Consider the following 115,343-nt stretch of genomic DNA (forward strand, 5'->3'; position numbering starts at 1 on the left):
ATACGACCAAGGGCGGTGTTGATACTAACATCTGTTACTTCAGCAATTTCCTGAAAGCTCATTTGCATGTAGTGCCTCATCATAAGAACTTCTCGCTGTGAGTCGGGTAGTTCTTTTATTAACTCCCTAAGTAACGCATGTGTATCTTCTTTTATTTGACGATCCTCGATAGATTCTTCAGAAAACTCTAAACTGTTGAACACATTGCTGCCATCTTCCATCACAATTGTAGGGTACCTCTTGGCCTTTCTAAAATGGTCAATCGCTAAATTATGTGCGATTCGGCTCACCCAAGGCAGAAATTTACCTTCCTCATTGTACCGTCCAGACTTTACTGTATTCACCACTTTCACATAAGTTTCCTGCAATAAATCTTCTGCAAGATCATGGTCTTTTACAATCATATAGATTGTAGTAAAGATTTTGTTTTTGTGACGTGAGACTAATTCCGCGAATGCGTCTTCATTACCGTTTTTGTATAGCGATATTAATTGGCTATCGCTTACTTCGTACTTCCTCATGTTAGTTATTGTTAGGTCTAAGTAGAGGTTTATATCATACGGTAATGTTTAGTTTTTGGAAATGGATTAATGAAAGTAACAATCTCAAATGTATTGATTCAAATACAGATTACAAATATTTGATCGTAATTTTTGATTTTCAAGTTTTAGGCTAATGCTTTCAAGACTATCGCAAAACTTTAATCAAGTATAATGCCAGAGTTTAGAATTTAATTCTGAAAAAGGTAATTATTTTTCAGTTAACAATTAGTTGCTAGCTCTGTTATCTTTGCAATCTTATGAATTCAACAACACTTAGCCACCCTACCCTTATTGACGACCTGAATCCTAGAGAGTTCATTATCATTAAGGGTGCAAGGGTAAATAACCTCAAAAGTGTCGATGTGGCCATTCCAAGGGATAAATTGGTAGTGGTTACTGGCCTTTCTGGTTCTGGAAAATCATCGCTGGCTTTCGATACGCTTTTTGCGGAAGGGCAGCGCATGTATGTGGAAAGTTTGAGTTCATATGCCCGTCAGTTTTTAGGCCGAATGGAAAAACCTGAGGTGGATTATATTAAAGGCGTTTCACCTGCCATTGCTATTGAGCAAAAAGTTAATACACGAAACCCTCGGTCTACGGTAGGTACTACCACCGAAATTTACGATTACCTAAAATTACTTTTTGCCCGAATAGGAAGAACCTACAGTCCGGTTAGTGGCAAAGAAGTAAGTCGTGATAGTGTAACCAGCATTGTAGAGTTTTTGATGGCCAAAGAAGAAGGCACCAAGGTGATGATTCTTTGTCCGCTGATTCAGAAAGAAGAGCGTAGCGTAGCAGAAGAACTGAACCTCTTGCTACAAAAAGGTTATTCCCGTGTGGTAGCCAAAGGCGAGCCCTATTTTATAGAAGATTTACTAAAAGACGAAAAAGACATTGTCTCTAAAGACTTAGAAATCCTGATTGATAGAGGGGTTGTGGCCCATAATGAAGACACCCAATTCCGTTTTTCAGATTCGGTACAAACCGCCCTTTTTGAGGGGCAAGGTGATTGTATTATTGAGGTGATTGGTGAAGGCCGAACGGCTTTTTCAGACAGATTTGAGGCGGATGGAATTCTATTCGAAGAGCCAAGCGTTAACCTTTTCACCTTTAATAACCCCTTTGGCGCTTGTAAACGCTGCGAGGGTTTTGGGAAAATTTTAGGAATTGATATCGACTTGGTGATTCCAGACAAATCGCTTTCGGTATATGAAGGCGCCATTGCTCCATGGCGCAGCGAAACCATGAGCAAATGGTTGCAGCCGCTATTAAAACACGGGATTGAGTTTGATTTTCCCATCCATAGAACTTACGCGGAACTGACGGAAAAAGAGAAAGAGTTGCTTTGGACAGGCAACAAATATTTTAAAGGGCTCAATAAATTCTTCGAACATTTAGAGTCGAAAACACACAAAATTCAATACCGCGTAATGCTTTCGCGTTACCGTGGCCGTACTGACTGCCCAGAGTGTAAAGGCACCCGATTAAGGAAAGATGCTGCCTACGTAAAGTTGGACGGAAAGAGCATTACCGACATCGTACTAATGCCTGTAAAAGAGGCAGCAGTTTTCTTCGATAAGCTTCCGCTTACTGCGCATGAAGAAAAAATTGCTAAAAGGTTACTTCAAGAAATTCAGAACCGACTCGAATATTTAGGTCGAGTAGGCTTAGGTTACCTTACCCTCAACCGATTGACCAGCACTTTATCGGGCGGGGAGTTTCAACGCATTAAATTGTCTACTTCCTTGGGCAGTGCCTTAGTGGGCTCCATGTATATTTTGGATGAACCGAGTATTGGTTTACACCCTCGCGATACCGACCGATTAATTTCTGTTTTGCTTACCTTGCGCGACTTGGGAAATACCGTTGTGGTAGTTGAGCATGAAGAGAAAGTAATGCAAGCGGCTGACCAAATTATTGACATTGGCCCGGATGCAGGTTCGCATGGAGGAGAGTTGATTTTTCAAGGGACAATCGAAGAATTGGTTCAGAATGGCACAGGCCATACCGCCAATTATTTGAGTGGAAGAGAAAAATTGCCTATTCCTGAACACAGAAGAAAATGGAGAGACGCACTTAAAATAAAAGGAGCCAGAGAAAATAACCTCAAAAACGTGAGTGTTGATATTCCTTTGGACGTGCTGACCGTAATTACGGGCGTAAGTGGTTCGGGGAAATCTACTTTGGTGAAGAAAATTCTTTACCCTTCGTTGGGTAAAATGTTAGGTACCGTAGGTGAGCAAACAGGTAAAATGGATGCACTGGAAGGCGACACCAAAAAGGTAACCCAAATCGAGTTCATCGATCAAAACCCGATTGGCAAATCATCCCGATCGAACCCCGTTACTTATGTAAAGGCCTACGATGCCATTAGGGCGTTGTACTCCAACTTGCCGCTCTCGAAGCAACGTGGTTATAAACCCGCATTTTTCTCTTTTAATGTAGATGGCGGCCGTTGCGAAACTTGCCAAGGCGAAGGTGTAGTGAAAATTGAAATGCAGTTTATGGCCGATATTCAGCTGACTTGCGAAAGCTGTAAAGGCAAGCGTTTCAAACAAGAAATTCTTGAAGCCACCTACAACGACAAAAGCATTGCCGATGTATTGGACATGACCATTGATGATGCTATGTACTTCTTCGCCAATGAAAAAGCAGTGCATAGTAAACTGAAGCCGCTGCAAGAAGTGGGCTTGGGCTACATCCGTTTGGGGCAGTCTTCTAATTCGCTCAGTGGAGGCGAAGCGCAAAGGGTGAAACTGGCTTTCTACCTAGGAAAAGGGAAATCGAATGACAAGGAACACATTCTTTTCATATTTGATGAACCGACTACGGGCCTTCATTTTCACGACATCAGTAAACTGATGAAAGCCATCAACGCGCTGATTGAGCAAGACAATTCCGTCATTATTATTGAGCACAATACCGAGGTCATCAAACTAGCCGACTGGATTATTGACCTTGGCCCAGAGGGTGGTCACGAAGGTGGTAACATCACTTTTACGGGCACCCCAGAAGAAATGGTAAAACTTAAGGACAACTATACTGGGCAGTATTTGAAGGAGGATATGGGTAAATAAATACCAAAGTGACATGTCAAGCAACAGAACACTTCTAGCTGTCTATTGCTTTTTTGTATCCAAGTGAATACATTTACGTATGTATTCTATTGAAAAGACTCTAGAATTTGACAAGTGGCTCAGAAAACTGAAAGATCCACGAGCGAAGGCCAAAGTCCTCTTTAGAATTCAACGAATAGAACAAAGTGGAAACTTCGGAGATTGTGAGCCCGTGGGGCAAGGGATTAGCGAATTACGTATTCACTACGCCAAAGGATATCGCGTTTATTTGAAGGAATACAAAGGTACGGTTGTACTTCTTCTAAGCGGTGGAACGAAATCGTCTCAACAGAAGGATATATTGAAAGCCAAAGAATTATGGTCTCACTATAAAAACAACTGAAATGGAAAATAAAGAGATTACTAAGTTTGATATTGCTGAATACCTTGAAGACGATGCTTTAATTGTGGAGTATTTGAATACTGTTTTGGAAGAGGGTGATACTGAAGATATTATATCCGCACTAGGCCATGTGGCTAAAGCACGAGGAATGACAAGAATCGCAGAAGAGACAGGTCTCAGCAGGCCAAGTTTATACAAAGCATTATCGCAAGGTGCTAAACCGCAATTTGACACTATTCTTAAAGTACTTAGGGCGGTTGGAGGCAAATTGAACGTTCCTACTGCATAAGTTCTTATTAACATGTTCTTCCTATTTCCACCCCCTGCCCCCGCCAGCTTACTTGAATAACAACCCGTCATTTCAACTCTTACCGTTAAACACCCGAATCAGTTTACCGTCTTCTTCGTCAGAAAGTAAATAGAGTTGCCCTCCAGGAGAAACAATTGCTTTTCTTAGCCTCACCCTGCTATTGATGAATAGTTCTTCGGCACTTATGATTTTATCACCATCAACCACCATTCTCCACAAGCTGCCTTTGCTCAACCCGGGCACAATCAAATTCCCCTTCCATAATGGAAACTCAGCGCCTGAGTAAAAAGTCAACCCTGTTGGCGCCACAGTATGATCCCATGAATATACTGGATCGGTAAAAGTAGCTCCCGAAATGGTTTTTGGTTGATAATCCGTTCGGTAACTACCTGTAGTAACATTCGGCCACCCGTAGTTTGCGCTTGGCTTCAGAATGTTCAGTTCATCTCCTTGATTGGTGCCGTGTTCACTAAACCAAATATCTCCCGTTTCTGGGTGTATAGCCAGGCCCTGCGAGGCACGAATACCAATGGCAAACAAACCTTTAATCACACTTGGCCCAAAATCAGGATTGTCTTTGGGAATACTCCCATCAGGATTAATTCTGATGACTTTTCCACGTTTGTCTTTTACATCTTGTGCAACTGGAATTTCAGGGTTCATGTACTCAAAAAAGTTACGTTCGCCTATGGTAATGTATAGCTTGCCATCGGTTCCGAAGATCATACCGCCACCATAGTGATAAAGCCCATGCACATAAGGTTCTGCCACAAAAAGTGTCTCCACCTCTTTCAGCTCATTATCAATCAGCTTTCCGCGAATAACTTTGGTGGTGCTGGCGCGCGCTTTATTCTCCGCTGCGTAGGAAATATATACATAGTTATTTTGGTCAAAGTCTGGGTCGAGTAGCACCTGAAACCACCCAGCATTGGCACTTATGGTTTGCCCGTGCAGACTATTTGGGAAAATGCTTTTCTTAAATTTGGCAGTGTCAATCTGCACAGCCCTTGCCACATCCTTGGGTAATCCGGAAATGGCTTTCCATTCTTTGGTTTCCAAATTAATACGAAGAAGGCTGCCATCCTTTTCAGTAATAAGCACATCGTTTTCTGAAATAAAGGCCATGCTCCAAGGTTTGTTGAGCCCTGTCAGTACCACTTCCTTTGCTGGGTTTGGTGTAAACTCTTCTGGCGCTTTAGGAATCGGCCCTGCTGAAGTGGCCTTGCCCACAATTTTCCACTGACCAAGGATCTTTTTAAGCAAGAGTAAATCATGATATCGATTTCCATAAGAAGGAATATCAATCTCTAATTTGGCATAAGCCACATCTCTGTCAATCTCAATACCGATGATCTTTGATGGCCGATTATTCAACGTTCCTGGCGCCCTGCGTCCATACAATCCTGCATATTCTTCAGAGGTCATAAAATAGGCCGAGTCGGTGCCATTATAAAGAAACATTCGGGTGCCCGGATGGAACGCCATGGCTATTGAGTCTGGATAGTTATACTGGGTACCCAAAATAAATTGATTGAGTGTTTTCGTGATTTGTTCGTGATCTGTTTGGGCAAAACACGGACTGATACTTATGACTACGAGAAAGATGAATGCTCTAATTTTCATTGAATGAATTGATTTGTTCAGCCAAGATTACGATCAGTGCCGTCAAGAAATCGAATTAATCGGAGATAAGAAGTCCAGAATGATCATTCTGGAGTAATTTGTGGCTTATGCCACCAGTTGATGGCTCTTTCTATACTCCGAAGGGGTGGAATTCGTGATCTTTTTGAATGCATCAAAAAAAGATGACTTAGAGCTAAAGCCTGCTTCATAGCCAATGCCCTCCAACGAAAGTTCATTTCTGGTATGAATCAATTGCTTCGCTTCTTTCACCCTAAACTCTTTTACATATTGTGCAAAGCCATGTCGGTACTCTTCATTCAATAGTTTGGACAAACTGTGTTTAGAAAGACCAGCCTGCACAGCCAAGTTATCCAGTTTGAGTTTCTGATTGATATATGGTTTTTGCGTATCCATCAGCACATTCAGTTCCTCCAGTTTTTTTGAGGCATTAGCGAGTGGTTGGTCAGTAGGTTTCGGGGAGAAAAACTTGCTAGAAAGCAGCATCCTACCCAAGAGAAAATATAAGGTGAAGGAAAAAATAAGCGCCCCCCATATGTAGGTAAACAAACCATATAGCGCCATCTGATAAGTCAAATTGATGATGAGCATGGCAATGGTGAGCATGGCCAAATGTTGCTGTGGCTTGCTCATTGTAGAGGGCTTGAGTATTACAGGTTTCAGCATTTTGACAGCGTTGTACAAACCTAAAAGTGTGAAAACCGCCCAGATATAATAGATACCATAAATGATATAGCCATTCCATATAGCGGGATGATTTCGGTAAGGGTAGACTGAACCAATAGTTAGAATTGATGCCAGTAGAATTATGAGCAGGACAGTGTTTCTGGTATGAATTTTCCGATGTTGTTTGTAAATGGCTTTGGTGTAGAGGTAAAAGAATGGCCCAATAAAAGTACAGGCAGAAAGCCCAATTTGAAGGATCAGTAAGTCTACATTATCTTCAAAATAATAGAAAACAGATTTACCAATCCGTAAGCTCAATGCCAATAACAGACCGCCCAGATAGGCATTCGCGACTTTGTTCTGGTTGCGAAAAACCAGAAAAGCACCAATCAATAATCCGTTGATTACCCCCAAACTAGAGAGCAAATAAAGTACTGACATCTTAAGGTTTTAGAATGATAGGATAAAGATAGAAAAAGACTGCTTCTATGTAACGGTTCTGTTTTGGCGCAGGTTGGTGTTGTGAATAGGAAAGAGATAAAGCAGTCATAAAATTCAATATATTTATGGCAATTAGTTATAAATGTGACTGATAGTTAACGCACTGCTTAATTTTAGAAAATTATGGACATTCCTAAATTTCATGAGACTTTCATTCCAATTCTGAAAGTACTAGAGAGTGGAGAAACGCTCCAAGCTAGGGAAATGTATCAAAGGGTTATTGATCAATTCTATTATCAACTATCCAAGGAGCAGCTTGAACAGAAGACTAATAGCGGTGACATTTTGATAATTAACAGAATCGCATGGGGAAAGTCTTACCTTAAAAAGGGAGGGTATATTGAATTCCCAAAAAGGGGTTATGTTAAAATAACAGAAAAGGGTAAAAAGAATAGCTCATCTAAACTTACATTGAATCAAGTTGAAAACTCCGACAACTTTTTAGAGTTCTACAACGAAGAAAACCCCAAAAACGATCACATCCCTTCAAAAATTCAAAATGCAACCCCTCAAGATCTCATAGACGAAGGGTTTAATTTGATTGACGTTCAAGTAAAAGATGAGCTTCTTGAGAAGCTGAAAACTATAGATCCATTCTATTTTGAAAAGGTTATTCTTATTCTTCTAAAGAAGATGGGCTACGGAGACTTTGTAGAAACTTCAAAAACAGGTGATGGAGGTATAGACGGAATAATCAACGAGGACAAGCTTGGGCTTGATAAAATTTATATCCAAGCAAAGCGATATGGCGAAAACAAAGTTCGTGAGAAGGATATCCGGAATTTTATAGGCGCTATGAGTGGTGATACTCAAAAAGGGGTATTTGTTACAACATCATCGTTTGACCCAGGAGCGGTTAAGAAAGCACATGATGCACATCATACTATAATTCTAATTGATGGTATAAAGTTAGTTGATCTTATGCATCAATATAATGTGGGTATACAGATAAAAGTCATCTACGAAGTAAAAGAATTAGATAACGATTTCTTTGAAGGGGAATAATTTTTATGGCAAATCGATGGGGCATTCCAAAAGAAGTTGAGGACCATGTGAGAGAAAGAGACTCCACTTGTGTTTATTGCAAAGTTGAATTCAGAAATGAAGAGAGATCACGAAAAAACAAACCTTCTTGGGAACACATAGTGAATGACATCAGGATAAATGGGATAGATAATATTTCGCTTTGTTGTATGTCTTGTAACTCTAGCAAGGGAGCGAAACTTTTGAAAGATTGGCTTCAGAGTGATTATTGTACCCGTAAAGGAATAACTTTTAATTCTGTTGCTGAAGTAGTAAAAAATGCCATCTTAAACCCACCAGTATTAAAAGAGTTAGACTCTTTCAACTGAAACCCTCCTTCCCTACTCCGACCTCAACGCATTTCCAGGGTTGCTTTTTACCGTTTTCATGGAAATGAGTGAGATGGTAATGTGGATCAATAAGCACTTAGATTTAAATCAAAATAAACGAAACGATGTTTCGAATATTTCGTTTATTTTGGAGTGACTATTGAACGGAACCAACATGAATAACTTAGATGAAATAAAAAGACCCTCTAAAGAAGAGCAGAAGGCAGCTATGGAGTCTTACGATGCACTTGCCGCTACATTGGATCAAATTCATTCTGAATACCCTGAAATTGAGATTGAGGAGACTAATGAAAGAATTAAAATTCCATTAAGTGCCTTGCGCCTTCTGGCCAAAATATTAAAAGAAACGAGTCAGGGTAAACCTATATCCATTGTGCCAGTAGCTACCGAAATTACTACACAGGCTGCAGCAGAGATGTTGGGATGCTCAAGACCGCATTTGGTTAAGCTGCTTGAAAAGGGAGAAATCAACTTTACGAAAATTGGTAAACACAGAAGAATTCAGTATCAAGACCTAATTGATTACCGAAAGAAAATGAAGGCAGAACAGCGTAAGCTGCTGACAGAAATAATGAAAGCGGACGAAGAAGCAGGGCTGTATGATACATAGTGTAAGGTTTACATGTGTATTAGACACCAATGTGATATATCCAATCGATATTAGAGATCTTCTTTTTTGGTTTGCCTCCTATGACCTCTTCACACCAAAATGGAGTAAACACATTTTCACAGAGTGGGAAAACGTAATGCAACGAAAAGGTATTCCAGGTAATGAAATCCAAAAAAGATTAGAGAAAGCCCAACGTGCCTTTCCAGATGCTTTGGTCGATAATTATGAATCACTTGTCAATGCGTTGGAATTGCCTGATGATAAAGACAGGCACGTATTAGCAGCAGCTATAAAAGCAAATGCAAACATCATTGTCACTAACAATATCAAAGACTTCCCTAAAGATTATTTGGCTACTTTCGGTTTGGTAGCAAAGAGTGCCGATGACTTCATCACAGACACCATTGACCTGAATAATGACCTAGCGCTCGAAGCCTTTCGAGCCTTAGTGCTGAACCGAACAAATCCAAACCTTGACGAATTTGAAATATTAGATCGATTTCGTAAAAATGGTCTAATTGACTCTGCCAATTATTTACATGCTCTGATTTAGGTATAACACCTTTTCTTCCCTACTCCGACCTCAACGCATTTACTGGATTGCTTTTTACTGTTTTCATAGAAATGAGTGTGATGGTAAAGCCAATTAACAATAACACAGCAATGGCAGTAAGCACATAAGTCAAAGGATCGATTCCAATCTGGTATGTGAAATTGCTGAGCCAGTCCTTCATAAAATACACGGAAACCGGCACGGCAATCAGCAGTGAAACCCCAGCGATTAACAAGTACTTAAAGTTCATCAGCCATAGAATTTGAGAAGCCGAAGCACCCATAATTTTACGGATACTGATTTCCTTTACGCGCTGTTTAATAACGATAGAGACAATACCTAAAAGTCCACCACAGGCCAGAAAAATTGAAATAGCGGAAAGTAAAGTGGTTAGCTTCAGGGTTCGTGTTTCTTCCAAATAAAGTCTCTCGATTTGATCGTCTAGAAAACGATAGGAGAAGCTACCTTCAGGATAAACCTCTTTAAAGTTTGACTCTACACTTAATATCGTCTCCTTTAGGTTTGCTGGGCTTACTTTCGCCACCAAATAATTATAGCCAAATGAAGTAGGCACCATCATAATCATTGGCCGGACTGGAACGTGTAAGGAGTTGTAATTAAAGTCTTTTACTACACCAACAATAGTTCCTTTTACAAGCTGTTCGTTATTTACCCAATTAAGTTGCTTACCAATTGGGTCTTCCAAACTTAGTTCTCTTATGGCTGTTTCATTCAATACAAAAGCAGTTCCAGAAGAATCTGCCGAAAATTCTTTATTCAGCATTCTTCCAGCTTCAATATTCAAACTTAAGGTAGTAGCTAAGTCATTATCAATAAACATTTCAGCAGCATCCACCCGAAGGGAAGGATTGTTAGCTGCGTATATTGGGTGTTGGTTAAACTGACCTCCTGGTACGTTTGAAACAAGGGAAACATCTAACACCCCAGCACTTTTTTGAATAGATGTTTTCATTACTTCTAAGTCGCCTTGAAAATCGTCTACCTCCACAACCAAAAGATTTTCTTGCTTGAAACCAAGGTCCTTATTCTTTAAAAAAGAAATCTGATTTTTAATAATAATACTTCCGCTGATCATAAGAATAGCAGCAACAAATTGAATTGCCAGTAGACCATTTCGAACACTAGACCCACCCAGTTTGGTGGTTTTCAAACCTTTTAAAATTTGCCCTGCTTCAAAAGAGTTTAAGTAGAGCGAAGGGTAAATGGCAGATACAAAAGCGGTAACTATGGCTATTGATAGTAAGACTAAAATGACGTCTGTTTGATATAAATCCGCCACTGAAATGTTTCCATTGACCAATTGATTGAAGGGAGTTTCCAGCATATACATGGCCACAAAAGAAAGTGCCAGCGCCAAAAACGTAGTGAACAGTGCTTCGAAAATAAATTGCGAAACCACCTGTGATTTGTAAGCGCCCAAAGTTTTCTTCACCCCAACCTCTTTCAGCCTTTGTGCTGCTTTTGCCGTGTTGAGATTCACAAAATTGATGATAGAAATAAGTAAAATGAATAAAGCGCTGATGCCATAAATAAGCAAGTAGCTATAGCTGCCATTGGCTTCCAATTCCCATCGAATATTGGAATGCAAATGAATACTTTGAATGGGCTGTAATTCAAATTTATTCTCACCTGTTTTCAAGGCCTCTACATTTTCTTCATCCCAACCTAAGTACTTTGGCGCCCAATCAGGAATTTTCGCTTCGAAAGCTTTTGCATCTGTTCCAGGTGCAAGCTTTAAATAATTGAAGTGACCAAAATCATCCCACGACATCCATGGATCGTTGAATTGTAAAGACTTGAGGGACACATAAGAAATGAGGAAATTAAAGCGGAAGTGGGAGTTCTTCGGAGTGTCTTCAACTACGGCAGCTACTTCCAGCATATCTTCCATTCCGTTGAACGTAAGCCTTTCACCTACAGGGTTTGCCTCTCCAAAATACTTTTCGGCTACCGACTTAGTTAGAATAATTCCCCAAGTTGTTTGGAGCGCCTCTTTCACATTACCATGAATTGGCTTAAAGCTAAATACATCGAAAAAGGTACTATCAACAAAATAGCCGTTAGGTTCATCAAATGTGATATTGTTCTTTTCGTTTTTTAGCAATACTGTCGCTTTAGTAAGCCCTGAACCATAAATTGGCGAAATACTCACTGCGTCAATCACCTCTGGAAAATCATCCGCGAGTGCCTGCGCCATAGGATGAGGTGTTCGTGTTTGAGGGTTTTGGTTCATCCACGCTACCCGATAAATGTCATCAGCGTTATCGAGAAAAGAATCGTAAGACGACTCGTATTTTATGTGGGAATAAATGAATCCGCAAACGCAAAAGGCCATAATGAGCCCGAGTAGATGGAAACTGGTTTGCAGTTTTTGGCGGAGCATTCCGCGCCAAGTAAATTTGAAATAGCTTCTGTACATGATGATTGTATTTGAGTTTTGACCGAGTTTTTTGATGGCAAAAGGGCGTAGAAAATTGAGCATGTGAAACCAGTAATAAAGGTTCGCTACCCGTTTCGTTTTCTCTTCCCTTTGGCCTTGGTAGTATTCGTATAAATCGCCTTCTATTTCTTCAAAAAGTTTTTTCTTGCAAACAAGCGAAAGCAGCTTGACAGCGAGTTTTGGTGGTTCATATGTTGATTGGAGCCCCACGAGATTACACTATTTTTAGGGCCATTTCTGGAATTTGACTGAAAAGAGAGTTTCTCAATTCGTGGTTCTTTTCCAAAGCTTGTTTCCCACTTGCAGTAATCTTGAAAAGTCGTTTTCTTCTGCCCCCGCGTTCGTGAGTGCCTTCGGCCAATTCAGATTCTAAAAAACCTTTTTCTTCGAGCCTACTAAGAGCAGAATGTACTGCGCCAATTGCAACTTTTCGCTTGGTTTGATTAATGATTTCCTCGCGGATATTCAGGCCGTAAGCTTCAGGAAATAATACGCCAACCACCAACAATACCAGTTCTTCAAATTCACCTAATTGTGTCCCTTTCATTTTGCAAATTTCATATTTGTAGAACAAACATAATCAAAATCTACAAATATGAAAATTGCATTTGATTTAAATTACAATGCGTATTGTCCGTTAATGAGTTTATAGCATACCTATATAAGAGAGAAGCTATCAATTTTTCCTAAGCTGTTGTGGAGCAGTTAGTTTCTGTATTGAGCTTGCTCCCTTTCTTCCGAATGGAAATACCTGTCAGTTCATTAGAAGAAATGATTAACTGAAATTCGTCTAAATTTTTTTGGTAAAACTTGTTTATAGTGAAGGGCGTGTTTAGTTTTGAGCTCAATTTATAATTAGTCTAAATAAGAATAATGTTTTGACATGCAAGAAAAGTTGATGGGTTTGTTAGAAAAATATTTGAAAACTTTTGTTGTGCCTCTACTCAACGGCAATGACCACAGGGATACAACTGCTTTTACAACCTTATTGCAGAAGAGACCATGAACAAGTGGTTTACTCCAGCCCTCATTGCTATAAGTCTATTTGTGGGTAATATCTGTTTTTCTCAAAAGGGAAAGGTTTCTGGTAAGCTGACTTTAGAAGACGGTACTCCTGTCGTATTTGCAATAGTTCATTTTCCCTCTGTTAAAAAGCATACTTTATCGGATGAGTCAGGTTTCTATCAAATGTCTGGCATCCCATTCGGAACCTACCAATTAGAAATTAGCAGTATTGAGATTAATGACACTATATATACAGTCAATATTAATAAGGCAATTATTGAACATAATGCTGTGTTAAAAGGCGCTAATGCCGTGTTGCTCAATGAAGTAGTGGTTGAAGGGATAACAGAAGAAAGAGAAATAGAAACTAAAGGTTTTGCGGTTGAGGTATTGGAAACAAGCAAGGCAGCCCTTCAATCGGTGCAAACTAATGATTTACTGAACCGAACCGCAGGCATAAGAGTACGCCAAAATGGTGGTTTAGGGTCGTCCGTAGACTATAATCTCAATGGAATGTCAGGCAATTCGGTACGAATTTTTATCGATGGACTCCCCGTCTCTACATATGGTAGATCTTTCAGTCTTAATAGTATTCCACCTGCATTAATCGAGCGAATTGAAGTGTACAAAGGAGTGCTACCTGCACATTTGGCCGATGATGCTTTGGGCGGAGCGATAAACGTGATTTTGAAAAAACAAATGGCCAATAACCTTAACGCTTCAGTTTCATATGGATCGTTCAATACCTTCCAAACCAACTTTAGCGGAATGCACCGTAGTGAAACATCAGGTTTCACGCTAAAGGCATCGGGGTTTTATAACTACTCTGACAATGACTATGAAGTTTGGGGAAAGTTCGTTCGTAATATTTTACCAAATGGCCGCTACTATTACGTACGCGCCAAACGGTTTAATGATGCCTATAGATCAGTAGGCGGGCAAATTGCCCTTGGATTTACAGATGTAAAATGGGCCGATCAGTTCTTTTTCAGTTTCAATGCTTCAGACGATTACAACGAAATTCAGCATGGCACTTATATGTCCATTCCCTATAAAGGTAGGTTTACTGAGTCTCGGGCCAATGTGATGGGCCTCACCTACACAAAAAGCGATCTGCTTAAAAAAGGTCTTGAATTTACTTTTAACGGAATGTACAGTGATAGAAACCAAGTGGTGAACGACACTGTAAAGTGGAATTACAACTGGTTTGGCGAAAGAAGCCTCGGATTAGATGGGGAGCCAATAATGAGGCCTCAAGGTGCCCAACAGGGAGCCCCAACCATCAACCACATTAACAGGGATATCGCTACATTCCGGTCGGGGCTGAATTATACCATTAACAGTAATCACAAGGTCATACTAAACCATGTGTTTTTTGATATTGACCGCACCCAGCAGGACGAAATGCGCAGTGTAGTGGAGCGTGAGTTTATTGGTACACGCGACTTAAAGAAGAATATTTCGTCTTTGGCATATGAGCTGACAACAACTGACGATCGACTGAAGGGAAGCGTTTTTGGAAAGTTCTATCAACAACGGATAGATAGAATGGATCCCGTATTAGTGCAGCAAAATGGTGAATCTGTTAGGGTAGAAGATCGGGTGTCGAGCAACAGAAACGCTACGGGTTATGGAACAGCCTTGTCCTTTACTGTGTGGCCACAGTTGATTGTTATGGCCTCGGCCGAAAAAGCCGTTAGAATGCCGTCAGAAAACGAAGTATTCGGGAGCCCTAGTGAAAACATTGTAGAAAATCTGGCTATTGCCCCAGAAGTTAGTAACAATGTAAACATCGGTTTTCAGGCAGGTTCTTTCTTTATACAAGAGCATAATTTTTCATTTTCTACAACCGGTTTTTTGCGTGACACACGCGATAAAATTGTACAAAGGATCAACCCAAGAATAAATGATGCAGTACAGACCAATCCCTATGAAAATCTGGGAAAAACTAAATCTATTGGGTTTGAGGCGGAGGTAAAATATGTCTACAGGCAGCAGCTGAATCTAATATTGAATATGTCCCGATTCAATTCGGTGTTTAACACAAAATATGATAGCAATGGAAACGTGTTTGACAATTACAAACAGCAATTACCAAACGAACCTTACTTTACAGCCAATGCCATGGCAGAATATACATTTACAGATATTATTGCCAATGGTTCAAGCCTGAACCTGTCATACAGTTTTGGTTTTGTAGATCGCTTTTATACTACCTGGCTAGAGATTGAAAGCTTTAGGACACCCCGCCAGTTTATACATGATCTTGGAGTCAACTTCACCTTCCCGAACAAATGTTTTGTGGTAAGTGCAGACGTAAGGAATATTTTCGACAAGCAGGTATACGACAATTTTGCAGTACAGAAACCAGGAAGAGCATTTTTTTTAAAGCTAAACTATACTATAAATAATTTATAACCCTAAATAACTATTATGAAAACGAAAAAACTATTTTCTAGATATTGGCTATTTGTTGTATTAATATCGTCATTTTTTGTAACCAATTGTGAAGATGACGACAAGGTAAATCCTACAGAGGAACTGGATGGTTCTCGTTGGGTAACAGTTGCCGGAGCTTTAATGGGTGATAATCCTGGAGACGGTAATGGCGGTACCATGATATATGCTGTAAGCTATGAAGATGCCATTGATCCTGCTACAACGATTAACCTTTATGATAATGGCGAACCAGTAAAATCTAATCGTACAGCCCGTTTACAAGTTTCAGAAGATGGAAACACCATGTTTAATATTGCGTATGCAGGTGAAAATGGAGGAGAATTTTCAAGGTTCGGTGTACAAGGCGGTGCAAACTACGTAGAAGAAGATGTAACCGTAAGCATTGCACAATATGCTGGCACAGCTCCGAGGTGGGGTAAATTGTACGATGGCGACAAAACGGGTATTGCTGTAAATATTGCTAACATTGCCGCAAACAATACCAATTCTGAAGAACCATTTAAGTACTATCGTGGTACGGCCACAGTACTTGCTTTAGACCTTCAGAATGTCCTTATTTCCAATTACAAGCAATATGAAATCGCACTATCTGAACAAGAGGAAGCAGAAGGTCATGCTATTTTCCGTTTAGATGCTCCAGTGCTTAATCAGGCGGGTAATAAATTGCTTATTGGTACATGGATGCGTAAATACGATCCTGCTACTGGCGATAGTGAAAGCGAGTGGGAGAGGCTAGGTACAAAAACAGTTGTAGTTGATTATCCTTCTCTTGAAAACCCTAAGGTTATTACTTCTACTGTAGCCTTTGGCGACTGTTCTGGTTACCGTAGTAATGTTAACTTTTTGGCAGAAGATGGAAGTATTTATCAGGCCACACAAAGAGACCCTAATGGTTCGCATATTCTTAAAATTACGACTAATAATGAGTATGATAACTCTTACGTATTTAGTCTAGACCAAGCATTGGGCGTAGAAAATGTTTATGTGCAAACGTGGAGATATGTAAAAGACAATATTGGTTATATCGTTTATCAATATGGTGATTCTGACCAAAGTTATGTAGCTCGTGTAGACCTGAATAACAGAACAGCTGAAAAAGTAATGGATATTCCTAACGATGCTGACTTGGACTTGTTCCAGTACCAAGGCTTCTTGGCGTATGGAGACTACCTGTTAATGGCGATTACGCCTGTAGGGAAAGATGGTAACATTTATGTATTCAATAGCCAGACAGGCGAGGTTACCAAAGGTGCTACTTTGGCCAACAAGCCAGGCAACCATTATATAGGTGTGTTCTAAAAGCAAACTATTTCATGTAAAATCTGGCACTCATTAAAGAGAGTGATAGGTGTAAAGAGCAGGGTTTCAGTTCTTGCTCTTTACTAACATTAACACATCTTCTAATTAAGGGATCTTTATTAGTTGATAATACTGAGAAGACTCTAGCGGGATATACAATTACTTTTTTAATTATCTCCTTTTTCTTTTCCTCATCAAAACCCCGAAAACATTCGCAAAAATGATCAGAGCGGCTCCCATAATTTTCTGCATAGGCATGGCTTCATCTAAGAAAATAAAGCTGGTAACCATAGCGATTGGCGTACCCAAATAGAAAATAAGGCTCGTGTTGGTTGGAGGCAAAATGGTGGAGGCACGTAGCCATAAAGTATGTGCGCCTACCGTACATACCGTGCCGAGAATTGCGAGGTAAACCCAGTCCTGTTGGGTCAATTCCCAATTGGACTCAAATGACATGGGGAGAAAAATAATAAGTGCGAAAGTGTATTGACCAAATGCCCTTGTCAAGGAGTCGATATGTTGGTTTTTCCGCTGAATAAATGGCAGGATGGCAAAAAAGGCCGCACTGACCAGACCAATTAGAATACCCGTTGTAAGGTTATTTTTTAGGTCGAATGCCGGTACGATTAAATAGATACCGAATAAGGCGATTAAGACTGCGGTAATCTCATAAGGCGATGGCTTTCTTTTGTTAATCGCCCAGTCTAAGTAAATCATGTGCAGCCCGAATGAAGAAACCGAGAGGATGGCCATGGAAGGTGTGGCAAGTTTTACACTCATAAAATAAGTGATCCAATGCGCCCCGAAAACAACACCAATGAGAACAAGTGCCTTCCAGTCCTTTTTGGTAAGCTTTTTTATGTTCTTATTTCCTGCTAAGAAAAACAGAAAACTTGCGCCAATCACTAAGCGCACCAAGCCAATAGTTACCGCATTGGCAGAAACTTCCTTGATAAAAATTGGAGTAATGCCAAAGAGAAAAACGGCAATCAATCCCTCGATGTAGTAACGTGATTTCAATTTTCTGAATTAGGTAGCAAATAACGAAAAAAGCACGGCTATTAGATAACCGTGCTTTTAGTAAGGTATTAACCTTTCTTATTTTTCTATTTGCTCTTTTTGACCTTTGATCAAGCCCTTACGTCTCATAATTGTCTCTACGAATTTTACTTCGTTTTGAGTTTTGAAAACAGTGTAAGGGAACATCATCATTTGGGCTTTGTTTACCACAAGCACAAACTGTTTTTTGTCCATCCAAGCATATTTAATTTGCTCCCATTTCATGGGCATGCCTTGCTTGGAGTTCATTTTGATCAAAATCTGACGGCTGTCAATTTCGTAAGAAAGCTTATCGAAAAGCATTTTGCTTTGTTCTAACTGGGTTACTCCCGTAAACTGGATAAGCCAAAAAAGTAGATACAAAACGTAGGCGATCAAAGCGCCAATCCACCACCAGTTTGAAGGAATGACAAAGGCCATGGCTGAAATGCCAATAGCAATTAAAACCACCCACCATTGCTCTTTAAGGATGTTTCTCATCCCCGCACGGATGTAAGCTTTTTTGTCTAAAGCGTATTTTTTTGTTTTTACAATCATGATAATTTACCTGCTAACTCGCACAGTGTCGAAAAAGGAACACAAACATAATGATCAAAACTAAGGCTTCAATCATTAACACTAAAAAATTGCGTTTCTTAACTTTCAAATTATTCTGCTTTCAGGCTTATGTCCAGGCTTTTTGCCGAATGGGTAAGTGCACCAACGGAAATATAGTCTACTCCAGTCTCTGCTACCGCCCCAATGGTCGATTCGGTAATGCCACCGGAGGCCTCGGTTTCTAAACGGCCATTAATCAAAGCCAAAGCTTCGCTCATTAATGCTGGGCTCATGTTATCGAGCATAATTCTATGCACTCCTTCCAAGCTCAAAACCTCTTTAACTTCCTCTAAGTTACGGGTTTCTACTTCAATTTTAAGGTCGCGGCCAGTTCGTTGTAAATAGTTTTTGGTGGCATTCACCGACTGAGTAATTCCACCAGCAAAATCGTTGTGGTTGTCTTTCAGCATGATCATATCATACAAGCCAAACCTATGGTTTACGCCTCCACCAATAAAAACAGCCCATTTTTCCATCAGTCTAAAATTGGGTGTAGTTTTTCGGGTGTCTAAAAGTTTTGTTGAAGTATGAGAAATCTGAGAATTCAATTTGTTGGTATAAGTAGCAATACCGCTCATGCGCTGCATACAGTTAAGCATTAAGCGTTCACCAGATAAAATGGCCCTTGAGCTGCCGTGGATCCGCATGATGATGTCGCCTTTTTTGACGACATCGCCATCTTTTACCAAGGTCTCTACTTTAATAGAAGGACTTAATTTTTTGAAAATGATTTCTGCCAATTCCACACCAGCAATAATGCCACTGTCTTTCATGAGAAGATAGGCTGAGTTTTCAGCGTTTTCTGGAATTGAAGCAAGGGATGAATGATCGCCATCGCCAATATCTTCGGCTAAAGCGTTTTCAATAAACTGATCGAGAGATTTTTCTGTAATGTATTTCGGCCACATAGGCCAAAAATACTAAATAGATTGCAAGGGCTTATCGGTCTTCAGTAAATTCGAGGCGATAGATTTTATAGTCTGCTTTATATTTCTTCGCCCTTAGAACAACTCTGTATTTTTTGTTTCTCGAAACGTAAGAACCAATGGCATAAATAATACCTCCATCTGAATTTCCTTCGTGAATAAACTCGGTAGAATCAGCAGGGTTTTTCTGGAAAAATTGCTTCAGAACAATTTCTGCTTGATTGGTGCTATAATCCTTTTTTTCGTTGTCGAGTTTGATTTCAACTCTTTCGTGTAGGTATTTTACAAGCTCTCGCGAGCTCGAAGACTTTAATGCCTCTTGTACGTTTTTTATCAATTTTTCTTCTGGTGTTTGCGCAAAACCCGAAAAGGTGCTGAACACTAGCAAAAGAGACATGAAAGTAATAACGATATTTTTATTCCTCATTTTTAGTGACTTAGCCATTAGTTTAACGAAAATAATGCCAATTATTACTCTCCTTAGGTTAGTTCAGAATCAAATTAATACAATCGCTTTGGACTTACAAACCAGATCATAATAATATATATTTGCCCCATGGAAAAACGCGTTCTCTTAATGATCTTGGACGGTTGGGGTTTAGGTACCGATTCCAACGTTTCTGCTATAGATCATGCCAAAACACCCGTAATCGATTCGCTCTATCGCAAATATGCTCATTCTAAACTAGAAGCCTCTGGTTTAGCCGTTGGTTTGCCGGCTGGTCAAATGGGGAATTCAGAAGTGGGTCATATGAATATTGGCGCTGGTCGAGTTGTTTATCAGGATTTGGTGAAGGTAAATAAGGCAGTGGAAGAAAACACTTTGGCAGATAACCCAACATTGAAATCTGCTTTAGACTACGCAAAAGCGAATTCCAAGAAAGTGCATTTCTTAGGTTTACTCTCAGATGGTGGGGTACACTCTCACATCAATCATTTAAAAGCTTTACTCAGTATTGCAGACAATCAAGGACTGAAAGATGTTTTTGTACATGCATTTACTGATGGCCGCGATACTGACCCAAAAGGAGGTATAAAGTATATGGCAGACCTAGAGGCACACATGGAAAAAACTACCGGAAAAGTAGCTTCTGTGATTGGTCGCTATTACGCCATGGACCGAGACAATCGCTGGGAAAGAATAAAACTGGCTTATGATGCCATGGTGAAAGGAGCTGGTGTAAATTCAGAGAATATATCTGAAAGCATTGCTAAATCATACATAGAAGGCGTTACCGATGAGTTTATCATTCCAATCATTCATACAAAGAATGGTGTTCCCTTGGCCACGATTGAGGAAGATGATGTAGTCATCTACTTCAATTTCAGAACTGATAGAGGAAGAGAAATTACCCAAGCACTTACGCAGCGTGATTTTCCTGAACAGGAAATGAAAGCCATGAAACTTTACTTTGTTACGCTCACTAATTACGATGACTCGTTTAGTGGCGTAAAAGTGATGTTTGATAAAGATAACCTAAAAAACACCTTGGGTGAAGTACTTGCTGAGGCAGGTAAAAAGCAGATTAGAATTGCTGAAACTGAGAAATACCCACATGTCACCTTCTTCTTTAGCGGTGGGCGCGAGGTTCCGTTTAAAGACGAAAAACGTATTTTATGTCCTTCGCCAAAAGTGGCTACTTACGATTTGCAACCAGAAATGAGTGCGAACGATATTAAGGATGCCATTGTAAAAGAATTAGACAAGCAAGAAGTAGACTTTGTATGTCTCAATTTTGCTAACCCTGATATGGTAGGGCATACTGGTGTTTTTGAAGCGGCAGTAAAAGCTTGCGAAACGGTAGATAAATGTGCTGGAGAAGTGATTGTTTCAGCCTTGAAAAATGGTTATACCACAATAGTAATTGCTGACCATGGTAATTCAGATATTATGGTAAACCCAGATGGCAGCCCAAATACTGCGCATACCACGAACTTGGTTCCTTGTATTCTCGTTGATAATGAATTGAAACCTCAAATGAAAGATGGTAAACTTGGCGATTTAGCGCCTACCATTTTAACATTAATGGGAGTTGAAATTCCAAAAGAAATGAGTGGGGAAATACTCTTATGAAATTAAAAAATCTAGTCTTCTTACTTTCTCTAATGCTGCTTGGTTGTTCCGTAGGGAAGAATTCGGAGCCCATACGAACAGGCACTTACTTTGACCTTGTAGAGTTATTAGACGAACAAATTGCTGAATTTGAAGTAAAGAGACCTGTTTTGACCAAAGAGCTTAATGTGAGTGGGGAAACGGATCGGGTAACAATTCAGTTGGATTCGGCAAAACAATGGAAAGAAGAGCTTGGGCTCTTTTATCAGGCCGACATCAATAAGCTAGGCTTGGAAACCTCTTATACCACAGAAGAGATTTCAACGGGGGTTAATACAAAAAAAGTGATTGATTCGGCCAAAACTGAAAGGCCAGCTGTTCGGTCAATTGATTATAATTATACTGACGACCAGTTGGAAAGCATTCGAATTATAATCAGAGACGAAAACCCTATCTATAAATTTGAAAAAGAGCTCAACCTCTATTTCCATATTGAACAAGGAAAATCAATTTTGAGCTCTTTTACTATTTCTGGAGATCAGAGTATGATCTTAAAAGACGAACTGAATTATAGCTTAAAAGCTACAATTGGCAAATAGATTACAAGCGGAACAAAGCCTCAAGTAGGCTTAGATTCTCTTTTCCTTTCTTTACCAAGAACAAAGGAATATCACCACTTTCGTAAACCAGTTTTTCGGCAACACTACCAATTAAAAAGGCAGCAGCACTTGTTCTGCCTTTGGAGCCCAGAATTATCATATCTACACCTTTTTCAGAAGCTGTTTTATAAATTTTATCTGCTGGGTGCGGATCATCATCTAGGGCAAAGGTGTGTTCAAACTTTACATCGCCAAGCTCCATTTTCTTGAAGAATTTTTCTGAGTCTTTTTTAGTGTTCTCAAGCATTATTTCAGCGAACTCATCATAACTCTTACCTGATTTGTGGTAACCCGTTGGAACTCTGTAAATGTGATTACTCATTAACATTGCACCAGTTTGCTGCTGAATTCCCATACCTATTTCAAAAGCCATTTGAGAATGCTCAGAATAATCAATTGGGATCAGTACTTTATTGAGCTCCAGCTTTGGGTTCTCTGGTACATAAATTACTGAAGAAGGAGAACTCTTTGCGATTTTGCTTGAATTCAAACCTGCATTAGAACGGTGATGCTTTCTGCCCAAAACCATAAGGTCAATCACCTTAACTTTGGCCATTTTTAGCACTTCTTCAGTCACTTTTCCTGTGGCTACTTTTATTTGAACATCACAACCTTCTGGACAAACAAAGTTCTCTTGCACCTTGGCATTTATTTCGTGCTCAAGCGTTTCGTCCAATGGTGCAATAAGGTCAGGGTATTTCTCTTGAATCTCTGCAGGTAGCTCCAATGATTCGGCTACGTGCAAAAAGTAAACAGAATTAATTTCAAAAACACGTGCTATCATAGACGCATACTGGATAAGTCCTTTATCCATTCCGGTTAGGTCTAAACAGACCATCATTCTCTGAAACTTGCTTAAATCGTACATCTTCAATCAGGAAATTTGCTGATGTAATTTATTGAAATAATTAGCCCATACCCACGTATTTGAGGTTTTTTTGATAAGGTTTTATTTATGGTTGGTGATTGGTATCAACATGCCTAACTTCGTGCGCTTTTAAAAAGGTAAAAGGTTTGGCAAATACACAGTTTTTAGAGAAGATGAAAGAGCGGTGGAATCTCAATTCGCTCATTCAGGTGGTTTTAGTGTTGATTGTATTTTCACTTACAGGTACATCTGTTGTGTTTTTAAAACCTTATGTTTTTCAGCTTTTTGGTATTGAAAGCCTTACAGGCATTAAAGGCGTTTTTTTATATCTGCTCTTAATTCCGCCATTATATCAAATTCTGCTCTTATTTTACGGAACCCTACTAGGTCAGTTTAGTTTTTTTTGGAAATGGGAGAAGAAAACGTTCAATTCTATAGGAAAGCTTTTTAAAAAGAGAAAAAAGAAAGTTTAACCCTTTGTGGTGCTTCTACTCTATAAATAAGGAACTTAAAATTTGGATGTAGCATTCTACTTTCTAATAACTATCTTTATTACGTGGACAATCATATTAAAGAACTTTTAAGAGATCACGCCTTAAGGCTTACGCAAGGTAGGGCAGATGTTATTGATGTTTTTCTCAATCATGAAGTGGCTGTTTCTCATTCTGATATTGAGCTGGCTGTAGATGGAAAATACGATAGGGTTACGATTTATAGAACTCTGAAATCCTTTTTAGACAAGGGGTTGATTCATAAAATCCTCGATGACAAAGGTGGAATTCGCTATGCACTTTGTGCCGATACTTGTTCTGAAGGAAGTCATCAGCATAATCACATTCATTTTAAGTGCAATAAATGTGAGCAAACCACTTGTTTGGAGCACGTTGAAATTCCAGTAGTGAAATTACCTCGAGGCTTTACGGGCGAAGAAAGTAATTTTTTGATTACAGGTATTTGCGATAAATGTAAGCAGCAGTAATTAGTATGCTTTTTCGGGCTTTCTTTTTGTCACCAGCGGAGAGTCGGGCCAAACAACACCAGGAGGTAAATCAATATGTGGAGGTACAAACTCACTCACGCCTCCTTCATCATCATCTGTGCCATTATTCACCTTTCTCCTTTTCATAAGCTGAAATGTCAAATACGTTAGAATTACGTAAGTGAGGCCGCTTAAAATTAGATCGAAGTAAATACTATTCATTTCAAAACATCAGAGAAATGAAGTTACAAAATGTTTCTACATAAAATCAATAATGCTGCAGTCTTTCCTGCTTTACATTTAACCTAATGGGTAAAGAAAATAAGCCAAATAACAAACAGTATTGGTAAGAGTATAGGTATAGAATACCTTAATATATAGCCAAAGAATGAAGGCATGTGAATCCCCATTTGTTCAGCAATAGATTTTACCATAAAGTTAGGGCCATTACCAATGTAGGTCATCGCTCCGAAGAACACCGCACCAAGTGAGATGGCGATTAATTTAGATACAGAGTCATCATAAACACCCCCTACTGCATAGTCATGTACATTACTGATAACTGCAATATCGCCCCCTTGAGAAGCCATAGCAGCAGCTAAGAAGTTTAAGTAAGTAGGAGCGTTATCTAAAAATCCTGAAAGAATTCCAGTTCCCCAGTATAAGGTATTGTGCGTAATAAGGGCAGTGCCTGTTTCTGATTGGGCAAACTCGCTTACTAAAGCTAATGCTGGCATCATTGTACCGAAAATTCCAATAAAGATAAAGGCGACTTCACGAATTGGTTCAAAATTGAATTCATTTCCTTTAATGGCTCGTTTATCGGCAAACCTGTAAGATAGAAAGCCTACAGTGAACATTATCAATTCGCGAATAAATGAGAACTTCTGGCCGTGATAGTGAATGGCAGGAACGCCTTCAATTACGTTTGGATCAATAAAAACAGATGCAATAATAATGGCTAGCCAAATGAAATTTCTGGAACCAAGAATAGTAGTTTTATTGGTGAAGGTTGAGATTTCTTCTAAGTCTTCATCAGTATTGCGTTTGTCAAAAATGTAGAACACTATTGATAGCATACCTAAAGCAGTTGCCCAAGGGATAATATTGTGTTCAAGCGTCCAACCAAAAGGTACACCTTTCAAAAAGCCAAGGAATAAGGGAGGGTCACCAATAGGGGTTAAAGCTCCACCCACATTACTTACCATAAAAATAAAGAATATGATATGGTATGGCTGGATTCTGCCTTTATTCAAACGAACAAAGGGTCTAATTAAAAGCATTGATGCTCCTGTTGTACCAATAAGGTTAGAAATAACAGCACCTATGAGTAATAGGCCCACATTGGTTATAGGAGTGGCTTTTTTGTCCACATCTATCATTATTCCACCAGAGGCAATGTATAGCGAAGACAGTAAGGCTATAAACTGCACGTATTCTGCAAGTGCGTGCACAGGATGATTGACATCACCTACTCCAAACAAATAATACAAAACGACAATTGCGGCCAATGAAACCGCAATAATGGGGTAGTTCTTATGCCAAAAATGCTCGTAAAATAATGGGCCTGTGGCAATCATTATCAGTAACAAGGCAAATGGAATTACTGACCAACCCGCTGGAGATACATGCTCTTCTTCAGAAGATGCATCAGCAGAATCGTCAATTGAAACCGCTGGCAGTTCTTCTGTGGCTATAGCAGTAACTGAAACTTCAGGGTCAAACCCATTCATAGTTTCAGCTTTGGCTATAAAAACCATAAACAACATGCATAATGTTAGTAGTAGTCTGTTTTTCATTAAAGTCGCTGTGTGTCGCTAAAGTATACTTCTGATTCGAGAATACAAATTCACTTTGCAGATTTTGGGCTAAGATAAGCATTAGTGGTAAAACCAATGTTAATCAAAAATCAAATTCTCGAAGTCAAAGGAAACGTTAAACTCTTGATTAAAATAATAAACATAAAAGATCAACTCATATTAAGGTGACGTTGTAGTATAGTAAGCCTTTACTTTTTTCTAAGCTCAATTTTAGACGATTGCTTGATTGACCAAAGGATATTTACTCGAAAGGCAAAAATATAAATCAGTAGGTTAATCAACCAATCCCGTGACTATTCATTTTGAATACCAATGGAGTAGCCTTACGCAATAGCTGTTCGATAGGTTATGAAAATTCAACCAGTAGGAAAATATCAGGGGTTGGTTTAAAAAATGAGCTTAAGTTTTAATTTAAATTAAGTTCACGAAAAAATTGTCACGACCATTTTAATCAACTAAATTTATAGTCGATTTTGAATGAAAACTTCCAAAAGGTGCTTAATAGGCTCGGTGTTTTGCAGTTAGTTTTAGCGATTGGAAAGACTATTAATAGGTATTTGTAAATCTGCCTAAGCGATGAACTGAGGCTATTTTCACAATTTTGGTTAAAAATGCCTGATTTTAAGGTGATTATTGATATCCCTTTTTATAAAGGTTTGAATCTAAAAGAAAAGCTGACATATTTGTAACCCTCAAATTAGTGCTCGTTGGACTGAATGTGTTTAGGTTAAGCAATGCTCAAAAATATCATTAAATATTCGGCCCTTTTAGGGGCATTTTTATTCTGTGCTCCTCTTAAGGCGCAGTTTACTCAAAGTTCTTATTCTGCTTTTGGAATAGGGGACATAAACTGGGGTGGTTACTCCAATAACGCTGGAATGGGAGGGTTTGGCATAAGCTATAATAATAGGTTTTATGTTAACAATCTTAATCCGGCTCTCATTGCATCTAATTATGACGCGGTATTTCAGATAGAGGCTTCATTTGACTCGAGAACCTATAACAACGGAGACAAGAGCTATAGCTCATTTACAGGTGGGTTCAAAGATTTTGGATTTTCATTGCCGATTAAATACGGAAAATGGAATATGGCCTTAGGTCTCAGTCCATATACCTCTGTTAGCTACGGAATTCTACAAAGTACAACTGGGCCAGATAACACAACCTTGTTATCTCAATTAGATGGTAATGGCGGTATAGACGAGGCTTTCATGACTCATGCACTGAGACTCGGGGATTTCATGATCGGCTTGAAAACATCATATTTATTTGGTTCTATAGAAAGAGATACAGAATTTCTTCTAACGGGTATTCCAGCTATTACCTTTAGTAGCACTATATATAATGAAAGAAGAAGCTTCTCAGATGTTACCGCCAATATTGGTGTGGCTTATAAATTAAAATTCAATGAAAAGCAGTCACTGAATTTTGGAGCATTCTATAATTTGGAAACTAATATTAGAAGTAGAAACCTGACGAGGTTAGAAAGCCAAGATATCAATGGAAATGTTCTTTCGAGTGATACGCTTAAAAATAACATTGACACAAATATCTCTATTCCTCAGCGTATTGGTTTTGGTATTTCTTATGAAAAATCTCAGAGGTTTGCAGTGGGGATTGATATACAAACTCAAGCGTGGAGTCAGTACCTGAATGAATCTGGCCAAACTAGTTCTGAATTTGGAGATGCCTTTAGAATTGCCGTTGGTGGAGAATTATTACCAAATTACGAAGTTTCAAAGGCTGGCCCCAGAATAACCTATAGATTCGGGGTTCATTATGAAAGGACTCCATATTTAGTCAATTCACAAGAAGTAAACGACTTTGGTATAAATTTTGGAACATCATTACCGCTGAGCGGAATTTGGGGTGTTTCAAATGTGAATTTAGGAGCTACCTTCGGAAATAGAGGTAATGTAACCGATGGGTTAATTAGAGAAAACTACCTCAAGTTGAGCATTGGATTTAGTTTGCAAGACCAGACATGGTTTGCAAGACAAAAGTATAATTAAACTACAGTATTATGAGAATTAAATTTTTATTGACCTTGATCATTATTACCTCTGGGTACTCTGCTATGGCTCAATTCAAATGGCCAGAAGACCCGGAAAAAAGAAGTGATGCCCAAACAAAATGGACATTATTTAGCGATACCGAAAAGGCTGGTAATTATGATGCCGCTAAGGGTCATCTAGCATATATCTTGGAGAATTACCCTGAATTAAGTGAGTCAACTTATATAAAGGGAATCGCGATTTGGGATGAATCTTGGGAAAATGGTAAAACTGAGGCTGAAAAGGACGCAGCGGCTGCTAAGGTGATGTCATTATATGACATGCGCTTTAAGACTTACCCAGAATCAAAGAAAGACAATATAGGTCGTCAGGCTATTTCTGCTTATAAGTATTACATTAAGGATAAGGATCCCGAAAAAACGAAATATCTTCTAGACTTATTTAAGCTCACTTATGAGCTTGAAGGGAATGAGGGTTTCTACTCAACTGGCCGTTATTATATGCAGACTGCCGTTTTAGGTTATGCACGTGACATTGGTCTTACAGATGAACAACTTCTTGATATATATAATAGATGTACAGAGCACATTGATTATCAAATTCAAAAGGCGAAAAGCCAGAATAAGAGCACCAAAAGTATGGATGCGGTAAAAGAGTTTGTTGATAAAAAATTAGCAGACCTTAACCTAATCGACTGTAATTTTATTGTCGAAAAGCTTGTTCCAGAATTTAAGGCAAACCCTAAAGATGAAGAGCTTGCAAACAAAATATTTGTTTATGCATTCAATGGTGGATGTACCGATGCTGATTGGTTTATTGATGCCGCTAAAACGGTATTAGAGACTAAACCTCAATACGGTATTGCTAACATGCTTGGCTCAACTTATCTTAAAGAAAAAGATTATGTAAACGCTAAAGTATATTACGAGAAAGCCATTGAAATTGCTGAAGATAACACCGATAAGGGTAAAGCCATGAAGCAGATTGTTTTAATGGAGCGTCTTGAAGGAAATAAGGCTGAGGCTAGAAAAATGGCCATCGCAGCTGTTGAAATTGACCCGACTTTGAAAGAAGAAATGTATACCTTAATTGGTGATATGGTGATGCAAAGTAACGAGTGTAATCAAGAGAAAAGCCAAGTTGACGATAGAGCTAGATTTATCGTTGCTTATGATTACTATATGAAAGGTGGTAATCAGTTAAAAGCAAGCCAAGCCAAGTCGCAATTCCCAAGTGGTGGAGAAATTTTTACCGAAGGTAAAGAAGTAGGAGATTCTGTTACAGTAGGATGCTGGATACAACAAAGCGTTAAATTGCAGAAAAGACCTGATCAGCAATAGTTGATTTCTAAATAATAATAAAGGCGGTCTTCTCTATTCGGGAAGACCGTTTTTCATACAATGAGATTCAAAAAGTTTATACCTCTTTTATTTGTAATGGCATTTACGGCCTGCTTTTCTGAGCCAAAAAAATTGGCTGAAATGGAAGAGTATGACGGCCCTATTCTAGAGTCTGAATTTGTTGAAATCATTATGACTGAAGGTTCCATTCGAAAATTGGGAATTAAAGGGAATAAACAACTAACTTTCTCCAATGGAGATTTAGAGTTTCCGGAAACCATAAGGATTGATTTTTTTGATAGCGAAGGAGACACCACTTCAGTGCTTACGGCTTTGGAAGGTTTTTATGATGCAAAAACGAAACTTTACAGAGCCAATGGCGATGTAGTAGTTAGAAACTTAAAGGAAAATCAAACCCTGAAAACCGAAGAGTTATTCTGGAACCCAAACACAGAAAGAATTTATACAGATCAGTTTTTTATTGTGACAACAGAAACAGAGTTAATTCAGGGCACAGGGATGGATGCTCCTCAAGATTTTTCAGAATTCTCGGTAACGAACCCAAAGGATTCGGAATTCGAAATTAAAGAGACAAATGAAAACAACTAGTGGCACCATAATCTTTTCACTTTGTGTAGTCACATTTGTGATAGGGGTTCATCAAACCATGACCTATGGAATCGCCTATTCCTATTTTATTTTTATGATATCAATAGGTCTGTTATTTTTATACAGATATAGGAAGTCTAAACACAAAGAACAGGAAGAACAAGCCAAGCCAGCACCTAAGCGGAAAAAGAAACATTAATGGACTATTACCAAATTACGGTTATCATTATTACCCTCATTTTTTCAGCATTTTTTTCTGGAACTGAAATCGCGTTTGTAACCTCCAGCAAGCTCCAAATCGAACTTCAAAGCAAAAAGGGATCGCTTAGTGGTAAAATCTTAGTATTCTTTACTCAAAAACCTTCGAGGCTTATCAATACCGCTTTGGTGGGCAATACAATTGCCCTAGTTATTTACGGTTACTTCATGGCTTTAATTTTAGAACCTCTGATCATCCGGGTTTTGCCAGAGTATTTAAATAACCCTGGTGCTGTTCTCCTTATTCAAACCGTATTATCAACCCTGTTGGTTTTGTTTACTGCTGAATTCACGCCAAAGAGCATATTTCTAATTAATCCCAACCGATTATTGAGCATACTTTCGGTACCAATTATGCTCATTTTCATTATCATGTTTCCGTTGGTTTGGGTAATTGAGCAAATGTCTCGTTTTATCATAGTTTATGTTCTAAGGCAGAAATTCTCTGAAGATCGCCCAGTTTTTGGACTTACCGATTTGCGCTCATACATCCAACGCAATACTCATAAAGACATTAAAGAATCCAAAGTAGAATTGGATACAAAAATCTTTAACAATGCCCTTGAGTTCAAAACCGTTAAAGTAAGGGAGTGCATGATTCCTCGAACTGACATTGCTGCGGTGGAATTGGAGGATTCTATTGAAGATTTAAAAAACGAATTCATAGAAAGCGGGCACTCTAAAGTTTTGGTGTATCGCAACAATATTGATGAGGTGATTGGCTATTGTCATGCGCTGGCTTTATTCAAAAAACCTCAAGACATAGAGAGCATTCTTACTCCAATAATAATTGTACCCGAAACTATGCTGGTGAATGAACTTATGATTCAGTTTATTCAAGAAAGAAAGAGCTTGGCACTTGTTGTCGATGAATTTGGAGGAACCTCTGGCTTGGTAAGCTTAGAAGATGTGATTGAAGAAATTTTTGGTGAGATCCAAGATGAACACGATGATGAAGATTGGGTGGAGCAACAGCTTGACGACAATAATTATATTTTTAGTGCTCGTCATGAAGTTGACTACTTGAACGAAAAATATAATTTCAACATTCCAGAGGGCGATTACGATACGCTAGGAGGCTTTATCCTGTCGATTACTGAAAATATTCCTCAAGTAAATGAGACCATTTCTGTTCCTCCGTTTAAAATAAAAATAGTGGCAATGGAAGATGCTAGGATTGATAGTGTAATGCTTAGCATCCTGCCAGACAGAGAAGACTGATTAACAGGGCTTTTTGTCTGTATTTTCTTTTGCTAATAGGTCATAAATCAATTATGTTTGCGGCTATTTCAATTAATAAGTACAAATGGCAATAATTAACACGCTTCGTGAAAAGATGGGACGACTTTTGGTAGTCGTAGTTGGAGCATCGATTTTAGCTTTCGTTTTAACCGATGTTTTAAGTAGTAGGTCGTCCATTCTGGGTAGTGATAAACAAGAAGTTGGAGAGATTTCTGGAGAATCCATCAGTCAGCAAGAATATGCTAACCTAGTAGAAAGCATCAAACAAAATTACATGGCTCAATACGGTATTAATCCGAATGAGTTCTTAATGCAAACCATTAGAGATCAAGCTTGGGAGCAGTTAATCGCTCAAATTGCTTACACTAAACGTTTCGATAAGGCTGGCATTGCGGTGTCTGGCGATGAAAGAATCGACATGGTGCAAGGAAAAAACATTTCCCCACAAGTATTGCAGCAATTTGCAGATCCACAAACAGGAGAGTTGGACCGTCAGTTCTTGAACCAAGTTTTGGTTAATAGCGATTTAGACCCGCAATCTAGACTTAGATGGCAGTTGTTTGAGAACAGCTTGGCTGAAAACAGAAGAATGACAAAATATCAGAACCTAATTCTGAAAACAAACTATGTGACTTTGGCTGAAGCACAGCAAGAGTATATGGAGCAAGAAGGTGGCATCACTTTAGATTACCTTTACATTCCTTTCTTAGCGGTAGATGACAACCAAATTGCTGAAGTTACAGATGCGGATTTGCAAACTTATTTAAATGAGCATAAAGATGAATATACTGTAGAAGAGAGTCGATCTATTGATTACATTTCTTTCCCAGTGATTCCTTCAGCTGCTGATAGTGCTTATTACACCGAAGAATTGAACCTCCTTAGAACTCAACTCGAAGCAGGAGATAATGACTCTACTTTGGCAGTGATTAATACAGAGCAAGGTGTTGGATTCGGTACTTTTGATCCATCTGCTCTTCCTGACGATATTGTTAACAACCTTTCTAACCTTAATAAAGGTGATGTAATTGGTCCTAAGTTGTCAAACGGAATTTATACACTTTTCAAATTATCTGATATCGTTAAAAGTGATGCAGAGTTTGTAAGAGTAAGCCACATCTTATTAAGAACAGAAGGAATGTCGGCAGCAGAAAAAGCTCAAGTAAAAGCTAAAGCAGAAGGCATTTTACGTCAGGCTAGAAATGGTGCGGATTTCGCTCAATTAGCAATCGAAAACTCTGAGGATTCTTCAGGACCTACTGGAGGAGATTTAGGTTGGTATAGAAAAGGAGGAGATGCACAAGGTCAGTGGGCTGAACCATTCGAAAATGCTGCATTTTCTGTAAGTCGCGAAGGTGTAATTAACCGTGTTGTTGAAAGTGATTTCGGCTACCATATTATGAATGTAACTGGTGCGCCAAGTAACAACCGTTATAAGGTTGCAATGATTCTTAAGGAATTAACGCCATCAGACGAAACGATTGATGCTGCCTATCAGAAAGCAGGACAATTTGTTTTGGAAACTGATTCTTATGATGAATTTGTAAACAATGCATCTGCAAACGGATATTCTGTTTTCAGTGGAAACAATATTAACTCTAATAGCTCTAGCATTGGTAGATTAGAAAATGCGCGTCAGATTGTAACTTGGTTGTACGGAGAAGCTTCTGTAGGAGACGTTAAGGACTTTGACCTTGCAGACGAATATGTTGTAGCGGTTTACAGGGCCAAAGTAGAGGCTGGAACAGCAAAACTTAGCGATAGTGGTGTGAGAAGCCAAATTAAGCTTAAGGTTGAAAATGCTAAGAAAGCGAAATACATTACTGATAAAATTGCATCGGCATCAGGCTCATTGTCAGATATGGCTGCTTCATTTGATGCCATAGCTCAAGTTTATACTGATACTGAAGTGAAATTAAGCTCTAATTCTTTACCTAATGTAGGAGTTGCCCCTGCTGCGGTAGGTACGGCTTTCGCTCTTAAAAATGTTGGTGATAGATCTAAGGCCATTACAACTGATGTTGGAGTAGTTATTATGGAGTTGAAATCGAAAAATGCGCCAGCGGCCATTACTGATTACACAACTTATGTGAATCAGATTCAACAAAGAGCATTAAATAATGCCCAATTAAAAATGAATCAGTCGGTCAGAGAAAAGGCTGAAATTTTAGACAAACGTTATAAATATTACTAAAAATATTAAATCGGCCTTCGGGCCGATTTTTTTTTGACTCTTCCTGCCTTAACTTAGCATGATGCAAAAATTCACTTCAGAGAATTTTAAGGAAAAACTAGAGAGCACCCTTAATTTTCCAGCTTTATATATGTTTAAGTTTATTGTGGAAGATGAAAAGCAAAATGAAGTAAAAAAGCTTTTCCCAGGCCACGACCTAAAAGCCAAGGCTTCTAGCAAGGGAAAATACGTAAGTATTACTGCCCAAGTCATGATGCCCTCTAGCGATTCCATTATTGAAGTTTATCTTGAAGCTGCCAAAATTGAGGGGATTATAGCTCTGTAATGGTGAAGTCATTATCCTACATATTGCTCATTCTTCTAGTCTGGTCATGCTCCAGTCGGCCAAAGGAACAGGGTATTGATTCTTCAACCACTCAGAAGGAAAAACTGGTTCCAGAAGCATTAGAAGATAGTCAGGATTTACAGGAAGATGAAGCAAGGACTGAGTGGCAAAACCCTGAGTTTGTAGTCAACTTGTTGGGTGACTTAACCGATAAAACCGTGGCCGATGTTGGAGCAGGATCGGGTTACTTCACTTTTAAGATTGCTAGAAAGGCCAAGAAGGTAATTGCGCTAGATATCGATCCCAATTCGTTAGAATATATTCAAAATCAGAAGTCAATTGTAGGAAAGTGGGCCGATAATATTGACACCCGTTTAACTCCTGCAGATGTGCCTAATTTGCTAGATAATGAGGCTGATATTGTATTAATAGTAAATACTTACGCCTATATTCCGAATAAAGATCAATATTTAAGCCGGCTAAAGAAGGGGATGAAGAAAGGCGGTACTTTGGTGATTATTGACTTTAAAAATGGAGATATACCTGTAGGGCCTTCAGATGAGGCTAAGGTTCCGAGTAGAAGATTAGAACAATCCTTACAAAAGGCTGGTTTCTCAGGTATTAAAACAGATATTAAAAGTCTAGAATATCAGTACATCATTACAGCTAAAAACTAAGATATGTGGGAAGAGAAGGATAACAAGCTCGTTCGAAAGTTTGAGTTTGATGATTTTATAGAGGCTTTCGGCTTTATGACCAAGGTGGCTATTTGTGCTGAAAAAATGAATCATCATCCAAATTGGTTCAACGTGTATAATACGGTGACCATTGAATTAACAACACATGATGCTGGCAATACCGTAACTAAGAAGGACCGTGAATTAGCGAATAAAATTGACCAATTAATTTGAATTAGATGTCTGAGGTTGCTTTGTATCTTGTACCAACCCCAATTGGAAACCTTGAAGACATTACTTTAAGGGCTTTAAGAGTATTGAATGAGGTTGATGTGATCTTAGCAGAAGATACACGGACTTCTGGCAAGCTCTTGAAGCACCATAATATTACTAAGCCGCTTCAGAGCTACCATATCTTCAATGAACATAAAACGGTAGAAAAACTGATTAGCAGAATGGAATCGGGTGAAAAGTTTGCACTGATTTCTGATGCAGGAACTCCTTCTATTTCAGACCCTGGATTTTTACTTGTAAGAGAACTGTTAAAGGCTGGTCTTGAGGTGAATTGTTTGCCGGGCGCAACGGCCTTTGTACCTGCCTTGGTTAATTCTGGATTGCCATCTGAGCGTTTTGTTTTCGAAGGCTTTTTGCCCCATAAAAAGGGAAGGCAGACACGGTTAATGAAATTGGCCGAAGAAGAACGCACCATAATACTTTATGAATCGCCTCACCGATTGATTAAATGTTTAGAACAACTGAAAGAACATTTGGGTGATAGAAAAGCCTCTGTATCTAGAGAAATCTCGAAAATGTTTGAGGAAACGGTTCGAGGCACATTGTCAGAACTAGTGGCTCATTTTACAGCCAAGGGAGTAAAAGGTGAATTCGTGGTTTTGGTAGAAGGAAAGGGCTAAACCTTGTACTAACCTCCGCACCCAATATTTTTTTTAAAGGAAACATCTTTAGGAATCCCTCCAAAATCAAAATCATTGTTTTCTATATCCTCTACCGCTATTTCAACGGTCTTATCTTCTTTTTTCACTATCTTTTTTTGCTTTTTCTCGGCCTTAACTTTCTTTTCTTTCATAATTTTATAACCAAATTCTCCTGTTTAAAATTCCAAAATTGTATAGCTTAGATATATGTTGAATTTCTTTTCCAAAATCATTCAAAAGCAATTCGATCCAGTGGACAATTCTCCGCTCGTTTTATTTCGGATGATTTTTGGCTTTCTGATCTTCGCAGAAACCTTTGGAGCCATACTTACAGGATGGGTAAAGCAGGCTCTGATTGAACCTGAGTTTACATTCACACTTATTGGCTTAGAATGGCTCCAGCCTCTTCCAGGTAGTGGAATGTACGTATATTTTGGAGTGATGGCCATTTGTGGCCTGTGTGTCATGGTAGGGTATCGCTATAGACTTAGCCTCAGTATCTTTACTGTTTTATGGACGCTAGTGTATTGGATGCAGAAATCCTTCTACAATAATCACTACTACCTGCTGATCCTCCTCTGTTTGTTTATGTTATGTGTTCCAGCCCATGCTTATGCTTCTTTCGATGCGAAAAGGTGGAATTCTGTGGTAAGTACGACCTGCCCTAGGTGGTGTATCAGCATTTTTATAATACAGCTCTGGATTGTATTCACATTTGCAGCCTTAAACAAATTGTACCCTGGTTGGCTCGAGGGACATTTTATTCAAGTGGCTATGAGCTCTAAAAGAGGCTATTGGTTAATCGGAGACCTTTTGCAAGAACAGTGGCTTCAAAAATTGGTAATCATAGGAGGTGTAATTTTCGATCTTCTGATTGTTTATTTTTTGCTATGGAAGAAAACAAGAGTAGTGGCATTTATTGTTTCAATTGGTTTTCACTTATTCAATGCAGTAGTATTTCAAATTGGCATTTTCCCTTTTATGATGATTGGGCTCACGGTGTTTTTTTTCAACCCAGAGACCATCAGAAAGATCTTTTTCCCAAGGAAAACATTAATTGCACTTTCAAATAATGAACAAACAAAACTTAAGGCGGGTAGGTTAGCCTTGGCAGTGGCTTTTGCCATTTATTTTGGTTTTCAAATTTATCTTCCTTTACGTCATCACCTATATAAAGGTGATGTCTTTTGGACCGAAGAAGGGCATAGGCTTGCTTGGAGAATGATGCTGAGAGTGAAATACGGAAGCTTGTCTTTTGACATTAAACATCCTGAAAGCAATAGAACATGGCAGGTAAATCCTAAAGAGTTTTTTACATCTAAACAAGTAGCAGCTGCGGCATCAAAACCGGACATGATTTTGCAAATGACCCGATGGATGAAAAAACATTATGCAAAGGAAGGGATTACTGGAATTGAAGTTTATGCCAACACTAGTGTTTCTTTGAATGGAAGTAGCCGACATGTAATTATTGACCCGGAAGTTGACCTAGCCAAAGTAAAATGGCAACCTTTTAAACATTCTGAGTGGATTCTGAGCCCAGAATAACCTTTTATTTACCTCTGCTAAAATAGATTGAGCTTAAAAGGCATCAGTATTTTGTTATCATCATTGACTCTAGTAAATTGCGGCTGTTTATATTTAATCTAAATAAGCATAGAGCCGTGAGAAGTCTAGCAGAGTTAAAGAAAAACGAGAGAGGAATTATAAATGGGTTTAAAGATGACTCTCTTTCAGTAAAACTAATCGAAATGGGCTGCCTGCCTGGCACAGAGGTTTCTGTAGAGCTTATTGCTCCGTTTGGCGATCCAATTGCTATTGGCGTTTCTGGTTACTGCTTATCGCTCAGAAAAGATGAAGCGGGCTGTATCATGATTGAAGATTAGCACATGGCAAAGGCAGACCGAATTAAAATTGCACTGGTTGGAAATCCTAATTCTGGAAAAACCACACTTTTCAACTTACTTACTGGGCTAAATCAAAAAACAGGGAACTTTCCGGGGGTTACGGTAGATAAGAAATCTGGATTCTCTAAACTTCCTGATGGCACTACGGCCGAAATCATTGACCTTCCTGGTACTTACAGTATCTATCCGAAAACATTAGACGAACAGATCGTTCAAGACATTCTGCTCGACCCAGAGCATTCACAATACCCAGACAAGGTAATTGTAGTTACCGATGCCTCAAACCTAAAAAGAAACCTACTCCTTTTTACTCAAATCAGAGATTTGGGTATTCCTTTGGTTTTAGTGCTCAACATGATGGATGTGGCTCAGTTGAAAAAACTGAATATTGATTTAAGAGGCCTTTCCATTGATTTAGGAGTTAAGATAATTCCTACAAACTCTCATTCTGGCGATGGTATAGCAGCTTTAAAAGAAGCCCTTACACAGCCTTTGGTTAAGAGTAAAAAACCATTCTACGATATTTATGATTTAGCGCCTAAAACCATAGACGCAATAAAAACCGAATTCGACCTCACAGAAAATTACCGTGCATATCAGTATGCGCAGCAGTCTGTAAGATTGAATTTCTTGAATGACAAAGAGAAGGAAATAATAGCCAAAATTAAGAGTGAAAATGGCTTTTATGATGTGCCTACTCAATCACAGGAAACCTTAGGTCGGTATCAGTTCATTTCAGATATCGTAGATCGAAATGTAAAGAACTCTCGTGATCCACTTAAGAAATCGGTAAGCCAGAAAATAGATCGAGTGGTAACTCACCCTGTCTTTGGTTACCTCATTTTCTTTACGGTACTTATGCTCATTTTTCAAGCCATTTTTGCTTGGGCAGAAGGACCTATGAACCTTATTGAAGGGTCTATTGCTGAATTTAGCGGTTGGGTAAAAGACATTCTTCCAGAAGGAATTTTATCTGACTTACTTACAGATGGCGTTCTAGCTGGGCTAGCTGGCGTCTTGGTATTCATACCTCAAATTGCTATTCTATTTGCATTTATAGCGCTTTTAGAAGAAAGTGGCTATATGTCGAGAGCAGTTTTTCTTATGGATAAACTGATGAGAAAAGTGGGGCTAAATGGTAAGTCTGTTGTGCCTTTGATAAGTGGAATGGCCTGCGCAATTCCGGCAATCATGGCAACAAGAAACATTGAAAGTTGGAAAGATAGGCTTATTACAATTTTTGTGACTCCATTTATGAGCTGTTCAGCTAGATTGCCTGTTTATGCCATTCTAATTGGTTTGGTAGTTCCTGAACAACAAGTTCTAGGCGTTTTCAACCTTCAAGGTTTGGTGCTTCAAGCGCTCTATTTACTTGGGTTTTTAGCAGCAATTGGTTCGGCATATGTAATGAAGCTTATTTTAAAGACTGGCCAGAAATCATATTTTATTATGGAACTGCCGGGCTATAAAATTCCGAGTTGGAAAAATATTGGACTGACGATTTACGACAAGAGCAAAACTTTTGTGCTTGAGGCTGGAAAAATAATCATCGCCATTTCTATTGTGTTATGGGTGTTGGCATCCTACGGTTTCAACGATAATTTCCGAAATGCGGAAGAAAACGTTCGGCAGAAGGTGGGAGTAAATGCTTCTCAAGAAGAGTATGAAGTGGCACTAAGTTCTTATAAACTCGAACATTCTGTGGCGGGTTCGTTTGGTAAAATTATAGAGCCTGCAATTCGTCCGCTTGGTTATGATTGGAAAATAGGAATTGCCCTGATCACGTCATTTGCAGCACGAGAAGTTTTTGTAGGCACCATGTCCACAATATATAGTATTGGAGCCAGCGATGACGATGAAGTGACTATTAGGGAAAGGTTGAGAGAAGAGAAAAACCCTGAAACTGGAGGGGCGATGTATACCCCTGCTGTTGCCTTTTCTTTAATGGTTTTCTATGCCTTTGCGATGCAATGTATGAGTACTTTGGCAATTGTGTATAGAGAAACAAAAGGGTGGAAATGGCCAATAATTCAAACGGTATATATGACTGCAGTGGCTTACATATCGGCCTTTATTACCTATAATATTTTCTCTTAAATAGGATAACGGCCAAATTTATTGGTCTGATTCTTTTGGTCTAAAGTTTAACGGTAGCTTTACCGAAAAACCACCCCATGTCCACCAGCCAAGGTACAGGGCAGCTCGCTTACTACTAAAATAGCCGGGGTAGGCAATTAATGGTTGTTTTTCTTGAAACAGAATTACTGACTTTTGAAACAGTGGTACATCACTGATGTCCATGCCTACTACTTGGTAACTTGTGAGGCTCTGGTCGTTGCTTAATGAAATGGTAGACCTTGATTTCTGATCAGTGTATTTATAGTTTCCACTTTTCGATTTACTTCTGAAAAGCTTTTTATACTCTTCGTCTTCATAATCTTTCGTGTAGGTAATTTCTATGTCAGAAGAGGTTATTAACTTATATTCTAGCTCTTTATCAGCTGGCTCAAGTTTTATAATTTCTGAAATTTTGGCAGGGTTTAAAGGTGTGCTGTATTCTGAAGTTACCGAGTCGAACTGAACAGTATTTACCAAAAAACCTTCTTCTGCGACTCTGCCATCAATTAAGGAGTTTAAAAAATGATTCACCGAACCCAAATAGGCCTTCTCTCTAGCGGCTTCCCATCTGCTGTTTTGCTTTCTAGATTTTGGTTCAAGCTCTGTAAATTGAGCCTTCCCAATGTAAGTTTTAGTGCCATTAATAAAGGTAAACTCTTCCAGAATGTAACTAACAGAATAACCTAATGCGTAATTCTCAATATATAGCTTGTCGTTGGCTGTTACTTCATAGTTGTTGAGGGAGTCTAACACAAAAAAATCAAGCACTTCTGGGTTCACAATCCTACAATCTTTAGCGTTACTATCTCTTCCTAAAAAGTCTTCTTCAAATCTCTTCAAGAGCCTCCGATCACTTTTTCGCTGCTTTCTGGTTTTGTTGGCCGAGACTTCAATAGGTTCTAAAGCCACTTCGTCAACATTCATTTCAATAATAAACCGGTTGTTTTCTAAGGGCTGAGAATAGTTGAAAGGAATTGTCTTGGCTTCATAACCTACGTAGGAAACTACTAGGTTAAAGGCTATATAGGGGATGTTACGAATTTCAAAATAGCCTTCTCGATTTGTGGGAACTCCAAAGGTGCTATTATCGATAAATACGTTGGCATACGGAAGGGGAGCTTGTGTTTCGGCATCAAGTACCTGCCCCTTTATTGTTCTATCTGTGGAGGGCTGTTTAAGGATCACTACCGTTCCGTTGACCTCTCTGTAATATAGATTGGCTTTTGATAGAATGTCATCTAAAATCGACCGTAAGGATACACTATCATACGTAACCGAAAATTTATCCATTTTCGGAATGATCATAGTATTGTACGAAAAATTGATTTGCGTCTGACGGTTCAATTGGCGTAAAGCCGCACTAAGCGTTACGTTGTCAAATTCAACAACGTACTCAAAGTCTAAAATAGAATTAGACTTGTCTTGAGCTTGTGCATTAATACACCAAAATGCGTAGATGGAAACCAGAAATCCCCTGAGCATGCAACAATTTAATGATAGCAGGCCTTTCCGTCTAATTTTATTTGATTTTCTTTAAAGGAAACGAGTTTTACTTCTGGAAAAGTGGCTACAATGGTCTTAATTACGTCTTCAATAGTAGCTCCTTGAAAAGTAGAAGTTAGAGAGCAAGCACCAATGGCTTGATTATAGTCAACTTCTACCCAGTAAGTGTCTTCTAAATCTTTGAATACTTCACTTAAAGGAGTGTCATCGTATTCAAGTTTTCTTGTCCACCAACCGCTAAAGTTAGTGTCTTTCATTTCCTTCTTTTGTAGTACTTTTCCTGTTTTATCAAGTTTGGCACTTTGTCCTTTGGCTACTTGTTCTTTGGCTCCTGTAATTGTTGAAGAAAATTCTACCAAGCCTTCAGTAACATCCAGCTCTACACCATCTTCGGCATCGGTAGTTAAATTGAAACTAGTACCTAAAACCTTTACCGTACTGTTTCCTGCTTCAATAATAAAAGGGATTTCTTCATTTCGAACAATGTCAAAATTTGCCTCTCCAATTAAGGTCACATTGCGATTACTATCTCCAAAATGCTTGGATAAGGTTAGCTTGGCGTTGGCATTTAATTTTACTAAAGAACCATCAGGTAATGTAAATTCTTTGATTCCATATGGTACTGATGCCAATTCTGTACCTTCAGCTTCTTGGTTCAGGGTAGAATTATAAATGAAATAACCAGCAACAGCGAGTACCAATAAAGTGGCGGCAACTTTTAAGAAAATAAAGTTAGTCCTTTGAATTTTTACAACCTTAGTCTCTTTCGTGCGTTCATTTACTTTATTCCATGCAGAATAAGCATTGAAGATTGTGTTATCCTCATTGCTTGTTAAATCAAGCACTTTAGCATAGGCCTCTAAATCGAGTCTAAGCTTTTCATCTTGAATCAATTGCGATTCAAAATCGGCTCGTTCGCTAGTATTTAGTTCATTGGCCAAGTATTTGGCCATCAACTCTTCCATCATTTCCTTCTTTCTGTCAGTTAATGTAACAACCCTGACAATTTATTCCCCTATAACAAAACCACCAAAGGCAGAAAAAAAACTAGATAATCTTGAAGTTGGGTTCTTAATAACTTAAGAGCTTTCCCCATATGTACCTCAACAGTCTTTTTTGATATATGTAGTTCATCCGCAATTTCGTGGTATTTTAAGCCTTCCTCTCTACTCATTCTAAATACTTTTTGGCATTGAGGTGGCAAGCCTTCAATTGCGTCATCGATTCTTTTTTGTAGTTCAAAATCGGGCTGATGACTTACATAACTTTGGATGCTGATTTCTATAGAATCTTGCTTATTGTTTACATATTTATTGACCACCTTTTCATGCTTAATGTAATTAAGAGCGGTGTTGTAAGCGGCTCTAAACAAGTATGATTTGAAGTTGATGTCTTCCTTAATCATCTCTCGTTTTTCCCATAGGTTTACGAAAGTGCTCTGTACAATTTCTTCGCAGGTGTCTTCATCGCGAAGAATTCTAAATACATACCTACAAGCGCCATTGTAATACTCTTTGAATAGATGTTCAAATGCACGTCTATCGCCATTGGCAAATGCAGCAAGAAGTTGGTTTTCGTTTAACGACACTCTTTAGAATTTCAGCTGTGTTGAAGATAAAAAGAAAAAACAAATTCCAATGAATTCACGTGTTCGCATACTAATTAATTGATGTTTTTTGTAGAAGTGTAAACTGTGGTGTCTATGTTTGAACATAAATACGCCTGAATGGTAAGATTGGTTTTTTATTCCCATTATTTTATCCAAAGCAGCATTTAAACCGCTTATTAACAAAATGGAAAAAATTTTTAACGAAAGGGCTGAGCAGCTTAGGCTTAGTCTTGATAAACTAAAGAAACAGTCACTTTCATTGGCATGGCTGAGGGTCTCTTCTTTCTTTGGGGCAATCGTTCTTATCACCTTGTTTGCAAATGCTAAAATAACCCATGGTATAACAGCAACCATTGTGGTTTTTATTCTGCTGTTTTTCTATTTGCTGAAAAAGCATCTCGCAGTAAAGAAACAACTAGATTTTACCGAAGCCTTACTTAAAGTGAATGAGGAAGAGCTGCTGAGATTAGAAATGAGCCTTTCTAAACTAGATGATGGAGTTGAGTTTATTAACCCACTTCATGAATACCATATTGACCTGGATGTTTTTGGTAGACATTCACTTTTTCAATTAATCAATCGTGCATCAACCGCTTTTGGTCGAGTTACTATGGCCAAATGGCTTAGCACACCTGCCGATAAAGATGAAATACTTCTGAGGCAAGAGGCCGCTAAAGAAGTAGCCCCATTAGTAGACTGGAGGCAAAACATTCAGGCAAGCGGAAGAGCATTCAACGAAGAAAAGGCAAATATTGAACCGCTGCTCTCGTGGATAAAGGAGCCGAATGTTCTCTTGACAAAAGTATTTTACCGACTTGCCATTTTTATTTTTCCGTTGTTATCTCTCACTTGTATTGTACTCTCTTCGATAGGCGTTGCCCCAATCGGGCTTCCTATTTTAGCGGTTTTCATCAATATTGGTGTTTTGGCTACGGTATTTAAATATGCGGGCGAAGTATATCAGAAAACGGTTTACAGTAATAAAATTTTGAAGGCCTACGAAGCCCAAATTGCTTGGATTGAAAAACAAGAACTGACATCGCCATTAATGAAACAATTGAAGGCGAAACTTCAAACCGATGGTAAAGACGCGTCTCTTGTGATTAGCCAGCTCCAATTTATTTTAGATAACCTGCACAATCGGGCTAACATGATGTATCAGATATTCAATGCGCTCTTTACGCTAGATATCTATTGGTTGATCCAGGCAGAAAAATGGAGGGAAAAAACCAAAGAAGATGTACAATCTTGGTTTGAAGCCATTGGTGAAATTGAAGCCGTGAATAGCCTTGGCGCATACTACTTTTCAAACCCAACTGCTGTTTTTCCAACTATTGAAACAGAGCCATTTGTGATTAGAGCCACTCAAATGGGCCACCCAATGCTTAATGCTAAAAAGAGGGTGAGCAATGATTTTGACTTTTCTGGTAAGGGTGGAATTTGCCTAATTACGGGTTCGAATATGAGTGGGAAAAGTACATTTTTAAGAACAGTTGGAGTAAATTCAATTATGGCGCTTATGGGGGCTCCGGTTTGTGCTGAATCGATGAATATTTCTAAACTTCAGGTGTTTACTAGCATGCGTACACAGGATGATTTGGAAGAAAGCGTTTCTTCTTTTTATGCTGAATTGAAAAGATTGAAGCAGCTTCTGGGTTCTATAAACACTGAAGTACCTACGTTATTTATGATTGATGAGGTTTTGAAAGGGACCAATTCAGAAGACCGACATACAGGTGCAATCGCTTTGATCAGGCAATTGAATAAATCATACGCCTTTGGCTTTGTTTCTACACACGATTTAACGCTTGGGAAAATAACTACAGAGCTTCATGGTATTAAGAATTACAGCTTTAATAGTGTGATTGAAAATGACGATATCATATTTGATTATACACTTACTCCAGGCCTTTGCAAAAGCTTTAATGCAACTAAGCTCATGCAAAAAATGGGAATAGAAATTATTGATTAAATTTGCCCGCATTCCATTAAAAGCAAGCATGTCGGTATTTGATTCTAATTTCAAAATAGGAGTTTTAGGAGGAGGTCAGTTGGGTCGAATGATGATTCAGTCAGCCATAGATTTCAACTTTAATGTGCACGTATTAGATCCTGATGCAAACGCGCCTTGTAAAGAAATTGCCACTTCGTTTACCCACGGAAAACTCACCGATTTCGATACGGTTTACAATTTTGGGAAAGACAAAGATGTAATTACCATTGAGATTGAAAACGTAAATACTGACGCATTAAAGGAACTGGCTAAAGAAGGTAAAAAGGTGTTTCCGCAGCCTGAGGTTATTGAGCTGATTCAAAATAAGACACTTCAGAAAAGATTTTACAAAGAAAACGGAATACCCACAGCCGACTTTATTGAAACTCAATCAAAAGCCGATGTGGCTAAACATACGGACTTCCTTCCTTTCGTGAACAAACTGGCCACTGGTGGTTACGATGGCCGAGGAGTGCAAGTTATTCGCACCGAAGAGGCACTAGATAAAGCCTTTGATGCCCCCGGTTTTGTTGAAAAGCTTATTCCTTTCGAAAAGGAAATAGCCGTAATCGCGGCCAGAAATGAGAAGGGAGAAGTCACCTGTTTTCCAACGGTCGAAATGGTTTTTCACCCTGAATTGAACCTTGTTGAATATTTGTTTTCACCGGCCATGGTGAACCAAAGTATTGAAGACAAAGCTCAGGAGATTGCCAAAACATTAATCAGTAAACTGAACATGGTAGGTTTACTGGCCATTGAAATGTTCTTGACAAAAGAAGGGGAAATATTAGTGAACGAAGTAGCGCCAAGAACTCACAATAGTGGTCATCAAACCATTGAAGGCAACGAAACTTCTCAATTTGAACAGCATTTAAGAGCCATTTTAAACTTGCCTTTGGGCAGCACCAAAATTGTACAGGCAGCTGCAATGGTAAATCTTTTGGGTGAAGCTGGATTTGAAGGGCCTGCAAAGTATGAGGGTATGGAAAACGTACTAAGCCAAGAAGGTATCCATGTACACCTCTATGGAAAAGGGATTACCAAACCTCACCGCAAAATGGGGCATGCTACAGTTACCGCAAGTAGCATAGAAGATTTGAATGAAAAAGTTAATTTCGTAAAAGCAGAATTAAAGATAAAAGCATGAGCAAGGCATTAGTGGGAATTATCATGGGTAGTCAGTCAGATTTACGTGTAATGTCCGATGCGGCTTCTGTTTTAGAGGAGTTGGGTGTGCCTTTCGAGGTAACCATTGTGTCCGCACATCGCACACCACATAGAATGGTTGACTATGCCGAAAAAGCCATTGACAATGGTCTTAAGGTAATTATTGCTGGTGCTGGTGGGGCAGCGCATTTGCCGGGTATGGTGGCTTCATTAACTACTTTGCCTGTAATTGGCGTGCCTGTAAAATCTAGCAATTCTATTGATGGTTGGGATTCAGTGCTTTCTATTTTACAGATGCCAGGCGGTGTACCCGTAGCTACGGTAGCGTTAGATGGTGCAAAAAATGCAGGAATTCTGGCAGCACAAATCGTGGGTACTTTTAACGAAAAGGTGTCTGAAAACTTGAAGTCGTACAAGACCGAAATGCGTAAAAAAGTAGAAGACAGCGTAGAAGAGTTAGCGGCTAAAGGCTGGAAAAAATAAGCACAATGCTCCGGCTTAGGTGTAACCTACTTTTCGTTTTACTCAAATCTCAAATTCAAACTCGTTCATTCCTGAATATTGAAAATCAAACCAATATTCATATTCGGAGTACTGAATACAATCCTCTAAAATTTGATCGGCCAAATTGAGTTTAACGAAACTCGTTTGTGGCAACCATTCTCTAAGTTTAAAAACTTGATCAAAAGGTAACTTCGAAACCTGAACATATCCGGTGCCTAAGTCGATGTGGGGCTGTGCTTTCATCTGAATACAATTTTAAACAATTCTATCATACCTAGCTTAATCTGTTGTTTACCAGATTATTAATTTTTTATGTATATAAACGAATAAGTCGCTCTTACTTCGTGCGACTTATTGTTAAGATGATAGAATGGACTAAAATGTTACAGGAGTGGTTCAGAAATTATTCTTCGTTGCCTCCATTACCTTTTTTCTTTTTCAGTAAACCTTTTAAAACACTTTCAGCTTTTTTCTTTGCTTCTTCAAGCTTCTGATCTGTCGTATCTTGTTTAACACCTAGTTTGCCAGCTAGTTTTAAAGCAACGCTATCTTTTTGGGCTTTCAATAAGGAATCAGCCTTAGATTTTAATTCAGTTTTCTTGGCATCTAATACTAGGCTAGCTGAATCTTTTGCTTGCTCTACCATGGCTTCTACTTCTTGTTTTGCTTCTTCTTTCTTGTCGTCCACTTTGGCTTTTACAGAAGCTGTTACCGCGCTCTTCATATCGGTGCCATCTCCATTCCCCACGCCTCTAAGTCCAAATTCTGGTTTAGCATATGTTCCACTCATGCCAATGTTTAATCTTACGGTACTACTTGTAGCGGCTGAGCTACCTGTGATTTGCGAAACCAAACTATTGAGTTGCGTGCCTATTTGTCCAGCTTGAACGTCCATGGCAAGGGTGTAGTCGATCGACCCATCAATTCCTGTGCTACCTGCAATTGTGGTTTTATAATCGCCAAGTTTGACATCAAATGGCTTTACAAATAGCCTTCCTTCTTTAATTTCGGCCGACATTTTCACTTTATCTAGAGTGGTGGTAGAAAGCTTTTGAAGTTTGGTAAGTGAAGTTAAGCCTGTAACGATTTTTGAGTCTTGATCTAAGCTTGCTTGTAATAATTGCAATACACCGCTTCCAGTCAGGGTGCTATAATCAGGCATCATGTCTGCGCCCAAAGCTCCTGCCATTGAAAAATCAGTAGATAAAAGTCCTTGCATTCTTTCTGCAATAGGGGCTAATTTCTGGATCATCTCAATGCTCTGAAACGATTGTGGGATAGAAATTTCTTGGACCTTGAATCCAAATGCAAAGAGTGGTTTTTCGGGCTTACTGTCATAAGAACCTTGTAAGCCTACTGTACCGTTGAGGGTCTTCATATTGGCGTTGTCAAGGGCTACTTTTCCATCCTTTACCACCAAACCACTTTTTACCTCTTTAAGCTCAAGCTTATTATACATCACCTTATTTACTGAAGCGTTCATGTTGAACTCCACGTTTTCTGGAATTCTAACTACTTCCATTGGCTCGCCATTTTCGTCAACCACCTCGTCTTCCGATTCGGTCATCCATTCGTTTACATTAAGTACATCGGCTGTAGCATTCAGATTACCTTTTAGCTTTCCTTCGTTCAAAGCAAAACCTAGATAGTTTTCAATTTTACCTGTGGCGCTAAAGTTAGTTTCACCAGCCGAGCCGTTTAGCTCGTTTAGGTTAATACTGCTTTTATCGAAAGTGGTATTGGCAGAAGCTACTTTGAATGTTTTGCCCATGGCTTCATCGGCATACACTAGGTTCTTAACGTTCAAAGCTCCTTTGGTATCCAGGTTTTGATAACGCTCGTTCTCTATATCGCTCATTCGGCCTTTTGAGCTTAAATCGGCAGTAATAATTCCAGATGCCTGAACCCCTTCCATTGGGTAAATTTTGAAGATTTTCTCAAGGTCGATTGTTCCTTTCGCGGTAGCATCCCATTCAAAGTTGTCTGGGTTTTGTAGCATCAATTTGGCCTGAAACGGCTGCCCATCCATCATAAAGTCCATATTGGAAACATTGATTTTGGTGTCATTCATTTTACCCGTTGGGTTAAGAACTTCTGCCATCACATTGATTTTCTCTAGTGGAATAGGGAACTCGGTAGACTGGATTAAACCGTCTTTCAAGTTCATAGTAATATCTAGCGTAGGAATAATGGATTGTATGCTATCATATTTACCGTTGGCTTTTGCATTTAAGGTCAAAATTCCATCTAAGATGAGCCCTTCAATCGGTAGCATACTATTGAGGTCTTTAAGGTTTAAAGTTCCTTTCATGTCCGCATCGATTGGGTAATCCTTAAGGTTGGCCACTTTCAGTCTTGCATCGAAGGGGTTTTTCCCAAAATCAACATGCATTTTCTTTAAGTCGATAACCGTATTTTCTATTACTCCATTTGGGTTATCTACATTTAAAGCAAGTTGGATGTTGTTAATTGCCTCGGGTAAATCGGGGTACTGAACAGAGGCGTCATCAATGTTAAGAGTAAGATTGAAAGCTGGCATTTCTGTTTCTGAATACCTGCCCTTTACCATTCCACTGAACGACACATTTCCTGCGGCTTTTACATCGTCAAAACTTTCAGTGTATGCTCCTGGAATTAGGGAGAATATTTTTTTGAATTCTGATGAAGGAGAACTGAATGAAAGATCCATTCCGTAGGCATCATCGAACATGGTAAATGAGCCATTGGCGGCCAATGGAAATTCGTTAATTAAAAACTCATTCTCTTTGAAGGTGAACTTCATGTTTGGTAAATCCATGCTCATAACTAAGTCCATTGTGATAGACTTGTTGGTCACATATTCTGTTCCATCATAAGTAAATGTGGCCTCATCTACTTTTCCTTCAGAAATCAAATCAAAAATATCTTCAGCAAAATCACCTTTACCCGAAATGTTGATTCCGTTGAGTTGCGTAAAAACTTGTGTCGACTGGTCGAAGTAAATAAACGCACCATTTGAAATTGAAAAGCTATTGATTCCGAAGCTCATTGAACCCTCAGACTCTGTTTCTGCTGTTTCGCTTACTTCAGCGGAAGCTTTCATTATATCGTAGTTGGCTGTTCCATCTTCTAAAACGATGATGGTAATGTCTGGAGTTTCTAGGTTTACTCCTTTGATGGTAATGGCATCGCCAAAAAGCACTTCTTTTAAGTTGATTTGTGCCTCTAGATTTTCTACGCTGGCCAAAGTATCACCTTCGAAAACGCCTTTCCCAATAATGCCAAAATCGCCTAGGCTTACTGTGAAATCAGGAAAATTTTTAATTAGTGAGAGGCCAAATTTATCTACATCAAAGAATAAAGTAGCTTCAGTGTTTTTGTCGAATTCAGAAACAATTTTATCCCGGATTTTATCTTTGAAAAAGACGGGAATGAGTAGCAACAACAAAAAGATAGCTAAGAATATTCCTAGAACAATTTTAAAAAAGCGTTTCATACAACCTTAATTTTTTATACTACAAAAGTAGATAATTAACTAAGAAGTAGCTTTGATGTTATGAAAATGAAGGTTAAATAATCTTGAAGCTTATGATTTTAGCTGTCGAATTTTTCTTGGGCCATACCACAACCATATACCCGAAACGGATAGTATCAATAGGCCAAGCCCTAAGATATTCATAGAAATCACCTTAAACAGCTCCGAAATAATACTGCCATCATGAATCCGCTCTATCCAATCAGAGTTTCTCTTGGCAACAGAAAAGACTTCTAATGTCTTTGCATCTACTTGAACTTCCCAACTTCCAGTGTCAAAAATTACTTTCGCAATTCCTTTGGTAGGTCTGTATTCAATTCTGTCAAAATTTGAGGCGCTCAATCCTAAACTGTCTACCGCCTGAATGGAGACTTCAGCCAAACGGTGAACAGGCTGCCATCCTGAAATGTCTAGAGTTTCTCCTGTTTGAGTAGGGGGTTGTAGAATATCAATATTCTTTTTCCAGCCTAAAATAAGACCTGTGATTGAACTTATAATCAGAAAAGCCACGATGAACAAACCGAGTGTCTTGTGGATTTGACGATATGATCTTATGCTTTTTACAAGTTTAACAGGAGCCTTCGCCATAAATCAATGAGTTTTGCTGAAAGCCCGAATAAGTGGAATTTAAGTGGAATCCGCAACCCTATTTACAGGAACAGAGCACTGGTCTAATAGCTAAACAGATCATTGAAAATTAACTAGACATAAATTATATGTTACCTAATTTGCTTTTATGTTACGCTAATGTTACCTTAATGTTAACAATCTTGTGGTAGATTGATAACTTTGCACCTAGATAATGAGAAAAAGAAGGTATATATGGTTGATAATAATGCTGGGGGTTCTCCATGCCAACCTGTATGCTCAAGCTCCTATTCAGCAAAATGTTTTAGTACAGACGCTAAGTAAAGCTGATTTATTTCTTGCCGATATTGAACTGGAACAGCGAACAGAGGCATATGAGAACCTTGCTCAACTTATTGAAAGTCTTGAGGTTATAAGAGAAAAGGAAGCGAATGATGATGCTTTTTTGCGTAAGGTATTCTTGAAAACTAATAGAAAAGTACTTCGCAGATATAACCTTTTCTCTGATTTTTCTGAAACCCTATTGACCGGAAATTACGGCTGTTTATCTGGCACTATTCTATACTCACTTGTGCTTACTCATTTCGATTTTGATTTTACTGCGATAGAGCTTTCAGACCATGTTTATTTGTTGGTTGAGAATGGTGAATCAAGATTTATTTTTGAATCTACCTTAGGTTCAAGAGGTTTTATTGCGAACAAGAAAGATATAGAAAATGCGCTTAGTGGTTATAGTGAGCGATCCATGATCAATCAATCAATGGCAGCCGTGGCTTCATATAGAAGTAATGAGCAGGCTTCTTCTATTAATAACCGTATAGGCTTAAGAGAACTAGCAGGCTTGCAGTTGTATAATAAGGCTATCGAAAATTTTAAAAACACTGAGCTGATTCTTTCGTTAGAATACGCTGAAGCGTCTCATGAGCTTTACCCTTCAGTTAGAATAAAACAACTTATGCAGTTATTAGTAAACGAAATCCTTTACAGTGAAGGCTTAACCAAAGAGGTAAAAGAAAACGCCTTGAAGAATTACATTTCTCACGTTCGTGAGAACAAGATTAGTCAAACCAAATAGGTTTCCTCTCTACATACTTATAATGGTGAACTCAACCCTTCGGTTGATGGCCCTACCCATTACGGTTCTATTGGTAGTGATTGGTTCACTTTCTCCGTGCCATACAAACTGAAGTCTGTCTTCTTTAATTCCCAAAGTAGCAAGTGCTTTTTTGACGGCTTCCACTCTTCTTCTAGATAAATCGATATTATACTCTAGCGTACCATAATTATCGGTATGGCCAGCCAGTTCAACAATGGCTGTTGGGTAGTCATTCATAAATTGGGCAAGGTTCCGAATTTCCGTCCATGACCTCGGTTTGAGTAGGTCTTTATCGAAATCGAAGAATACATTTCGGATAATAAACGAAGCACCAGGCGCTGCTTTTACCACTTGTGCATTTACGTTTATGATTGGAGCTTGTACACCACTCACCAAAGCATTAGATTCTATTGGTTCTTGCCCCAATTCTTTACGTTGGGCATTCAAAAGCTCAAATGTATCTCGCTTAATTTGAGGTAAACTCAAGTCGATAGCTACCGCCTTCATAATATCATTCGGTACACTAATCGGCTCTCCGGTTGCTAAATCGGCACTATCAAGGTCTAGTTTATCAAGCGTAACGGCATACACATTGATTTCAGAAATATCAAGAAGGTCAATGGTGGCTCCTACAGGAATGAAGCCTGGTATTTCTGCCCTGTAGCTATAAATTTCATCGGCTGGCAATTCGATACAATAGTTTCCGGCCGCATCGGTTCTTACTCGGCCTACTTCAACACCATCTCTTAGTCTAGAGAAAACCACCTCCGCATCTAATGGGTTGCCTGTTTCGGGATCTGCTATGGTTCCACACAAGGTTACCAATCGTAACTGACGAGTTACTAACGGTAAGGTTAAGGAATGAATATCTAAGTCATTGCCTTCTACCTCTCTACAGAAATATGCAAAAGAGCCATCGTGCGGAATGAAAAGGAACATGTCATCCACCTCAGTGTTAATCACGGGGCCTAAGTTTTCTGGCTCTGTCCAGCTCGTCCATGAGTTATCAAGGCGTCTGGTAACAAAAATATCTTTCTTACCATAACCACTATGTCCTTCAGAAGTGAAGAACATGGTTTTCTTATCAGGCATTAAAAACTGACCTTCTTCTTCGCCAGCAGAGTTAATCACAGGTCCCATGTGTAATGGTTCCGTCCATAAACCATCCTTCTGCAAAAAGCTTACATATAAATCTCTTCCTCCTTCTGTGCCCCTTCCTTCTTCAGAAATAAGTAAAATTTCACTATCGGGTGTGAGCCAGAAATTTACATTTCTATGAACATTGATATCATTAAAAATCTTAAGGTTGTTGGGTTTGGTCCATTCCGTTTTGGATATTCTCTGACTTTTTGAAATACCATATTTCATTCCGCCAGGCAAGTACTGGTTTCCTAGAATAATCAATTCTTCATCTTCTTGAAGGAATGAGCTTATAAAGTTTGGGTCGGGATTGTTGAGTACATCTCCGATGTTCTTTGCCAGACCCCAATCTAGGGTGGTTGAGTCAAAATCGGAATACCAGATATCTTCTAAGTCTTCCTCACCGCCTACATTTTCAGGGTGTCCCCTTCTGCTGAAGTAGAGTGTTTTTTTGTCCTTGGTCATTAAGGGTTTTATCTCCCTATTTGTACTGTTCACCAAATCGTTAAGTCTGTACACCATCAATTTGGTGTTGATATTGGGCATCAAGTTGATTTTAGCCTCTATTGGTTCTTGTGAGTTAGAAACGCCAATACAGTCAATAGCTGTAAAGCCATCTACAGACCTTCCGTCTATTACAATTTTAACCGCTTTTACATTGTAAGGAGTTTTATCCAAAAATATTCTGAACATCCTGTGCGATTCACTTACAGGTCCTGGGTTTTGTTTAAATACAGAATATTCTTTGTTATCATCATCGTACAAAAATACCTCCCTAATGGCTCCGGGATTAAAGGTTTCACCAATGGCAATTTGCTCGATAGGCATTTCTAAGTCGAATTGAACTTTTATAAATTCAACGGTATTGGGGTTGAAGGGAGACCAAGCACTTGGATTATCTCCACCTGCGGGAAGTACGTTGGGCTTACCCAATACTTGTTTGGCTGACCCTTGTAGCTCTGAAATTTCGGAGGAATAGTCAATCACGCGAGAAGCCCACTGAACTGTGGTTTGGGAATAGGTTGCAGTAAAGCATAATACCCAAAGAAGCGTACAAAAGACAATTCTCATAAAAGTGGAAACACACATGTTAATTGGGATTCAATAATAACCAATTATAACAAGTAAAAGAATATTTAAAGGAAGCAAATAGCCTTTTTCTATTCAATTGATCTTTGGTTGAAAATCATATACCCGAATGAGAGCGACAACCCTAAATTAGAAGTGGGGTTTTCTAAATAATTCACCCGAAGAGTGAGGGGGCCCAAGACGGAATTATAGATTAGGCCTGCCATTCCTAATAAACGAACATCCTCAAAGCCATTTTTATCCTGTGCTTGTTGCCCAGCTATTTGCTGTGGTCGATTATAAGCACTGAAGCCATAAACCTCTCCTCTAAAAAACAGACTGTTTGTTAAACGAACCGAATGTACCATTCCAGCCCCCACATAGCTATATGCTCTATAGTTTGGAAGAAAATAGGTTTCAGAATCGAACATAGGGTTAAACTGGCTAGCATAAATTAGGCTGGACTGATAGTTCATAAAGTTGGGTTGGGTACTATATATTGATTCGAACTTCCATCCAAAACTATAATTGTCAGATATATTCTTGTACTCTTCAAAATATAGCTCAAGTGCCAGCCAGTTTTTTGATTCTGTATAGGTGGTAGTCACATTAGGTCTGTATAAAACAGAAGTACTTCCTGGGGTATAGGAAAGATGCCCTAACAACATGTTGGCAGAGGTGTAAAATCTCACTCCCGAAGTAGCAAATTGTTTGGTGTTCAGGCTGTTTCTTTCGTAGCTGAGTTTGCCTTTAAAGGCCTCATACCTGGTGTGGTCTAAGCTTTCTTCAACTGAAATATTAGCCATGTTGCTAAAGTTATCGGAGTTTCTAACATAGGCGGCTTCGGCTGTAAATACACTGCGTTGGCCAGATCCTAAACCTACGATAGCACCAAATTTCCTATCTATTCTGTTTAGAATAGTAGGATTGGCTTTTTCATCGAAAAAATCATCTGTATTTAGGTAATCCCATTGGTTTAATAAGAAGGAAGGTTCTAAAAATAACCTTGTTCTAGGGTTAAGATTAAAACGAGAACCCAAATAAACCGACTCATAAAATTTACCAGTAGAAATTTTAAGCTTATACGAATTTAGGAAGCGATTAAAAGAATTAAGCGTCAAACCGAAGTGTAGTGTACTCACGCTTCTGGTGGAAAGATTTCCTCCAAAATCTACTGATAGGCCGTTTCTTGCAGTTGGTTTTAAATAAAATTCCAACACATAAAATTCCTTTTCATAATCGTAGTCAAAATTGATATAGATATTTCTGAAGTAAGGTTCGGAAAGCAGTTTAAAGTAGGCTTGTCTGATTTCTAGCAAACTTAAAGGGCCATCTTTAAAAGAAACTAAAGAGTTAATCAATAACTCCTGTTTTGGCATAAAACCAAATAACCTAATGGCTCCAAATTCATACGCTTCAAATTTTTCTCTGAACTTGGTTCGATTTGATTCCACCTGACTTTTATCTACTCTACGCAAAATTTTCTGCTTTATACCTTCCATTTGACTCATGGTTACATCGTATCCTGCTTGGATTAGTTCAGGAACTTTATCAAACGACATGGCCGTATAAGACTTCATTTCTGGCTCAATGTAAATATCCGTGCTGTCTAACTGAGAGGGGTCAGACTTGTTGAGGAAGAGAAAAAGAAGAGCGTCCGTCAAAATTTCTTCATCAGCATCAAACGGATAAGATTCGGCTTTTTTAGTGGCTACGTTTGACCCGATTGTTACTTCGGGCTTAAACTCATCTTTCATTATGTCTACAGGAAAGTTGTCGTAAACACCACCATCAAAGATGTATTGATTCTGAAATTTGATTGGTCTGTAAAAGAACGGGACTGCCATGGATGAACGTGTAGCCTGCATCAATGAGCCCGTATCTAGCCGAACTACTTTTTCGGAAAAAATGTCGGCAGCTACAGCCTTAAATGGAACAAACAGATTATCGAAATTATAGTTGGCTGCTTTTGCCGCCTGACCTAAATATTCGTTTAAAAGAAAATTGATAATAATATCGTTGGCCAATGGAGTACTAATGGATGCCTTGAAATTTTTATCTAAAAGAAGGTCAACGGTTAGCCATGAGGCATCGTCTTGAGATTTGGTATAGTTGTATTGATAACGTTCTGATGATACACCGTTGATCCAATTCTCAAAGTTGGGATTGGTAACAATTATCTCGATTTCTTCTGGGCTAAAACCTGCTGCATATAGCGACCCGACTACGGCCCCCATTGATGTGCCCACTACGTAGTCTATGGGGATATTATTTTCTTCGAGTGCCTTCATTACCCCAATATGAGCAATGCCTTTGGCTGCTCCTCCGCTCAAAACCAAGCCCACTTTTTGTGCATGGATAATGAAGGAAGTGCACAGCAACAAAAAAATAACTAGAGACCGGTTTGCAAATTTGATTGACATAAAAAAAGCAGGGATTAGCCTGCTTAAAAATATAAATTCAATTTCATTTATCTATTACTAGCAGTAATAACATCTTCCACCCAATCCATTGGAATGTCATTTAGTTTTTTATCCATCAATTCCTTCATGGCTTCAAACTTTATAATGTGTTCCGCAGAAAGTGGTTTTTCAGCTGGTAAATCTTCTCTCAAGAAATCAACTTGTTCTCCTCTTTTCCAAAATCTGAAACAAAGGTGGTTGCCAGTGGCTAAGCCTGTACTTCCGACATAACCAATAATATCTCCTTTTTTTACTTTTTGCCCATTCTTGTAATTTCCAAACTTAGACATGTGTAAATAGCCCGTAGTATAGGTGCCGTTATGTCTAATCTTCACATAGTTGCCATTTCCTCCGGTATAACCTCTTGCAATAATTACCCCGTCAGCAGCAGCTTTAATTGGGGTGCCTTTGGCAGCGGCAAAATCGGTTCCTAAATGAGCTCTTCTAGTATTTAGTACTGGATGAAGACGACTTTTACTATATCGTGAAGAGATTCGGGAAAACTCAACAGGATACCTTAAGAATGCTCTTTGAAGGCTTTCACCCAGATCGTCATAATAATCGAATCCGTCTCCTTGATCATAGGCATAAGCCATATAGTTATTTCTAATATGATTAAACTCTGCTCCTAAAACTTTGCCAATTCCAATAGGCTCGCCATTCACTTGTCTTTCTTCATATATTACTTTAAACCAATCTCCAACTTGAAGAGAACGCATATCTATTTGCCATCCGAAAACATCGGCCACAGCACTTACTAATGCGGCTGAGCCTCCTTTTTCCCTGATAGAATGATCGAGTGAAACGGTAATTCTGCCCGACATGGTTTTTTCTATGGTTTCAACCTCTCTTTCTTCTTTATAAATAGAAATTGAATCCTTCAGCTGATAAACCACATATTCTAAAGGGCTTGGCTCGTAAACAAAATAGGCGGCTCTCTTAATAGAGTCTTCCGTATAAAAAAGGGTGTAATCACGATTTGGAATAAAATTACGCACGCTAAACACATCTTTAGAAAGACGGTCGATGCTGAAAATATCTTGATTACTGATGTTAAAAGGGAGAAGAATATCTGCAATAGTCTGATTGCGCTTTATTTTCCCTTCAAGCATTTGATACTCATCTAAGGGTATTCCAAATTTATAAAGTGGCTCTGGAATCTCAGCAACTTCATTCGTTGGTATGTCCTCTTCAATAAATGGATTGCTTTCTTTGCTAAAATAGAAGTATAGAACTACCACAACGACTAAACTCACAACACTGGCAAGTCCTAAGTTTTTTTTCATTCTCCGTTAGTTTTTACCTTTCAACGGCAAAGTACTAAAAATGTGGCCTTTTAGTAAATATTTTTTTTCGGCTATATTTTTGAACCTCTGAGCCTAAGGCTATTCAGTACAACCGAAACAGAAGAAAAAGCCATTGCTGCGCCTGCAATCATAGGGTTTAGAAGAAATCCATTGATAGGAAAAAGCACTCCTGCCGCCAAAGGAATGGCTATTACGTTGTATGCAAAGACCCAAAACAAGTTCTGCTTCATGGTTTTTGTGGTTTTTTCGGAAAGCAGAATTAACTGATGTAGTTTAGAAATATCTCCGTTTAGTAAAGTTACAGAAGCGCTTTCTAATGCTACATCGGCTCCAGTGCTCATTGCAATTCCTAAATCCGCTTCGGCCATGGAGGGCGCATCATTAATGCCATCGCCAGCGAAAGCTACAATGTGTCCCTCGGTTTTGGCTTGTTTAACTATCGCGTGCTTATCGTCTGGCAATAGACCAGCCTGATACTTCTTGATCCCTGTTTCGCGGGCCACATTCGCGCAAATTTGTTCGTTGTCGCCAGAAAGCATTTCAATTTCTATCCCGCGCTTTTGAAGTTGATTCACCAAAGCTGCAGATGATTTACGGACGGTGTCTTTTAAAGCAATTACTGCTAAAACCTTTTCGTCCCGAATAAAGAACACTTGGGTTCTACCTTCCTTGTCATAGCTTTTTATCAAATCACTAATTTCACCTGAAAGCGAAATTTCCTTTAAACCGCTTTTTCCAACAATTTTATAATTGTGTTGGTCTAGGGTAGTGGCTAATCCAACCCCTGCAATTGTTTTAAGGTCTTTAATTTGAACAGGGAAAAGCAAATAATTTTCCTCTAGATAATCCGTAACTGCTTCTGCAATTGGGTGACTTGATGCCGCCTCCATTCCGTTGAGCACACTCAAAAGTTCAAGGTTATTTTCTTCAGTAAAGAAGGTTTTGAAGTCGGTAACCGAAAGTTTCCCTTCTGATATAGTGCCTGTTTTATCTACAAAAAGTTTAGTCACTTTCGAAGCATTCTCTAAAGCCACAGCATCTTTAACGAGAATTCCGTTTTTTGCTCCTTTTCCAATACCAACCATAATCGCCATTGGTGTGGCTAAACCAAGAGCACAAGGGCATGCAATAATGAGCACAGAAAAGGTGTTTATAAAGGCGTAAGTGAGGGCAGGGTCGGGGCCAATAAAACACCATATAACGAAGGTAAGTGCGGCTAAGCCCAGTACTATTGGCACAAATACACTTGCAATTTTATCGGCCAGTTGTTGTGCGGGAGCTTTGGAGCCTTGGGCTTCAGTAACCATCTGAATGATTTTGCCCAACATGGTGTCTTCACCCAACTTTTCGGTTTTAACCTGTAGACTTCCATCGGTATTGATGGTACCTGCTTTTACTTCATCACCTTCTGATTTTTCAACTAAAACAGATTCGCCAGAAATCATGGCTTCGTCTAAACTTGCACGTCCAGAAATTATTTTTCCGTCTACAGGAATTTTCTCTCCGGCTTTTACTAAGAGAATATCGTTTAGCTGAACTTCTTCAAATAGAATTTCATGTTGTTCTCCATCTTCAATTCGGATTACCTTTTTTACCTGAAGCTCATAAAGCTTCTCAATGGCTTTTGAGGTAGAAAACTTGGCTTTTTCTTCCAAATACTTACCCAATAGAATAAAGGCAATAATCACGGCTGCCGATTCATAATACACATGCACCTGCAAACCTTGGTTTCTAATTATTTCTGGAAAAATGGTGTTGAACATGCTGAACAGAAAAGCGGAACCAGTTCCAAAAGCAATGAGCGTATCCATATTAACGGCTCCTCGCTTAATTTGCGAAAAGGCACTTGTGAAAAACCTCCACCCAGAAATAAAGACCACAGGAAATGAAAGGGCGAGTAGAGCCCAATTTTTATAGAGGAAGTCACCTACAAACATGGAAAGCACCATGACAATAGCACCAAGCGTAATGGCCAAAGCCAATGCTCGTTTCGTATTCTTCAAACCTTCTTCTCGTGCAGTGGCAACTGAGGCTTTGTCTTTTTTGGCCTGAAGTGTATAGCCGGCACCTTTTACATATTTCTGGAGCAATTTAAAGTCAACTTCGGCCTCGTTATAGACTAAACTAACCGTATTGGTAGCATAGTTTACCGAAGCTTCTTGTACTCCTTTACTGTTCTTGAGGGTTTTCTCAACGGTAGAGGCACAGCCTGCGCAGTGCATTCCTTCAACGGGGTAAGTATCTTTAATCATGGCTTTCTGCATTGCGTTTTGTCAACAATACCAATGCTTGAAAAGTGCCATCGGTAATGGGTTAGCGTTTGGTGAATTCTGCAAGCCCTTTGTCTAAAAACTCAACAAAGTTAGACACTTCAACATCATATGCTTTGGGTCTAACCAAAGGTGCTTCGTTATTATCTAAAAGCACATAGTAAGGTTGGGCGTTGCCATTAAATCGGGTGATCTGAAAATCGAAATTTTGCTTCCCAATTGTTTTTTTCACTTTGTTGTCGAATTCAGAAGTGTACCATTCCGATTCCGGCAGTTCCGTTTTATCATCTACATAAAGAGCCACCACCACATAGTTTTCTTTCAACCTTTTGAGTACTTCTGGGTCTGACCAAACATATTCTTCCATTTTACGACAGTTCACGCAGCCGTGACCTGTAAAGTCAATGAACAAAGGTTTCTTTACCTTCTTGGCATAAGCCAAAGCTTGTTCGTAATCAAAAAAGCCTTTGATACCGTGGGGCAAATGTAGAATGTCTGAATATTTTATTTTACTCGGAAAACCTGTTTCAGTGGCCGACCCTGAAATTTGTGCAGCGCCAATCTCTTCTCTTATCATTTCCCTTAGTGCAAAATCATGTGTGGTAAGTGGAGGCAAATAACCAGAAAGGCCTTTGAGTGGTGCGCCAAACATACCAGGCAATAAATACACGGCAAAAACAAAACTGATGATGGCCAATACTAAACGTGGTACCGAAGTTTTTTGAACTTCATCATCGTGTGGCAAGCGTAATTTCCCTAACAAATAGAAGCCTAAAAGCACTGCAATCACCAACCAAATGGCAATGTAAATTTCACGGTCGAGCAAGCCCCAATGATAAGCCTGATCGGCTACGCTTAGGAATTTGAAACCCAAAGCCAATTCGATAAAACCTAAAACCACTTTTACGGAATTTAACCAACCACCGGATTTTGGAAGGCTCTTCAGCATTCCTGGGAAAATAGCGAACAGGGTAAAAGGAATAGCAAAGGCAATAGAAAAACCCATCATGCCCACCACGGGCTTGGTTACTTGCCCTTGAAAAGATTCGATTAGAATTGTACCTACAATTGGACCTGTGCAAGAAAACGACACAAGTACCAAAGTAAAAGCCATAAAGAAGGTGCCGAACATTCCGCCCTTATTGGCTTTCTTATCCATTTTATTGACAAGCCCGCTAGGCAATACGATTTCGAAAAGCCCAAAAAAGGAAAGTGCAAAAATGACGAATACAGCAAAGAATATAATGTTTGGAATGGCTCCTGTGGCCAGTTCATTGGCAATACCTACCCCGAATAAACTTGTGAAAAGCAGACCGATTAATATATAGATAACAATAATTGAAATTCCGTATATACTCGCCTTAGTAATTGCTTGCGCCCTCGATTGGCTGCTGTTTGTAAAGAAAGCCACTGTCATCGGAATCATGGGGAAAACGCATGGCGTTAATAATGCCGCTAACCCGAAAAGAAAAGCGGTAATAAAAAAGCCCCATAAGGAGCCATCATCTTCGGGTTTTAGCAAGTCTTCAAAGCTGCTTTGACTGGATTTGCTGTTTGTACCAGTGGCTACTCCTGCCGTTGTGGTAATCTTCTTCGCTCCATCTTCTAGGGCTGACAGGGCTACATCAAAATCCTCACTTCCGTTAATACAGAGGCCTTCAACATCGGAGCAAGTTTGAAAATCGAGCTCGCCCTTAATTTGAAAGTCGGGTTTCAATATTTTTATTCTCTGCTTAAACTCACCTTTTCCAGAAAAATAGGTTACTTCTTCATTGAAAAAATTATCGAATTTCTTTTTTGGATTGGTAGGAATCAAACCACCAATTACCTCAAAACCATCTGTTTCTTCAAAAACTACGGTGGCAGGAATAGGAGAAGCATCAGGTGCTAAATCACTAGAATAGATGTACCAGTTGGCATCGACAGTTACATTGAAAACCAGATCAATTTCACTGCCTACTTCTGCAGTTCCTTCTTTGCTAAGTTTCCACGAGGTTACTGTTCTTACTCCAGGCCCTTGGCTTAATAAATTCTGCGGTGCAGCTTGAGTTGGCGTTTCAGTTGGTTCTTTTTCTCCTCCAGTTACTTTTATAAAATCAATTACAAAGTCTTGCTCCCCCGGAACACACTGCCCAGTAACATCGGTACAAGTTTGAAAATCAAGTGTGCCTGAAATCTTAAGGTTATTGCTCAGTACTTTTATTTTTTGCCTAAACTCTCCCTTCGCACCAAAATACTCTACCGTATCGCCCCAAATTTGGTCAAACTTATGTTTTGGATTAACGCCATATAGCTTTCCAATCACTTCGAAAGAAGGGTCGGCATTTAGTTCTGCGGTGGCGGGTATAGCCATCACATCTTCTTTCTGGTTTGAAGAATAGATGTACCAGTCTTTAATCACACTTACATTGAAGATCAACTCGATTTCATCCCCAACTTTTACTTCTTTTTCTGAAGCATCGAAGGTCCAATTGGTGGTTTGCTTGAATTGAGCAAACGAGCTTAAGGTAAAACCAACCAGAATAAGTGACAGCAGATACTTTCTCATATGTAACCAGAGTTTGTAAAAAGTGGGCCTTAAAATTTTAAGGCCCACTGTAAATGTACTTTAGTCGTTCAGTTCAGCAAAATTTTTGAAGAACAATGGAATGGTTTCAATTCCTTTAAAGTAATTGAAAACACCATAATGTTCGTTTGGAGAATGAATGGCATCTGAATCAAGGCCAAAACCCATTAATACGGTTTTTAAACCCAGGGTTTGTTCAAAAAGTGCCACAATAGGAATACTTCCTCCACCTCTGAATGGTACTGGCGCTTTTCCAAAAGTAGTTTCCATGGCTTTTGCCGCAGCAATATAAGCTGGAGAATCTGTTGGAGTAACCGCAGGCTTTCCTCCGTGGTGTGGAATAACTTTTACCTTTACGGATGGAGGGGCAATTGATGTGAAGTGATCTTGGAAAAGCTTTGTGATTTTATCAGGATCCTGATTCGGTACTAAGCGCATTGAAATTTTTGCATAGGCTTTAGAGGCAATTACAGTTTTAGCACCTTCGCCAATATAACCGCCCCAAATTCCGTTCACGTCTAAAGTTGGTCTAATAGAAGAACGCTCCATAGAGGTATAACCTGCTTCGCCTTCGGTAGCGCTTAGGCCGATTGATTTTTTGTATTCTTCTTCATCAAAAGGAGCAAGAGCCATGGCTGCCCTTTCATCAGCAGAAAGCTCAATTACATCCGCATAGAAGCCTGGGATGTTAATTTTCTTGTTTTCGTCTTTTAACGAAGCAATCATTTCGGCCAATACGTTGATTGGGTTTGGCACTGCCCCACCGTATAAACCTGAGTGCAAATCTCTATTTGGGCCAGTTACTTCTACTTGTACATAGCTTAAACCTCTTAGTCCCACAGTAATGGAAGGTACATCGTTGGCAATGATTCCAGTGTCGGATACTAATACAATATCGGCAGCCAACTTCTCTTTATTCTCTTCAAGGAAAATCCCTAAATGGTCAGAACCAACTTCTTCTTCTCCTTCTATTAAGAATTTTACGTTACAAGCAAGGTTATCAGTTTTCATCATGGCCTCAAACGCCTTGATATGCATGTAAACTTGACCTTTGTCGTCACAAGCACCGCGAGCAAAAATGGCTCCTTCTGGATGGATTTCTGTGGTTTTTATTATGGGTTCGAAGGGAGGTGAATCCCAAAGCTCGTAAGGGTCGGCTGGTTGAACATCGTAATGACCGTAAACCAAAACGGTAGGTAATTTGGCGTCAATAATTTTTTCTCCGTAAACAATCGGGTGGCCTCCAGTTGGGCAAATTTCTGCTACATCGGCACCGGCTTCTAGTAATTTTCCGTGTACGAATTCAGCTGCTTTTAGTACGTCTCCTTTGAACTTACTATCGGCACTAACCGAGGGAATTCTGAGTAAATCGAGAAGTTCGTTTAAGAAACGGTCTTTATTGTTTTCTATGTAATCGTTGATGTTTGCCATGTCTTTTAATTTATGACTCGAAGATAATTGATTTGTAATGAAACGCCCATGGAGATGATGGGTTTTGGGAAGTCCTAAAATCCATCGCCTTCAACCACTTCTTTCTTTTTGAGTGATTGATTTGAATCGGCCGACATCACTAATTTATAGGGCTCGTCTATACCGTAAAACAGCTTTCTGTAGTTTTTCGACCAAGCGATAACTTCCTCCAAAGAATAAGCGAAAACATTGAATTCGCCCACTTTGGGTTTAGATGATTTTCCCTTGGCATCTAACGGATTGGCGATAGAGGCATTGAAGGCTTCGTTAGATGAAAAAGTGCCTAAGCTGAAGCCATCATAGGTGAAATAGTACCATGTGCCATCGGTCATTTGAATCAAAACATTTACAATGTCCCCTTCAGGGGTTTTCTTGATTTCTACAAAACCATCCAGCTCCATATTGATGTCGGTGTTATTGATATTGCTGACACTAATTTTGCCTTCGCTATAGAAAGTCTTTAATTGTTTTGACCACCTAAGGTCTACATTAGAAATGACTAAATTCTTAGCCAATTCGCCTTTGATAGAAGCATTTACCAGAGGGATTGGTACCGACTGATAAGATTTATCCCATTTCTTGACGGCCTCATCACCAATAAACTCTGCTGCTTTGTAAATCAAATCAGACCGGTCGTCATGCGCTCTTTTAATTCCCAGTTTTTCGCCCATGTCTTTTAAGTTTTGAGCCATAAGCGGAACACTGTTTACAGGCAAACCGAAATCCATTACCAGCATGGCGTTGATTTTAAAATCGGCCGAATCTAAATTTCCAGAACCTTTACCTGCTCCCTGAACAGTCAATCCTTTGCTTAACGGACTGACAAAGTTTAGCTTTCCTTCAAAAGAAACATCTTGAGTTTCTTCATTATAAGAAAACATGTTGCCTTTGTAAAAATTAGCAGGGTCGTCTAGTTTGTTAGGGTTTGCAATATTGTACGAACCAGTACTTTGATCGTAAAACAAGTTTCCGCCTTTAGGAATAAAGAAATCGTCATCGCTTGGGTCGCGTTTTTCAGTGATAAAGGAAAGATATATGTCTCCATTATTAAAGTGTAGTCCAGCTGTAAGTGGCTCTCCAAATTCGGTTCTGGCCTCATCAAAATTGAAAACTACTTCGGCAATGTCATCATTCGATTCATATTCAATCCAAACGTTTTTCTCTTTTAGTTTCTGAAGGTTGAGTTTTACCGAACCCTTTAATTCTAACGCCTTTCTAAAGGCATACATAAATACGGTGCCTTTGAAAGTAAATCCTGGAGATACAATTACACCCGCATCTGCTTTTATTTGGCCACTTGATTTTGTGTAAAGGCCACGTACGGGGTCTTCTTCAAATCCAAATTTGTCAAACTTAATGGCGAAAGTGTCTTGCACGGTCACGAGCTCGTAGGTGCCCTCACCCCTAAAGCGACTACGCGAAATGATTTCTATTTTGGCATCGTATAATCGGTGGTTTGTATTGGCCGTATCGAAAACAATTACTGCATTTTCCAATACCCCCAGCTCTGAGTTTTCAAGAATCAGCACTTCATTATTTTCTGGAGTAATCAGCGCATCTGCCACAACAATGTAGGGAATGCCTTCCACTTTTAACTCTTGTTTTTCTATATCGTAATTGGCGTTTGTTCCCATAAACACCAGTGAATCCATACTCTTTTTAGTTGAATAGAAAAAGGACTTTTCCAACGCAACAGTGTCTGGTTTGGTCATGGTAATCATATTATTCGCGATGTCCCATTCGGCTGTTGGAATAGAGGTTTTGTACTGTGCAAAAGGGAAAGCTAATGCTGCGTTACCTTGTACTTCGGGCTGAATGATAGCCCTGTTATTGGCTAGATCATAATTCACACGTACATCGGCAGAACTCAATATTGGTTTTTGAGGATTTCCTGAATCCAGCTCAAAGTCTGAATTTCTAGATTCAAATGAGGTTTCTTCTAAAGTGTAATTCTCTGAATTAGTTTTAGACCCTTGCATTTTCATTTCTCCGGTACCGTAGAGCCCCTTTGTGGATAGCGTAAGCATACCGCTGAATGCACCAAGGCTGTCATACATTTTAAATGGAGCTTCCAAATTTCTTAGATTCATGCTATCCTTTTTGGCCAGCCAGTTTACTTCATATCGGGCTAGTTTTACCGCAGGATAGGAAACGCCATCTAATGTGCCTGGCAAAATTTGGCCCTCAATTCCCTTTTTCGAATACATGGAATCTAGATAGAAAGTCACCGATTCGGTATTGAAATTACCTGTAAGAAAATCTATTGCCCCCGGTGATTGAAGGCCTGATTGATCCATTTTTATTTCACCATAAAGCTTACCTGTAGTGCCATAAAGGCTATAACCAGAATCTGGAATGGAGTGAATAAAACCAAACGATTTATCGGGCATAGCCCTAAGGTTTTCTTTAAATTCAGGGAAAATTCCATTGGAATAGAAAGTTCCTTCAAAAGCATAAGCCGAAGGGTCTGCCTTAGAGGCACTATCAAGTTGAAAAGGTGGTACATCGAAGTAAACCGTGCTGTCATAAGCTCCGCCTAATACACCATTTTTATCAAACATTACACTGGCGCTTTCATTGGAAGTAAAAATGGGATATTCTGGTTTCGAAATTCTTGCCGACTTGTTATTTGGGTCGTTAATATTCAAAACTCCTGAGGTATTTACCAACTGGTTGTTCAGGGCTTCTTTTCTGCCTTCTTCTAATTCTACTTGTAGTTTAATCGAATCAATTTGAGGTAACTCTACTAAAAAGTTGTTATAGTCGAATTTGAATTTCTGGCCATTGAACTGGAAGTTTCCGGCCTCAAGTGCGCCATCAAATTCTATGGTTCTGTTATTCGAAATTTTAACCACTCCGTTGGTGGGCGTAATCATTACATCGAGCGAATCGCTCACATAGAACTTTTCCACTCCTCTAACCGTCAGGGTATCATTTACTAAATTGATAGTGGCATTGGGTGAAGAACTAATTACCGAAGGAATTACTAGGTCGTCAAAATCAGATTCATCTCGGCCAGAATCGTAATAATGAAGCCCTTTTGGGGTAATAGTCACCTTGCCGGTGTATTCGTTGTAGAGCACCAATCCTTTCGACATTAAGTCGATCATGCTTCTTTTTAAAATTCCGAGGCTAATTTTTCGATCTTCTGACAGTTCAGAAATGTAGAATTCATTTTTAGGGTCATATTTTTGAGCCTGTCGTACCGAAAGAATTAGGGGGTTAAAATCATACAATTGCGAAAGGCTGTAAAACCTTGATGAACTGAAGAAGTTCTTCGATTCCACAATCAATGGAACTTCACTTCGGGCTGAACCAATGGTAAGGTGTAAGGAATCAGATTTTAAGTCCCACATCAGTCTGTCACCTGTAAGGTCCACACCATAATAGGAAGAGCTAAAAGGAGTGCTTCCAAAATCACCGGTATTAGGTTCAAGGTTTAGGTAGTAATTTCCATAGTTGTATACCATTTCTACATTTGGGTTGTAGATGGAGTCGGTGCCATGGTAAATCGTCACTTTCGCTACGGTGGAGCTCACCATTGAATCCTTTTTATTGAAAACAAAGTTGGGGGCCTCTGCCCTAAATTTTAATTCACCGTTCAGAAAACCTTCTACCCTTGAAAGTTCGTTGAAAGCAGATTTACTGTAAAAGTCTCTTCCTTCATAACTCACCCCACCTCGATAGGTCAGGTCGCTGGTGCCTAAATCGTTTATGGGTGCGTCAGCAAAATCAGATATAAACTTAGGGTAGGAATCTACTGTGCTTCTTTGTGGTGCAAGGGTAATTTCCACAGCGCCCACTACGGGTTGATCTAATTTGCCTTCGTAATGAAAATAGGCCTCGTCAAACTTTATGTCAGTTTGGGTAACTGAGAAAAAGTAATTGCGCAACTTGGCATAAGTCGTTTCTGCTGGTAGCCCTACGTTCGTCCAGTCAATGGCTCCATCTTGGCCAGTGAATTCAAGTGTTTCGAAAGAGAAATTTCCCTGCGTGTTCCTGAGATAAATGGTGTCTAAACGATTTACAAAAGCCAGGTCTAGTTTTTTAAACTCAATTACTGGCCCCATTTGGGTGGGCATGGAAGGTAAAGGGGCTTCTACCTGTGGCTCGTTGGTGATAATATCTTCTTCACTAGAAATTAAGCCCTGCTGCTTCATGAGTAAAAGCTCAATGGCATCGGGACCTTTTTGAGCCTCGGCTACGAATGGCTCTTCTTCAGAAATGTCTTCACTTCCGTTGAATTTCAATGCATAATCTGCATTCTCTACATAAATGCCATAACTACGGTCTTTAAAAAGCGCCATATCGCCCAAAAAGAATGCAGCATATTGGTGAAACTGGTCAATGATTTTCTTATCGTAGTTTTCCGAAACTTTCAAGCAAGCCTTCACTAAATCGTCTAGTTGAGTTTGGCTGAAGTCTCGTTTTTCTTTCGCCAGAATCAATATGTTAAAGATTGCTTTGAAATCGAAGCGGGGCCTAAAACCCTTTTTTTCCATGTTCAATAGGGCCTGGCCTAATTGGTTTTTTTGGGTTTGGGTAAAGATATTCCCTTGCCAAGCTTCTATAAAAGGTTTGTAATCTACCCCAAAACTTGCGGGATTGGGCGTGGTTAAAATTCGGGCAATATCTGGGGTATAAACAATAGAATCCGTTTGAGTTGCTTCTTGCGCAAAAGTGCTTGGCAGAAACAACAACAGTATCAATAAACTATATATAATCCTTTTGACCAGAAATTGCATATGACCCCTCAACTGACCTTTAATAACGATAAAAAGACGGAAATAATACTTAGAAACTACAGTTTCTTTAAAAGTATGGCCGCCCAGTTTTTCCTTTCTGTGGAATTCAATTTTTCAAAACCGTTTGCTGCGGTACACTCCAGAATATCGGCCTCATCATAAGTGTAAAAGCCACTCAAGAATAAATGCCCTCCTGGTTTTGTGAGCTTTGCATAATATTCCATTTCAGCCAAAAGCACATTTTTATTGATGTTGGCGTAAAGAATATCGAAAGGTTCATCAAAACTTAACTCATCAATGGTGCCCAATAATACATCTTTCGGTACAATACCATTCAATGCAAAATTCTCCTTAGCGTTGTCAATGCACCAATCGTCAATGTCGGTGGCGGATACTTCTGAGGCACCAAGTTTCGAAGCCATAATGGCCAAAATCCCTGTTCCAGCGCCTACATCTAAAACCGTCTTGCCCTGATGGTCTAGCGTCATTTCGAGCGCTAGCATTTGATGGGTGGTTTCATGATGTCCTGTTCCGAACGACATTTGCGGGTGGATGATAATTTCATGTTTAAAGCCAGGCTTCGACTCATGAAAAGTAGCACGTACGAAAATATCTGTACCTACTTCAATCGGATCATAGTTCTTTTCCCACTCTTCGTTCCAATTTTGCTTTTCAATTTTTTTCAATTCATACCAAATACGGGTTTGCTTACGGTAATTATTGAAAAGTTGCTGCAAAGCGGGGTGACTAAAAACGTCTTCCGAAATATATGCGTCAAAACCCACCTCGGTTTCAACGAAGGTATCAAAGTCCAATTCGCCCATTTCGGCAATTAATATTTCGCCAAAAGGCGGGTCGCAATGGACTTTGATTTCTATGTAATTCATTGGTTTCAATTAAAATGACTTAGCAATTTCTACAAAGTCTCTGGCTTTTAAAGATGCCCCGCCAATCAGGCCGCCATCCACATCGGGCTGAGCAAAAAGTTCTTTTGCATTATCTGGCTTGGCGCTTCCTCCGTATAGAATGGAAATTTTATCGGCCACTTCTTGCCCAAACTGACCTGCCAAGAAATCACGTATAGATTTGTGCATGTCTTGTGCTTGTTGCGATGAAGCAGTTTTTCCTGTTCCAATTGCCCAAATTGGTTCGTAGGCAATTACAATTTTCTGAATTTCATCTTCTGTGAGGTGGAAAAGGCTTTCTGTAAGTTGGTTGCACACGTAGCTCACTTCTTTGCCAGATTCTCTGATTTCAAGCGATTCGCCACAACAGAAAATTGGGTTTAAGCCTATTTCTAAAGCTAAATCTACTCGCTTGGCAAGTTGCTCGTTTGTTTCGTTGTGGTATTCTCTTCTTTCGCTATGACCAAGAATAACGTATTCTGCACCTACAGACTTAATCATTTCGGCAGAAATATCTCCTGTATAAGCACCTGAAGCGTGTTCGCTCATGTTTTGCGCACCTACAAATACCTTGTCGCTTTCTTGGGCATTTTTTGCTACTTGGGCCAGGTGAATAAAAGGAGAACACATGATTACGGTTACATCATCATTCAGTTCATCGTTCACAATGTTTACCACTTCAGAGGCCAGTGTAAGGCCTTCGCTGAAGTTTTTATTCATTTTCCAGTTTCCTGCAACAATCTTTTTTCTCATTATCGGTTTGTTGTGTTTTGCCCAAAGATAATTCATTCTAACTTAGTTCGATGGCTTTTCAATACGAAGAACGTAAACCAAAGCGACTAGACCCCAAAGTGGCCAAACTTAAAGCTGCCGATTTTTGCGCTTATCAGGAGCGTTCGCAGCAAGAGGTGCGCGATAAGCTGTATGGCTATGGCCTTCATCATGACGAGGTTGAGGAAATTTTGTCGGACTTAATTACCGATAATTTCATTAATGAAGAGCGTTTTGCTAAGGCTTATGTGGGTGGAAAGTTTAGAATTAAGGGTTGGGGGAAACGGAAAATTTTGCAGGGTCTGAAGCAGCATCGTATTTCTGATTACTGTATAAAGAAAGGATTTCAAGAAATTGACCCCGATGATTATTATGCTACCCTAAAACGCCATGCAGAGAAAAAATTACCGACCATTAAAGCCGAAAACCAATACACTGTGCGTGGCAAACTGACACAACATTTGGTAATGAAGGGCTTTGAAGGCGATTTAATAAGAGAAGTAATTGAGGAGCTGCTCAATTCAACAGCTCCATAATTAATAGCCAATTACTGTCTTTCCCAGAAAAAAGGAGGTTCTATACCCAAAGAGCGCAGGTATACATAACCTTGGCCTCTGTGGTGGATTTCGTTATCAATGCAATAAAAAATTAAAGAATGATTAGTGCCTTCATATTGACCAAAAGCTTTTTCTATTTCTTGAAAACGCTCAAGTTTGATTTGAGGAAATAACTCATTCAATTTTTCTGTTGACTCGTCCCAAAGTTTGAGAAGCCCTGCTTTAGTTGTGGGTTTTTCTTCAGCCTCTGATTCGCCAAAAGTTTTCCATTCTCCAGTAATGATTCCTGCTACGCTGGGCACAGCCATGTGAATCATTTCAAGGGCCAATTCAGAAAACGGACGCATTCCGCCTACTGAATAACTAAAAAGTTTGTCTTCTGGAAAAGCCTCAATTACTCTTCGGGTAAGGCTTCGGTGACCTTGCCATTGGGTTAATAAGTCGTTTGAGCTAATGACTACTGGTGCTAATGTTTCGTTTTTCATATCGTGCGATTTAAGATTATGGAATAAACTTAAAGGGCACTTATGACAACCCTATGTCAGTAGGTTTTGGGAAGGAAGAAATTTTTTTGGATTTGCCCTTGGCTCATAAATAGGTACGGTCAGACCCTGAGTATCACTCTCAAATTCAGCTTACCTCACTATCGTTCTAAAAGTCAGATTCACCCTTGGGGCATTTGCTTTTTTGGTGGGAGGTAAGCGATGAAGCCAATGAGTTTGGGTAGCATCTTTCATCACTAAGAGACTGCCGTGTTCTAAGAAAATATCAACCTTCTCTTTGGTTTCTTTGTGCTTAAAAGCGAATTTTCTTTCCGCCCCAAAACTTACCGAGGCAATAGCTCCATTTTTCTTCAAATCCTTTTCACCATCGCTGTGCCAAGCCATTCCTTCTTCGCCTGTGTGGTATAAATTGAGCAAACAAGAGTTGAATTTTTCACCCGTTTTTCCTTCTACTAAAGCTTTTAAGCTTAGAAGTTCAGGCGTCCAAAGCAAGGCTTTTTTTGTCACGTTTGAGTAACTGTATTCGTAGGGTTGGTCGGCATACCAAGCTACTTTGCGTTTGGTAATGTAATGCTTACCAAAAATAACGGCTTCATCGTTTCGCCATTCGATTGTATCGTAGAGTTTTCGGAAATAGAAGTTGGCGTCTTCTTCGGAAACTAATTTTCCATAATAGTTAACCGTACCTTCTTTGGGTAGCCAGTTTTTGGTTTCGTCTATTTCTTCAGGAAAGAGGTTCATTTCCCCAATTTAAGTATTCGGTTCTTATTCAATGTGAAAACCTGCTGAATTTAGTTTTAACAAATGAATCGAAAAGAGACAGGTTGAACTAGACTATTTCAGGGTTAGATTTTGGTTTAATGCTCGCGTCATTCCGAACCGAAACAGGAATAGGCTGACCTTCTTGGTAAATTTTAAGTTCAATAATGTCGGCAGGCATGTTGAAGCCAGCTTCGGATAACCGCAATAATACCTGATGCATTACCACGCTTTTGAGCTGTAAAGATGAGCCTGTAAAATCATAAGTGTTAATCCAAAAGTAGGTTTTTAAGTTGATGGTGCTTGTTCCAAAATCATTGATAATTACAAAGGGCTCAACCCCTTCAGCTTTGGTGATATTTGCCATATTGCCTAATTCATCAATAATAACTCTAATGGCTTCGGCAATATTATCTCCATAATCAAGCCCAATTACAAAGTCATAACGCATTAAGCCATCGCGGGTAAAGTTGGTTAAAGGACTCTTGATAAGCATTGAGTTTGGAATAAATACGTCTCGTCCATCGAAAGTGCGAACATGCGTATTTCTGAAGTTCAGCGCCCTGGCTTTGCCGGTAATATCTGTTACTTGAATTACATCGCCAATGCTAAAAGGGCGACTGAAGGCTAAAAAGAAGCCGGCCAAAAAATTCTCTCCTATATCTTTAAATGCCAGGCCGATAATCAATGCAGAAACACCTGCGCCTGCCAGTAAGCCACCAGCTGCTTGGCCTAAGCCAATTTGATTTAAAAACATGACTACCCCGATAATCAGGAAAATCAAAAAAATGAGCCTTCCAATAAAATTGGAAAGCAGTTGATCATTAATGCGCACCATGATTCTCTTCTTGACTAATCGAGAAATGAGCACAGCCAAGCCCCACATAATGAATAAAAGGACTAGGCCTAAAACAATTGAAGGGCTTTTATCTAAAATGGTTTCCCAAAACTCTTGAAAAGAAGAAATAAAACGATCTTTCATTGCATGAGATGATCAAAATGAATTTGGTTCAAAGAGAAAGAATTAATCACGTTTGGGTGATTCATATATATTTCCGCTTTTGCTTTTTATACCTTCAATCTCAATTCCTTTGTTCACAAAGTCATAAGCAGAATGCACAAAAAAGACAGTGTTATTCAGCATTGCAATTGGCGTTTTCAGTATTTCTGGGTGTTGCTTTACGATCTTCATCATTTCTTCGTTTGAAAAGCGTTGATCCTTAATCTCATTTAAATAAGCGTCTGATTTCTTATCTATTAAATCAAGAATCTGCAACCCCATATCGTTTGCTACTTGGTTCAGCTGTGTTTCGGTCAATGGGTTTTTATCTATGTTTCTGTCGTTCACGGTATATTTCTGAACAGCACTCGCATAGCCTAGTACTTTTGTGTCATGTGACTTTCGACCATTATAAATAAGAAGAATTTCGTTTTCCTGTGGTTTCATAATAATAAGTTAAAAAGTGGAGAAGAATTCGGGATGTTAATTCAAGAACGGTTTCTGAATTTTCAGAAACCGTTCTATCTAATCTATATAAAGAGTAGTGCCTATCGTCCACTGGTGACTCCTCTTAAGAGAGAGACAACAAGCAGTACCACGAAAATGAAGAATACAATTTTAGCCAAAGAAGCAGCACCAGCGGCAATGCCTCCAAAACCTAAAATACCTGCAATAATTGCTATAACTAAGAATGTGATTGTCCAACGTAACATATCTGTGGGGTTTTAGTGATTAATTGATTTCACTCCCACTAGTAGCAAAACTGTGCCAAGCCAATTTTTAGCAAAAAATCAGGTTTTTATTCAATTTAATGAGACGTTAAGACCCAGCTTGTAGAGATGTCTCCACAACAAGATGTTTGAAAATGAGATGATTAGTGTAGGCTATGCCAAACCCTTTACCCATAAAAAGGCATACCGTACAGCCAAGAGTAGCATGACTGGGAGTAAGGCAATGGAAAATACTTGTAGTTGAAAAACCCATATAAAGGTCATTCCAATTAAAAGAATAAACAGAAAGCGGACATAGCCTCTAGTCCATACCGGAGCTCTTTTCTTCGCTACATAGAAGGCCACAACAAGGTTAGGAGCAAAAGCCCAAAGCAAGTTTAGGTTTTTGGCCGTAGCGGTATGGTCGGTAGCAAACCAAAGTAATGCTACTACTAGCCCTATTAAACCTGTTATAAATAGAATGGTGAAATCTAAATATCTGGCCCTTGTGTTTTGGAGCGTGTCTTTGTAAGTGAATACTACGACAACGAGCAATAGGATTGAAAATATCATCCAAGGAGTAATCGATTCCCTTGGTGTTTCATAGTAATCAGATTCAAACAGTTGGTTCTTAGCTTTTACTGCTGGAACAGTTTCATCACCCCTTGTTATGGTTGCATTGGCATAAGCCTGCATAACGTAATCGGGCAAAAACATATGCTCTTCTGCTGTGGCGTTTACATCAATTACTGCTCCTAAGGCAAGGTCAATTCCAAAATCCCACCAAGGAAAGTTGAAGGTGTTTTCTTGAATTAGGTCTCGAAAGGTTTTTTCTTCTGTAAGGTGGCTGTTATTAAATGTAAGCTTGTTGCCTAACACATCACCCACTACATCGCGTAATTTGGTAGCACAGTTATCGTAGAAGAAATCGTATAAATAATAACTGTTTTCGGGAATGGCATTGTTTTCTAAGAATTCGAAAATTTCTTGTTTTTCAGCTTGAGTCAGACTTAAAACCTGTTCGGTTATCCAACGGTTTTGGGCTTGGTAGTTCCCTAGAAAACGATTGAAGTCCTGAATTGAAAGTTTATAATTGAGTTTTCCCTGTGCAAATTTCAAGTAGAAACCATCTTCAAAAGAATCAAATGTTCCATAATTATAAACCCTGTCAATACTCAAATAAGGGTCTTGAACTCTAATTGCGCCATGCCCAAAGCTGTCATATAAATTTTCACCTGGCCCAATGGTAATAATACTAATTTCAGCTTGGCCAGAAAGTCCTGGAAACTGTGCCTTCGCGCTGAAAACAAAAAGGAGTAAACTGAAAAAAAGTACAAACCGCTTCATTCGTAATAGCATTGAGTTGTACGAAGATAAAGAGACTTATTTGATTAAAAACCCATATCGGTTTTGAAAGTGAACTTTGCCAACCTAATTTGACGCAATGAACAGAAATTTCACCGATGGACTTAATTATGCGTCAAAACTGACGCCTCTTCGGGTATGGAATATGTTTCAATTGGTGGGTAGCTATTGGCTTTCTAAAATCACCAAAAAGGCAATTCATTCGGGAATGCCTACCAGCATTAGCTTAGAGCCTACCACCTCCTGCAATTTACGTTGCCCCGAATGCCCTAGTGGAATGCGCAGTTTTTCACGAGATACGGGAATGCTCACTGACGAAATTTTTCAGAAAACCATTGATGAACTAGCGCCAAGGCTCACTTATCTTATTTTCTACTTTCAGGGCGAGCCCTATTTAAACGCCAGTTTTTTAAACCATGTAAAATATGCTTCGCGAAAGAAAATCTATACGGCCACTTCGACCAACGCACATTACCTCCACGATAAAAATGCGAAAGCCACAGTTGAGTCTGGTTTAGATCGACTTATTATTTCCATTGATGGCACCACGCAAGAAACTTATGAGCAATACCGCGTTGGCGGAAAACTAGAAAAGGTAATTGAAGGCACAAAGAACATTATTCGCTGGAAGAAGGAGTTGAAGAGTAAAACCCCGCATGTCATTTTTCAATATTTGGTGGTCAAGCCAAACCAACATCAGTTAGATGATGTACAAAAGCTGGCCAAAGAATTGGGTGTGGACGAAGTGGCTTTTAAAACCGCACAGATTTATGATTACGAAAACGGTTCAGAGCTTATTCCCACTATCGAGAAGTATGCACGTTACCGCCAAAAAGCGAATGGAAAATGGGAAATCAAAAACCGATTACTCAACCATTGTTGGAAAATGTGGCATTCATGCGTAATTACTTGGGATGGAAAGGTAGTGCCTTGCTGTTTCGATAAGGATGCGCATTACCAATTGGGCAGCATGCAGGCTGAAAGTTTTCAGCAAGTTTGGAAAGGGGGGGCTTATCAGAATTTCCGTCAGTTGCTGATTAAATCACGTAGCGAGATAGAAATGTGTAAGAATTGTTCTGAGGGAACAAGGGTTTGGGCTTAATTCTTTAAATGCTCAGGCATTTTAAAGTCCATCTTTTTCACCTCTTTAGAAATATCACAAGAGCCACAGCCTTTCGGGCAACCGCTTTCCGATTTGTATTGATGATAAAAGTGCCTCCCGATAAAGATTAGCGCTACTAAAAAAACTATACCGACAATTACCTCTTGCATTTCGCTGAACTTTTGAAGGGTTAACCCAAAACTCGCTGGCGAAGTTCGGTTTTATTTAGAATTATTCCAAATAAAGTAGATACCTATTGATACCTCTTTTGTTCCTTTCTCCGAAGTCTCGGAGTCATCATGAAAAGCAGTGTGTATACAATTAAAACTGGTAGTGAATTTTCACCTTTTGATCTACTCCATCGGGATGGATTCTCCTCAAAATGTTTTGTTTCCGTTCCTGAAACCAGAAGGATTTAAAACTTCCCTAATAATTCACGCAATTTCAAGATTTACATACGAAAAAGCCCCAAGTGGGGCTTTATGTTGTGCATTTGAGTTTATATAGGTTTTCTAAAAATCTAGTTTGGCGAGAAATGCTTTGGTTGTTTTCTCCCATTCTGCTTTTTGCTCAGTTGCTCTTATTTTATCTTTTTCGTATTTCTCGTTGGTGGTCAGGTTAAGCTGGTAGCTATAGATTTTTCCTTTCTTGGCATTTGGGTATAAAAAGCTTTTAAAGTAGTGCGAAAAATCTGAGGCTTTGTAATTGCTCATTACAGAATTGTCTACTTTTTTGTCATCGATCCAAATTCCGTAAATAGTAGGGTCACTCCAATTTTCTACAATTTCTTGTGTCGGCTGAAGTTTCCCTAAATATGGACGTGGTGGTAAAGTGAGAGATTTTAATGCCTGTTTTTGCTCAACAGATAGGTTAGCCATGTCTTTAATAATAGGTTCCTCATTCTTTCTTAAGAATATGGCTTTATTATCATCATAGATAATTTTTTCGTATTCAAACCCAGCGCCCAAGTTTACATCATAATGCTCCTCCTTTACAGCATAGACTGCTACATTTTTTGGGTCTCTTGATTTTTGTTCTAAGATCAAGATGGCTGGTCGAGTTGGTGTATCAGGAGTCGCTTTATAATAATCTTTCGGGTCAACCTTTTCGCCAGCTTTGATTACCTCATAATGAAGGTGCGGGCCTGTACTGTGGCCTGTGTTGCCAACTTTTCCTATTAACTGTCCTTTTTCTACTTTATCACCTACCTGAACGTTCATTTCGCTGAGCTGTGCATACAGGGTTTGGTACTGATCGTCATGCTTAATTTGAATGTAGTTGCCATAACCACCTTTCAGAGATTCTACCTTTTCTACTGTTCCAGAGGCGGTAGCGATTACTGGCGTTCCTGTTTTTGCTGAAAAGTCAACCCCTTTGTGCATTTTGTCTTCTTTGGTTACAGGGTCTTTACGCATACCATAGGTGGAGGTAGTGCGTAGGTATTTATAATCTCCTAATGGATGCAACTCTGGTTTGTTCTCTTGAAAAATGGAATTTTCTATAGTGGAAATAAGCGTGTTTGCATTGTTGCCAATTATGGCTTCGGCCTTAGTTTTTAAACTGAAGCAAAGTGTGGTTACCGCCAAAAGCGGTAGCAAAATAGCCGCACGAACCAGTGCAGCCATTTTAGTGGTTTGTTGTGTCATCATTTTGAACCTTTTTTTAGTTAATGAATAATTTGAAAGACAGGCCAAGCTCATCTCATTACTTTGGTTGCGGTTGGCAAACTTGAGCAACAAGCGCTGATAGTTGGCGATGTCATTAAACTTGCCAAGCACCATCGCATCTGCTAAATATTCATGGTTCAGCCGAATGGCTTTGGCATAGAAATAATACATTGGATTGAACCAGAAAAGCACTTGAAGCAACTCTACCAATAGAATGTCTAATGAATGTCGTTGCAGAGCATGACCAAGCTCGTGTGCCAAAAGTTGTTCCCTCAAAGCTTCCTTTTTATAGTCTTCATTGTGCATGAAAATAAATTTCAAGAAGTTATGAGGAATGGTAGGTTGGCCAAGAAGCACCACTTCAGCCGACTTGTAAGGAATTCGAGTGTTCTTTCTAGCCTTAGAAAATAGCTGGTAAATGTTCCTTCCGAAACGAATTAGCAGAACAAAGGCGATTACCAAATAAAGTCCACTAATTGTCCAAGCCGCATAGTTGATACTCGTTTTAGGTTTTACTTCTGTATACTCCGATGGGCTTATTGCTTCTGGAGTTATCGCCTGCTCATTGGCTACTACTTCGTAAAGCGTTTCTGAAATCATTTCTCCGGTTGGAATCATGATTTTATCCGAACTGATTTCTAGGTTCAACCAAGGGGTGGTCAATGAGAAAATCAAAGCGAAGAGGAGGTAAAACCTTTTTACTCGATGAAGCGCAGTTTGTTCTAAAACCAGCTTATAAATGCCAAAGAGCACCAATAAGCATAAGAAGATTTCGAATAAGCCAGCAATCATTGTTTCTTCTTTATCTGTTCGTCAATCATTTTTTTAAGGTTTTCCAATTCCTCTGTGCTCAAATCAGTTTCGTTGGTGAAAAATGAGGCAAACTGAGTGCTTGAATCGTTAAAGAAATCCTTAATTAATCCTTTGAGGTGCTGCGAAAAATATTCGCTTTTACGCACCAGTGGATAGTATTCTCGTGAGTTTCCAAAAAGTTTGTAATCCACAAAACCCTTGTCTTTCATTCTTTTTAAGAGCGTAGCCACTGTAGTGGTAGCAGGCTTTGGTTCTGGAAACTCGGTGAGTAAATCTTTCATGAAAGCTTTTTTTAGCTTCCACAAATAATTCATGAGTTGTTCTTCACTTTTCGATAAATTCATGCTCTACTTCTTTAGAGTGTATTCTACAAATGTAGAGTATTAAATTTAATTTCCAAATTCTTTCTAAGTGCGAGATAAAATCACAGAATTGATACTTAATCGAAAGCCTTTTATATTTTTGCTACATGCACATTAATCTTTTCGATCCGCCCCAAATCAGGGAGAATCTTCTTCCTTTTACTTTTACTAGACCAGTGGCCTGCATTCGTGTAGGAATTTTAACCATTGGCGAAAAATGGGAGAAATATGGCTTTCATATTGGCTTCGAAACCCAAGATTACTTGGGGAAGAAGTTTGAGGCCTTGCCAACAAACGTAAAAGTGAATGGCGCGTTGTGTCCTTCAAAAGAATTATCTGAAGCAATTTTAGCCTTAACCGCAAATACAAAAATGGTGTCGGGAGATACCGTTTTAGCAGTTTCAGGAAATGGCTCGGAAGAAGTAAGTTTTGAGGGCGCATTTAGAATGATCAACCAGCCTTGGGAGATTTTTCAATTCAACAAAGAACAGATTGAAGCAGATTTTTCGCTCATCACTAAAGGCCGAACTTCTCAGCCCATCACCGATCCGCATACGGTGGTGTATGGAAAGGAAAACGTTTTTTTGGAAGAAGGTGCTACAATTCGCGCAGCCATTATTAATGCTGAAAACGGCCCTGTGTATATCGGTAAGAATGCGCATGTGCACGAAGGAGCGATCATAAGTGGTGCCTTTGCTCTGTGCGAAGGAGCGCATGTAAATATGGGGGCAAAAATAAAAGGCGATAGCACCGTAGGCCCTCATTCTAAAGTTGGTGGTGAGGTGAGCAACTCCGTTATCTTCGGATTCAGTAACAAGGGTCACGATGGCTTTTTGGGCAATTCAGTAATTGGCGAATGGTGTAACCTAGGGGCCGATACCAACACTTCCAACCTAAAAAATAACTACGCACCTGTTAAGCTTTGGAACTACACCAGCGAACGTTTTGTGCAAACGGGCTTACAATTCTGTGGGTTAATGATGGGCGACCATGCCAAATGCAGTATCAATACCATGTTTAATACAGGTACAGTGGTGGGTGTTGGATCGAATATATTTGGGGCTGGCTTTCCGAAAAACTTTATTCCTTCTTTCTCTTGGGGTGGTTCTTCTGGTTTAATTACCTTCCAGCCAAGAAAGTTTTATGAAGTAGCCGAAGCAGTAATGCAGCGCAGAGGGATGACTTTTGATGATACCGAAAAAGAGATTATTGACCGAATTTTTGAAATTACCACCCAATACAGAACTTGGGATAAAAAATAAACATGCGTTTTCAAGACATACCTGGTTTAGACGAAGTTAAGAATAAGCTCATTGAGGCCGTTAAGGTAGATCATGTGGCGCATGCACAGCTCTTTTTAGGCGCTGAAGGCTCGGCAAATTTGCCTATGGCGCTGGCTTTTGCTACCTATCTAAACTGTGAAAACAAACAGGAGAATGATGCCTGCGGAGAGTGTTCGTCTTGCACAAAACAGGCAAAACACATTCACCCCGATGTTCACTTTGTGTTTCCAACTGCGGCAACCCCTAAAATTAAAAGGGAAGACGCAACCAGTGAGAAATTCCTGAAAGAATGGAGGGAATACCTTCTAAAATCACCTTACGGAAACGTAAGCGATTGGAGCTTTCACTTTGGTTGGGAAAATAAGCAATTGCTTATTCCCCGTCAGGAAAGCCGAAATATTATCACCAACCTTTCGCTCAAGGCTTTTGAAGGAAAGTATAAGGTAATGCTCATTTGGTTGCCTGAACTAATGAACAGCAATGCGGCCAACGGAATTCTGAAAGTATTAGAAGAGCCACCAGAAAAAACCATTTTCTTGATGGTGTCGAATGATGAGAATAAGTTGCTCACCACCATTCGTTCTAGGGTTCAGTTAATGAAAATTCCTTCTTTTACCGATGAGAATATTCTTTCCACAGTAAGTAAGGTGGAAGGTGTGAGTACTGAACGCGCCCAAGAAATCACCTATTTGGCCGAAGGAAATATGCGCGAAGCATTGCACTTGGTGCAAGGCGGACAAGATGCAATGGGTGTGCAGTTTAAACAGTGGATGCGTCTGTGTTTTACTTATGATTTTCAGGCTTTGGTAAAAATGGCCGATGAATTTCAGAGTGGTGGAAAGGAGTTTCAGAAAGGGCTGCTTAATACCGGAAGCAAAGTAATGCGCGATACCTTGATTCATCAATACGGAGTTAGTGAACTGGAAAGAATTCCAGATACAGAAAAGGACTTCGTAGCGAACTTTGGAAAGGTATTCAATGCAGAAAAAATAACAGAAGTGGTGCCTAAAATCGAAGAGGCCAACTATCATATAGAGCGGAATGCTAACCCTAAGATTCTCTTTCTTGATTTATCTCTAGCGATTGCACAAATTGCACGTTCTAAAAAGTAGAATGTCGAAACCATTACAGCTAATAGGAAGGCAAGATTTCATCAATTTGCCAGAATTTGGATTGAAAGATGTAAACGCCAAAATTGACACTGGCGCTTACACTTCGTCTATTAACTGTTCAAAAGTAAAACTAACTAAGGTGGAAGGTGTGCCAACACTTACCTTTCAATTATCGGCCAATAAGATTCATGAAAAAAAGGCCAGAAAGTTTTCGACCACTAATTTTAAGAAGAAGAAAATTCGGAGCTCTAATGGAGTAACTGAAGAACGTTTTATTATCAAAACAACAGTAGTGCTAATGAAGAGGCGCATTAATGCAGAGTTCTCTTTATCAGACAGGAGCAAGATGAAATTCCCTATACTTTTAGGCCGAAAGTTGCTCACGAATCGTTTTATTGTGGATGTAAGTCAAAAGGATCTTTCCCTTAAGATGACACCCAAAAGTATCAAGGCCGAAAGTGCCGAATAATCTAAAACTAAGAAAAAATGAAGATTGCAGTGCTCTCTCGAAACTCAGCCCTTTACAGTACAAAGCGGTTGGTAGAAGCGATTGAAACCAGGGGGCATGAAGCCGTCATATTGGACCATCTAAAATGCGACCTTGTTATTGAAGATGCTGGCCCAGCAGTATATTATATGGGAGAAAAGGTGGAAGGTATTGATGCGGTAATTCCAAGAATAGGAGCCTCAGTTACCTTTTACGGAACAGCCACGGTTCGTCAGTTTGAAATGATGGGTGTTTTTAGCACCACCGATTCTCAGGCCATTGTTCGCTCCAGAGACAAACTAAGGTCGATGCAGATTTTGGCAGGAGCTGGATTGCCAATGCCACGCACGGCCTTCACCAATTATTCTAAAGAAGAAAAATCTTTGATAGAGCACGTGGGCGGAGCACCCGTAATCATTAAATTATTAGAAGGAACTCAAGGTTTGGGCGTTGTTTTGGCCGAAACCCGAAAAGCAGCGCAATCTGTAATTGAGGCTTTTCATGGCCTAAAAGCGCGAATTTTAGTGCAAGAATTTATTAAAGAAGCCAAAGCTACCGACATACGCGTTTTCGTTGTGAATGGCAAAGTAGTAGGCGCCATGCGCAGAAGAGGAATGGAGGGTGAGTTCCGTTCTAACCTTCACCGTGGCGGTTCGGCCGAGGTGATTAAACTCTCAAGACAAGAGAGATCGGTTGCGGTAAAAGCAGCCAACGCAATGGGGCTTTCCGTAGCGGGTGTTGATATGCTGCCATCATCAAGAGGGCCATTGGTATTAGAAGTAAATTCTTCGCCAGGTTTAGAAGGAATAGAAAAGGCTACGGGAGTAGATATTGCAGGAACCATCGTTGAGTTTATTGAGAACAATCAGCCTAAAAAAAGAGGCGCGAAAGCAAAATTGAACGCTTAAATGAAAATTAGAATAGGAACACGAGGTAGCAAGTTGGCCCTATGGCAAGCTTATTTTGTGGAAGATAAGCTGGTAGCGGCTGGAGTAAAAACCGAAATAGTCACCATTGAAACCAAAGGAGATAAAATTTTAGATGTTTCAATTTCGAAGATTGGAAGCAAAGGGGTTTTTACAGAGGAAATAGAAGAGCAATTGGCCAATGGAGCGATTGACATTGCCGTGCATAGCGCCAAAGACATGCAGTCTTCCCTTCCTGATGGTTTCGAGCTCATTTCGTTTTCAGAGCGAGAATTGGCCAATGATGTACTGATTAGTGACAATAAAACGACCTCTTTAAATAATAAAGACCTCGTGGTAGGTACTTCTTCAAACCGAAGAATTGCTACGTTAAAACACTTTTATCCTCATATCAAAACCGTTCCAGTTCGGGGTAATCTTCAAACCAGAATAAAGCGAATGGAAGAAGGAGCCTGCGATGCTTTATTGCTCGCTTATGCCGGAGTACACAGAATGGGCTACGATGATAAAATCGTTCAAAAGCTAAGCTTAACAGAGTTTACGCCTGCAGTAGGGCAAGGCTCTGTGGCCATTGAAGTACATAAAGGTTTGAGTAAAGCCAAGAAAGATTTAGTTAGAAAAGCACTGAACCATGAACCCACTGAAGTGTGCCTTTTGGCTGAGCGATCGTTCTTAAAAACCATGGATGGAGGCTGTTCAATTCCGGTATTCGGTTTGGCTCAAATCAAAGATGACAGCCTTCAAATGACTGGCGGAATTACCAGCCTAGACGGCAAAGAAATGATTCGTAAAGTGTTCATTGGCAAGCTAAAAGATGCCAAATCAATAGGGGAAAAACTTGCCGAAGAAGTATTATCTTCGGGCGGAGATCGCATATTAAAATCCATAAAAACCGAATTATCAAACCAATGAAAAAGTATATACAGTTGGCCATAATGGCCTTGCTAATTGCAGTTGTCGCTTCTTGCGGAGGCTCGGGTGAAGAAAAAGTAAAAGGCAATGATTATTTGGTGACTATCAAAACAGACATGGGTGAAATGAAGGCCATTCTTTATGATGAAACTCCAAAGCATAAAGAGAACTTTATCAAATTGGCCAATGAAGGCTTTTTCGATAGCCTTTTGTTTCATAGAGTAATGACGGGTTTTATGATTCAAGGCGGTGACCCAAATTCAAAGAATGCAGAACCGGGTGCTCGTTTGGGTACTGGTGGCCCGGGTTATACCATTCCTGCAGAGTTTGTTAAGAGCTTCTTCCATAAAAAAGGAGCATTATCCGCAGCCAGACAACCCGACCAAGTAAACCCAGAAAAAGCATCGAGCGGAAGCCAGTTTTTTATTGTTCAAGGTAGAGTGTTTACAGAACAAGAAACAGGCATGAACATGCAGGCTTTGTCGCAAGCCATTTCTACTTTAAGAAGAAGCGATCCAGACAACCCTTTGAATAAAGAATTGGAAGATTCTTTTAATGAAGGAGGGGATGAAACCTTTAGAATTAAGGCAATGGAATTGGCAGATAAATTAAGTGAAGCCACAGGAATCATGATTAAAATGCCAACAGAAAGAGTAGAGGCATATACTACAGTGGGGGGCTATCCTCCTTTGGATGAGGAATATACAGTTTTTGGTCAGGTAATTCAAGGCTTAGAAGTGATTGATGCAATTACCACGGTTGGGGTAGACCCAAACAACAGACCTTTTGAAGATGTGCGTATGTATATCTCTATAGAAGAAATACCAAAAGAAGAAATCGTAAAAAAATACGGTCCAGTTTATCAATAATTAGCCATGAAAAAGACTTTTTTAAACTTAGTGTTCCTTGTCTCTTTCAGTCTGTTTTTTTCAGCCTGTAATACTGAAATGGATGAAGTAGTAGTAATTTCAACTCCTTACGGAGACATGACAGCCGTATTGTATGACGACACTCCATTACACAAAGCCAATTTTTTGAGTTTGGCCAAAGAAGGAAAATACGATTCAGTGATCTTCCATAGGGTGATTGAAAACTTCATGATTCAGACGGGAGACCTTTCTACGGGTACTCAAGAGAAAGATACTGACTACAGAGTGGATGCAGAGTTTCTTCCTGAAAAATATATTCACGTAAAGGGTGCTTTGGCTGCCGCCAGAATGGGAGATAATGTCAACCCTCAAAAGCAATCAAGCGGATCTCAATTTTATATTGTCGATGGCGAAGTGTACGATCAAGCGGGTTTGCAAACCAGAGCAGATAGAAGAGAATATTTAAAGCTCAATGGCTTTTTTGAACGCATGCGCAAAATGGACAAATACATTGAGTTGAATGAGAAGTATAACTACCATGTAAATAAGTACCAAGAAGACACCACTTACGATTTCCAACAGGCGCAGCGCGAACTGGTTTTTAATTCGAAAAACTTGATTGAAGAAGAATTTGGACCGCAAGTTGACCCAGGCTTTACAGATCAACAAGTAGAGGCTTATACAACCATTGGTGGCGCACCACATTTAGATGGAGAATACACAGTTTTTGGTCAGGTGGTTGAAGGTTTGGATGTAATCGATAAAATTGCTGCGGTTGAAACCAATAGAAGAGACAAGCCAACCGAAGACATTCGAATGACTATTGCTGTTATCGAAATGTCGAAAAAAGAGATTACAAAGAAATACGGAATAGAATACCCTAAAAAGGAGCAATGAAAATTTTAGTCACAGGTTCTAACGGTTTACTTGGTCAAAAACTGGTTCAGCTTATTTTAGATGAAGCAAATCACCAATTGGTGGCTACTGCCAGAGGAGCTAACCGACTACCTATTCCCGAAGAAAAATATACTTTTCAATCGCTTGATATCACCAATCGTGATCAAGTTCTTAAAGCAATAACACAGCACAAACCCGATGTGGTAGTTCATACCGCAGCCATGACCAATGTGGACCAATGTGAATTAGAAAAAGAGGCCTGCTGGGATTTAAATGTTACAGCTGTAAAACATTTGGTTGAAGCTTGTAAATTGAATAATGCCTTTCTAGTACACCTTTCTACCGACTTTATTTTTGACGGTGAAAACGGCCCTTACGATGAAGAAGCCGAAGCCAATCCTATTAGTTATTATGGAGAAAGTAAACTTGCTGCTGAGCGTATAATAGAAGAAAGTAAAATTGATTGGGCGATTGCTCGTACTGTTTTGGTGTACGGCATTGCGCACGACATGAGTCGTTCTAACATTATTCTTTGGGTGAAGAATAGCTTGGAAGAAGGCAAGGAAATTAAGGTGGTAGATGATCAATTGCGAAGCCCTACCTTGGCAGAAGATTTGGCCAAGGGCTGTTTGCTAATTTCAGAACAAAAGGCGAAAGGTATTTTTAACATAAGCGGAAGCGATTTACTTACACCTTATGAAATGGCGATTAAAACCGCTCAATTCTTCAACCTAAGTACGGCTACTATGCAAAAGGCCGATGCCTCAACTTTTACCCAAACCGCTAAAAGACCTCCAAAAACTGGACTGTTAATAGAAAAGGCCCGTACCGTTTTGGGGTACGAGCCTCATACTTTTGACCAAGGTATAGCCATTGTTTCCGAACAAATGGCTGGTAAGTAAGTCAAAGTTTATTCTTCTGTATTTGCGTCTTCAGTTTTCTTATCTGATTTAAGTGCGATCGTAAGAAAGGTGACAAACCCCCCAAAGGTGATCGTCAAACATATGATCATTCCTATTATAGCTTCTTGACTCATTTTTTCACGAATTTTTTGTAGAACCATCCATTAAATACAATTGCAATAATGAGGGCAATGGCCCATTGTGTTACAATTGAAGCATTACTAAACGTATCGAATACGTTCCAATTACCGTTTTCGTCAAACCATGGGTACTCGCTGTACCCTTGATCCATCCACCAATACACCAAGAATAGCCCAGCAAAAAAGATAAAGTAGATCATGCCAGTAAAGTATTTAGAAGAGACTTTAAAATCGGAGTTTTCATCTATAAAGTCCTTCTTAAATTTTGATGGGCCATAACGCATAATAAGAAAGGAAATGAAAATTCCACTCACTAAAAGACCTACACCCCACACCCAATCTTGGTTTTCAAATATGGCAAGGCTCCATGCAGAAGGGAAACCAATAACAAAACATGCCACACCTGTGATCAATGCAGCCTGTTTTTTGGAAATGTTATAGTCGGTTAAATTCCTGATGATTAACTGCATCATGGGGAGTACCGAACTAAATGCCGCCATGGCGAATGCTCCAAAGAAAATCCAGGATAAGAATGGCCCGCCTGTCATTTGAGAGAATAACTGAGGTAGTACGGTAAATACTAGTGCCGTATTACCGCCATGTAAAAAATCAATGGCATCGGCAGATGTGGCTGACATGGCAAAAACGGCTGGTAAAATGGCCATGGCCGCTAAAAGTGCTGCTGAGTTGTTTCCAAACGCTCCTAAGAAAGTGTTAAGCGTTACATCTTCCTTCTTCCTTGAGAATGACCCAATAGTAATCATTAGTCCCCAGCCTGCTCCTGTACTCCAAGCAGAGTCGGTAATGGCCTGAATCCAAATGTTAGGGTCTTTAAAAAGCTCAACATTAATTGTGAATAAGTACTCAAGCCCTTTTACTCCTCCTGGCATCTGAATAGCAAAAGCCGCCACCACCATAAGTAGAATAAAGAGTGTAGGGATTAATATCTTATTTACCTTCTCTAATCCTTGTTTAATTCCTTTGCTCAAAACCCATATGGCTATGGCAATGGTAAACATATAACAAAGAACAGCCTCCCAGCTAGAGTTAGATAAATGCGCCCAAAAGTTGTCCATGTAGTTCACGTTGGGGTCTGCAAACTTCTCGTTCATGGCGCCTGAGCCAAAAATATAATCGACTAAGTTTTGTGTATTGAGGAGGAAGTACCTGAAAGACCAACCCGTTACAACGGAGTAATAAAAGGCAATTCCCATGGTAACAAGCGTAACAAACACGCCCATCCAATTAAATTTTTTACCCGACAAACTCCCCAGTGCGCCTATGGTTCCTTTCTTATAGTGTTTACCAATGGCCAATTCGGCCATAAGTAAAGGGATAGACCATATAACAAGGAAAAACATCCATAAAATAATGAATGTTCCTCCGTACTCTCCTGCTATTCTTGGGAATCGCCAAAGGTTACCCGCCCCAATGGCCATACCTAGTGCGGCTAAAATAATTCCCCACCGGTTACTAAATTCTTCTGGTTTTTCTTGCGTGCTCAATTACCTGTAAGTTTTGTTCAAAGTTTAAGAAAAATCAATTTTCAAGCCCAGCAAGGTAGTTTTTTGAGGCACAAACCCAAGCGTTACACGGTTTTTCTACATTAAAACTTTATTTACGGTAAATATGGTCCTAAAATTTTGGTAGCCACAGGTGTTCTAACTGCTTGGTTTTTAGGAAGAAAATGCTCAATATTCTACGTTAATTTTTTCAATAATCAACTCAATTTTTAAGAATATGGCGGTTAGCGTTAATAATGAGGGCAGAGGCCAATGGGGATCCAAATTTGGGTTTATCATGGCTGCTGCCGGTTCAGCTGTCGGGTTAGGGAACATCTGGAGATTCCCTTACATCACAGGTCAGAATGGAGGCGGAGCCTTTGTTTTGGTTTATTTGCTTTGTGTAATACTTATTGGAGTGCCTTTGCTCTTTACAGAAATGGGCTTTGGTCGGTACACAAAGAAAGGCACCATTGGTGCATTTAAAGACACAGGTGCCAATCCTATCTTTATGGGTTTGGGGGCAATTATGGCTTTGTTGGTGAGCTTTTTTGTGCTTTCCTATTATGGCAATATTGCGGGTTGGACAATCGGCTATATTTTCAAATCACTAAGTGGTAGCGAAGTTCCCTTTGAAGAATTTGCTGCCAACCCTATGAACACAATTCCTTTAATGGGGCTCTTTACGCTGGTTACAATTCTTATTGTACGAAAGGGAATTTCAGGGGGAATTGAAAAGGCCGCTAAAATATTGATGCCTATTCTCTTTTTACTCATTCTTATTGTGGCCATTCGAAGTATGTCGCTAGAAGGCGCAATGAAAGGCGTGGACTTTTATTTAAACCCAGACTTCAGTAAAATTTCTGGACAGACTTTCCTAGTAGCCTTAGGCCAAGCCTTTTTCTCTATGAGTATTGGTTGGGGTATTATGATAACCTACGGTTCGTATTTGCCTAAAACGGCCAATATTGTGAGCAGTGGTGTTTGGGTGGGTATGATGGACGCTGGTGTAGCATTACTTGCTGGTTTCATGATCTTTCCCGCGGTTTTCGCTTTCGGAAAAGACCCTGCAGCTGGCCCAACTTTAGTTTTTCAGGTATTGCCCGATATTTTTAATCATATGCCAGGCGGGGCCATTATTGGTGCGTTCTTCTTCTTATTGCTAATGGTAGCTGCGCTTACTTCTTCCATTTCTATGTTAGAAGTACCTGCCTCATACTTTATGGATGAGAAAAAATGGAGCCGAAGTAAATCAGCTTGGGTAGTGGGTATTTTGCTTTTTGTGGTGGGTATTCCTTCTGCGCTTTCGCAAGGCGGTTCTGAATTTTTCTCCACCATGAATGTTACCGTTTTTGGGGCAACATACACTGGTTTTCAAGATATTCTCGACTTCTTCTTTGGTACCTTCTTTATTGTTGTGGTGGCTTTGGTTACTTGTATTTATGTGGCTTGGAAAATGCCAATCAAGAATATTGTTTCCGAAATTGATATGGGAGCACCAGGTTGGAAACCGGGTACATTCGCTTCCAATGCCTTTATTTTCTTTATCCGTTACGTATGCCCAGTAGTAATTTTAATTGTATTGCTGAACATGATGGGCTTGTTCGGAATTTTTGGTGGAGGCGGTTAATTTATGCTGAACTCAATTAATCAAAATGACACTGTAACAGGTGTCATTTTTTGTTTGAGTAGTTCAGAATGCTCAACTTAGCTTTATGGCAAAAGATCACAGCAACTTTTTTAATAATGTTTACGAAGTAGTTAAACTCATTCCTGCTGGGCGAGTTACTTCATATGGAGCCATTGCTCAATACTTAGGCACAAAGGGTGGAGCCCGAATGGTAGGCTGGGCCATGAATGCAGCACATGGACTTTCAGATGTTCCCGCACATAGGGTTGTAAATCGGGCTGGAGTTTTAACCGGTCGTCATCATTTTCAGACACCTACCCTGATGCAAGAACGTTTAGAAGCCGAAGGAGTAAAAGTGAGCGAAGATAAAATTGTGGGCTTTAAGGAAGTGTACTGGGAGCCAATTAAAGAGTTAGAACTTTAAACTTTTTTGGTTCGAAATTCCTTTAATTTTGCAGCGGAATTATAAGCATGATTAAGACGAGAGTAAAAGCAAATAAGCCTATTGATCAGGCAAAAAAGGAAGGAAGAAGACGACTGTTTTTCTTCCTTAAACTGGTTATATTGGTTGTTTTGGTTTGGTTGTTTTGGGGGAAACTAGACCCTAAAGAAGGCGATATTTGGAATAGGATTGTACGTGGAGTGATCTCATATATTTCTGGTGTGCTTATTGTCTCGCTTGGACGTATTTTGATGGTATATTTCTACCTCAAGCGAAAGAAGAAGGGTACTGACTTTAAGGATAACTTCATTTTAGGGATCAACGGAATCTCAGCTATTCTCCATGTTATCATTTTACTGATTGCCTTGCTCGCCTTCTTTGGCTTGGATGCCAAAGAGTTCTTTACTTCCATAAGTATTGTAGCTGCTGCTATTGCCATTATTTCTAAGGATTATATCGCAAATACGATTAATGGATTTATACTGATGTTCTCCAATCAGCTTTCGTTGAACGACTATATTGTTATTGAAGAACACAGTGGCAGAATAACGGACATTACTTTGCTGAACGTGGTGCTGTTAAGCGATGAAGATGAGATTATTTATGTGCCTAACACTTTGCTTGTTACCCATAATGTGGTGAATACCAGTAAAAAGAATTTCAAAAAACTAAGCTTCGATTTTGAAATGGACAGGCAAACCTTGGGCAACCCAGACGATCTTGAAGACTACATCATAAAAGCTCTTAAGTCTGAGTTTCCTAGTATCAATCTTGAAAAATTCAGTTTGAGGGTCTTCCATATTCTGAAGGATACGGTGAATCTGAAACTTTATATTACGCTCGACAAAAAGAGCAAGGAAATGGAAAGGGCGGTTTGGAGGTTCACCAATAAAACCATTCTGAATTATGCCAAAGAAAACTATGTTCCTCTTCCACAACAGTAAATATGTAAATTAGAAATGGAAGCATTACTTACTTCAGAAGGTCTTGTTGCACTTTTAACCCTTACTTTTTTAGAGGTTATTCTCGGGGTCGATAACATCATTTTCATTTCAATTGTATCGAACCGATTGCCAGAAGCTGACCGTAAGAAAACCCGAAATTTGGGTTTGGGATTGGCTTTGATCATGCGTATTGGTTTGCTTTTAGGAATCAGCTGGATCATCGGTTTTACCGAACCCTTGTTTACGGTGCTCGAACATGATGTAAGTATTAAAGACTTGATTTTAATTTTGGGAGGTTTATTCCTAATCGGAAAAAGCACGACCGAAATTCACCATACTTTAGAAGGGGATGAACATCATGTAAAAAACAGTAAAAGCGTTACTGTGAGTAAAGTGATTCTTCAAATAGTAGCCTTAGATATCGTTTTCTCTTTTGATTCTATTTTAACCGCTGTGGGCCTTACCGAGCATGTATTGATCATGATAATTGCAGTTACTTTAGCCATGATTGTGATGATTTCTTCCGCAGGAAAAATCAGTGCTTTTATCAATAAACATCCATCGCTGCAAATGCTGGCCATGTCATTTTTGATTTTGATTGGCTTTATGCTAGTGCTCGAAGGTATTGGCGAACACATTGAAAAAGGCTACATCTATTTTGCCGTATTCTTTTCATTATCCGTTGAAGCCCTCAACATGAGAAAACGAAGCAAAGACCGTGTAGTGAAACTCAGAAAAAGGATTGTTGAGGAAGAGTAATCCTTAAAGGAGGAGTTAACTAGAAATGAGATGACACTTGCTTCATCTCATTTCTATTTTTATGTTCTATTTCTAGGAACCGAAAGCCTGTCACTCATTTTCTAGGAACCGAAAGCCTGTCACTCATTTCTTTGTTGAAATCAGCAACATTCCCAAGAACGTAAGCCCTGCATTAAAAATCAGGATAAAGAAGCCAAACTGAAAGCCGTTGAACCAGGCAGCTGAATTCATATCTACTAGGTAAGATATGGCTGGAGAAAGCAAACAAACAGGCAACACCAGATTGTCCCTCACTTTCAACTTGGTCATTAAACCAAAACTGAAAAGGCCTAATAACGGGCCATAAGTATAGCCAGCCACTTTAAAAATCGCACTAATTACACTACTGTCATTAATAGCGTTGAAGATAATGATGACGATGAAGAGCAACACAGAAAAGCCCAAGTGCACCTTAAGCCTGGTTGGTTTCTTTACCGACTCTTCTTTCTTTTCAAAATTTAAGAAGTCGACACAGAATGCAGTTGTAAGCGAGGTAAGGGCAGAGTCGGCACTGGAGTAGGCCGCAGCCACAATGCCCAATAAGAATACAACTCCGCCAAAAGTACCGAGGTGATTCAGGGCGATTAAAGGATAGAAATTATCCGTTCTTGTTGGAATTTCAATTCCATTTTGACCTGCATACAAATAGAGCAGCGCTCCCATGCTCAAGAAAAGGATATTGGCAATCACCAAAGCTATAGTGAACCAGAAAATATTTTTCTGAGCGTCCTTTAAGGTTCTGCAGGTCAGGTTTTTCTGCATCATGTCTTGGTCTAAACCCGTCATCACGATGGCAATGAAGACCCCAGAAATAAACTGTTTGAAGAAATCCTTTTTGTCGTTCCAATCGAAGAAGAAAGTTTTGGAATACTCACTGTCGCTAATTTGAGTAATGGCATCTCCCAGGCCAATACCCATTTCTTTGGTGATAATGTAAATGGTAATCACCACCGCTGAGAGCATAAAAAAGGTTTGTAGCGTATCCGTCCATACAATGGTTTTTATTCCGCCTCTAAAAGTGTACACCCAAATAAGGGCGATAGTAACGAGTACCGAAACCCAAAAAGGAACGCCATAACTATCGAAAAGCGCAATTTGAAGTACACTGGCCACCAAGAATAGACGAAAGGAAGCCCCAACCGTTCTAGAAAGCATAAAGAAAAACGACCCCGTTTTGTACGACCAAAAGCCAAAGCGCTGTTCTAAATAGGTATATATAGAAACCAAATTCAGACGGTAATAAAGGGGCATCAATACCGTAGCGATAATGAGGTAACCAACGATATACCCCAAAACAACCTGAAAATAAGAGAAGAAGCTATTCCCTACTTCACCGGGAACAGAAATAAAGGTAACCCCCGATAAGGAAGCCCCAATCATTCCGAAAGCTACCAAATACCAAGGCGACTGTTTGTTAGCCGTAAAAAAGGTAGCCGAATCAGCCCCTTTCGAGGTAAATCGAGAAATGAGAATCAGCAGTAGAAAATAACCGCCTATAATTGAAATGACTAAAGTGGGGTTCATACCAAAGAACTAGTAAATTAAAGTTTGAATATCCGTGAAAAAACTGTGGACACCAAAAAGCAGAACGAACCAATTAGGCAAACAGACAGTTTAGGCAACAAGTGTTTTTTTGTACATTTGTAAAAAATTAATAACATGAATTTCAGCTATCAAGAAGAAGAGTTAGTCGAGGTACTCGAGAAAACTACAGATGAGGAATTATGTGATTTGGTAGTTTTCAATGATGACTTTAATACGTTTGAGCATGTCATCAATATTTTAATCAAGGTTTGCAAGCACACTGCAGAGCAAGCAGAACAATGTACAATGTTGATTCATTATAAGGGAAAATGCACAGTAAAAAACGGTTCTTTTACAGAGTTAAAACCGATGTGTGAAAGCATTCTTTCTGCCGGAATTACGGCCACTGTGTTATAATTAGAAAGATTTTCATCATAGCTCAATTTGAACTTCCCTCCCAAAATTGTCGACAATGCCATTGAGGAAATCTCTAAACTTCCGGGCATAGGAAAAAAGACCGCCTTAAGGCTGGTGCTTCATTTACTAAAGCAAGACCCTATCAGTACGGCTCATCTAACCACTGCGCTCAACGAGTTGCGCGATGGGATAAAGTACTGTGGTACTTGCCATATTATTTCCGACACCACAGATTGTACCTGCCGCACCATCAAGCGTGATTTGTCTACCGTTTGCGTAGTAACCGATACCCCTGATGTAATGGCCATTGAAAACACGGCTCAATACAGAGGGCTTTATCATGTATTGGGAGGAGTCATTTCTCCGATTGAAGGGATTGGCCCAAGTGATATTCACATCGACTCTTTGGTAGAGCGAATTCAAAATAGCGAACCGAAAATAGAAGAAGTGATTTTAGCCCTAAGCCCTACCATGGAAGGCGATACCACTGCTTTCTACATTACCAAAAGATTGAAAGAATTTGGGGTGAAGATTACTTCAATTGCACGTGGAATTCCGATGGGTGGAGAGCTAGAATATACCGATGAAATTACTTTGGGTCGAAGCATTATGACTCGTTCGGAATACAAATAAAACTGCTTCAACAGTACAGACATAAAACACGAAGGGCGATCATTTCGATCGCCCTTCGTCATCTATAGCTACGGCTAAAAGCCTAATTGATTTCACTTAACATACCCGATGCATAAAAGCGCTGGGTATTCAAGGCTGATAATAGAATGCTTAAGTTGTTCGAAGCTTCATTCAAATCACTGATTCTTATGTTTGAATGTGGGGTTGAAGCCACTTCCTCAAGCTCTGTAAGAACTTTACTTACTTTAGATTTCAATACATCAATCATTTCTAGATCGTTGTATTTCCAAAAACGAATTTGAGCATATACTAAAGCTGGCGCCCAGTTAGTACCATATAAAAGATGTAGGTCTTTGGTGGAGGCACCAATGCTTTTGAAAAGCAAGGCCCTAGTGTTTGACAAATTATTTTCGTGAATGGCGAAGTAATCCTTAGAATCTTCTGATGCTGAAAGTTTGTTCATGAAGTGGGCAATCTTAGCTGCGTCAGCAATTTTCTTAATTACTCTTTTCAATTTTTCCGGGCTAGTTTCTAAAGTTTTCATAACCATGTCGTTTGACTAGTCTATATGTGATAATCGTGCCAAACCGAAGAATCATTCGAAATTTTAATGTAGGGCTTGTTTTTATGTTGGAGTATAGAAACAAGGTGGGGTAATATTTTCTACAATCGAGAAATATTCGGTCGTTTTGATTCAACAATCTGTGGAATTGCAGAACATTCCAACTGGTTTTTGGTACAACAATCTATAAATAGCTACTTTTGCCCCACATTGAATTAATCGCATGTCTACAATGGTATCTGATAGAGTAAAGAACATGGCCGAATCGGCCACATTAGCCATGGCCGCTAAAGCCCGTGAGCTAAAAGAAAAAGGCATTAACGTGATCAGTTTAAGTTTGGGGGAACCCGACTTTAAAACTCCAAAACATATTCAAGAGGGCGCTAAGGCCGCAATTGATGAAGGTAAATACTTTGCTTACCCTCCTGTAAATGGTTATTTAGACCTAAGACAAGCCATTTCGGCTAAATTTAAAAACGAGAATAACTTAGATTATTCTACAGATCAGATTGTGGTTTCCAACGGAGCCAAGCAGTCTATTGCCAACGTATTTTTGGCCTTATTGAATGAAGGTGATGAAGTAGTAGTTTTTTCTCCATTCTGGGTGAGTTATTCTTCACTTATTGAATTAGCTGGTGGTGTACCCGTGTATGTCAAAGGAGGAATTGAGTCAGATTTTAAAGTAACTCCAGAGCAATTGGCGCAAGCGATTACGCCAAAAACCAAGGCCATCATCTATTCTTCGCCATGTAACCCAACAGGTTCTGTATTCACACTAGAGGAATTAACAGCGATTTCTGAAGTAATTAAAAAACACAAAGACATTGTGGTTATTGCAGACGAAATCTACGAACACATCAATTATACAGGTGCACACGCGAGTATTGGCGCGATTGAAGGAATGATTGACAGAACCGTAACCATTAACGGTATGGCCAAAGGTTTTGCCATGACAGGCTGGAGAGTTGGATACCTAGGCGCACCACTTTGGTTGGCCAAGGCATGCAATAAAATTCAAGGACAAATTACTTCTGCCAACTGTAGCATTGCTCAAAGAGCAGCGTTAACTGCACTTACTACCGACCTTGCTCCAACGGTAGAAATGTCGAAGGAATATTTAAGAAGAAGAGATATAGTAAAAGCATTATTGGACGAAGTGCCAGGCTTTAAAACCAATTTGCCTACGGGTGCTTTCTACTTCTTTCCAGATGTAACAGCGCTTTTCGGTAAGACTGATGGAAATGTAACCATTAACAATGCAGATGACCTAAGCCTATACCTTTTAGATCAGGCGCAGGTGTCTGTGGTAACTGGTGATGCTTTTGGCGATGCCAACTGCATTCGTTTGTCATATGCTGCTTCTGAAGAAGATTTACGCGAAGCCATTACCAGAATTAAAATAGCGGTTTCTAAACTTTATTAATGGAATTCTCAAACGTTAACGAACTTTTCGAAGAGTTCTCCAAACTTAGAGTATTGGTGATTGGCGATGTAATGGTAGACTCTTATGTGTTTGGTAAAGTGTCTAGAATTTCGCCAGAGGCGCCTGTGCCTGTGGTGCTTACAGAAAGAAAAGAGAAACGTTTGGGAGGTGCTGCAAATGTAGCTTTGAATATTCAAGCCTTGGGTGCTACTCCAGTGCCATGCGCCATTGTGGGGAACGATTTAGACGGTGGGTTTTTCTTGAACAGGTTGGAAGAAAAAGGAATTCCAAGCAATGGCGTATTGACAAGCTCTGAAAGAGATACCACTGTGAAGGAGCGTATTTTGGCCGGAGCGCACCAAATGTTGAGGGTAGATACTGAAACCGATAAGGAGCTTAGTGCTACGGAACAAACGCAGCTATTGGCCAATATCAAACGCTTATTGCCCAATTGCGATGTAGTGGTTTTTGAGGATTATGACAAGGGCGTGATTAATGCCACCATCATTGAAGAAACTGTTAAGGAAGCGTCCCGATTGGGGATAGCAACGGTGGTAGATCCGAAGAAGCGCAATTTTATGGATTATAAAGGGGTGACCCTTTTTAAGCCTAATTTGAAAGAATTGAGAGAAGGCTTGAACATTCAAGTGGATCCTAAGAACATAGATTCAGTGCGCGATGGAGTGACTTTGCTTCAGAATAAACTGAATGCCAAAATGGTGATGGTGACCCTTTCTGAATATGGAGTTTTCATTAAAGACAATGGCGAAACACACCTGATCCCTGCCCATATCCGTCATATTTCTGATGTTTCTGGCGCTGGAGATACGGTAATCAGTGTGATGGCTTGTGCTTTGGCAGTGGGCATGTCGGCTCAAAAAGCTGCGGCCTTGGCCAATTTAGCGGGCGGCTTGGTCTGCGAACATGTAGGCGTAGTGCCCATCAATAAAGCAGACTTGATGGAAGAAGCCGAAGACAATAAGATTCTGAATTAAATGTTCTTCATCAATCCAAAAGATATCCTACTCGGGTTAAGGGATAAATTGATTGATTCCCTAATGTTTATATCCAGTTAAACTCGAAAGAATAGATAGACAAAACTGTTTTAAAGTTTCAAGTTGGTCATTTCCGTTAAAACCAAAGGTTTTGTAAATTTTGTCTTCGTGAATAGAGTGAGATGCTAAATTTCTGGCTTTATTTATTTTTCTCATCATATCTTTCCAACCCTTTGGGAGATCCTGCATAGCATCTAGCCATGTCTCGTTTACAAATCTATATTTCTCTGGGTTTTCAATATCGTCTATTGTTGAGTTTGGAAGCTCCTCTTGGGTGTAGTATTCCTTTTCATATTCAAGGTACCTCCTAAAAAACGCCTTATCCTTTAACATTGAGGTAAGCATACTACCTGGAATCTGAATGCTTTTTGAAGAATAGTTGGGCTTCTTGTTTTTTTCACTCTGAATGATTTTGTCCAGAAGCTCTAGTTTGTCAATGAACCCAAAAGGAAGAATATGGATTTCCGAGTAAATTAGTACCTCCAATCCAATTCCTTTTAAAATAGTTCTTTTTAGCAATTCATCAAGAACAAGCCAAGTTTCAAGTATAATAATTCTTGGTCGATCGGTAGTTCGAATAAGGTCAAAGGTGTCTTCAAGATAGATTCCTTGAGAAATAAGCTCTACCAAACTACTATAACTGCTTAAGTTGATGTTGTCTTTGTAGTTTTCTATTATCCTTTTTGAGTCTATTTCTGAAGTCGAGAAAACCTCATCTATAGTTAATTTTTTCATGAGACTTTCTAGTTGCGGTTTTCAGGATAATCCACCACCATTCTACTTAATAAATTAATGCCTGTTAGCATTCCAGCATCATCCACATAAAAATCTGGCGTGTGGTGAGGTGCTTGTTTTTCAGCATCCACTCCTTTTGGAGCGCCTCCAATAAAGAAATACAGCCCCGGAATTTTTTCCTGAAAGAATGAAAAGTCTTCCGCACCCGTAATGGCATTCATGTTGGGTGTCACGTTTTCGGCACCCATTACATCTACAAATGTACCCGCCATTTTTGCGGTGAGTTGTGGATCGTTGTAGGTGATAGGATAACCTTTATCAATGTACAAGGTGGCTTCCGCCTCATTACTTTCGGCTGTACTCTTTACAATGGTGCGAAGGCGCTCAAAAAGTCTTTCTCTCATATCTGCATCCAAAGTACGAATGGTACCCACCAAGGTGGCTTCTTCCGGGATGATATTGCTTCTTACCCCAGCTTCAATTTTACCAAATGAAACTACGGCTGCTTGAGTCGTTAATGGCATACTTCTGCTCACTATGGTTTGAACATTATTAATGATCTGCGCTGCGGTTACAATCGGGTCGATGCCCGTCCATGGTGTAGAACCATGCGTCTGCTTTCCTTTGATTTTAATTTCGAAGCTATTTACGGCAGCCATAATTCCTTCCGGACGATATTTCACTTGCCCTACTTCAGTTTGGGCATTAATGTGTAAACCAAAAATGGCATCCATTCCTTCTAATACCCCTTCTTTCACCATTAAGTCGGCACCGCCTTCTTCACCAGCAGGAGCACCTTCTTCCGCTGGTTGAAAAATGAATTTTATGGTACCTTTTAACTCGGCTTTCACTTGAGAAAGCACTTCGGCCACGCCCATTAAAATAGCTACATGCGTATCGTGACCACAGGCATGCATTACAGGTACTTCAGCGCCTTGAAACTCGCCAATAACTTTAGATGCCCATGGCAAATCAACTCTTTCTTTTACTGGGAGGCCATCCATATCGGCCCTTAAGCCCATTACTGGTCCGGGTTTTCCTCCTTTAAGAATCCCCACTACACCCGTTTTGGCTACGCCTTCTTGTACTTCAATACCCAAGCTCTTTAAATGAGCAGCGATGTAGGCAGCAGTTTTAAACTCACGATTGGAAAGCTCTGGATTTTGGTGAATATGATGTCGCCATTCAATCACCTTAGGCTCAATTTTTTTGGAGAGTTCAATGATTCTTTCTTTTAAAGAAGGTGCAGGGTCGGTTTTAAAAGTAAAAGCCGACAGGGCTAAAAGCATAAATGCGAACATAGAGAGTTGGTAGGGTCTTTTCATAGCTCAAGATTTACCAACCAATTAACACAATGCAAGCGATATTTGAAAGTGGGTGATGAACCCTTAGTTTTTCAAAAGAGCTTCCTAAGATTTAAGAAAGAAGAATGTTTAAATTTTAAGGATAGCTGTGAGGTTAGTTATGCATTATTTTTACTCTCTTTAACCGAACTTCTTAAGAAGCTTAATTGCTAATAACTCTCCAATTGTCAATCAATAACTCTATGTTTCCCTCAGAGTCAATTGTAGCTGCCTTCCATTCCGTAGAGCCAAGATCATCAAGAAAAAAACTTACAAAGCGATAGTTGTCATCCATTTTCACAAGTTGAACTGTGCTGCACTTTTCAATCTGATAAATTTTTTCATCTATGAGCTTTAGATAAAGACTTACTTCACCTTCAGAACAACCTATAATTTGGTCTTTTTTTATTTGCCCGATCTCAGGTAAGTCTCCAAAAAGGCGCGTTGGGGTCTCATACTTGTATAAAGTCGCGAGTTCCTTTCCGGTAAGTTCTTTAACCTCGTGAATTTCTTTGAATGGCGTAATTAACTCTTTCAACTTATCAAATGAAGAAGAGTCAATAATACCAGCCCCTTGAGATGATATATATTTAGGTGGCAAATATTCATTTTTCAAAGAATCCTCCTCTTCTATAATCCAATCAAATACAGGTAAGATAAGATGGACATCACCGATTCTCCTCAGGGCAATCCAATTACCAGACTCACAATGTGAAAATCCACAATGATCGCAAATAATGGATTGAAAAACATGCTCTCCATCTCCGTGATCTTGAATTGATTCTGCTTGATTAAATAGAAGTTCATTGTTGGCATATATAGATGTGCCTACATGAACATCTTGTCCAGATGATTCGAAGTTAAGAGTCCTTTTCTCCGTGGATATGCTTTTTACTTCCCACACTGAGTCATGGTTAAATTAAGAGTTACGAAGTGTTGTACTATATTCCTTCACTGTATTCACAAACACCTTCACCTTCTCAGGATCGATATCTGGGTAAACACCATGCCCTAAATTGGCAATATGACGGTCTGGTCCAAAGGCATCGAGCATCTTTTTGGTGGCTGCTTCCACTTCGGCATTAGAACCGTAAAGTGCACAAGGGTCGAGATTACCTTGCAAAGTTTTATTTGGCCCAACTAGCTCACGACTTTCTTTAATGTCCATATTCCAATCCAGCCCAATGGTTTCACAATCTAAAGTAGCCATAGATTTTCTAGCGAAATAAGCTCCTTTGGCAAAAGCGGTTACTGGAACATCGGTAATGGCCGAACAAATCTGACGGATGTATTTCATCGAGAATTGTTCGTATTGATCTGCGGATAAAATACCTGCCCAAGAATCGAATACTTGAACAATATTGGCGCCTGCTTCAATTTGAGCTTTCAAGTAAGTAATGGTGCTGTCGGTAATCATCTGCATTAGTTTTTCGGCCAAAGCAGGTTGAGTGTACAGCATTTTTCGGGCATTGGAGAATGTCTTACTCCCGTGGCCTTCCACCATATAGCAGAAAATCGTCCAAGGCGCACCAGCAAAACCAATCAAAGGCACACGCCCAGCCAGTTCTCTTTTGGTTACTTTAATAGCATCGATTACATAACCCAAATCGGAAGAAGAGTCGGCAATTCTGATGTTTTTTAAGTCTGCCTCAGACTTTATAGTGTTCGGAAACCAAGGCCCTTTCTTTTCGATCATTTCGTAAGGCAAGCCCATAGCTTCTGGAATCACGAGGATGTCGGAGAAAATAATGGCGGCATCTACGCCTAAAATATCTACTGGCTGAATAGTCACCTCGGCTGCTAAGTCGGGGTTTTTCACCAACTCAATAAATCCGCTAAGGCTATTCCTAACCGCACGATATTCAGGTAAAATTCTGCCTGCTTGGCGCATTAACCATACCGGAGTTCTTTCAGTCTTTTCGCCTCTGGCAGCACGTAAAATCAGATCGTTCGTCAATTCCATGCCGCAAAGATAGGAATTGTTCGTTCTAAAATATCCGCTCTTTCCGAATTGTCAGTTGCTTATATTTCCCCTTCATTTTTATAAAGTTTTGATTCGTCTTAGTGTACCAAAACTTTGTGGGCTGTGTGCCGCCATAGTCCGTAAATAAAATCCAACAATCCAATTCTCTGCCATCGGGCAACATTAGCTTTTCATCACCAATAATTTTCAGACGATAGAAGTTTGGTGCCGTTCCTCTGGGATGATAGAAATTCATGACCGCCTCATAGCCCATTTTCATAGGGAGTAATGAATAGGTTTCTAAGTCAATTTCCCAGTTGTAAGTGGGCTCAGTCAACTCTAAGCTAAAGTCCTGTTTTGAATTGTCCTTTGCCGAATCTAACCCAACAATCTTCATTCCCTGAAAGCTAAAGGCCTCTTTGCCATTTTGCTTGGTATTTCTAATGTGCTGAACTGGCTTTAGCGTTTCAGGCTCGCAGAGGTAGTAAAAATCACCCGAAGTCTCTGGGCTTCCTGTGGTCCAGCTATGCCTAAAGGCCAAGTAATCGATGCCGTTAATGTTTACTTTTTCAGTGGACTTAGTTTTCAAGCTTACGGAGCGGACTACTCCGGCCACTTCAGTAAAAATAATATCCTTTGTTGTGCCCATTTCCAACTGATTTATCATCTTAAAATGATCACCTACGCGAATGGTATCAACGACTTGAGCATTTAATTGCCATGAGAAAATCATGGAGATAAGAATTAGAATTTGTGTTGTCTTTTTCATGGACGCTAAAGACCCATTTTTCTTTTTAAAAGGGCGAATGAATATATCCTCCGCATGCAAAAATCGACAATATGTACTTTTGGGATAGGTGAAGCTGAGATGTAGATTAAAACCTACCAATCATCGATTATTTGACCATGAGTTAATGTTGTCCTTCTCAAAGCCATCGAAAATGGATACTTTAGGGCGGATGACGCTCAACTTTTTAAGGAATCGGATTTTCTGGCTGAACTTCAGCTTTTGGCTGCTTTTCTTCAGCTATAAATTCTACGACTTCACGGTTTTTATGCCTGCAGAAGTGGCCTTTGTGCGGATCGCTTTGCCGATGTTCTTTCATATTATTCTGAGTTATACTCACTATTTTTTCATTTTACCCGATTTGCTCAGAAGTAAGAACATCAAGAAATACTTGCTCAAATTGGTATTGGCCATTACTGTGGTAATGTTCTTCCAAGTATTGGCTGAAAATACCGTACTGATCAAATATCCGCCTTCCGATTATTATGAAACTTTCGGCTGGGCAAGGTTTGTAAGTACACTTTGGGACGAAATGAGCTTTATGATTTTCACGGGAATGATCAAGTTTGCGGTAGATTGGTTCGAATTGGAGAACAAAAAGCGCGAACTGGAAAACCAGAAGTTAACCGCTGAACTCAATTATCTTAAAGCGCAAATCAACCCCCATTTCCTGTTCAATACGCTTCACAACCTAAGTTATTTGACGCAGATTAAAAGTGACCAGGCCACTGAAGTGATTGTAAAACTGTCTAACATAATGCGGTACATGATTTATGATTCCAACAAACCTAAAGTGGCGCTTTCTAAGGAAATCAACTATATCAAAGACTATTTGGCACTGGAAGGGATTAGGCTTAATAATCGTTTTGAACTGAGTTTTGACACCAGTCAGGTGGATGAGCAAATTGAAATTACACCTTTGATTTTTATCCCTTTTGTAGAAAACGCTTTCAAGCACGGCATCAGCGATCAACAAAGCGACAATTGGATTAAAGTGAAGCTTTCTTCTACTCCTAAACAACTGATTTTTGAGGTTGAGAATAGTGTGAGTTCTGCCCAGAAAGAAAAGGGTGCGCCTTCGGGTTTTGGTTTGAAGAATGTGGAAAGGCGATTGGTGTTGAGCTATCCTCATCAGCATCGCTTGGAAATTCGACCAGAAAAGGAAAAGTTCAGTATTTCACTTAGCTTAGACTTACCGTGAAGATTCGTTGCGTAATTATCGATGATGAGCCTTTCGCTCGCAAACTGTTGCTAGACTATTGTAGTAGAGTTCCACAGCTTTCTGTTTTGGGCGATTTCTCCAATGGGTTGGATGCGCTTTCCTTCCTCAATCATAATCAAGCAGACTTAATTTTCTTGGACATCAAAATGCCAGGCCTTACTGGAATTGATTTACTGAAAACACTTGGCAATCGCCCTAAAGTGATTTTTACCACCGCTTTTGCCGAGTATGCTATTGATGGTTTTGAATTGGATGCCATTGATTATTTACTCAAGCCTTTCGATTTCCCCCGTTTTTTAAAGGCGGTAAACAAGGCATTCACTTCTTTTCCAATTGAAAAACCTGCCATTTCCTTAAACAACTCACCCCAAGACGACTTCCTGTTTGTGAAGGATGGACGAGATTTGGTGAAAGTAAAACTGAGCGATATTCTCTATATCAAAGGTCAAAAGGACTATGTGATGTTTATCACCAAAAACCGAAAGATTATGAGTCTGATGAATATGAGAGATTTGGAGCAAGACCTTGTGGAAAAGGCTTTTGTAAGAATTCACCAATCCTATATTATCAATACCCAGCATATTGAGGTGGTGGCAAGCGATAAAGTAAGAATCAATAGTGAGTATCTCCCTGTGAGTCAAACCTATCGATTGACCTTTAGAGAGTTTCTGGAGAAGCACAAATGAGTGCCATTTTAGCTTAGTCAATACTTATTCCATCCTTTGCTTAAATTCCCTTAGCTTTGCAAAAAAGGTATACCGTTATGAGCTTTCTTTTCGATGATTTTAAAGGTTGGAAGTCTTATTGTGAGGCCAACGACATGAAGCTTTTTGAACCCGTAATTGAATACGAGGTGCAACAAAAGCAGCGTACTGAAGAGTTTATTTGGGCGAGTTTAGATAATGCTTATACGGTGATGAAAGAAGCTGTACAAACAGGCCTCACCGAAGATATGACTTCCCGCTCGGGCATGATCAATAACGGAGCAAAGAAAGTATACAACCACCCTGTTACCGTTTTGAGTAAAGAATTTCAAGTATTGATTTCTCGTGCACTGGCTGCTAAGGAGGTGAACTCCTGCATGGGGCGTGTTGTAGCTGCGCCAACAGCAGGTGCTTCGGGCATTATCCCAGGTGTTCTTGTTACTTTTCAAGAATTACATGATGTACCAGACCGTAAGATTCACGAAGGGCTCTTGGTAAGCGCAGGTATTGCCTTGATTATGGAAAAACGTGCTTCAATTGCGGGCGCAGTAGGTGGTTGCCAAGCGGAAACAGGAAGTGCGGCAGCCATGGCTTCTGGTGCTATTGTTTATTGCTTAGGAGGCTCAATCGATCAAGTATTCAATGCCGTAGCCATTACTATTCAGTGTATGCTAGGTTTAATCTGTGACCCTGTTGCTGGTTTAGTAGAGGTGCCTTGTGTAGTACGAAATGCAAGTGCAGCCGCTATTGCCAACAGTTCGGCACAAATAGCGCTGGCCAATGTAAGTGCCGTAATTCCAGTGGACGAATGCGTTGAAGCGATGGGCGAAGTAGGTCAAAGTATGGAAACCCGCTACAAAGAAACTGCTTTGGGAGGGTTAGCCGCTACACTCACGGGTCAATCCATTTCTAAAAGAGTCTTGATTCAGGATATTGAAATGTTGCCTGATGAGGGAGAGGAGTAAATAATCAACTTTTTTCAAACGCTATTTCAGAGCTATGTATTTCCTTGTCATTATTTGGTGCATATAGAATGCACTTAAGGTATGTATATGGGGCTTTTTAGCTTCGTGTGAAGCCGTTTAAATAAACTGGAGTCATTGAATCGATGGTTAGTCACTGTAAAGTTAAACTACATATTTAAAGATGAAAGATGGCGATATGCTCTCCTATAGACATCTTCATAAACCCCAAACTCATGTGCATAGGCTTTGAAGAAGGCATCCAAATTGTCACGATTATGTACTACGCTATTTCCTAGTTTTAGCATTTCTAAACTGAATGGAGTTACATCGTTTCCCCTCAGGTATTGTTGAATTGGTAACACTAACGTTTCCACGATAACATTCTGTCTAAACCTATTGTCATGGATTTGATAGCTAGCGTATATTTGATCAAGTGCTGTGGTTTGTTCTGGGAAATTGGCTTGTATTTCAGGGTTATGAATTACTTTCTCAAGAAATGAACTGAATGCAGTCACGTCATCACCCCATTTTGTTTGATACGCCAAGTACTTCTCTTGAAATAGATCTTTAATACGAGGGAGGTCATTTTGAATCTCGGAAACGGCCCTAACATTCTTGAATGCCATATTGAAATTCGATAGGCTAATCCGATTCTTGGCAGGGCCAATGAAAAAAGCTTCATAAAAGTCGGAGAAGGGTATTAAAAGGAAAGTTTCTAAATGACCAATGGTTCCACTGAACATCTGGAAATCTTCATCATTATCGATATTTAAACTTTGGCTAAGATTTTGAAATCCGTTCGCTTGGCTTAATACATCTCCTGAGATGGAGATCAAGAGCTGTTTAAAAATGTTTCGATAATTCTTTCTTTTCTTCCATACACGAAAACTTCTACCACCATATTTAAAAGCTTCCCCCATGAAGAAAATGAAAATGGTTATCAATATTGGAGCAAGAACCTCCTTATTGATCCCCGTAATACATTCCAAAGAGTCAAACATCTCAATTTTTTTAAGAATCAAAGCTAAATAATTCTAATAGAACAATTGTAACTTCAATCATTTCTTAAAAAGTTGAGTTAACCTATTTCAGGACGAGACAGAATTTCATCACCTCGAATTAATCAATCCCAAATCTATAAACCAATCCACAGAGAAGGTCCATACTACTGACCAAAACAGCCCAAAAATAAACATATAGAAAAAGACTTGCTTGCGAGGAGCGCCAACCGTTGAAACTAAAAGAGAACCACCCACAGGAGATAGAATTAAAGGGGTAAGAAAGCAGGTGCCAATAATGCCGTATTTCGTCCAAATTTTTACCATTCTGCGGCTTTGAGGCGAAAATTTACCTTTCTTTTTAATGAAAATGGGCAATACATTTTTCTTGATCTTCTCACCCAAATATGAAAATAAAACAACACTGGTCATTAACCCAGCCATGGTGATAATGATAATCTCCAAGGGGCTCATGCCAGCAGCTGGCCCTAATAAAGGAGGAAGAATTGACTTGAGGCAAGCCAACAAATAAATGCCAAGGTAAGTAAGAACCTTCTCTAACATTACTTCAATAAGAAAAATACATACGCTAGATACGAACCAATCAGGATAATTCCCGAAGGCATTCCTAGTCTTTTACGGAAGACCATCAAAGGAAGGATAAGTATTGTAATACCGATCATCCAAGGGAAATCGGTATGGAGAATATCCATGTTTACCGAAAGGGGCTTAATAATGCTTGTAATCCCTACAATGGAAAGTACATTGAAAATATTTGAGCCCAATAAATTTCCTAAGGCAAGGTCGGTTTCTCCTTTTCGGGCGGCAATTACAGAAGTGAAAAGTTCAGGTAAGCTTGTGCCCAAGGCCAATACTGTCAGTCCGATAACGCGCTGCGAAACTCCTAAATCTACGGCAATTTCTTCAGCGCCTCCTATAAACCAATCAGCTCCAAAGTACAGGCAAACAATGCCCAAACTCACCTGAAAAATATCTTTAACAATACCCCACTTTTCTAGCTTGTCGGGCTCTTCAACATCAAGTTTGATTTGTTCTTTGCGCGTAGTATATAGCAATGAACCTAAATAAATCACCAATAGAATCACTAGAATTGTGCCTTCCAAATTGGAAATCATGCCGTTGTAAGCGAAAATATAGAGGAGCACAGATGAGCCTAATGTTACAGGCCAATCTCTCCTTGCGCTGTCTTTTTTTATGGGAATAAACCCAAAAAGAGCGGCTGTTCCTAGCACTAAAGCCAAGTTGGAAATGTTGGAGCCGATTACATTGCCCAAAGCAAAATCAGGCGCGCCTTTCAAGGCTGAATTCAAGCTGACAAGTAACTCTGGTGCCGAGGTGCCAAAAGCAACTACGGTAAGGCCAACCACTAAGCTGCTTACGTTAAACCGCAAGGCCAATTTTGACGCTCCTTTAACAAGAACCTCACCGCCAACAATTAGGGTAGCCAAACCCAAAACAAGAATTAGAATCGTACTCAAAAGCATGAATTAAAGTTTTGACCCGAATGAAAGATCACCCGCATCGCCCAAACCGGGCACTATGTATGATTTATCGTTTAACTTTTCATCTACCGCCCATGTCCATAACTCGTGGTCGACCTCGATGTTCCTTTTTAGGTATTCAATGCCCTCTGGCGCGGCAATTACTGATGCCAAATGAATACTGGTGGGTTTACCGTTTTTTAGAATTTGATTCAGACTGGCCACCAGCGATTTGCCAGTTGCCAACATTGGGTCTATCAAAATCAATGTTTTTCCATTTAAGTTTGGGGCAGCTGAGTACTCCAACGCTACTTCAATATTTTCGGTTTCTTCTTTTCGCCATGCGCCAATAAAGCCAACTTCGGAATGGTCAAATACATCTAAAAAACCATTCATAAAGGGCACTGCAGCCCGTAAAATAGACACCAATACAATTGAGTCGCTAATGGTTTGTTCAGTAGTAATGGCCAGTGGGGTTTGAATTTTTTGTTCTTCAAAATGAAGCGTTTTTGAAATTTCATAGGCCATCAAAGTTCCCAGTCGCTGCAGGTTTGTTCTGAAGCGCAACCGATCGTTTTGCACCTCAACATTCCTGAGTTCGGCCAAATAAGTATTGGCAATGCTGTTTGATGTATTGAGTACTCTCATTCAATTTCAAATTCGCTGCAAATTTAATGGAAACATTCGCTCATTCAGACAATATGGGTTGAAAGGTGAATTTGCCTGACAATGCTAGGCTATCACAAAAGACCATCTTAATTTTGGCCAAATTCTCACTTATGGATTTCAAACTGCTTAAAACCCTTTGCCAAATTCATGCGCCTTCTGGAAACGAAGTTGCCATGAAAGAGTTCATCTTAAATTACGTGGAGGTCAATGCTTCTAAATGGAAAACCAAACCTGAAGTGATTTTCGGTGATGAATTCCAAGACTGCGTCATGCTCAAATTTGGCACACCTCGAACTGCCATTTTTGCTCATATGGACAGTATTGGTTTTACAGTGCGCTATAACGATCAGTTAGTAGCCATTGGTGGCCCCAAAGCAGAAACAGGGTATAAGTTGGTGGGAGAAGATTCAATGGGGCCCATTGAGTGCGAATTGCTTGAAGACGATGGAAACCTTTATTACAAGTTCCCAAGAGGTATTGATCGAGGAACAGAACTAGTTTTTAAGTGCGATTTCCGCGAAGATGATGAATACATTCAGTCTTGCTATATGGACAACCGTTTGGGGGTGTTCAATGCATTAAAAGTAGCTGAAACCTTAGAAGACGGAGTAATTGCTTTTGGTTGTTGGGAAGAACATGGAGGAGGAGCAGTGCCCTATTTGGCCAAACACATGTACGAGCAATGGGGCGTAAAGCAAGCCTTGATCTCCGACATTACTTGGGTAACCGAAGGGGTTCCTCATGGTGAAGGTGTAGCCATTTCAATGCGCGACAGAAATATTCCGCGCAGAAGCTATATTCAGAAAATCATCAAAATTGCCGAGGAATCAGGTATTGACTTTCAACTTGAAGTAGAGGGTGCTGGCTCTAGCGATGGCCGTGAACTTCAGCTTTCGCCTTATCCGTTTGATTGGTGTTTTGTTGGCGCACCTGAAGATCATGTACATAGCCCAGACGAGAAAGTGCACAAACACGACATCGATTGCATGATTGCTTTGTACAAAGTGCTGATGGAACAGCTTTAAGTCAGTGAAATAATTTTCTACTTCATTTTAACAAAAAGCAGCATTGAATTTTCATCCCCATTTATGCCTTCCAAAACAGGTTTAAGAATTGGGTGATAGTCCGTTTCTTTATTTTTGCTTTTGTTTTGTTCACGGAACATCTTAACGTATTGAGGCTCGACTAATAGTATAAACTGAGACTCAGTTGCAGCGATAATGGTTAGCGGTCCTTTGCCCGATCCATAGAAATAGTCATTGGCTATAGTTGTATTTGAGTGTAATACCTTATTAGCAGCTTTGTCAAAGACCGTTTGGTAACGAAACCCTTTAATAGAATACTGGAAGGAGATATGCTTGTCTGTTTGCATAAATCCTTTGGGAGGCCCAGCATAGCCACTTTCTTTTATAAACTGTGATCTTTTAGACTTTGGTGGTAAGTTTTCGAAAAAATCAGTAGGCCTTTTCAGGTCGCCTTCATAGTTGATAACATATTTTGGTTTAACCTCTTCAGCCGATACTGAATAGATGGTGTCGGTGGTAGAATAATTGAGCAGTACGGCTGAATTTAATTTGGAAAAATTTTCATCAGAGTAAGGCACTATTTGTTCTTGATCTGCTAAAAATTTAGTGGAGATTACTTCTTGATCTTTATAGTTGTAGATTTTCAGTTTATAATCTCCAAAAGGGTATGATGATGATTGTAAGTCGGTAAACAGTGCCACTACTCCATTGGAAATAACTTCGATACTATTGGCAGGAGCTACTAGTTTATGTCTTTCTAGATAATTACCCTCTGAATCAAAAAAGAGAAGGTTATAATGATTATCAAGGATGATTATTCTTGAGTTTTCTCGATCAATGCAAAAATCCCTAATCTTATCATATTCTCCTGGGCCTCCCCCTTGTCTCCCGATATTTCCAATATAGCTTCCATCGCTGCTGAAAATGGCCAACTTATTTGCCGCGTACTTGTCAAGTACGAAGATCTTTCCGTCATAAATTTCAAGTTTATCAATGTCACCTATCAGTGAAGTTTCAATAGTTTCAAGTGCCACAATTGAGTCTATTTCGTATAAATCACTAGTGACTAGTTCGGTGTCGGTTACTGAAACATTAATTTTAATTGGGACGGATGAATCACCTAGTTCTGCGTTGGAATTATTGTTTTTTGATTCTTTACTTCCGCAAGAACAGAGGAGCAAAACTGGGACTAGTAGTAAAAGTTCTTTCATGTCAAATATTATTGGTGTCTACGAGTTTTACCACTCGTTTGCTTTCCGCTTTTAGCAGTCATAAATAAAGAATCCTCATAGTAACTAAGTATTTTGTCTGGATCAATACACTTTAGATTAGCGGTTTTCTTGTTCTGAAAACTTTAGTTCAGTGATTACTTAAAAATGAAAAGTGATTTAGTCGAGCTTACCTGACCTATGATTTGTTAACTTGCGCCAAAATTTATTACCTGTGGAAACGATCAAAGTTCGAGACAAGGAGTTTGAGGTTTATTTAGAAGAAACCAAAATTCAGCAACGCATTGCTGAAATTGCCCAAGACATTAACGAGGAATACGCGAGCAAGAATCCGCTATTCATTGGTATTTTGAATGGCTCATTTATGTTTGCCAGCGATTTGATGAAGGCTGTAAACGTACCTTCAGAAATAGCTTTTATCCGAATGGCTTCCTACAAAGGAATGGAGAGTACTGGGAATGTAAAACAAGTACTCGGGCTGCAAGAAAACGTATTCGGAAGGCATCTAATTTTACTCGAAGACATCGTTGACTCAGGTTTGACAATGGAGGAAGTAATTAAATTTTTTCAGGAAAGAGGGCCAAAATCTATTCGGATAGCAACCTTGTTGTTAAAGCCCGAAAAGCTTGAAAAGGACCTAAAACTGGACTATGTAGGGTTTGAGATCCCTGAAAAATTTGTAGTAGGTTACGGCCTAGATTACAACGGCCATGGCCGAAATCTCAAAGATATTTATCAATTGAAGGAAGCCTAAAAATTTCCTTCACTATATTTGAACCCTCAAAATCTAATTCTGTAAATGGTTAATATAGTTTTATTCGGCCCTCCAGGAGCGGGGAAAGGTACACAAAGCGAAAAGATTATTAAAAAGTACGGGCTGAAACACATTTCCACAGGAGATTTATTCAGGAAGCATTTAGGAGAAGGCACCGAATTGGGCAAAAAAGCACAAGGCTTTATGGACAACGGAAAACTTGTTCCAGACGAAGTAGTGATTGGAATGGTGGGAGAAACGGTGAAGGAATTTCAAACTGCTCCAGGCTTTATTTTCGATGGCTTCCCCAGAACTGTAGCTCAAGCAGAGGCTTTAGATGAACTTTTAGCTAAATATGACACTTCCATTTCCAGTATGGTGATGCTTGAAGTGCCGGTTGAAGAACTGAAAAAGCGTTTGTTGGAGAGAGGCAAAACCTCTGGCCGAGCAGACGATCAAAATGAAGAGAAAATTAACGTTAGAATTCAGGAGTACAATAATAAAACGGTTCCCGTTGCTGAGTTTTACGCCAAACAAAATAAAATCTGCAGGGTTAATGGAGTGGGTACTATCGACTCAATTTTCGCACAGATAGAAAAGGCAATAGATGGGCATTACGCTTAATATTGGTTGAAAAAATTAGTAATTTGAAGATGGTCACTTTCGGGTTGATCATCTTTTTTATTTTCATAAAGCCCTTTTTAATCTACGGGTTAGGGGGCGTTCTTAATTTGAACAAAAGTTAAATACGTATTATGGCCAGTTCCAATTTTATCGATCACGTCCGACTTTATTGCCGATCGGGCAATGGAGGAGCAGGCGCTGTACACATGCGTAGAGAAAAACACGTACCCAAAGGTGGCCCCGATGGTGGTGATGGCGGTCGTGGTGGACATATCATCCTTCGCGGAAGTTCAAACCTTTGGACATTGCTTCACCTTCGATATCAGAAACACGTTTTCGCTCAAAATGGCGAAGGTGGATCAGGACATGGCAGTACTGGTGCCGATGGGAAAGACATTATATTGGAAGTGCCTTTAGGTACCGTAGCACGCGATGCCGAAACCAATGAAATTGTTTGTGAAATTACCGAGCACAACGAAGAAATTATACTTGCCAAAGGCGGAAGAGGTGGTTTAGGAAACCAACATTTCAATACTTCTACCAATCAAACGCCAAGGTATGCACAACCTGGAGAGCCTGGGATTGATACTATTTTCGTGCTCGAACTTAAGCTTTTGGCCGATGTAGGCTTAGTGGGCTTTCCAAATGCGGGTAAATCAACTTTGCTTTCAGTGCTTTCGGCTGCCAAACCAGAAATTGCGGATTACCCATTCACTACCCTTGTTCCTAATTTGGGCGTGGTGTCTTATCGCGACCACCGTTCCTTTGTAATGGCCGATATTCCTGGAATTATTGAAGGGGCTGCTGAAGGAAAAGGACTGGGCTTAAGGTTTTTACGTCATATTGAACGCAATTCATTGTTGCTATTTTTAGTGCCTGCCGATGCCGATGATGTAGCCAAAGAATATGAAATCCTTTTAGGAGAACTCACAAAATTCAATCCTGAACTGTTAGATAAAGAGCGAATTCTAGCAATTTCTAAAACCGATATGTTAGATGAGCAAATGATTGAAGAGATGAAGGAAATGTTGCCTAAAACACTTCCTACATTATTTATTTCATCAGTGGCTAATATTGGGTTGCAAGAACTGAAAGACTTGCTTTGGGCAAAACTGAATCCCGCTAAACTTTAGATAGGGAACTGCCATTTACCTTCTTTCTTTTTACATCTTATGTCAGAATGACACAAAACTACGCTTGGCAATATAATTGTAGCCGAGCGTCTGTTTTTAAGGAGGTAAAATGGCGAGAATTAAGAAAATGTTTTCGGCATTTTTAAAAACTGATAGAGAATCGATGAAGAAGAAAAACAAAGCGCAAGAGAACGAGGAAGTGGTAAAGGATAATCTTACTGCTGAAGAGACAGAAGCTAATGAGGCTGCTGAAGCGCAGAACGAAGAAATAGAAGAGCCTGTTGAGTTAACTGCTGAAGAAAAGTTGACCATTGAGGTAGCAGAAGCAAAAGACAAATACTTAAGGTTATATTCTGAGTTCGAGAACTTCAGAAGAAGAAACGCCAAAGAAAGAATAGACTTGATTAAAACAGCCTCGCAAGACTTAATGGCTGATTTAATCCCTACCATAGATGATTTTGAAAGGGCTCAACAAGCCAATCAAAAGCAAGAAGATGTTGAAGTGGTGAAAGAAGGCTTTGATTTAATTCATAAAAAGCTTTTAAAAACACTTGAGGCAAAGGGACTTAAGTTAATGAATACGGAGAAAGGAACGGCTTTCGATGCAGACTTGCACGAGGCGGTTACGCAGTTTCCGGTTGAAGAAGAAGAGTTAAAAGGTAAGATTATAGATACCGTTGAAAAGGGCTATTTCTTAGGTGAAAAAGTAGTTCGTTTCGCAAAGGTGGTGATAGGAGCATAAGATGGCAAAAAGAGACTACTACGACATATTAGGGGTAAGTAAAACAGCAACAGACGATGAGCTAAAAAAGGCTTATCGTAAAATGGCTATTAAATACCACCCTGATAAAAATCCAGACGATCCTCAAGCAGAAGATAAGTTCAAAGAAGCTGCCGAAGCCTATGAAGTATTGAGCAATGCAGATAAGCGTGCACAATATGATCGTTTCGGACATGATGGCATGCGTGCTGGTGCGGGCGGCCATGGTGGCGGAATGAATATGGATGACATCTTCTCGCAATTCGGAGACATCTTTGGAGGTGGAGGCGGTAGTCCGTTCGAAAGCTTTTTTGGAGGCGGGGGCGGAGGCCGAAGTCGTCAACGCAAGGGTTCGAATTTGCGCATAAAGCTTAAGCTTACATTAGATGAAATTGCCGAAGGTGTAGAGAAGAAAATAAAAGTAAACCGTTTGGTGAATGCCAGCGGAGTTACTTTCAAAACCTGTACTACCTGCGGTGGCTCTGGCCAGCAAAAGAAAGTGGTCAATACTATGTTGGGGCAAATGGTTTCGGCCAGTACTTGTTCTACATGCCACGGTAGCGGTAAAATTATCGATCAGCGCCCTCCTGGTGTTGATAGCACTGGTTTGGAAATGAAGGAAGAAATTATTCCTATCAAAATACCAGCAGGTGTAGCCGAAGGAATGCAGCTTTCAATGTCGGGTAAAGGTAATATGGCGCCAGGTGGCGGCATTGCTGGCGACTTATTGATTGTAATCGAAGAAAAAGAGCATGAAGAACTAAAAAGAGACGGCAATAATGTGTTGTACGATCTCTATATCAGCTTTACAGAAGCAGCCTTGGGTACGAGTATCGAAGTGCCAACTATTGATGGCAAAGTGCGCATTAAGATTGATCCAGGAACCCAAAGCGGAAAGATTCTTCGCTTAAGAGGAAAGGGTATTAAAGACCTTAATGGCTATGGAAAAGGAGATCAGCTGATTCATTTGAATGTTTGGACCCCGAAAAAATTAACATCGGAAGAGCGTGCAATGCTTGAGAAGTTGAGTACTTCAGACAACATGAGACCTAAACCAGAAAAGGGTGAAAAAGGCTTTTTTGAAAAGGTAAAAGAGTTTTTCTAGACAGATTTAAAATTCAAGATTATATTTGAGGAGTCGGTGTAAACCAACTCCTTTTTTATTTGTGTCGAATATCAGTAATATTTTTGTTTTGCAACCCTATTCCCTACAACTCGTATTCAAGTCCATGTATAGGGTAATATTGCTGGCAATTGTAAGTATTGGAATTGCAGACATGGTTGTGTGGGGACAAACAAAAACCCATTTTGCAGTGCAGGAAGATGCTTCCTGTGAAAAAATCAATTTTTATCTCAAAGCCAGTTCTGGCACTTGTGAAATTCGAACAAGAAATGGCGACACACCCATTAGTATTATGGGCTTATGTGAGGAAGAGTATGTAACTCCTGAATTTGGTCAACAGATGGAAGGAAACGTACTCAATGCTTGGTTAAA

107 protein-coding genes (1 of these 107 running past the window's edge) are annotated in these 115,343 nt (G+C 39.6%); 56 read left to right on the top strand and 51 right to left on the bottom strand.

Annotation, left to right across the window (positions count from 1 at the left end; all coding sequences use genetic code 11):
• A partial coding sequence (locus MB14_RS07420; RefSeq protein ID WP_062590951.1) for an RNA polymerase sigma factor occupies positions 1-521 on the bottom strand: 521 nt, incomplete at its 3' end.
• 278 nt (positions 522-799) lie between these two features.
• On the opposite strand from MB14_RS07420, the gene uvrA reads away from it, so the two are divergent.
• From uvrA to MB14_RS07435, 3 genes are all read left to right on the top strand, one after another.
• The gene (uvrA, locus tag MB14_RS07425; RefSeq protein ID WP_062590952.1) at positions 800-3,619 is read left to right on the top strand and encodes an excinuclease ABC subunit UvrA; all 2,820 of its coding nucleotides are present in this window, start codon (positions 800-802) and stop codon (positions 3,617-3,619) included.
• Between the two features lie 79 nt (positions 3,620-3,698).
• A complete protein-coding gene (locus tag MB14_RS07430) occupies positions 3,699-4,001 on the top strand; it encodes a type II toxin-antitoxin system RelE/ParE family toxin (protein ID WP_062590953.1) in 303 nt (100 codons plus the stop codon).
• 1 nt (position 4,002) lies between these two features.
• Positions 4,003-4,290, top strand: a complete 288-nt coding sequence (locus MB14_RS07435; RefSeq protein WP_062590954.1) for an addiction module antidote protein — start codon at positions 4,003-4,005, stop codon at positions 4,288-4,290.
• A gap of 72 nt (positions 4,291-4,362) precedes the next feature.
• On the opposite strand, the gene MB14_RS07440 is transcribed toward MB14_RS07435, so the two are convergent.
• Positions 4,363-5,934, bottom strand: coding sequence for a PQQ-dependent sugar dehydrogenase (locus MB14_RS07440; RefSeq protein WP_062590955.1), 1,572 nt, complete (start codon positions 5,932-5,934; stop codon positions 4,363-4,365).
• 105 nt (positions 5,935-6,039) lie between these two features.
• Positions 6,040-7,059, bottom strand: coding sequence for a helix-turn-helix domain-containing protein (locus MB14_RS07445; RefSeq protein WP_062590956.1), 1,020 nt, complete (start codon positions 7,057-7,059; stop codon positions 6,040-6,042).
• A 183-nt stretch (positions 7,060-7,242) separates the two neighbouring features.
• Between MB14_RS07445 and MB14_RS07450 the strand changes: the two genes are divergently transcribed.
• The 3 genes from MB14_RS07450 (at position 7,243) to MB14_RS07465 (ending at position 9,655) form a co-directional block, all read left to right on the top strand.
• Positions 7,243-8,124 (top strand): restriction endonuclease, encoded by an 882-nt coding sequence (locus MB14_RS07450; RefSeq protein WP_062590957.1) that lies wholly within the window; start codon positions 7,243-7,245, stop codon positions 8,122-8,124.
• Between the two features lie 522 nt (positions 8,125-8,646).
• Positions 8,647-9,102 carry an excisionase family DNA-binding protein gene (locus tag MB14_RS07460; RefSeq protein WP_062590959.1) on the top strand — a complete coding sequence of 152 codons (456 nt, stop codon included), beginning with the start codon at positions 8,647-8,649 and terminating at the stop codon, positions 9,100-9,102.
• Entirely contained in the window at positions 9,092-9,655 is a 564-nt protein-coding gene (locus MB14_RS07465; RefSeq protein WP_062590960.1) for a VapC50 family PIN domain-containing toxin, read from the top strand. Before MB14_RS07460 ends, MB14_RS07465 begins: the two co-directional genes overlap by 11 nt.
• Before the next feature lie 19 nt (positions 9,656-9,674).
• Here the strand turns inward: MB14_RS07465 and MB14_RS07470 are convergent, their stop codons facing one another.
• Together MB14_RS07470 and MB14_RS07475 are read right to left on the bottom strand one after the other, a co-directional pair.
• Entirely contained in the window at positions 9,675-12,326 is a 2,652-nt protein-coding gene (locus MB14_RS07470) for an FtsX-like permease family protein (protein ID WP_062590961.1), read from the bottom strand.
• A 4-nt stretch (positions 12,327-12,330) separates the two neighbouring features.
• Positions 12,331-12,663 carry a PadR family transcriptional regulator gene (locus tag MB14_RS07475; protein ID WP_053223916.1) on the bottom strand — a complete coding sequence of 111 codons (333 nt, stop codon included), beginning with the start codon at positions 12,661-12,663 and terminating at the stop codon, positions 12,331-12,333.
• 455 nt (positions 12,664-13,118) lie between these two features.
• Here MB14_RS07475 and MB14_RS07480 point away from each other — a divergent pair, with 455 nt between their 5' ends.
• Positions 13,119-15,539 carry a TonB-dependent receptor gene (locus tag MB14_RS07480; protein WP_062590962.1) on the top strand — a complete coding sequence of 807 codons (2,421 nt, stop codon included), beginning with the start codon at positions 13,119-13,121 and terminating at the stop codon, positions 15,537-15,539.
• Positions 15,540-15,554: 15 nt separating this feature from the next.
• Positions 15,555-16,880 (top strand): hypothetical protein, encoded by a 1,326-nt coding sequence (locus tag MB14_RS07485; RefSeq protein WP_062590963.1) that lies wholly within the window; start codon positions 15,555-15,557, stop codon positions 16,878-16,880.
• A gap of 171 nt (positions 16,881-17,051) precedes the next feature.
• Here MB14_RS07485 and MB14_RS07490 read toward each other — a convergent pair whose 3' ends face one another.
• The 4 genes from MB14_RS07490 to MB14_RS07505 all read right to left on the bottom strand — a co-directional run bounded on the left by MB14_RS07490 (position 17,052) and on the right by MB14_RS07505 (position 19,907).
• Positions 17,052-17,900, bottom strand: a complete 849-nt coding sequence (locus tag MB14_RS07490) for a DMT family transporter (RefSeq protein WP_062590964.1) — start codon at positions 17,898-17,900, stop codon at positions 17,052-17,054.
• Between the two features lie 78 nt (positions 17,901-17,978).
• Positions 17,979-18,476: a PH domain-containing protein gene (locus MB14_RS07495; RefSeq protein WP_062590965.1), complete on the bottom strand. Its 498-nt coding sequence runs from the start codon at positions 18,474-18,476 to the stop codon at positions 17,979-17,981.
• Positions 18,477-18,586: 110 nt separating this feature from the next.
• The gene (gene nadC, locus MB14_RS07500) at positions 18,587-19,444 is read right to left on the bottom strand and encodes a carboxylating nicotinate-nucleotide diphosphorylase (RefSeq protein ID WP_062590966.1); all 858 of its coding nucleotides are present in this window, start codon (positions 19,442-19,444) and stop codon (positions 18,587-18,589) included.
• 31 nt (positions 19,445-19,475) lie between these two features.
• Complete coding sequence (locus MB14_RS07505) at positions 19,476-19,907, bottom strand: DUF4783 domain-containing protein (protein ID WP_062590967.1); 432 nt, start codon at positions 19,905-19,907, stop codon at positions 19,476-19,478.
• 111 nt (positions 19,908-20,018) lie between these two features.
• Between MB14_RS07505 and gpmI the strand changes: the two genes are divergently transcribed.
• Positions 20,019-21,536 (top strand): 2,3-bisphosphoglycerate-independent phosphoglycerate mutase, encoded by a 1,518-nt coding sequence (gene gpmI / locus MB14_RS07510; protein ID WP_062590968.1) that lies wholly within the window; start codon positions 20,019-20,021, stop codon positions 21,534-21,536.
• Positions 21,533-22,114, top strand: coding sequence for a hypothetical protein (locus MB14_RS07515; protein WP_062590969.1), 582 nt, complete (start codon positions 21,533-21,535; stop codon positions 22,112-22,114). Before gpmI ends, MB14_RS07515 begins: the two co-directional genes overlap by 4 nt.
• Before the next feature lies 1 nt (position 22,115).
• On the opposite strand, the gene MB14_RS07520 is transcribed toward MB14_RS07515, so the two are convergent.
• Entirely contained in the window at positions 22,116-23,042 is a 927-nt protein-coding gene (locus MB14_RS07520) for a universal stress protein (RefSeq protein WP_062590970.1), read from the bottom strand.
• A gap of 146 nt (positions 23,043-23,188) precedes the next feature.
• Between MB14_RS07520 and MB14_RS07525 the strand changes: the two genes are divergently transcribed.
• Entirely contained in the window at positions 23,189-23,515 is a 327-nt protein-coding gene (locus MB14_RS07525) for a DUF6787 family protein (RefSeq protein WP_246032603.1), read from the top strand.
• Positions 23,516-23,598: 83 nt separating this feature from the next.
• Positions 23,599-24,021, top strand: a complete 423-nt coding sequence (locus MB14_RS07530; protein ID WP_062590972.1) for a Fur family transcriptional regulator — start codon at positions 23,599-23,601, stop codon at positions 24,019-24,021.
• On the opposite strand, the gene MB14_RS07535 is transcribed toward MB14_RS07530, so the two are convergent.
• Together MB14_RS07535 and MB14_RS07540 are read right to left on the bottom strand one after the other, a co-directional pair.
• Positions 24,022-24,168, bottom strand: a complete 147-nt coding sequence (locus MB14_RS07535; protein ID WP_246032602.1) for a hypothetical protein — start codon at positions 24,166-24,168, stop codon at positions 24,022-24,024. It lies immediately after the preceding gene.
• A gap of 158 nt (positions 24,169-24,326) precedes the next feature.
• Entirely contained in the window at positions 24,327-25,820 is a 1,494-nt protein-coding gene (locus MB14_RS07540; RefSeq protein WP_062590974.1) for a sodium:proton antiporter, read from the bottom strand.
• A 755-nt stretch (positions 25,821-26,575) separates the two neighbouring features.
• Here MB14_RS07540 and bamG point away from each other — a divergent pair.
• The 9 genes from bamG (at position 26,576) to rsmI (ending at position 35,415) form a co-directional block, all read left to right on the top strand.
• Entirely contained in the window at positions 26,576-27,853 is a 1,278-nt protein-coding gene (bamG, locus tag MB14_RS07545) for a BamG family beta-barrel-assembly machinery protein (protein ID WP_062590975.1), read from the top strand.
• 11 nt (positions 27,854-27,864) lie between these two features.
• Positions 27,865-29,196: a tetratricopeptide repeat protein gene (locus MB14_RS07550; protein WP_062590976.1), complete on the top strand. Its 1,332-nt coding sequence runs from the start codon at positions 27,865-27,867 to the stop codon at positions 29,194-29,196.
• A gap of 60 nt (positions 29,197-29,256) precedes the next feature.
• A complete protein-coding gene (gene lptC, locus MB14_RS07555) occupies positions 29,257-29,805 on the top strand; it encodes an LPS export ABC transporter periplasmic protein LptC (protein WP_062590977.1) in 549 nt (182 codons plus the stop codon).
• 198 nt (positions 29,806-30,003) lie between these two features.
• Positions 30,004-31,284, top strand: coding sequence for a hemolysin family protein (locus MB14_RS07565; RefSeq protein WP_062590979.1), 1,281 nt, complete (start codon positions 30,004-30,006; stop codon positions 31,282-31,284).
• Positions 31,285-31,369: 85 nt separating this feature from the next.
• Positions 31,370-33,499, top strand: a complete 2,130-nt coding sequence (locus MB14_RS07570) for a peptidylprolyl isomerase (RefSeq protein WP_062590980.1) — start codon at positions 31,370-31,372, stop codon at positions 33,497-33,499.
• Between the two features lie 58 nt (positions 33,500-33,557).
• Entirely contained in the window at positions 33,558-33,824 is a 267-nt protein-coding gene (locus tag MB14_RS07575) for a DUF493 family protein (RefSeq protein WP_062590981.1), read from the top strand.
• Positions 33,824-34,501, top strand: a complete 678-nt coding sequence (locus tag MB14_RS07580) for a class I SAM-dependent methyltransferase (RefSeq protein WP_062590982.1) — start codon at positions 33,824-33,826, stop codon at positions 34,499-34,501. The genes MB14_RS07575 and MB14_RS07580 overlap by 1 nt, the downstream gene beginning before the upstream one ends.
• A gap of 3 nt (positions 34,502-34,504) precedes the next feature.
• Positions 34,505-34,735, top strand: a complete 231-nt coding sequence (locus tag MB14_RS07585) for a 4a-hydroxytetrahydrobiopterin dehydratase (RefSeq protein ID WP_062590983.1) — start codon at positions 34,505-34,507, stop codon at positions 34,733-34,735.
• A 5-nt stretch (positions 34,736-34,740) separates the two neighbouring features.
• Complete coding sequence (gene rsmI / locus MB14_RS07590; protein WP_062590984.1) at positions 34,741-35,415, top strand: 16S rRNA (cytidine(1402)-2'-O)-methyltransferase; 675 nt, start codon at positions 34,741-34,743, stop codon at positions 35,413-35,415.
• An 8-nt stretch (positions 35,416-35,423) separates the two neighbouring features.
• On the opposite strand, the gene MB14_RS19035 is transcribed toward rsmI, so the two are convergent.
• Positions 35,424-35,588, bottom strand: a complete 165-nt coding sequence (locus MB14_RS19035; RefSeq protein WP_165899469.1) for a hypothetical protein — start codon at positions 35,586-35,588, stop codon at positions 35,424-35,426.
• 55 nt (positions 35,589-35,643) lie between these two features.
• On the opposite strand from MB14_RS19035, the gene MB14_RS07595 reads away from it, so the two are divergent.
• The 3 genes from MB14_RS07595 to feoB all read left to right on the top strand — a co-directional run bounded on the left by MB14_RS07595 (position 35,644) and on the right by feoB (position 39,440).
• A complete protein-coding gene (locus tag MB14_RS07595) occupies positions 35,644-36,984 on the top strand; it encodes an HTTM domain-containing protein (protein WP_062590985.1) in 1,341 nt (446 codons plus the stop codon).
• Between the two features lie 116 nt (positions 36,985-37,100).
• Entirely contained in the window at positions 37,101-37,322 is a 222-nt protein-coding gene (locus MB14_RS07600; protein WP_246032601.1) for a FeoA family protein, read from the top strand.
• Positions 37,323-37,325: 3 nt separating this feature from the next.
• Complete coding sequence (gene feoB / locus MB14_RS07605; protein ID WP_062590986.1) at positions 37,326-39,440, top strand: ferrous iron transport protein B; 2,115 nt, start codon at positions 37,326-37,328, stop codon at positions 39,438-39,440.
• 18 nt (positions 39,441-39,458) lie between these two features.
• Here the strand turns inward: feoB and MB14_RS07610 are convergent, their stop codons facing one another.
• From MB14_RS07610 to MB14_RS07620, 3 genes are read right to left on the bottom strand one after another with little or no spacing between them, the layout of a single operon-like run.
• Positions 39,459-40,943, bottom strand: a complete 1,485-nt coding sequence (locus MB14_RS07610) for a carboxypeptidase-like regulatory domain-containing protein (RefSeq protein WP_062590987.1) — start codon at positions 40,941-40,943, stop codon at positions 39,459-39,461.
• An 8-nt stretch (positions 40,944-40,951) separates the two neighbouring features.
• A complete protein-coding gene (locus MB14_RS07615; protein WP_062590988.1) occupies positions 40,952-41,932 on the bottom strand; it encodes a FecR family protein in 981 nt (326 codons plus the stop codon).
• A 47-nt stretch (positions 41,933-41,979) separates the two neighbouring features.
• Positions 41,980-42,552, bottom strand: coding sequence for an RNA polymerase sigma-70 factor (locus tag MB14_RS07620; protein ID WP_062590989.1), 573 nt, complete (start codon positions 42,550-42,552; stop codon positions 41,980-41,982).
• Between the two features lie 205 nt (positions 42,553-42,757).
• Between MB14_RS07620 and MB14_RS07625 the strand changes: the two genes are divergently transcribed.
• From MB14_RS07625 to purE, 3 genes are read left to right on the top strand one after another with little or no spacing between them, the layout of a single operon-like run.
• Positions 42,758-44,545: a MutS-related protein gene (locus MB14_RS07625; protein ID WP_062590990.1), complete on the top strand. Its 1,788-nt coding sequence runs from the start codon at positions 42,758-42,760 to the stop codon at positions 44,543-44,545.
• 28 nt (positions 44,546-44,573) lie between these two features.
• Positions 44,574-45,713: a 5-(carboxyamino)imidazole ribonucleotide synthase gene (locus tag MB14_RS07630; protein WP_062590991.1), complete on the top strand. Its 1,140-nt coding sequence runs from the start codon at positions 44,574-44,576 to the stop codon at positions 45,711-45,713.
• Positions 45,710-46,216 (top strand): 5-(carboxyamino)imidazole ribonucleotide mutase, encoded by a 507-nt coding sequence (gene purE, locus MB14_RS07635; RefSeq protein ID WP_062590992.1) that lies wholly within the window; start codon positions 45,710-45,712, stop codon positions 46,214-46,216. Before MB14_RS07630 ends, purE begins: the two co-directional genes overlap by 4 nt.
• 42 nt (positions 46,217-46,258) lie before the next feature.
• Here the strand turns inward: purE and MB14_RS07640 are convergent, their stop codons facing one another.
• From MB14_RS07640 to MB14_RS07650, 3 genes are all read right to left on the bottom strand, one after another.
• Entirely contained in the window at positions 46,259-46,480 is a 222-nt protein-coding gene (locus MB14_RS07640; RefSeq protein WP_062590993.1) for a hypothetical protein, read from the bottom strand.
• A gap of 160 nt (positions 46,481-46,640) precedes the next feature.
• Positions 46,641-49,712 carry an AsmA family protein gene (locus MB14_RS07645; RefSeq protein ID WP_062590994.1) on the bottom strand — a complete coding sequence of 1,024 codons (3,072 nt, stop codon included), beginning with the start codon at positions 49,710-49,712 and terminating at the stop codon, positions 46,641-46,643.
• Positions 49,713-49,802: 90 nt separating this feature from the next.
• Positions 49,803-50,339, bottom strand: a complete 537-nt coding sequence (locus MB14_RS07650) for a PepSY-associated TM helix domain-containing protein (protein ID WP_062590995.1) — start codon at positions 50,337-50,339, stop codon at positions 49,803-49,805.
• 247 nt (positions 50,340-50,586) lie between these two features.
• On the opposite strand from MB14_RS07650, the gene MB14_RS07655 reads away from it, so the two are divergent.
• Complete coding sequence (locus tag MB14_RS07655) at positions 50,587-51,414, top strand: hypothetical protein (protein WP_221405473.1); 828 nt, start codon at positions 50,587-50,589, stop codon at positions 51,412-51,414.
• Positions 51,415-51,423: 9 nt separating this feature from the next.
• Here MB14_RS07655 and MB14_RS07660 read toward each other — a convergent pair whose 3' ends face one another.
• From MB14_RS07660 to tpiA, 9 genes are all read right to left on the bottom strand, one after another.
• Positions 51,424-53,646, bottom strand: coding sequence for an OmpA family protein (locus tag MB14_RS07660; RefSeq protein ID WP_062590997.1), 2,223 nt, complete (start codon positions 53,644-53,646; stop codon positions 51,424-51,426).
• Between the two features lie 89 nt (positions 53,647-53,735).
• Positions 53,736-56,066 carry a patatin-like phospholipase family protein gene (locus tag MB14_RS07665; protein WP_062590998.1) on the bottom strand — a complete coding sequence of 777 codons (2,331 nt, stop codon included), beginning with the start codon at positions 56,064-56,066 and terminating at the stop codon, positions 53,736-53,738.
• Positions 56,067-56,113: 47 nt separating this feature from the next.
• A complete protein-coding gene (locus MB14_RS07670) occupies positions 56,114-57,391 on the bottom strand; it encodes a peptidoglycan DD-metalloendopeptidase family protein (RefSeq protein WP_062590999.1) in 1,278 nt (425 codons plus the stop codon).
• Between the two features lie 71 nt (positions 57,392-57,462).
• Positions 57,463-59,676 (bottom strand): heavy metal translocating P-type ATPase, encoded by a 2,214-nt coding sequence (locus tag MB14_RS07675; RefSeq protein WP_062591000.1) that lies wholly within the window; start codon positions 59,674-59,676, stop codon positions 57,463-57,465.
• Positions 59,677-59,725: 49 nt separating this feature from the next.
• On the bottom strand, positions 59,726-62,230 hold the full coding sequence (locus tag MB14_RS07680) for a protein-disulfide reductase DsbD family protein (protein WP_084376001.1): 2,505 nt from the start codon (positions 62,228-62,230) through the stop codon (positions 59,726-59,728).
• Positions 62,231-62,290: 60 nt separating this feature from the next.
• A complete protein-coding gene (locus tag MB14_RS07685; RefSeq protein ID WP_062591001.1) occupies positions 62,291-63,679 on the bottom strand; it encodes a dipeptidase in 1,389 nt (462 codons plus the stop codon).
• A 74-nt stretch (positions 63,680-63,753) separates the two neighbouring features.
• Positions 63,754-68,427, bottom strand: a complete 4,674-nt coding sequence (locus MB14_RS07690) for a hypothetical protein (protein WP_132644030.1) — start codon at positions 68,425-68,427, stop codon at positions 63,754-63,756.
• Positions 68,428-68,519: 92 nt separating this feature from the next.
• The gene (gene prmA / locus MB14_RS07695; protein ID WP_062591003.1) at positions 68,520-69,350 is read right to left on the bottom strand and encodes a 50S ribosomal protein L11 methyltransferase; all 831 of its coding nucleotides are present in this window, start codon (positions 69,348-69,350) and stop codon (positions 68,520-68,522) included.
• Between the two features lie 9 nt (positions 69,351-69,359).
• On the bottom strand, positions 69,360-70,121 hold the full coding sequence (gene tpiA / locus MB14_RS07700; protein ID WP_062591004.1) for a triose-phosphate isomerase: 762 nt from the start codon (positions 70,119-70,121) through the stop codon (positions 69,360-69,362).
• A gap of 50 nt (positions 70,122-70,171) precedes the next feature.
• Between tpiA and MB14_RS07705 the strand changes: the two genes are divergently transcribed.
• On the top strand, positions 70,172-70,675 hold the full coding sequence (locus tag MB14_RS07705) for a regulatory protein RecX (RefSeq protein WP_062591005.1): 504 nt from the start codon (positions 70,172-70,174) through the stop codon (positions 70,673-70,675).
• Between the two features lie 11 nt (positions 70,676-70,686).
• Here MB14_RS07705 and MB14_RS07710 read toward each other — a convergent pair whose 3' ends face one another.
• The 6 genes from MB14_RS07710 to MB14_RS07735 form a co-directional block, all read right to left on the bottom strand.
• Positions 70,687-71,181, bottom strand: coding sequence for a DinB family protein (locus tag MB14_RS07710; RefSeq protein WP_062591006.1), 495 nt, complete (start codon positions 71,179-71,181; stop codon positions 70,687-70,689).
• 150 nt (positions 71,182-71,331) lie between these two features.
• Complete coding sequence (locus MB14_RS07715) at positions 71,332-71,940, bottom strand: alpha-ketoglutarate-dependent dioxygenase AlkB family protein (RefSeq protein ID WP_062591007.1); 609 nt, start codon at positions 71,938-71,940, stop codon at positions 71,332-71,334.
• A gap of 88 nt (positions 71,941-72,028) precedes the next feature.
• Entirely contained in the window at positions 72,029-72,940 is a 912-nt protein-coding gene (locus tag MB14_RS07720) for a mechanosensitive ion channel family protein (protein ID WP_062591008.1), read from the bottom strand.
• 42 nt (positions 72,941-72,982) lie between these two features.
• A complete protein-coding gene (locus MB14_RS07725) occupies positions 72,983-73,405 on the bottom strand; it encodes an arsenate reductase family protein (protein ID WP_062591009.1) in 423 nt (140 codons plus the stop codon).
• Between the two features lie 101 nt (positions 73,406-73,506).
• Complete coding sequence (locus MB14_RS18820; RefSeq protein ID WP_071387084.1) at positions 73,507-73,671, bottom strand: DUF1328 domain-containing protein; 165 nt, start codon at positions 73,669-73,671, stop codon at positions 73,507-73,509.
• Between the two features lie 171 nt (positions 73,672-73,842).
• Positions 73,843-75,015: a lipoprotein N-acyltransferase Lnb domain-containing protein gene (locus MB14_RS07735; protein ID WP_084376006.1), complete on the bottom strand. Its 1,173-nt coding sequence runs from the start codon at positions 75,013-75,015 to the stop codon at positions 73,843-73,845.
• A 97-nt stretch (positions 75,016-75,112) separates the two neighbouring features.
• Here MB14_RS07735 and MB14_RS07740 point away from each other — a divergent pair, with 97 nt between their 5' ends.
• Positions 75,113-76,135 carry an SPASM domain-containing protein gene (locus MB14_RS07740; protein WP_062591012.1) on the top strand — a complete coding sequence of 341 codons (1,023 nt, stop codon included), beginning with the start codon at positions 75,113-75,115 and terminating at the stop codon, positions 76,133-76,135.
• Here MB14_RS07740 and MB14_RS18825 read toward each other — a convergent pair.
• From MB14_RS18825 to MB14_RS07750, 3 genes are all read right to left on the bottom strand, one after another.
• Positions 76,132-76,305, bottom strand: a complete 174-nt coding sequence (locus MB14_RS18825) for a FeoB-associated Cys-rich membrane protein (protein ID WP_084376002.1) — start codon at positions 76,303-76,305, stop codon at positions 76,132-76,134. The two genes, MB14_RS07740 and MB14_RS18825, sit on opposite strands and share 4 nt — an antisense overlap.
• Positions 76,306-76,647: 342 nt before the next feature.
• On the bottom strand, positions 76,648-78,594 hold the full coding sequence (locus MB14_RS07745) for a M23/M56 family metallopeptidase (RefSeq protein ID WP_062591013.1): 1,947 nt from the start codon (positions 78,592-78,594) through the stop codon (positions 76,648-76,650).
• The gene (locus tag MB14_RS07750) at positions 78,591-78,959 is read right to left on the bottom strand and encodes a BlaI/MecI/CopY family transcriptional regulator (protein WP_062591014.1); all 369 of its coding nucleotides are present in this window, start codon (positions 78,957-78,959) and stop codon (positions 78,591-78,593) included. The genes MB14_RS07745 and MB14_RS07750 overlap by 4 nt, the downstream gene beginning before the upstream one ends.
• Positions 78,960-79,084: 125 nt before the next feature.
• Between MB14_RS07750 and MB14_RS07755 the strand changes: the two genes are divergently transcribed.
• Genes MB14_RS07755 through MB14_RS07790 form a run of 8 tightly spaced genes read left to right on the top strand, consistent with a single transcriptional unit; the run spans position 79,085 to position 86,365 of the window.
• Entirely contained in the window at positions 79,085-80,239 is a 1,155-nt protein-coding gene (locus tag MB14_RS07755) for a GlmU family protein (protein WP_062591015.1), read from the top strand.
• A gap of 2 nt (positions 80,240-80,241) precedes the next feature.
• A complete protein-coding gene (locus MB14_RS07760) occupies positions 80,242-81,372 on the top strand; it encodes a DNA polymerase III subunit (RefSeq protein WP_062591016.1) in 1,131 nt (376 codons plus the stop codon).
• A 1-nt stretch (position 81,373) separates the two neighbouring features.
• On the top strand, positions 81,374-81,841 hold the full coding sequence (locus MB14_RS07765; RefSeq protein ID WP_053223970.1) for an ATP-dependent zinc protease family protein: 468 nt from the start codon (positions 81,374-81,376) through the stop codon (positions 81,839-81,841).
• Positions 81,842-81,858: 17 nt separating this feature from the next.
• Entirely contained in the window at positions 81,859-82,767 is a 909-nt protein-coding gene (gene rimK / locus MB14_RS07770) for a 30S ribosomal protein S6--L-glutamate ligase (RefSeq protein ID WP_062591017.1), read from the top strand.
• Positions 82,768-83,697, top strand: a complete 930-nt coding sequence (gene hemC / locus MB14_RS07775; RefSeq protein ID WP_062591018.1) for a hydroxymethylbilane synthase — start codon at positions 82,768-82,770, stop codon at positions 83,695-83,697.
• On the top strand, positions 83,694-84,566 hold the full coding sequence (locus MB14_RS07780; protein ID WP_062591019.1) for a peptidylprolyl isomerase: 873 nt from the start codon (positions 83,694-83,696) through the stop codon (positions 84,564-84,566). The genes hemC and MB14_RS07780 overlap by 4 nt, the downstream gene beginning before the upstream one ends.
• Positions 84,567-84,572: 6 nt before the next feature.
• Positions 84,573-85,463 carry a peptidylprolyl isomerase gene (locus tag MB14_RS19195; RefSeq protein ID WP_062591020.1) on the top strand — a complete coding sequence of 297 codons (891 nt, stop codon included), beginning with the start codon at positions 84,573-84,575 and terminating at the stop codon, positions 85,461-85,463.
• Positions 85,460-86,365, top strand: a complete 906-nt coding sequence (locus tag MB14_RS07790; protein WP_062591021.1) for an SDR family oxidoreductase — start codon at positions 85,460-85,462, stop codon at positions 86,363-86,365. Before MB14_RS19195 ends, MB14_RS07790 begins: the two co-directional genes overlap by 4 nt.
• An 8-nt stretch (positions 86,366-86,373) precedes the next feature.
• On the opposite strand, the gene MB14_RS19220 is transcribed toward MB14_RS07790, so the two are convergent.
• Both MB14_RS19220 and MB14_RS07795 read right to left on the bottom strand, forming a co-directional pair.
• On the bottom strand, positions 86,374-86,526 hold the full coding sequence (locus tag MB14_RS19220; RefSeq protein ID WP_132644029.1) for a MetS family NSS transporter small subunit: 153 nt from the start codon (positions 86,524-86,526) through the stop codon (positions 86,374-86,376).
• Entirely contained in the window at positions 86,496-88,010 is a 1,515-nt protein-coding gene (locus tag MB14_RS07795) for a sodium-dependent transporter (RefSeq protein WP_246032600.1), read from the bottom strand. The genes MB14_RS19220 and MB14_RS07795 overlap by 31 nt, the downstream gene beginning before the upstream one ends.
• Positions 88,011-88,245: 235 nt before the next feature.
• Between MB14_RS07795 and MB14_RS07800 the strand changes: the two genes are divergently transcribed.
• The 4 genes from MB14_RS07800 to MB14_RS07815 all read left to right on the top strand — a co-directional run bounded on the left by MB14_RS07800 (position 88,246) and on the right by MB14_RS07815 (position 91,782).
• Entirely contained in the window at positions 88,246-89,637 is a 1,392-nt protein-coding gene (locus MB14_RS07800; protein ID WP_062591022.1) for a sodium-dependent transporter, read from the top strand.
• A gap of 85 nt (positions 89,638-89,722) precedes the next feature.
• The gene (locus MB14_RS07805; protein ID WP_062591023.1) at positions 89,723-90,061 is read left to right on the top strand and encodes an MGMT family protein; all 339 of its coding nucleotides are present in this window, start codon (positions 89,723-89,725) and stop codon (positions 90,059-90,061) included.
• 47 nt (positions 90,062-90,108) lie between these two features.
• Positions 90,109-91,023: a mechanosensitive ion channel family protein gene (locus MB14_RS07810; RefSeq protein WP_062591024.1), complete on the top strand. Its 915-nt coding sequence runs from the start codon at positions 90,109-90,111 to the stop codon at positions 91,021-91,023.
• A gap of 15 nt (positions 91,024-91,038) precedes the next feature.
• A complete protein-coding gene (locus MB14_RS07815; protein ID WP_062591025.1) occupies positions 91,039-91,782 on the top strand; it encodes a TerC family protein in 744 nt (247 codons plus the stop codon).
• A 123-nt stretch (positions 91,783-91,905) separates the two neighbouring features.
• Here the strand turns inward: MB14_RS07815 and MB14_RS07820 are convergent, their stop codons facing one another.
• Positions 91,906-93,345, bottom strand: coding sequence for a sodium:solute symporter (locus tag MB14_RS07820; protein WP_062591026.1), 1,440 nt, complete (start codon positions 93,343-93,345; stop codon positions 91,906-91,908).
• Between the two features lie 135 nt (positions 93,346-93,480).
• On the opposite strand from MB14_RS07820, the gene MB14_RS07825 reads away from it, so the two are divergent.
• A complete protein-coding gene (locus MB14_RS07825; RefSeq protein WP_062591027.1) occupies positions 93,481-93,762 on the top strand; it encodes an ATP-dependent Clp protease adaptor ClpS in 282 nt (93 codons plus the stop codon).
• Positions 93,763-93,789: 27 nt separating this feature from the next.
• Entirely contained in the window at positions 93,790-94,395 is a 606-nt protein-coding gene (gene recR, locus MB14_RS07830) for a recombination mediator RecR (protein WP_062591028.1), read from the top strand.
• Positions 94,396-94,477: 82 nt separating this feature from the next.
• On the opposite strand, the gene MB14_RS07835 is transcribed toward recR, so the two are convergent.
• Positions 94,478-94,939 carry a hypothetical protein gene (locus MB14_RS07835; protein ID WP_132644028.1) on the bottom strand — a complete coding sequence of 154 codons (462 nt, stop codon included), beginning with the start codon at positions 94,937-94,939 and terminating at the stop codon, positions 94,478-94,480.
• 241 nt (positions 94,940-95,180) lie between these two features.
• On the opposite strand from MB14_RS07835, the gene MB14_RS07840 reads away from it, so the two are divergent.
• A complete protein-coding gene (locus MB14_RS07840; RefSeq protein ID WP_062591030.1) occupies positions 95,181-96,380 on the top strand; it encodes a pyridoxal phosphate-dependent aminotransferase in 1,200 nt (399 codons plus the stop codon).
• Complete coding sequence (locus tag MB14_RS07845) at positions 96,380-97,375, top strand: bifunctional heptose 7-phosphate kinase/heptose 1-phosphate adenyltransferase (RefSeq protein ID WP_062591031.1); 996 nt, start codon at positions 96,380-96,382, stop codon at positions 97,373-97,375. Before MB14_RS07840 ends, MB14_RS07845 begins: the two co-directional genes overlap by 1 nt.
• Before the next feature lie 60 nt (positions 97,376-97,435).
• On the opposite strand, the gene MB14_RS07850 is transcribed toward MB14_RS07845, so the two are convergent.
• The 5 genes from MB14_RS07850 to MB14_RS07870 all read right to left on the bottom strand — a co-directional run bounded on the left by MB14_RS07850 (position 97,436) and on the right by MB14_RS07870 (position 102,245).
• Positions 97,436-98,170 (bottom strand): hypothetical protein, encoded by a 735-nt coding sequence (locus MB14_RS07850; RefSeq protein WP_062591032.1) that lies wholly within the window; start codon positions 98,168-98,170, stop codon positions 97,436-97,438.
• Positions 98,171-98,178: 8 nt separating this feature from the next.
• Complete coding sequence (locus MB14_RS07855) at positions 98,179-99,495, bottom strand: amidohydrolase (RefSeq protein ID WP_062591033.1); 1,317 nt, start codon at positions 99,493-99,495, stop codon at positions 98,179-98,181.
• Positions 99,496-99,676: 181 nt separating this feature from the next.
• Positions 99,677-100,417: a hypothetical protein gene (locus MB14_RS07860; protein ID WP_062591034.1), complete on the bottom strand. Its 741-nt coding sequence runs from the start codon at positions 100,415-100,417 to the stop codon at positions 99,677-99,679.
• A gap of 15 nt (positions 100,418-100,432) precedes the next feature.
• Positions 100,433-101,476 carry a uroporphyrinogen decarboxylase gene (gene hemE, locus MB14_RS07865; RefSeq protein WP_062591035.1) on the bottom strand — a complete coding sequence of 348 codons (1,044 nt, stop codon included), beginning with the start codon at positions 101,474-101,476 and terminating at the stop codon, positions 100,433-100,435.
• Positions 101,477-101,501: 25 nt separating this feature from the next.
• Positions 101,502-102,245, bottom strand: a complete 744-nt coding sequence (locus MB14_RS07870) for a DUF3108 domain-containing protein (protein ID WP_062591036.1) — start codon at positions 102,243-102,245, stop codon at positions 101,502-101,504.
• Positions 102,246-102,417: 172 nt separating this feature from the next.
• Here MB14_RS07870 and MB14_RS07875 point away from each other — a divergent pair, with 172 nt between their 5' ends.
• From MB14_RS07875 to sdaAA, 3 genes are all read left to right on the top strand, one after another.
• On the top strand, positions 102,418-103,464 hold the full coding sequence (locus MB14_RS07875; RefSeq protein ID WP_165899468.1) for a sensor histidine kinase: 1,047 nt from the start codon (positions 102,418-102,420) through the stop codon (positions 103,462-103,464).
• A complete protein-coding gene (locus MB14_RS07880) occupies positions 103,461-104,171 on the top strand; it encodes a LytR/AlgR family response regulator transcription factor (RefSeq protein ID WP_062591038.1) in 711 nt (236 codons plus the stop codon). Before MB14_RS07875 ends, MB14_RS07880 begins: the two co-directional genes overlap by 4 nt.
• A 77-nt stretch (positions 104,172-104,248) precedes the next feature.
• Positions 104,249-105,154 (top strand): L-serine ammonia-lyase, iron-sulfur-dependent, subunit alpha, encoded by a 906-nt coding sequence (gene sdaAA / locus MB14_RS07885; protein ID WP_062591039.1) that lies wholly within the window; start codon positions 104,249-104,251, stop codon positions 105,152-105,154.
• Positions 105,155-105,321: 167 nt separating this feature from the next.
• Here sdaAA and MB14_RS07890 read toward each other — a convergent pair whose 3' ends face one another.
• From MB14_RS07890 to upp, 4 genes are all read right to left on the bottom strand, one after another.
• Positions 105,322-106,155 (bottom strand): hypothetical protein, encoded by an 834-nt coding sequence (locus MB14_RS07890; protein WP_062591040.1) that lies wholly within the window; start codon positions 106,153-106,155, stop codon positions 105,322-105,324.
• A 108-nt stretch (positions 106,156-106,263) separates the two neighbouring features.
• Positions 106,264-106,716: a hypothetical protein gene (locus tag MB14_RS07895; RefSeq protein ID WP_062591041.1), complete on the bottom strand. Its 453-nt coding sequence runs from the start codon at positions 106,714-106,716 to the stop codon at positions 106,264-106,266.
• Positions 106,716-107,657 (bottom strand): calcium/sodium antiporter, encoded by a 942-nt coding sequence (locus MB14_RS07900; RefSeq protein WP_062591042.1) that lies wholly within the window; start codon positions 107,655-107,657, stop codon positions 106,716-106,718. Before MB14_RS07900 ends, MB14_RS07895 begins: the two co-directional genes overlap by 1 nt.
• A 3-nt stretch (positions 107,658-107,660) precedes the next feature.
• On the bottom strand, positions 107,661-108,302 hold the full coding sequence (gene upp / locus MB14_RS07905; RefSeq protein WP_062591043.1) for a uracil phosphoribosyltransferase: 642 nt from the start codon (positions 108,300-108,302) through the stop codon (positions 107,661-107,663).
• Positions 108,303-108,433: 131 nt separating this feature from the next.
• Between upp and MB14_RS07910 the strand changes: the two genes are divergently transcribed.
• The gene (locus tag MB14_RS07910; protein ID WP_062591101.1) at positions 108,434-109,348 is read left to right on the top strand and encodes a M20/M25/M40 family metallo-hydrolase; all 915 of its coding nucleotides are present in this window, start codon (positions 108,434-108,436) and stop codon (positions 109,346-109,348) included.
• Positions 109,349-109,365: 17 nt separating this feature from the next.
• On the opposite strand, the gene MB14_RS07915 is transcribed toward MB14_RS07910, so the two are convergent.
• Positions 109,366-110,559 carry a DUF4934 domain-containing protein gene (locus MB14_RS07915; RefSeq protein WP_062591044.1) on the bottom strand — a complete coding sequence of 398 codons (1,194 nt, stop codon included), beginning with the start codon at positions 110,557-110,559 and terminating at the stop codon, positions 109,366-109,368.
• A gap of 232 nt (positions 110,560-110,791) precedes the next feature.
• Here MB14_RS07915 and hpt point away from each other — a divergent pair, with 232 nt between their 5' ends.
• The 6 genes from hpt to MB14_RS07945 form a co-directional block, all read left to right on the top strand.
• On the top strand, positions 110,792-111,331 hold the full coding sequence (hpt, locus tag MB14_RS07920) for a hypoxanthine phosphoribosyltransferase (RefSeq protein ID WP_062591045.1): 540 nt from the start codon (positions 110,792-110,794) through the stop codon (positions 111,329-111,331).
• A gap of 45 nt (positions 111,332-111,376) precedes the next feature.
• Positions 111,377-111,955 (top strand): adenylate kinase, encoded by a 579-nt coding sequence (locus MB14_RS07925; RefSeq protein ID WP_062591046.1) that lies wholly within the window; start codon positions 111,377-111,379, stop codon positions 111,953-111,955.
• Between the two features lie 131 nt (positions 111,956-112,086).
• On the top strand, positions 112,087-113,088 hold the full coding sequence (obgE, locus tag MB14_RS07930; protein ID WP_062591047.1) for a GTPase ObgE: 1,002 nt from the start codon (positions 112,087-112,089) through the stop codon (positions 113,086-113,088).
• 109 nt (positions 113,089-113,197) lie between these two features.
• Complete coding sequence (locus MB14_RS07935) at positions 113,198-113,830, top strand: nucleotide exchange factor GrpE (protein WP_246032599.1); 633 nt, start codon at positions 113,198-113,200, stop codon at positions 113,828-113,830.
• A gap of 1 nt (position 113,831) precedes the next feature.
• A complete protein-coding gene (dnaJ, locus tag MB14_RS07940) occupies positions 113,832-114,953 on the top strand; it encodes a molecular chaperone DnaJ (RefSeq protein ID WP_062591048.1) in 1,122 nt (373 codons plus the stop codon).
• Between the two features lie 124 nt (positions 114,954-115,077).
• On the top strand, positions 115,078-115,343 hold the 5' end (the start) of the coding sequence (locus MB14_RS07945; protein ID WP_053223997.1) for a toast rack family protein. The gene runs 625 nt beyond the window's last position; the window shows 266 of its 891 coding nt (coding positions 1-266); it begins with the start codon at positions 115,078-115,080; the stop codon falls past the right edge of the window.

The organism is Roseivirga ehrenbergii (genome assembly GCF_001593005.1).
GTDB classification, from domain to species: Bacteria; Bacteroidota; Bacteroidia; order Cytophagales; family Cyclobacteriaceae; genus Roseivirga; species Roseivirga ehrenbergii.

What these genes read in the sequence shown, in the direction of transcription:
- uvrA (WP_062590952.1), top strand. Translation starts at nt 800, where the DNA reads ATGAATTCAACAACACTTAGCCACCCTACCCTTATTGACGACCTGAAT.
- MB14_RS07430 (WP_062590953.1), top strand. Translation starts at nt 3,699, where the DNA reads ATGTATTCTATTGAAAAGACTCTAGAATTTGACAAGTGGCTCAGAAAA.
- MB14_RS07435 (WP_062590954.1), top strand. Translation starts at nt 4,003, where the DNA reads ATGGAAAATAAAGAGATTACTAAGTTTGATATTGCTGAATACCTTGAA.
- MB14_RS07440 (WP_062590955.1), bottom strand. Translation starts at nt 5,934, where the DNA reads ATGAAAATTAGAGCATTCATCTTTCTCGTAGTCATAAGTATCAGTCCG.
- MB14_RS07445 (WP_062590956.1), bottom strand. Translation starts at nt 7,059, where the DNA reads ATGTCAGTACTTTATTTGCTCTCTAGTTTGGGGGTAATCAACGGATTA.
- MB14_RS07450 (WP_062590957.1), top strand. Translation starts at nt 7,243, where the DNA reads ATGGACATTCCTAAATTTCATGAGACTTTCATTCCAATTCTGAAAGTA.
- MB14_RS07460 (WP_062590959.1), top strand. Translation starts at nt 8,647, where the DNA reads ATGAATAACTTAGATGAAATAAAAAGACCCTCTAAAGAAGAGCAGAAG.
- MB14_RS07465 (WP_062590960.1), top strand. Translation starts at nt 9,092, where the DNA reads ATGATACATAGTGTAAGGTTTACATGTGTATTAGACACCAATGTGATA.
- MB14_RS07475 (WP_053223916.1), bottom strand. Translation starts at nt 12,663, where the DNA reads ATGAAAGGGACACAATTAGGTGAATTTGAAGAACTGGTATTGTTGGTG.
- MB14_RS07480 (WP_062590962.1), top strand. Translation starts at nt 13,119, where the DNA reads ATGAACAAGTGGTTTACTCCAGCCCTCATTGCTATAAGTCTATTTGTG.
- MB14_RS07485 (WP_062590963.1), top strand. Translation starts at nt 15,555, where the DNA reads ATGAAAACGAAAAAACTATTTTCTAGATATTGGCTATTTGTTGTATTA.
- MB14_RS07495 (WP_062590965.1), bottom strand. Translation starts at nt 18,476, where the DNA reads ATGATTGTAAAAACAAAAAAATACGCTTTAGACAAAAAAGCTTACATC.
- nadC (WP_062590966.1), bottom strand. Translation starts at nt 19,444, where the DNA reads ATGTGGCCGAAATACATTACAGAAAAATCTCTCGATCAGTTTATTGAA.
- MB14_RS07505 (WP_062590967.1), bottom strand. Translation starts at nt 19,907, where the DNA reads ATGGCTAAGTCACTAAAAATGAGGAATAAAAATATCGTTATTACTTTC.
- gpmI (WP_062590968.1), top strand. Translation starts at nt 20,019, where the DNA reads ATGGAAAAACGCGTTCTCTTAATGATCTTGGACGGTTGGGGTTTAGGT.
- MB14_RS07515 (WP_062590969.1), top strand. Translation starts at nt 21,533, where the DNA reads ATGAAATTAAAAAATCTAGTCTTCTTACTTTCTCTAATGCTGCTTGGT.
- MB14_RS07520 (WP_062590970.1), bottom strand. Translation starts at nt 23,042, where the DNA reads ATGTACGATTTAAGCAAGTTTCAGAGAATGATGGTCTGTTTAGACCTA.
- MB14_RS07535 (WP_246032602.1), bottom strand. Translation starts at nt 24,168, where the DNA reads ATGAAAAGGAGAAAGGTGAATAATGGCACAGATGATGATGAAGGAGGC.
- MB14_RS07540 (WP_062590974.1), bottom strand. Translation starts at nt 25,820, where the DNA reads ATGAAAAACAGACTACTACTAACATTATGCATGTTGTTTATGGTTTTT.
- bamG (WP_062590975.1), top strand. Translation starts at nt 26,576, where the DNA reads ATGCTCAAAAATATCATTAAATATTCGGCCCTTTTAGGGGCATTTTTA.
- MB14_RS07550 (WP_062590976.1), top strand. Translation starts at nt 27,865, where the DNA reads ATGAGAATTAAATTTTTATTGACCTTGATCATTATTACCTCTGGGTAC.
- lptC (WP_062590977.1), top strand. Translation starts at nt 29,257, where the DNA reads ATGAGATTCAAAAAGTTTATACCTCTTTTATTTGTAATGGCATTTACG.
- MB14_RS07565 (WP_062590979.1), top strand. Translation starts at nt 30,004, where the DNA reads ATGGACTATTACCAAATTACGGTTATCATTATTACCCTCATTTTTTCA.
- MB14_RS07570 (WP_062590980.1), top strand. Translation starts at nt 31,370, where the DNA reads ATGGCAATAATTAACACGCTTCGTGAAAAGATGGGACGACTTTTGGTA.
- MB14_RS07575 (WP_062590981.1), top strand. Translation starts at nt 33,558, where the DNA reads ATGATGCAAAAATTCACTTCAGAGAATTTTAAGGAAAAACTAGAGAGC.
- MB14_RS07580 (WP_062590982.1), top strand. Translation starts at nt 33,824, where the DNA reads ATGGTGAAGTCATTATCCTACATATTGCTCATTCTTCTAGTCTGGTCA.
- MB14_RS07585 (WP_062590983.1), top strand. Translation starts at nt 34,505, where the DNA reads ATGTGGGAAGAGAAGGATAACAAGCTCGTTCGAAAGTTTGAGTTTGAT.
- rsmI (WP_062590984.1), top strand. Translation starts at nt 34,741, where the DNA reads ATGTCTGAGGTTGCTTTGTATCTTGTACCAACCCCAATTGGAAACCTT.
- MB14_RS19035 (WP_165899469.1), bottom strand. Translation starts at nt 35,588, where the DNA reads ATGAAAGAAAAGAAAGTTAAGGCCGAGAAAAAGCAAAAAAAGATAGTG.
- MB14_RS07595 (WP_062590985.1), top strand. Translation starts at nt 35,644, where the DNA reads ATGTTGAATTTCTTTTCCAAAATCATTCAAAAGCAATTCGATCCAGTG.
- feoB (WP_062590986.1), top strand. Translation starts at nt 37,326, where the DNA reads ATGGCAAAGGCAGACCGAATTAAAATTGCACTGGTTGGAAATCCTAAT.
- MB14_RS07610 (WP_062590987.1), bottom strand. Translation starts at nt 40,943, where the DNA reads ATGCTCAGGGGATTTCTGGTTTCCATCTACGCATTTTGGTGTATTAAT.
- MB14_RS07615 (WP_062590988.1), bottom strand. Translation starts at nt 41,932, where the DNA reads ATGATGGAAGAGTTGATGGCCAAATACTTGGCCAATGAACTAAATACT.
- MB14_RS07625 (WP_062590990.1), top strand. Translation starts at nt 42,758, where the DNA reads ATGGAAAAAATTTTTAACGAAAGGGCTGAGCAGCTTAGGCTTAGTCTT.
- MB14_RS07630 (WP_062590991.1), top strand. Translation starts at nt 44,574, where the DNA reads ATGTCGGTATTTGATTCTAATTTCAAAATAGGAGTTTTAGGAGGAGGT.
- purE (WP_062590992.1), top strand. Translation starts at nt 45,710, where the DNA reads ATGAGCAAGGCATTAGTGGGAATTATCATGGGTAGTCAGTCAGATTTA.
- MB14_RS07640 (WP_062590993.1), bottom strand. Translation starts at nt 46,480, where the DNA reads ATGAAAGCACAGCCCCACATCGACTTAGGCACCGGATATGTTCAGGTT.
- MB14_RS07645 (WP_062590994.1), bottom strand. Translation starts at nt 49,712, where the DNA reads ATGAAACGCTTTTTTAAAATTGTTCTAGGAATATTCTTAGCTATCTTT.
- MB14_RS07650 (WP_062590995.1), bottom strand. Translation starts at nt 50,339, where the DNA reads ATGGCGAAGGCTCCTGTTAAACTTGTAAAAAGCATAAGATCATATCGT.
- MB14_RS07655 (WP_221405473.1), top strand. Translation starts at nt 50,587, where the DNA reads ATGCTGGGGGTTCTCCATGCCAACCTGTATGCTCAAGCTCCTATTCAG.
- MB14_RS07660 (WP_062590997.1), bottom strand. Translation starts at nt 53,646, where the DNA reads ATGAGAATTGTCTTTTGTACGCTTCTTTGGGTATTATGCTTTACTGCA.
- MB14_RS07665 (WP_062590998.1), bottom strand. Translation starts at nt 56,066, where the DNA reads ATGTCAATCAAATTTGCAAACCGGTCTCTAGTTATTTTTTTGTTGCTG.
- MB14_RS07670 (WP_062590999.1), bottom strand. Translation starts at nt 57,391, where the DNA reads ATGAAAAAAAACTTAGGACTTGCCAGTGTTGTGAGTTTAGTCGTTGTG.
- MB14_RS07675 (WP_062591000.1), bottom strand. Translation starts at nt 59,676, where the DNA reads ATGCAGAAAGCCATGATTAAAGATACTTACCCCGTTGAAGGAATGCAC.
- MB14_RS07680 (WP_084376001.1), bottom strand. Translation starts at nt 62,230, where the DNA reads ATGAGAAAGTATCTGCTGTCACTTATTCTGGTTGGTTTTACCTTAAGC.
- MB14_RS07685 (WP_062591001.1), bottom strand. Translation starts at nt 63,679, where the DNA reads ATGGCAAACATCAACGATTACATAGAAAACAATAAAGACCGTTTCTTA.
- prmA (WP_062591003.1), bottom strand. Translation starts at nt 69,350, where the DNA reads ATGAATTACATAGAAATCAAAGTCCATTGCGACCCGCCTTTTGGCGAA.
- tpiA (WP_062591004.1), bottom strand. Translation starts at nt 70,121, where the DNA reads ATGAGAAAAAAGATTGTTGCAGGAAACTGGAAAATGAATAAAAACTTC.
- MB14_RS07705 (WP_062591005.1), top strand. Translation starts at nt 70,172, where the DNA reads ATGGCTTTTCAATACGAAGAACGTAAACCAAAGCGACTAGACCCCAAA.
- MB14_RS07710 (WP_062591006.1), bottom strand. Translation starts at nt 71,181, where the DNA reads ATGAAAAACGAAACATTAGCACCAGTAGTCATTAGCTCAAACGACTTA.
- MB14_RS07715 (WP_062591007.1), bottom strand. Translation starts at nt 71,940, where the DNA reads ATGAACCTCTTTCCTGAAGAAATAGACGAAACCAAAAACTGGCTACCC.
- MB14_RS07720 (WP_062591008.1), bottom strand. Translation starts at nt 72,940, where the DNA reads ATGAAAGATCGTTTTATTTCTTCTTTTCAAGAGTTTTGGGAAACCATT.
- MB14_RS07725 (WP_062591009.1), bottom strand. Translation starts at nt 73,405, where the DNA reads ATGAAACCACAGGAAAACGAAATTCTTCTTATTTATAATGGTCGAAAG.
- MB14_RS18820 (WP_071387084.1), bottom strand. Translation starts at nt 73,671, where the DNA reads ATGTTACGTTGGACAATCACATTCTTAGTTATAGCAATTATTGCAGGT.
- MB14_RS07735 (WP_084376006.1), bottom strand. Translation starts at nt 75,015, where the DNA reads ATGAAGCGGTTTGTACTTTTTTTCAGTTTACTCCTTTTTGTTTTCAGC.
- MB14_RS07740 (WP_062591012.1), top strand. Translation starts at nt 75,113, where the DNA reads ATGAACAGAAATTTCACCGATGGACTTAATTATGCGTCAAAACTGACG.
- MB14_RS18825 (WP_084376002.1), bottom strand. Translation starts at nt 76,305, where the DNA reads ATGCAAGAGGTAATTGTCGGTATAGTTTTTTTAGTAGCGCTAATCTTT.
- MB14_RS07745 (WP_062591013.1), bottom strand. Translation starts at nt 78,594, where the DNA reads ATGATTGCTGGCTTATTCGAAATCTTCTTATGCTTATTGGTGCTCTTT.
- MB14_RS07750 (WP_062591014.1), bottom strand. Translation starts at nt 78,959, where the DNA reads ATGAATTTATCGAAAAGTGAAGAACAACTCATGAATTATTTGTGGAAG.
- MB14_RS07755 (WP_062591015.1), top strand. Translation starts at nt 79,085, where the DNA reads ATGCACATTAATCTTTTCGATCCGCCCCAAATCAGGGAGAATCTTCTT.
- MB14_RS07760 (WP_062591016.1), top strand. Translation starts at nt 80,242, where the DNA reads ATGCGTTTTCAAGACATACCTGGTTTAGACGAAGTTAAGAATAAGCTC.
- MB14_RS07765 (WP_053223970.1), top strand. Translation starts at nt 81,374, where the DNA reads ATGTCGAAACCATTACAGCTAATAGGAAGGCAAGATTTCATCAATTTG.
- rimK (WP_062591017.1), top strand. Translation starts at nt 81,859, where the DNA reads ATGAAGATTGCAGTGCTCTCTCGAAACTCAGCCCTTTACAGTACAAAG.
- hemC (WP_062591018.1), top strand. Translation starts at nt 82,768, where the DNA reads ATGAAAATTAGAATAGGAACACGAGGTAGCAAGTTGGCCCTATGGCAA.
- MB14_RS07780 (WP_062591019.1), top strand. Translation starts at nt 83,694, where the DNA reads ATGAAAAAGTATATACAGTTGGCCATAATGGCCTTGCTAATTGCAGTT.
- MB14_RS19195 (WP_062591020.1), top strand. Translation starts at nt 84,573, where the DNA reads ATGAAAAAGACTTTTTTAAACTTAGTGTTCCTTGTCTCTTTCAGTCTG.
- MB14_RS07790 (WP_062591021.1), top strand. Translation starts at nt 85,460, where the DNA reads ATGAAAATTTTAGTCACAGGTTCTAACGGTTTACTTGGTCAAAAACTG.
- MB14_RS19220 (WP_132644029.1), bottom strand. Translation starts at nt 86,526, where the DNA reads ATGGTTCTACAAAAAATTCGTGAAAAAATGAGTCAAGAAGCTATAATA.
- MB14_RS07800 (WP_062591022.1), top strand. Translation starts at nt 88,246, where the DNA reads ATGGCGGTTAGCGTTAATAATGAGGGCAGAGGCCAATGGGGATCCAAA.
- MB14_RS07805 (WP_062591023.1), top strand. Translation starts at nt 89,723, where the DNA reads ATGGCAAAAGATCACAGCAACTTTTTTAATAATGTTTACGAAGTAGTT.
- MB14_RS07810 (WP_062591024.1), top strand. Translation starts at nt 90,109, where the DNA reads ATGATTAAGACGAGAGTAAAAGCAAATAAGCCTATTGATCAGGCAAAA.
- MB14_RS07815 (WP_062591025.1), top strand. Translation starts at nt 91,039, where the DNA reads ATGGAAGCATTACTTACTTCAGAAGGTCTTGTTGCACTTTTAACCCTT.
- MB14_RS07820 (WP_062591026.1), bottom strand. Translation starts at nt 93,345, where the DNA reads ATGAACCCCACTTTAGTCATTTCAATTATAGGCGGTTATTTTCTACTG.
- MB14_RS07825 (WP_062591027.1), top strand. Translation starts at nt 93,481, where the DNA reads ATGAATTTCAGCTATCAAGAAGAAGAGTTAGTCGAGGTACTCGAGAAA.
- MB14_RS07835 (WP_132644028.1), bottom strand. Translation starts at nt 94,939, where the DNA reads ATGAAAACTTTAGAAACTAGCCCGGAAAAATTGAAAAGAGTAATTAAG.
- MB14_RS07840 (WP_062591030.1), top strand. Translation starts at nt 95,181, where the DNA reads ATGTCTACAATGGTATCTGATAGAGTAAAGAACATGGCCGAATCGGCC.
- MB14_RS07845 (WP_062591031.1), top strand. Translation starts at nt 96,380, where the DNA reads ATGGAATTCTCAAACGTTAACGAACTTTTCGAAGAGTTCTCCAAACTT.
- MB14_RS07850 (WP_062591032.1), bottom strand. Translation starts at nt 98,170, where the DNA reads ATGAAAAAATTAACTATAGATGAGGTTTTCTCGACTTCAGAAATAGAC.
- MB14_RS07855 (WP_062591033.1), bottom strand. Translation starts at nt 99,495, where the DNA reads ATGAAAAGACCCTACCAACTCTCTATGTTCGCATTTATGCTTTTAGCC.
- hemE (WP_062591035.1), bottom strand. Translation starts at nt 101,476, where the DNA reads ATGGAATTGACGAACGATCTGATTTTACGTGCTGCCAGAGGCGAAAAG.
- MB14_RS07870 (WP_062591036.1), bottom strand. Translation starts at nt 102,245, where the DNA reads ATGAAAAAGACAACACAAATTCTAATTCTTATCTCCATGATTTTCTCA.
- MB14_RS07875 (WP_165899468.1), top strand. Translation starts at nt 102,418, where the DNA reads ATGGATACTTTAGGGCGGATGACGCTCAACTTTTTAAGGAATCGGATT.
- sdaAA (WP_062591039.1), top strand. Translation starts at nt 104,249, where the DNA reads ATGAGCTTTCTTTTCGATGATTTTAAAGGTTGGAAGTCTTATTGTGAG.
- MB14_RS07890 (WP_062591040.1), bottom strand. Translation starts at nt 106,155, where the DNA reads ATGTTTGACTCTTTGGAATGTATTACGGGGATCAATAAGGAGGTTCTT.
- MB14_RS07895 (WP_062591041.1), bottom strand. Translation starts at nt 106,716, where the DNA reads ATGTTAGAGAAGGTTCTTACTTACCTTGGCATTTATTTGTTGGCTTGC.
- MB14_RS07900 (WP_062591042.1), bottom strand. Translation starts at nt 107,657, where the DNA reads ATGCTTTTGAGTACGATTCTAATTCTTGTTTTGGGTTTGGCTACCCTA.
- upp (WP_062591043.1), bottom strand. Translation starts at nt 108,302, where the DNA reads ATGAGAGTACTCAATACATCAAACAGCATTGCCAATACTTATTTGGCC.
- MB14_RS07910 (WP_062591101.1), top strand. Translation starts at nt 108,434, where the DNA reads ATGGATTTCAAACTGCTTAAAACCCTTTGCCAAATTCATGCGCCTTCT.
- MB14_RS07915 (WP_062591044.1), bottom strand. Translation starts at nt 110,559, where the DNA reads ATGAAAGAACTTTTACTACTAGTCCCAGTTTTGCTCCTCTGTTCTTGC.
- MB14_RS07925 (WP_062591046.1), top strand. Translation starts at nt 111,377, where the DNA reads ATGGTTAATATAGTTTTATTCGGCCCTCCAGGAGCGGGGAAAGGTACA.
- obgE (WP_062591047.1), top strand. Translation starts at nt 112,087, where the DNA reads ATGGCCAGTTCCAATTTTATCGATCACGTCCGACTTTATTGCCGATCG.
- MB14_RS07935 (WP_246032599.1), top strand. Translation starts at nt 113,198, where the DNA reads ATGGCGAGAATTAAGAAAATGTTTTCGGCATTTTTAAAAACTGATAGA.
- dnaJ (WP_062591048.1), top strand. Translation starts at nt 113,832, where the DNA reads ATGGCAAAAAGAGACTACTACGACATATTAGGGGTAAGTAAAACAGCA.